The 111429-nt window shown below is 67.7% G+C and carries 101 protein-coding genes, 1 other RNA gene and 1 pseudogene (2 of these 103 running past the window's edge); 66 read left to right on the top strand and 37 right to left on the bottom strand.

Going from position 1 to position 111429, the window contains the following annotated elements; all coding sequences use genetic code 11:
• The 3 genes in view from HPA01S_RS04325 to HPA01S_RS04315 are tightly spaced (at most 5 nt apart) and all read right to left on the bottom strand, a layout consistent with a single transcriptional unit that may run on beyond the window.
• A protein-coding gene (locus tag HPA01S_RS04325; protein ID WP_066267114.1) for an ABC transporter ATP-binding protein crosses the window boundary here: on the bottom strand, positions 1 to 502 show its 5' portion. 323 nt of this gene lie to the left of the window's left edge; only the first 502 of its 825 coding nucleotides appear in the window; its start codon is at positions 500 to 502; the stop codon falls past the left edge of the window.
• Between the two features lie 5 nt (positions 503 to 507).
• On the bottom strand, positions 508 to 1584 hold the full coding sequence (locus tag HPA01S_RS04320; protein WP_066267113.1) for a branched-chain amino acid ABC transporter permease: 1077 nt from the start codon (positions 1582 to 1584) through the stop codon (positions 508 to 510).
• Between the two features lies 1 nt (position 1585).
• Entirely contained in the window at positions 1586 to 2461 is an 876-nt protein-coding gene (locus HPA01S_RS04315) for a branched-chain amino acid ABC transporter permease (protein ID WP_066267111.1), read from the bottom strand.
• A 163-nt stretch (positions 2462 to 2624) separates the two neighbouring features.
• On the opposite strand from HPA01S_RS04315, the gene HPA01S_RS04310 reads away from it, so the two are divergent.
• Genes HPA01S_RS04310 through HPA01S_RS04295 form a run of 4 tightly spaced genes read left to right on the top strand, consistent with a single transcriptional unit; the run spans position 2625 to position 6000 of the window.
• Positions 2625 to 4043, top strand: coding sequence for an acyclic terpene utilization AtuA family protein (locus HPA01S_RS04310; protein WP_066267108.1), 1419 nt, complete (start codon positions 2625 to 2627; stop codon positions 4041 to 4043).
• A complete protein-coding gene (locus tag HPA01S_RS04305; RefSeq protein WP_066267105.1) occupies positions 4040 to 4414 on the top strand; it encodes an AtuA-related protein in 375 nt (124 codons plus the stop codon). Before HPA01S_RS04310 ends, HPA01S_RS04305 begins: the two co-directional genes overlap by 4 nt.
• On the top strand, positions 4411 to 5214 hold the full coding sequence (locus tag HPA01S_RS04300) for a crotonase/enoyl-CoA hydratase family protein (RefSeq protein WP_066267102.1): 804 nt from the start codon (positions 4411 to 4413) through the stop codon (positions 5212 to 5214). The genes HPA01S_RS04305 and HPA01S_RS04300 overlap by 4 nt, the downstream gene beginning before the upstream one ends.
• Before the next feature lie 42 nt (positions 5215 to 5256).
• Complete coding sequence (locus HPA01S_RS04295) at positions 5257 to 6000, top strand: type 1 glutamine amidotransferase (protein ID WP_066267099.1); 744 nt, start codon at positions 5257 to 5259, stop codon at positions 5998 to 6000.
• Between the two features lie 12 nt (positions 6001 to 6012).
• On the opposite strand, the gene HPA01S_RS04290 is transcribed toward HPA01S_RS04295, so the two are convergent.
• Positions 6013 to 6453, bottom strand: coding sequence for an acyl-CoA thioesterase (locus HPA01S_RS04290; protein ID WP_066267097.1), 441 nt, complete (start codon positions 6451 to 6453; stop codon positions 6013 to 6015).
• A gap of 36 nt (positions 6454 to 6489) precedes the next feature.
• Here HPA01S_RS04290 and HPA01S_RS04285 point away from each other — a divergent pair, with 36 nt between their 5' ends.
• The 11 genes from HPA01S_RS04285 to htpX all read left to right on the top strand — a co-directional run bounded on the left by HPA01S_RS04285 (position 6490) and on the right by htpX (position 17992).
• The gene (locus tag HPA01S_RS04285; RefSeq protein ID WP_066267092.1) at positions 6490 to 8352 is read left to right on the top strand and encodes an ABCB family ABC transporter ATP-binding protein/permease; all 1863 of its coding nucleotides are present in this window, start codon (positions 6490 to 6492) and stop codon (positions 8350 to 8352) included.
• A gap of 9 nt (positions 8353 to 8361) precedes the next feature.
• Positions 8362 to 9279, top strand: coding sequence for a LysR substrate-binding domain-containing protein (locus HPA01S_RS04280; protein WP_066267090.1), 918 nt, complete (start codon positions 8362 to 8364; stop codon positions 9277 to 9279).
• Between the two features lie 268 nt (positions 9280 to 9547).
• Positions 9548 to 10447, top strand: a complete 900-nt coding sequence (locus HPA01S_RS04275) for an amino acid ABC transporter substrate-binding protein (protein ID WP_066267089.1) — start codon at positions 9548 to 9550, stop codon at positions 10445 to 10447.
• A 118-nt stretch (positions 10448 to 10565) separates the two neighbouring features.
• Positions 10566 to 11321 (top strand): amino acid ABC transporter permease, encoded by a 756-nt coding sequence (locus HPA01S_RS04270; RefSeq protein ID WP_066267087.1) that lies wholly within the window; start codon positions 10566 to 10568, stop codon positions 11319 to 11321.
• Between the two features lies 1 nt (position 11322).
• Complete coding sequence (locus tag HPA01S_RS04265) at positions 11323 to 11997, top strand: amino acid ABC transporter permease (RefSeq protein WP_066267085.1); 675 nt, start codon at positions 11323 to 11325, stop codon at positions 11995 to 11997.
• Positions 11998 to 12021: 24 nt separating this feature from the next.
• Positions 12022 to 12759, top strand: coding sequence for an amino acid ABC transporter ATP-binding protein (locus tag HPA01S_RS04260; protein ID WP_066267083.1), 738 nt, complete (start codon positions 12022 to 12024; stop codon positions 12757 to 12759).
• A gap of 213 nt (positions 12760 to 12972) precedes the next feature.
• Positions 12973 to 14013, top strand: coding sequence for a dihydroorotase (gene pyrC / locus HPA01S_RS04255; RefSeq protein WP_066267071.1), 1041 nt, complete (start codon positions 12973 to 12975; stop codon positions 14011 to 14013).
• Between the two features lie 32 nt (positions 14014 to 14045).
• Positions 14046 to 14822 carry an NYN domain-containing protein gene (locus tag HPA01S_RS04250; protein WP_174525278.1) on the top strand — a complete coding sequence of 259 codons (777 nt, stop codon included), beginning with the start codon at positions 14046 to 14048 and terminating at the stop codon, positions 14820 to 14822.
• Between the two features lie 32 nt (positions 14823 to 14854).
• A complete protein-coding gene (locus tag HPA01S_RS04245; RefSeq protein ID WP_084360453.1) occupies positions 14855 to 15610 on the top strand; it encodes a DUF3025 domain-containing protein in 756 nt (251 codons plus the stop codon).
• Positions 15607 to 17004: a glutamine synthetase family protein gene (locus HPA01S_RS04240; protein WP_218005322.1), complete on the top strand. Its 1398-nt coding sequence runs from the start codon at positions 15607 to 15609 to the stop codon at positions 17002 to 17004. Before HPA01S_RS04245 ends, HPA01S_RS04240 begins: the two co-directional genes overlap by 4 nt.
• Before the next feature lie 118 nt (positions 17005 to 17122).
• Entirely contained in the window at positions 17123 to 17992 is an 870-nt protein-coding gene (htpX, locus tag HPA01S_RS04235) for a protease HtpX (RefSeq protein WP_066267067.1), read from the top strand.
• Between the two features lie 258 nt (positions 17993 to 18250).
• Here the strand turns inward: htpX and HPA01S_RS04230 are convergent, their stop codons facing one another.
• A complete protein-coding gene (locus tag HPA01S_RS04230; protein ID WP_066267066.1) occupies positions 18251 to 19030 on the bottom strand; it encodes a glycine zipper 2TM domain-containing protein in 780 nt (259 codons plus the stop codon).
• 80 nt (positions 19031 to 19110) lie between these two features.
• Positions 19111 to 20205, bottom strand: a complete 1095-nt coding sequence (locus HPA01S_RS04225) for a GlxA family transcriptional regulator (RefSeq protein WP_066267063.1) — start codon at positions 20203 to 20205, stop codon at positions 19111 to 19113.
• A 110-nt stretch (positions 20206 to 20315) separates the two neighbouring features.
• On the opposite strand from HPA01S_RS04225, the gene HPA01S_RS04220 reads away from it, so the two are divergent.
• A complete protein-coding gene (locus tag HPA01S_RS04220; protein ID WP_066267061.1) occupies positions 20316 to 21662 on the top strand; it encodes an amidohydrolase in 1347 nt (448 codons plus the stop codon).
• Here the strand turns inward: HPA01S_RS04220 and HPA01S_RS04215 are convergent.
• Entirely contained in the window at positions 21649 to 23475 is a 1827-nt protein-coding gene (locus HPA01S_RS04215; protein ID WP_066267059.1) for an NAD(P)/FAD-dependent oxidoreductase, read from the bottom strand. The genes HPA01S_RS04220 and HPA01S_RS04215 overlap by 14 nt on opposite strands.
• Positions 23476 to 23611: 136 nt before the next feature.
• Here HPA01S_RS04215 and HPA01S_RS04210 point away from each other — a divergent pair, with 136 nt between their 5' ends.
• From HPA01S_RS04210 to rnpB, 3 genes are all read left to right on the top strand, one after another.
• Positions 23612 to 24235: a DUF2239 family protein gene (locus tag HPA01S_RS04210; protein WP_066267055.1), complete on the top strand. Its 624-nt coding sequence runs from the start codon at positions 23612 to 23614 to the stop codon at positions 24233 to 24235.
• A 24-nt stretch (positions 24236 to 24259) separates the two neighbouring features.
• The gene (locus tag HPA01S_RS04205) at positions 24260 to 25627 is read left to right on the top strand and encodes an MATE family efflux transporter (RefSeq protein WP_066267053.1); all 1368 of its coding nucleotides are present in this window, start codon (positions 24260 to 24262) and stop codon (positions 25625 to 25627) included.
• Positions 25628 to 25660: 33 nt separating this feature from the next.
• An RNA gene (gene rnpB, locus HPA01S_RS04200) (RNase P RNA component class A) lies at positions 25661 to 26010 on the top strand.
• Positions 26011 to 26114: 104 nt separating this feature from the next.
• Here rnpB and HPA01S_RS04195 read toward each other — a convergent pair.
• Positions 26115 to 27017, bottom strand: coding sequence for a LysR family transcriptional regulator (locus HPA01S_RS04195; RefSeq protein WP_066267051.1), 903 nt, complete (start codon positions 27015 to 27017; stop codon positions 26115 to 26117).
• Positions 27018 to 27128: 111 nt separating this feature from the next.
• On the opposite strand from HPA01S_RS04195, the gene HPA01S_RS04190 reads away from it, so the two are divergent.
• Entirely contained in the window at positions 27129 to 28133 is a 1005-nt protein-coding gene (locus HPA01S_RS04190; RefSeq protein WP_066267048.1) for a bile acid:sodium symporter family protein, read from the top strand.
• Here HPA01S_RS04190 and HPA01S_RS04185 read toward each other — a convergent pair.
• The gene (locus HPA01S_RS04185; protein WP_066267045.1) at positions 28130 to 28528 is read right to left on the bottom strand and encodes a low affinity iron permease family protein; all 399 of its coding nucleotides are present in this window, start codon (positions 28526 to 28528) and stop codon (positions 28130 to 28132) included. The two genes, HPA01S_RS04190 and HPA01S_RS04185, sit on opposite strands and share 4 nt — an antisense overlap.
• 17 nt (positions 28529 to 28545) lie before the next feature.
• Complete coding sequence (locus HPA01S_RS04180; protein WP_066267040.1) at positions 28546 to 30267, bottom strand: MBL fold metallo-hydrolase; 1722 nt, start codon at positions 30265 to 30267, stop codon at positions 28546 to 28548.
• Between the two features lie 67 nt (positions 30268 to 30334).
• Here HPA01S_RS04180 and dapF point away from each other — a divergent pair, with 67 nt between their 5' ends.
• The 26 genes from dapF (at position 30335) to HPA01S_RS23315 (ending at position 59777) form a co-directional block, all read left to right on the top strand.
• Positions 30335 to 31210 (top strand): diaminopimelate epimerase, encoded by an 876-nt coding sequence (gene dapF / locus HPA01S_RS04175; protein ID WP_066267036.1) that lies wholly within the window; start codon positions 30335 to 30337, stop codon positions 31208 to 31210.
• A 31-nt stretch (positions 31211 to 31241) separates the two neighbouring features.
• Entirely contained in the window at positions 31242 to 31928 is a 687-nt protein-coding gene (locus HPA01S_RS04170) for a DUF484 family protein (protein ID WP_066267034.1), read from the top strand.
• Complete coding sequence (locus tag HPA01S_RS04165) at positions 31925 to 32938, top strand: tyrosine recombinase XerC (RefSeq protein WP_066267033.1); 1014 nt, start codon at positions 31925 to 31927, stop codon at positions 32936 to 32938. Before HPA01S_RS04170 ends, HPA01S_RS04165 begins: the two co-directional genes overlap by 4 nt.
• A gap of 87 nt (positions 32939 to 33025) precedes the next feature.
• Positions 33026 to 33478 (top strand): DsrE family protein, encoded by a 453-nt coding sequence (locus HPA01S_RS04160; RefSeq protein ID WP_174525277.1) that lies wholly within the window; start codon positions 33026 to 33028, stop codon positions 33476 to 33478.
• A gap of 162 nt (positions 33479 to 33640) precedes the next feature.
• Entirely contained in the window at positions 33641 to 34705 is a 1065-nt protein-coding gene (locus HPA01S_RS04155) for a CobW family GTP-binding protein (protein ID WP_066267031.1), read from the top strand.
• Positions 34706 to 35019: 314 nt separating this feature from the next.
• Positions 35020 to 36231, top strand: coding sequence for an RNA polymerase-binding protein DksA (dksA, locus tag HPA01S_RS22560; RefSeq protein WP_084360452.1), 1212 nt, complete (start codon positions 35020 to 35022; stop codon positions 36229 to 36231).
• 51 nt (positions 36232 to 36282) lie between these two features.
• A complete protein-coding gene (locus tag HPA01S_RS04140; RefSeq protein ID WP_066267024.1) occupies positions 36283 to 38169 on the top strand; it encodes an STAS domain-containing protein in 1887 nt (628 codons plus the stop codon).
• A gap of 95 nt (positions 38170 to 38264) precedes the next feature.
• Positions 38265 to 38810, top strand: a complete 546-nt coding sequence (gene hslV / locus HPA01S_RS04135) for an ATP-dependent protease subunit HslV (protein ID WP_066267022.1) — start codon at positions 38265 to 38267, stop codon at positions 38808 to 38810.
• Entirely contained in the window at positions 38810 to 40153 is a 1344-nt protein-coding gene (hslU, locus tag HPA01S_RS04130; RefSeq protein WP_066267017.1) for an ATP-dependent protease ATPase subunit HslU, read from the top strand. The genes hslV and hslU overlap by 1 nt, the downstream gene beginning before the upstream one ends.
• 329 nt (positions 40154 to 40482) lie before the next feature.
• On the top strand, positions 40483 to 40899 hold the full coding sequence (gene mraZ / locus HPA01S_RS04125) for a division/cell wall cluster transcriptional repressor MraZ (RefSeq protein WP_066267013.1): 417 nt from the start codon (positions 40483 to 40485) through the stop codon (positions 40897 to 40899).
• A gap of 8 nt (positions 40900 to 40907) precedes the next feature.
• Positions 40908 to 41831, top strand: a complete 924-nt coding sequence (gene rsmH / locus HPA01S_RS04120) for a 16S rRNA (cytosine(1402)-N(4))-methyltransferase RsmH (RefSeq protein ID WP_066267291.1) — start codon at positions 40908 to 40910, stop codon at positions 41829 to 41831.
• A complete protein-coding gene (gene ftsL, locus HPA01S_RS04115) occupies positions 41828 to 42130 on the top strand; it encodes a cell division protein FtsL (RefSeq protein ID WP_066267011.1) in 303 nt (100 codons plus the stop codon). Before rsmH ends, ftsL begins: the two co-directional genes overlap by 4 nt.
• Positions 42131 to 42132: 2 nt before the next feature.
• Positions 42133 to 43866 (top strand): peptidoglycan D,D-transpeptidase FtsI family protein, encoded by a 1734-nt coding sequence (locus HPA01S_RS04110; protein WP_066267009.1) that lies wholly within the window; start codon positions 42133 to 42135, stop codon positions 43864 to 43866.
• Positions 43867 to 43993: 127 nt separating this feature from the next.
• Positions 43994 to 45547 (top strand): UDP-N-acetylmuramoyl-L-alanyl-D-glutamate--2,6-diaminopimelate ligase, encoded by a 1554-nt coding sequence (locus HPA01S_RS04105; protein ID WP_066267008.1) that lies wholly within the window; start codon positions 43994 to 43996, stop codon positions 45545 to 45547.
• Positions 45544 to 46968 carry a UDP-N-acetylmuramoyl-tripeptide--D-alanyl-D-alanine ligase gene (locus HPA01S_RS04100; protein ID WP_066267006.1) on the top strand — a complete coding sequence of 475 codons (1425 nt, stop codon included), beginning with the start codon at positions 45544 to 45546 and terminating at the stop codon, positions 46966 to 46968. Before HPA01S_RS04105 ends, HPA01S_RS04100 begins: the two co-directional genes overlap by 4 nt.
• Positions 46958 to 48136 (top strand): phospho-N-acetylmuramoyl-pentapeptide-transferase, encoded by a 1179-nt coding sequence (mraY, locus tag HPA01S_RS04095; RefSeq protein WP_066267004.1) that lies wholly within the window; start codon positions 46958 to 46960, stop codon positions 48134 to 48136. Before HPA01S_RS04100 ends, mraY begins: the two co-directional genes overlap by 11 nt.
• Complete coding sequence (gene murD / locus HPA01S_RS04090) at positions 48133 to 50022, top strand: UDP-N-acetylmuramoyl-L-alanine--D-glutamate ligase (protein ID WP_066267003.1); 1890 nt, start codon at positions 48133 to 48135, stop codon at positions 50020 to 50022. Before mraY ends, murD begins: the two co-directional genes overlap by 4 nt.
• Positions 50023 to 50096: 74 nt before the next feature.
• Positions 50097 to 51353, top strand: a complete 1257-nt coding sequence (ftsW, locus tag HPA01S_RS04085) for a putative lipid II flippase FtsW (protein ID WP_066267289.1) — start codon at positions 50097 to 50099, stop codon at positions 51351 to 51353.
• A gap of 85 nt (positions 51354 to 51438) precedes the next feature.
• A complete protein-coding gene (gene murG / locus HPA01S_RS04080) occupies positions 51439 to 52515 on the top strand; it encodes an undecaprenyldiphospho-muramoylpentapeptide beta-N-acetylglucosaminyltransferase (protein ID WP_245638565.1) in 1077 nt (358 codons plus the stop codon).
• Positions 52512 to 53924 (top strand): UDP-N-acetylmuramate--L-alanine ligase, encoded by a 1413-nt coding sequence (gene murC / locus HPA01S_RS04075; RefSeq protein ID WP_066266997.1) that lies wholly within the window; start codon positions 52512 to 52514, stop codon positions 53922 to 53924. The genes murG and murC overlap by 4 nt, the downstream gene beginning before the upstream one ends.
• On the top strand, positions 53921 to 54886 hold the full coding sequence (locus HPA01S_RS04070) for a D-alanine--D-alanine ligase (RefSeq protein ID WP_066266995.1): 966 nt from the start codon (positions 53921 to 53923) through the stop codon (positions 54884 to 54886). Before murC ends, HPA01S_RS04070 begins: the two co-directional genes overlap by 4 nt.
• A 16-nt stretch (positions 54887 to 54902) precedes the next feature.
• The gene (locus HPA01S_RS04065) at positions 54903 to 55697 is read left to right on the top strand and encodes a cell division protein FtsQ/DivIB (protein ID WP_066266993.1); all 795 of its coding nucleotides are present in this window, start codon (positions 54903 to 54905) and stop codon (positions 55695 to 55697) included.
• Between the two features lie 14 nt (positions 55698 to 55711).
• Positions 55712 to 56941, top strand: a complete 1230-nt coding sequence (gene ftsA, locus HPA01S_RS04060; RefSeq protein WP_066266991.1) for a cell division protein FtsA — start codon at positions 55712 to 55714, stop codon at positions 56939 to 56941.
• Positions 56942 to 57097: 156 nt separating this feature from the next.
• Positions 57098 to 58306 carry a cell division protein FtsZ gene (gene ftsZ, locus HPA01S_RS04055; protein WP_066266988.1) on the top strand — a complete coding sequence of 403 codons (1209 nt, stop codon included), beginning with the start codon at positions 57098 to 57100 and terminating at the stop codon, positions 58304 to 58306.
• A gap of 322 nt (positions 58307 to 58628) precedes the next feature.
• Complete coding sequence (gene lpxC, locus HPA01S_RS04050; RefSeq protein WP_066266986.1) at positions 58629 to 59552, top strand: UDP-3-O-acyl-N-acetylglucosamine deacetylase; 924 nt, start codon at positions 58629 to 58631, stop codon at positions 59550 to 59552.
• Positions 59553 to 59600: 48 nt separating this feature from the next.
• On the top strand, positions 59601 to 59777 hold the full coding sequence (locus HPA01S_RS23315) for a hypothetical protein (RefSeq protein WP_169801502.1): 177 nt from the start codon (positions 59601 to 59603) through the stop codon (positions 59775 to 59777).
• Between the two features lie 7 nt (positions 59778 to 59784).
• On the opposite strand, the gene HPA01S_RS04045 is transcribed toward HPA01S_RS23315, so the two are convergent.
• The 8 genes from HPA01S_RS04045 to HPA01S_RS04010 all read right to left on the bottom strand — a co-directional run bounded on the left by HPA01S_RS04045 (position 59785) and on the right by HPA01S_RS04010 (position 68048).
• Positions 59785 to 61353, bottom strand: coding sequence for a cache domain-containing protein (locus HPA01S_RS04045; protein WP_066266984.1), 1569 nt, complete (start codon positions 61351 to 61353; stop codon positions 59785 to 59787).
• A complete protein-coding gene (gene ruvC, locus HPA01S_RS04040; protein ID WP_066266983.1) occupies positions 61353 to 61904 on the bottom strand; it encodes a crossover junction endodeoxyribonuclease RuvC in 552 nt (183 codons plus the stop codon). Before ruvC ends, HPA01S_RS04045 begins: the two co-directional genes overlap by 1 nt.
• A gap of 11 nt (positions 61905 to 61915) precedes the next feature.
• Positions 61916 to 62908, bottom strand: coding sequence for a phosphatidate cytidylyltransferase (locus tag HPA01S_RS04035; RefSeq protein WP_066266981.1), 993 nt, complete (start codon positions 62906 to 62908; stop codon positions 61916 to 61918).
• 10 nt (positions 62909 to 62918) lie between these two features.
• Complete coding sequence (locus HPA01S_RS04030; protein ID WP_066266978.1) at positions 62919 to 63536, bottom strand: lysophospholipid acyltransferase family protein; 618 nt, start codon at positions 63534 to 63536, stop codon at positions 62919 to 62921.
• 112 nt (positions 63537 to 63648) lie between these two features.
• The gene (mtgA, locus tag HPA01S_RS04025; RefSeq protein ID WP_066266975.1) at positions 63649 to 64395 is read right to left on the bottom strand and encodes a monofunctional biosynthetic peptidoglycan transglycosylase; all 747 of its coding nucleotides are present in this window, start codon (positions 64393 to 64395) and stop codon (positions 63649 to 63651) included.
• A complete protein-coding gene (locus tag HPA01S_RS04020) occupies positions 64396 to 65262 on the bottom strand; it encodes an energy transducer TonB (RefSeq protein WP_066266973.1) in 867 nt (288 codons plus the stop codon). It abuts the gene before it with no gap.
• Positions 65263 to 65299: 37 nt separating this feature from the next.
• Complete coding sequence (locus HPA01S_RS04015) at positions 65300 to 67384, bottom strand: ribonuclease catalytic domain-containing protein (RefSeq protein WP_066266971.1); 2085 nt, start codon at positions 67382 to 67384, stop codon at positions 65300 to 65302.
• Positions 67385 to 67433: 49 nt separating this feature from the next.
• Complete coding sequence (locus HPA01S_RS04010; protein WP_066267286.1) at positions 67434 to 68048, bottom strand: YqiA/YcfP family alpha/beta fold hydrolase; 615 nt, start codon at positions 68046 to 68048, stop codon at positions 67434 to 67436.
• A gap of 22 nt (positions 68049 to 68070) precedes the next feature.
• On the opposite strand from HPA01S_RS04010, the gene rodA reads away from it, so the two are divergent.
• From rodA to HPA01S_RS03990, 4 genes are all read left to right on the top strand, one after another.
• Positions 68071 to 69228 carry a rod shape-determining protein RodA gene (gene rodA / locus HPA01S_RS04005; RefSeq protein WP_066266970.1) on the top strand — a complete coding sequence of 386 codons (1158 nt, stop codon included), beginning with the start codon at positions 68071 to 68073 and terminating at the stop codon, positions 69226 to 69228.
• A 180-nt stretch (positions 69229 to 69408) separates the two neighbouring features.
• Positions 69409 to 70869 carry a metalloprotease TldD gene (gene tldD, locus HPA01S_RS04000; RefSeq protein WP_066266967.1) on the top strand — a complete coding sequence of 487 codons (1461 nt, stop codon included), beginning with the start codon at positions 69409 to 69411 and terminating at the stop codon, positions 70867 to 70869.
• A gap of 305 nt (positions 70870 to 71174) precedes the next feature.
• Positions 71175 to 72308: a 3-deoxy-7-phosphoheptulonate synthase gene (locus tag HPA01S_RS03995; RefSeq protein ID WP_066266964.1), complete on the top strand. Its 1134-nt coding sequence runs from the start codon at positions 71175 to 71177 to the stop codon at positions 72306 to 72308.
• Between the two features lie 84 nt (positions 72309 to 72392).
• The gene (locus HPA01S_RS03990) at positions 72393 to 72713 is read left to right on the top strand and encodes a hypothetical protein (protein WP_066266960.1); all 321 of its coding nucleotides are present in this window, start codon (positions 72393 to 72395) and stop codon (positions 72711 to 72713) included.
• Between the two features lie 125 nt (positions 72714 to 72838).
• Here the strand turns inward: HPA01S_RS03990 and mpl are convergent, their stop codons facing one another.
• The 4 genes from mpl to HPA01S_RS03970 form a co-directional block, all read right to left on the bottom strand.
• On the bottom strand, positions 72839 to 74224 hold the full coding sequence (gene mpl, locus HPA01S_RS03985; RefSeq protein ID WP_066266958.1) for a UDP-N-acetylmuramate:L-alanyl-gamma-D-glutamyl-meso-diaminopimelate ligase: 1386 nt from the start codon (positions 74222 to 74224) through the stop codon (positions 72839 to 72841).
• 66 nt (positions 74225 to 74290) lie between these two features.
• Entirely contained in the window at positions 74291 to 75280 is a 990-nt protein-coding gene (locus tag HPA01S_RS03980; protein ID WP_066266956.1) for a Bug family tripartite tricarboxylate transporter substrate binding protein, read from the bottom strand.
• A gap of 4 nt (positions 75281 to 75284) precedes the next feature.
• Entirely contained in the window at positions 75285 to 76028 is a 744-nt protein-coding gene (locus HPA01S_RS03975) for a DUF4286 family protein (RefSeq protein ID WP_066266953.1), read from the bottom strand.
• Positions 76025 to 77080 (bottom strand): zinc-dependent alcohol dehydrogenase, encoded by a 1056-nt coding sequence (locus tag HPA01S_RS03970; RefSeq protein WP_066266951.1) that lies wholly within the window; start codon positions 77078 to 77080, stop codon positions 76025 to 76027. Before HPA01S_RS03970 ends, HPA01S_RS03975 begins: the two co-directional genes overlap by 4 nt.
• Positions 77081 to 77192: 112 nt before the next feature.
• On the opposite strand from HPA01S_RS03970, the gene HPA01S_RS03965 reads away from it, so the two are divergent.
• The 8 genes from HPA01S_RS03965 to HPA01S_RS03930 all read left to right on the top strand — a co-directional run bounded on the left by HPA01S_RS03965 (position 77193) and on the right by HPA01S_RS03930 (position 84565).
• Positions 77193 to 78158: a LysR substrate-binding domain-containing protein gene (locus tag HPA01S_RS03965; protein WP_066266949.1), complete on the top strand. Its 966-nt coding sequence runs from the start codon at positions 77193 to 77195 to the stop codon at positions 78156 to 78158.
• A gap of 17 nt (positions 78159 to 78175) precedes the next feature.
• Positions 78176 to 78784: a hypothetical protein gene (locus HPA01S_RS03960; RefSeq protein WP_066266948.1), complete on the top strand. Its 609-nt coding sequence runs from the start codon at positions 78176 to 78178 to the stop codon at positions 78782 to 78784.
• Complete coding sequence (locus HPA01S_RS03955; RefSeq protein ID WP_066266946.1) at positions 78781 to 79308, top strand: TlpA family protein disulfide reductase; 528 nt, start codon at positions 78781 to 78783, stop codon at positions 79306 to 79308. The genes HPA01S_RS03960 and HPA01S_RS03955 overlap by 4 nt, the downstream gene beginning before the upstream one ends.
• 249 nt (positions 79309 to 79557) lie before the next feature.
• On the top strand, positions 79558 to 80019 hold the full coding sequence (gene accB, locus HPA01S_RS03950; protein WP_066266944.1) for an acetyl-CoA carboxylase biotin carboxyl carrier protein: 462 nt from the start codon (positions 79558 to 79560) through the stop codon (positions 80017 to 80019).
• Between the two features lie 16 nt (positions 80020 to 80035).
• Positions 80036 to 81385, top strand: coding sequence for an acetyl-CoA carboxylase biotin carboxylase subunit (gene accC / locus HPA01S_RS03945; RefSeq protein ID WP_066266942.1), 1350 nt, complete (start codon positions 80036 to 80038; stop codon positions 81383 to 81385).
• The gene (prmA, locus tag HPA01S_RS03940; RefSeq protein WP_066266940.1) at positions 81375 to 82310 is read left to right on the top strand and encodes a 50S ribosomal protein L11 methyltransferase; all 936 of its coding nucleotides are present in this window, start codon (positions 81375 to 81377) and stop codon (positions 82308 to 82310) included. Before accC ends, prmA begins: the two co-directional genes overlap by 11 nt.
• A 31-nt stretch (positions 82311 to 82341) precedes the next feature.
• Positions 82342 to 83661 carry a DUF3426 domain-containing protein gene (locus HPA01S_RS23505; protein ID WP_084360450.1) on the top strand — a complete coding sequence of 440 codons (1320 nt, stop codon included), beginning with the start codon at positions 82342 to 82344 and terminating at the stop codon, positions 83659 to 83661.
• Positions 83662 to 83677: 16 nt separating this feature from the next.
• Entirely contained in the window at positions 83678 to 84565 is an 888-nt protein-coding gene (locus tag HPA01S_RS03930) for a carbohydrate kinase family protein (protein ID WP_066266933.1), read from the top strand.
• Between the two features lie 135 nt (positions 84566 to 84700).
• Here the strand turns inward: HPA01S_RS03930 and HPA01S_RS22555 are convergent, their stop codons facing one another.
• The 8 genes from HPA01S_RS22555 to HPA01S_RS03890 form a co-directional block, all read right to left on the bottom strand.
• Positions 84701 to 85303 carry a histone H1-like DNA-binding protein gene (locus tag HPA01S_RS22555; RefSeq protein ID WP_084360449.1) on the bottom strand — a complete coding sequence of 201 codons (603 nt, stop codon included), beginning with the start codon at positions 85301 to 85303 and terminating at the stop codon, positions 84701 to 84703.
• 226 nt (positions 85304 to 85529) lie between these two features.
• Complete coding sequence (locus HPA01S_RS03920) at positions 85530 to 86720, bottom strand: ribonucleotide-diphosphate reductase subunit beta (RefSeq protein WP_066266930.1); 1191 nt, start codon at positions 86718 to 86720, stop codon at positions 85530 to 85532.
• A 138-nt stretch (positions 86721 to 86858) separates the two neighbouring features.
• The gene (locus tag HPA01S_RS03915; RefSeq protein WP_066266928.1) at positions 86859 to 89789 is read right to left on the bottom strand and encodes a ribonucleoside-diphosphate reductase subunit alpha; all 2931 of its coding nucleotides are present in this window, start codon (positions 89787 to 89789) and stop codon (positions 86859 to 86861) included.
• 437 nt (positions 89790 to 90226) lie between these two features.
• Positions 90227 to 90844 (bottom strand): 1,6-anhydro-N-acetylmuramyl-L-alanine amidase AmpD, encoded by a 618-nt coding sequence (ampD, locus tag HPA01S_RS03910; protein WP_066266926.1) that lies wholly within the window; start codon positions 90842 to 90844, stop codon positions 90227 to 90229.
• Positions 90828 to 92336 (bottom strand): sigma-54-dependent transcriptional regulator, encoded by a 1509-nt coding sequence (locus HPA01S_RS03905; RefSeq protein WP_066266925.1) that lies wholly within the window; start codon positions 92334 to 92336, stop codon positions 90828 to 90830. Before HPA01S_RS03905 ends, ampD begins: the two co-directional genes overlap by 17 nt.
• Positions 92337 to 92344: 8 nt before the next feature.
• Positions 92345 to 94153: a sensor histidine kinase gene (locus HPA01S_RS03900; protein WP_066266923.1), complete on the bottom strand. Its 1809-nt coding sequence runs from the start codon at positions 94151 to 94153 to the stop codon at positions 92345 to 92347.
• A 1-nt stretch (position 94154) separates the two neighbouring features.
• The gene (locus HPA01S_RS03895; RefSeq protein ID WP_066266921.1) at positions 94155 to 94394 is read right to left on the bottom strand and encodes a PP0621 family protein; all 240 of its coding nucleotides are present in this window, start codon (positions 94392 to 94394) and stop codon (positions 94155 to 94157) included.
• Positions 94395 to 94408: 14 nt separating this feature from the next.
• Entirely contained in the window at positions 94409 to 95209 is an 801-nt protein-coding gene (locus tag HPA01S_RS03890) for a cytochrome C assembly family protein (RefSeq protein WP_157084895.1), read from the bottom strand.
• A gap of 164 nt (positions 95210 to 95373) precedes the next feature.
• Between HPA01S_RS03890 and ffh the strand changes: the two genes are divergently transcribed.
• Positions 95374 to 96744, top strand: coding sequence for a signal recognition particle protein (ffh, locus tag HPA01S_RS03885; RefSeq protein WP_066266918.1), 1371 nt, complete (start codon positions 95374 to 95376; stop codon positions 96742 to 96744).
• Positions 96745 to 96758: 14 nt separating this feature from the next.
• Positions 96759 to 97379 carry a pyridoxamine 5'-phosphate oxidase family protein gene (locus tag HPA01S_RS03880; RefSeq protein ID WP_066267280.1) on the top strand — a complete coding sequence of 207 codons (621 nt, stop codon included), beginning with the start codon at positions 96759 to 96761 and terminating at the stop codon, positions 97377 to 97379.
• Positions 97380 to 97391: 12 nt separating this feature from the next.
• Here HPA01S_RS03880 and HPA01S_RS03875 read toward each other — a convergent pair whose 3' ends face one another.
• Positions 97392 to 98153, bottom strand: a complete 762-nt coding sequence (locus tag HPA01S_RS03875; protein ID WP_066266916.1) for an IclR family transcriptional regulator — start codon at positions 98151 to 98153, stop codon at positions 97392 to 97394.
• Positions 98154 to 98244: 91 nt separating this feature from the next.
• Between HPA01S_RS03875 and HPA01S_RS03870 the strand changes: the two genes are divergently transcribed.
• The 6 genes and pseudogenes from HPA01S_RS03870 to HPA01S_RS03845 all read left to right on the top strand — a co-directional run.
• Positions 98245 to 99057, top strand: a complete 813-nt coding sequence (locus HPA01S_RS03870) for an SDR family oxidoreductase (RefSeq protein ID WP_245638564.1) — start codon at positions 98245 to 98247, stop codon at positions 99055 to 99057.
• Between the two features lie 2 nt (positions 99058 to 99059).
• Entirely contained in the window at positions 99060 to 100370 is a 1311-nt protein-coding gene (locus tag HPA01S_RS03865; protein WP_157084894.1) for a flavin-containing monooxygenase, read from the top strand.
• 46 nt (positions 100371 to 100416) lie between these two features.
• Complete coding sequence (locus HPA01S_RS03860) at positions 100417 to 101343, top strand: bile acid:sodium symporter family protein (RefSeq protein ID WP_084360448.1); 927 nt, start codon at positions 100417 to 100419, stop codon at positions 101341 to 101343.
• Complete coding sequence (locus tag HPA01S_RS03855) at positions 101340 to 102350, top strand: SDR family oxidoreductase (protein WP_066266911.1); 1011 nt, start codon at positions 101340 to 101342, stop codon at positions 102348 to 102350. Before HPA01S_RS03860 ends, HPA01S_RS03855 begins: the two co-directional genes overlap by 4 nt.
• Entirely contained in the window at positions 102347 to 103276 is a 930-nt protein-coding gene (locus HPA01S_RS03850) for an EamA family transporter (protein ID WP_084360447.1), read from the top strand. Before HPA01S_RS03855 ends, HPA01S_RS03850 begins: the two co-directional genes overlap by 4 nt.
• Positions 103277 to 103465: 189 nt before the next feature.
• Positions 103466 to 103732, top strand: a pseudogene (locus HPA01S_RS03845) (MBL fold metallo-hydrolase); the annotation flags it as partial.
• Positions 103733 to 103804: 72 nt separating this feature from the next.
• Here the strand turns inward: HPA01S_RS03845 and mdoH are convergent.
• The 6 genes from mdoH to miaB form a co-directional block, all read right to left on the bottom strand.
• Positions 103805 to 105775 carry a glucans biosynthesis glucosyltransferase MdoH gene (mdoH, locus tag HPA01S_RS03840; RefSeq protein ID WP_066266901.1) on the bottom strand — a complete coding sequence of 657 codons (1971 nt, stop codon included), beginning with the start codon at positions 105773 to 105775 and terminating at the stop codon, positions 103805 to 103807.
• Positions 105776 to 105837: 62 nt separating this feature from the next.
• Positions 105838 to 107409, bottom strand: coding sequence for a glucan biosynthesis protein G (locus HPA01S_RS03835; protein ID WP_084360445.1), 1572 nt, complete (start codon positions 107407 to 107409; stop codon positions 105838 to 105840).
• 191 nt (positions 107410 to 107600) lie between these two features.
• Positions 107601 to 109010: a sigma 54-interacting transcriptional regulator gene (locus HPA01S_RS03830; RefSeq protein ID WP_066266897.1), complete on the bottom strand. Its 1410-nt coding sequence runs from the start codon at positions 109008 to 109010 to the stop codon at positions 107601 to 107603.
• Positions 109007 to 109732: a hypothetical protein gene (locus HPA01S_RS03825; protein WP_245638563.1), complete on the bottom strand. Its 726-nt coding sequence runs from the start codon at positions 109730 to 109732 to the stop codon at positions 109007 to 109009. The genes HPA01S_RS03830 and HPA01S_RS03825 overlap by 4 nt, the downstream gene beginning before the upstream one ends.
• Positions 109722 to 111140 (bottom strand): sensor histidine kinase, encoded by a 1419-nt coding sequence (locus tag HPA01S_RS03820; protein ID WP_066266895.1) that lies wholly within the window; start codon positions 111138 to 111140, stop codon positions 109722 to 109724. The genes HPA01S_RS03825 and HPA01S_RS03820 overlap by 11 nt, the downstream gene beginning before the upstream one ends.
• Before the next feature lie 22 nt (positions 111141 to 111162).
• Positions 111163 to 111429, bottom strand: the 3' portion of a protein-coding gene (miaB, locus tag HPA01S_RS03815; protein WP_066266893.1) for a tRNA (N6-isopentenyl adenosine(37)-C2)-methylthiotransferase MiaB. The gene runs 1077 nt beyond the window's last position; 267 of the gene's 1344 nt are visible here — the last part of the coding sequence; its start codon lies beyond the right edge, outside the window; its stop codon occupies positions 111163 to 111165.

Genomic DNA, 111429 nt, shown 5'->3' with positions numbered 1-111429 from the left:
GCTCCACCACCTTGCGCACGCCGTAGGGCAGGCCGGCCACCATGGACTCGCGGTGGTGCTGCAGGTCGAGCAGGTCGATCACCTGTTCCACCTTCTCGCGGGCTTCGATCTCGGCCGCGCGCGTCTTGCCGGTGAAGAAGATCTCGCTCCAGAGTCCTGTCTTGCGGTGCGTGTGCCGGCCGATCAGCAGGTTCTGCAGCACGGTGGCGTGTTCGAACAGCTCGATGTTCTGGAAGGTGCGCGCAATGCCCAGCTTGGCGATCTGGTGCGGCGCCTGCTCGGTCAGCCGCAAGGTGCCGTTCGGGCCGGTGTAGTCGATGTGGCCGGTGGTGGGCGTGTAGATGCGGCTGATCAGGTTGAACACCGTGGTCTTGCCGGCGCCGTTGGGGCCGATCAGGGTGAACACCTCGCCGCGCTTGACGTCGAAGCTCACGTTGTTCACCGCCAGCACGCCGCCGAAGCGCACGCTCAGGTTCTGGGCCGAAAGAAGGATGTCGTTCATGGCGTTCACTTCAACCTGTCCGATTTCTGGAAGGATTTCTGCCGCTTGAACATCCCCTTGCGGTAGAACGGGAACAGCTGGAACCAGGTGCGGATCTTCAGCCAGCGTCCATACAGCCCCATGGGCTCGAACAGCACGAAGGCGATCAGCACGATGCCGTACACCGTGCCTTGCAAGCCGGTGGCCTGGCCGATGGCTTCGGGCAGGTAGTCCTTGCCGAGCGAGATCAGCTGCGGCATCACGATGAGGAAGATCGCACCCAGGAACGCGCCGTGGATCGAGCCCAGGCCACCGATGACCACCATCAACAGCAGGTCGATCGACTGGATGATGCTGAACTGCTCGGGCGAGAGAAACTGGATCTTGTGCGCGTACAGCGCGCCGCCAATGCCGGCCAGCGCGGCCGACAGCGCGAAGCTCAGGGTCTTGTAGCGCGCCAGCTGGATGCCCATGCTCTGCGCCGAAATCTCCGAGTCGCGGATGGCGACGAAGGCCCGGCCGGTGCTGGAGCGCATCAGGTTGACGATGGCCAGCGTGGCCAGCACCGCGACCACCAGGCACAGGAAGTAGAACTCGTTGGTGGTGTCCAGCGTCCAGCCGAACATCGCCGGGTACTGCACCATCAGGCCGGCGTTGCCACCGGTCACGTGCTCCCAGCGCGCCATCACCTCTTCCACGATGAAGCCGAACGCCAGCGTCGCCATGCCGAGGTAGATGCCTTTCACACGCAGCGCCGGCAGGCCCACCACCATGCCGACCGCGGCCGACAGCAGGCCGGCGCAGGCCAGCGCGATCGGGAAAGGAATGCCGGCGTTGACCATGATGGCCTGGGTGTAAGCGCCGACGCCGAGGAAGGCCGCGTGGCCGAGCGAGAACAGGCCGGTGAAGCCCGCCAGCAGCATCAGCCCCAGACCGACGACGGAATAGATCAGCACGAAGGTGAGCTGCGCCAGCCAGTACTCCGCGATCAGCCAGGGCGCGCCCAGCAGGAACAGCACCAGCAGGCCGTACCAGAAGCGGTGGCCGCCGTGTTTGGCGAGCTGGATGTCCTGGTTGTATTCGGTCTTGAAGAGAAATCTCATGTCAGACCTTCTTGCGCAGCGTTTCGCCGAACAGCCCGTTGGGCTTGAGCACCAGCATGATCAGCACCACGATGTAGGGCGCCACGTCCTTGAAGCCTTCGGGTAGGTAAAAACCGGAGAACGCTTCGACGATGCCGATGATCAGCCCGCCCACGATGGCGCCGGGCAGGCTGCCGAAGCCGCCCACCACCGCCGCCGGAAACGCCTTCAACCCGATGAAGCCCATGTTGGCGTGTACGAAGGTGATGGGCGCGAGCAGCAGGCCGGCCACCGCCGCCACCGCGGCCGCGAGGCCCCACACCAGGCCGTTGAGCCGCTTGACCGGAATGCCCATGTAATAGGCCGCCAGCTGGTTCTGCGACGAGGCCTGCATGGCGATGCCGAGCTTGCTGTAGCGGAACATGGCGAACAGCCCGGCGCACAGGATGGAGGTGGAGCCGATCACCACGATCTGCTCGGCCGACACCACCAGCGCGCCCAGGCGCAAGACCTCGTTGGCATAAGGCACAGGCAGCGTGTGGGTTTCGGTGCCGATGTTGGGCAGCATGGTGATCAGGCCCCGCAGCGTGTAGCCCACACCGATGGTCAGCATCACGATGGAGAAGGCGGGCTGGCCGAGGATGGGGCGGATCACCACCCGCTCCAGCACCACGCCGAAGACGCCCATGCCGATGATGGCGGCCGGCACCGACAGCCAGAACGGGAAGCCCAGCATGGTCATGGCAGCCAGGCCGCCGAAGGCGCCCACCATCATGAGGTCGCCCTGGGCAAAGCTCACCGTTTCGGTGGCCTTGTAAATGAGCACGAAGCCCAGGGCGATGAGTCCGTAGATACAGCCTTGGGCCACACCGCTGATGAGCAGTTGCAGCAATTGCACGCATGTCTCCTTGATGTTCTCAGCGCCGGGACCCGGAATGTCACTGCGTTTCTGGTGGCATGGACACCAAATGGGGTGGGCAATTTATAGCTGTCTTGCGAGAGACTGCCGCTAGGGGTTGACCCCCATCCAGAGTCGCGCACGTGCCTTGAAGATCGCTGAGATGAAATCCATACGCATCGGTGCCGGCCTCGGGTTCTACGGCGACAACTGGGAACCTGTGGCCGCGAGCATCGAACGCGGCGGCGTGCAGTTCATCGCCAGCGACCATCTGGCCGAGCTCACGCTCGCCATCCTGCAGAAAGACCGCCAGCGCGACCCGGCGCTGGGTTACGCGCGCGACGTCGTGCCCATGCTGCTCAAGCTGTGGCCGCTGATGCGCGAACGCGGCGTGCGCTTCGTCTGCAACGCTGGCGGCCTGAACCCGCGTGGCGCGGCGCAGGCGGTGCTGGCCGCGTTCAAGGCCAAGGGCTGGAGCGCGCGCGTGGCGGTGGTGACGGGCGACGACGTGTTGCCGCAACTGCTCGACGCCCAGGCACCGGCCGAGGACTTTGCCCATCTCTTCACCCAGGCCCCGGTGGCCGGCGTGCGCGAACACCTGGTGTTCGGCAACGCCTACCTGGGCGCGAAACCCATCGTGGCCGCGCTGGATGCCGGGGCCGAGATCGTCATCACCGGCCGCGTGGCCGATGCCGCGCTGTTCCTCGGCCCGCTGGTGCACGGCCTGGGCTGGACGCTGGAAGGCGCCACAGCGCAGCCCGACCTGGACCGGCTCGCGCAAGGCCTCACCGTCGGCCATCTGCTGGAGTGTTCGGGGCAGGGCAGTGGCGGCAACTTCGGCAGCCAGGGCGCGTGGCAGGCGATTCCCGATCTGGCGCACATCGGTTACCCGATTGCCGAGGTGCACGAAGACGGCACCGCCTTCATTACCAAGGCGCCGGGCACCGGTGGCCGGATCAACTTCGACACCGTGCGCCAGCAGCTGCTGTACGAGGTGCACAACCCGCACGCCTACTTTTCACCCGACGTGGTGCTGGACATGGGCGGTATCCGGCTCGACGACGAAGGCGGCGACCGGGTGAAGCTCACCGGCGCACGCGGCGCGGCACCCACCGACACGCTGAAAGTGGTGGCCGGTTTCCGCGACGGCTACAAGGCCGAGGTGACCTGGGGCTTCTCCTGGCCCGACGCCTGGGACAAGGCGCAGGCCGCGCAGGCCACCATCCGCACCCTGCTGCAAGACAAAGCCATTCCCCACGAGGAGCTGTACGTGGAATACCCCGGCCTCAACTCCGCCCACGGCGCGCTGGCGCCGCTGCCCAAGGCGGACGCGCTCAACCAGAGCAACGAGATCTGGACCCGCCTGGTGCTGCGCACCCACGACAAGGCCGCCGCCGACGGTTTCGGCCGCCTGTTCCCCTGGCTGGGCTTGAGCGGCCCGGCCTACACCTGCGGCTTCACCGGCCTGCACAACACCAGCGAGCTGCTCGGCATCTGGCCCACGCTGATCCCGCGCGCGGCGGTCGAAGCCGGCGTGCAGGTGGAACTGCTGGGCACGCCAGCGCAGGGGGTGGAGGCATGAGCCAGATCCAGATTCCGCTGGTGCGCATTGCACACGCCCGCAGCGGCGACAAGGCCGACTGGGTCGACTTCGGCCTGTTCGCCTGGAACGCCGCCGGTTACCGCCTGCTCGAACGCGAGGTCACGGCCGCGCGCGTGCAGGCCCACTTTGCGCCCTGGTTGCCTGGCGAGGTGGACGCCTGGCCGCTGCCCAACATCCTGGCGCTCAAGTTCGTGCTGCGCGGAGCGCTGCAGGGCGGCGGCGCGCGCAACCTGCGGCTGGACAACCTGGGCAAGGCCATGGCCGGCGCCCTGCTGCGCATGGAGATCAGCGTGACACAAGCCGAACTCGACGAAACCCTGGCCACACCACGCGTGGGGGTGTGGCCATGAGCAGCGCGGCCAACGCCGTCACCACCGAGCGCCTGGGTGAGGTGTGGGTGGTCACGCTGGACCGCCCGGCGCAACGCAACGCGGTGGACAGCGCCACCGCGCAGGCCTTGTACGAGGCTTTTCTCGCCTTCGACGCCGATGCCGAGGCGCGCGTGGCGGTGTTCCATGGCGCGCACGGCCACTTCTGCGCCGGCTGGGACCTGCAGCACGGCGCCCGCCTCGCGGAAGCCGGCGAGGCCGGCGCGCTGGACCTGGACTTTGCCGCCGACGACCGGCGCGCCCTCGGTCCCATGGGCCCGTCGCGCCTGCAACTGGGCAAGCCCGTGATCGCCGCGGTGAGCGGTGCGGCGGTGGCCGGCGGCATGGAGCTGGCGCTCTGGTGCGACATGCGCGTGATGGAAGAAGACGCCTACTTCGGCGTTTACTGCCGCCGCTTCGGCGTGCCGCTGATCGACGGCGGCACGGTGCGCCTGCCGCGCCTGATCGGCATGGGCCATGCGATGGACCTGATCCTCACCGGCCGCAAGGTCGAGGCCGCCGAGGCCCTGCACATGGGCCTGGCCAACCGCGTCGTGCCCACCGGCCAGGCGCGCGAAGCCGCCATCGCCCTGGCGCGTCAGCTCGCCGGCTTCCCGCAGGCAACGATGCGCGCCGACCGCGAGAGCGCGCTGCGCCAGTGGGACCTGCCGCTGGGCGAAGCGCTGCACCAGGAGTGGGAGCGTGGGCGCGAGCGCATTCCCGACGCACTGGCCGGTGCCCGGCGCTTTGCCGCCGGGCAGGGGCGGCACGGCAAGTTCTGAGGGCCTTCGCGCCAGTGCACCGCGCCTGCCTATGATGGCGGCATGAGCGCTTCATTCCCTTCCACCGGCGCCGAGGTGCTGGTGTTGCAACACCTGATCGAAGACGGCCCCGCCTACCTGGGCGAGTGGCTGGACGCGCAAGGCATCCGCTGGGACCTGCGCTGTGCCGAGGCCGGCGAACCGTATCCCGAGTCGGTGCGGGGTTACCGCGGCCTGGCGGTGCTCGGCGGCGCCTGGAGCGCGAACGACGACCGCCCGTCCTTGCGCCGCGCAGAAGCCCTGATCCGCGAGGCCGATGCGCTGGGCATTCCGGTGATCGGCCACTGCCTGGGCGGCCAGCTGATGGCGCGCGCCTTTGGCGGGCGGGTCGAGCGCCTGTCGCAGCCCGAGATCGGCTGGTGGCCGCTCACGCACAACGACAGCGCGGCGGCCCGCGAGTGGTTCGGCGAGCCGCGCGAACACACGGTGTACCAGTGGCACGAGGACAGTTTCGTGGCCTTGCCGCCCGGCGCCGAGTCGCTGGCGGCGTCGCCCGCCTGCGCGCACCAGGCGTTTGCCATCGGCCCGCACCTGGGCATGCAGTTCCACATCGAAATCGACCCCGCCAAGATCAAGGCCTGGCTCGAGAACCCGGGCCAGGCCTACCCGGTCAAGGTGCTGCTGCACCGCGACAGCGTGCAGGACCCGGCGTCGATGCACGCCGGCACGCTGCAACACCTGGCCGGCAGCCAGGCGCTGGCGGCGCACATCTACAGCACCTGGCGGGCGCGCTGGCCGGCGGGCTGACGCCGCGCGGGCTCAGCCCGGCTGGCCGAGCTGGTCCAGGCTTTCGCGCGGGATCGGGCGCGGCCGGCCTTCGAGGTCGATGGCCACATAGGTCAGGCTGGCCTCGGTCACCTTCACGTACTGGCCCTGCGCCGACATGCGTTCGGCATACACCTCGACCTGCACCGTGACCGAGGTGCGGCCCACGCGCGACACATGGGCAAAAAAGCTCAGCAGGTCACCCACCCGCACCGGCTGCTTGAAGATGAACTCGTTTACTGCCACGGTGGCGAAGCGGCCACGCGTGTAACGCGCCGGCAGCACCGAGCCGGCGAGGTCGACCTGGGCCATGACCCAGCCGCCGAAGATGTCGCCGTTGCCGTTGGTGTCACCCGGCATGGGAATGACTTTGAGCACCAGCTCGCGGTCGGTGGGCAGGGCGGTTTGTGGGGTGGGGCTTGAATGGGGGGACATGGGCACAATCTCTGAACTGGTTTCATATTCTCCCGCATGCGCCCCGACTCCTCCGCCCGTTCCGCTCTCGCACCCCCGGCCAGCCCTGGCGCACCGGGCACCCCGACCCCGCCGCGTTCCGACTGGCGCACCCTCAAGCGCCTGCTGCCCTACCTGTGGCAGTACAAGCTGCGCGTGGCGCTGGCGCTGGGCTTCATGGTGGCGGCCAAGGCCGCCAACGTGAGCGTGCCGCTGCTGCTCAAGCAGCTGGTGGATGCGATGACCATCCAGCCCGGCAGCGTCGAGTCGATGCTGGTGGTGCCGCTGAGCCTGCTGCTGGCCTATGGCCTGCTGCGCCTGTCCACCAGCGTGTTCACCGAACTGCGCGAACTGGTGTTTGCCAAGGCCACCGAGGGCGCGACGCGCAGCATCTCGCTGCAGGTGTTCGGCCACCTGCACGCGCTCAGCCTGCGCTTTCACCTGGAGCGCCAGACCGGCGGCATGACGCGCGACATCGAGCGCGGCACGCGCGGCGTGCAGTCGCTCATCTCGTACTCGCTCTACAGCATCATCCCGACGCTGATCGAGGTCATCATGGTGCTCACCCTGCTGGGCACCCGGTTCGACATGGGTTATGTCTGGATCACGGCGGCGGCGCTGGTGTTCTACATCACCTTCACCGTGATCGTGACCGAGTGGCGCAGCCAGTTCCGCCGCACCATGAACGAGCTGGAGTCCACCAGCCAGAGCCGCGCCATCGACTCGCTGCTGAACTACGAAACCGTCAAGTACTTCAACAACGAAGGCTTTGAAGGCCGGCGCTACGACGAGGCGCTGGAGAAACTCCGCCGCGCGCGCATCAAGAGCCAGACCACGCTGTCGATGCTCAACGCCGGCCAGCAACTGGTGATCGCGGTGGCCCTGGTGCTGATGCTCTGGCGCGCCACCCAGGGTGTGGTCAGCGGCCAGCTCACGCTGGGCGACCTGGTGATGGTCAACGCCTTCATGATCCAGCTCTACATCCCGCTCGGTTTCCTGGGCGTGCTCTACCGCGAGATCAAGCAGAGCCTGACCGACCTGGAGAAGATGTTCTCGCTGCTGGAGAAAGAGCGCGAGATCGCCGACGCGCCGGGTGCCTTGCCACTGCGGCTCGCCGGCCCGCCGGCGGTGCGCTTCGAGAACGTGCGCTTCTCCTATGAGCCGGCGCGCGAGATCTTGCACGGCATCAGTTTCGAGATCCCGGCCGGCAAGACGGTGGCGGTGGTCGGCCCGTCCGGCTCGGGCAAAAGCACGCTGGCGCGCCTGCTGTACCGCTTCTATGACGTCAGCAACGCGCAGGAGGGCGGGCGCATCACCATCGACGGCCAGGACATCAAGGCCGTGACCCAGGCCAGCGTGCGCCAGGCCATCGGCATCGTGCCGCAGGACACCGTGCTGTTCAACGACACCATCGAATACAACATCCTCTACGGCCGGCCCGACGCCGGGCATGCGGCGGCGGTGCAGGCGGCGCAGGCGGCGCACATCCACCCCTTCATCGAGCGCCTGCCGCTGGGCTACGCCACCATGGTCGGCGAGCGCGGCCTCAAGCTCTCGGGCGGCGAGAAGCAGCGGGTGGCGATTGCCCGCACCCTGCTGAAGAACCCGCCGATCGTGATCTTCGACGAAGCCACCTCGGCGCTGGACTCGGCCAACGAACGCGCGATCCAGGGCGAGCTGAAAAGCGCGGCGCGCAACAAGACCACCCTGGTGATCGCGCACCGCCTGTCCACCGTGGTCGATGCGCACGAGATCCTGGTGCTGGTGCACGGCGAGATCGTGGAGCGCGGCACCCACGCCGAGCTGGTGGCCCGGGATGGCGTGTATGCGGGCATGTGGGCGTTGCAGCAGAGCGGTTCGGAGGCGGCCGTCGCTCCATAATCGCGTTTCATGGAAACCAAATGGCTCGAAGATTTCGTCAGCCTCGCTGAAACCCGCAGCTTCAGCCGGTCGGCGCAGCTGCGGCACGTGACGCAGCCCGCTTTTTCGCGCCGCATCCAGTCGCTGGAGGCCTGGGCCGGCACCGACCTGGTGGACCGCTCCTCCTATCCCACGCGCCTGACGCCCGCCGGCCAGACCCTGTACGACCAGGCGCTGGAGATGCTGCAGGCGCTGCAGAGCACCCGCGCCACGCTGCGCGCCCACACCGCCGCAGCGCAGGACGTGATCGAGTTCGCCGTGCCGCACACCCTGGCGTTCACGTTTTTCCCATCCTGGCTGTCGGGCCTGCGCGAGCACTGCGGGCCGATCAAGAGCCGCCTGATCGCGCTCAACGTGCACGACGCGGTGATGCGCCTGGTGGAGGGCAGTTGCGACCTGCTGATTGCCTACCACCACGCCTCGCAACCGATCCAGCTCGACGCCGCGCGCTACGAGATGCTGCACCTGGGCACCGAGATGCTGTCGCCCTATGTGCAGCCGGACGCGCACGGTGAGCCGCTGCACACCCTGCCCGGCACGCCCCAGCAGCTGTTGCCCTACCTGGCCTACGCGCCTGGCGCCTACCTGGGGCGGGCGGTGGAGCAGATGCTCAAACAAAGCGCCACGCCGGTGCACCTGGACCGCATCTACGAGACCGACATGGCCGAGGGCCTCAAGGCCATGGCGCTGGAAGGCCACGGCATCGCCTTCCTGCCGGCCAGCGCGGTGCGCAAGGAAGTGCGGGCGCGCAAGCTGGTGCCGGCCGGTGGCTCGCTGGAGACCGCGCTGGACATCCGCCTGTACCGGGAGCGCCCGGTCGCGCGCAAGGCCAAGGGCCCGGTGGAGAAGTTCTGGAACGACCTGCGCCAGCAGCTGGAAAACGCCTGAGGGCGTTTGTCGCTTGGGCGCCTAGACCGATTCGACCGCCCCCGCCATTGGGGTAAATTCGGACATGAACGGTTTGCATGACCGCCTCTGCATTCGGCATTGGCGTGCCATTGGAGCGCTGATTACAGTCGCGGGTTCCGCTGCTTGCAGGGTGGGAATTCCCGGGTGGAACGAAGCTTGCGTCAGGAGCATGATGCACCGATGCATCCTCCGAATGCTGTCCCATCGCAAACCGTTTCATCGTTCTGTTTCACTAAAGGAGATCCTTATGAAAAAACACCTGCTCGCCCTGGCCATTACCACCTTGGCCGCCAGCAGCGCCTTTGCACAAGCCGGCGACACGCTGGCCAAGATCAAGGCGTCCGGCAGCGTGTCTCTGGGCGTGCGTGAGTCGTCGGGCCTGGGCTATACGCTGGGCAACGGCAAGTACGTCGGCTTCCACACCGAAATGGGTGAAATCGTTCTGGCGGACATCCAGAAGCAGCTCGGCCTGCCCAAGCTGGACATCAAGTACCAGCCCGTGACCTCGCAAAACCGCATCCCGCTGGTGCAGAACGGCACCGTGGATCTGGAATGCGGCTCCACCACCAACAACGCAACGCGTCAGAAGGACGTGTCTTTTGCGGTCACCACCTACGTGGAAGAAGTCCGCATCCTGACCAAGACCAGTTCGGGCATCAACGGCATTGCCGACCTCAAGGGCAAGACCGTGGCCACCACCACCGGCACCACCTCGGTGCAGACCCTGCGCCGCAACAAGCGCGCCGAAGGCATCGACTTCAAGGAAGTGCTGGGCAAGGACCACGCCGACAGCTTCCTGCTGCTCGAGTCCGGCCGTGCCGACGCTTTCGTGATGGACGGCTCCATCCTGGCGGCCAATGCCTCCAAGTCCAAGAGCCCCAACGACTACAAGATGGTCGGCGAAGTGCTGTCGGTGGAACCCATCGCCTGCATGCTGCGCAAGGATGACCCGGCCTTCAAGAAGGCCGTGGACGACAGCATCAAGCGCCAGATCGCCGACGGCTCGCTCGCCAAGCTGTACGACAAGTGGTTCCTGCAACCCATCCCGCCAGCAAACGTGAAGATCGGTCTGCCCGCTTCCGCCGCCACCAAGGCAGCCTGGGCCAACCCGAACGACAAGCCGATGGAAGAGTACGAAGTCAAATAAGGTTCATTGCTTCAGGCACGCCCCTTCAAATGCCACATTTGAAGGGGCGTTTTCGTAGCAGCTCGGGCGTTGCAGTGCGTTGGTCGGGCTGGACACAAGAAAGAGAAAAGGGGCGCATATGGCCTGGGATTGGCAGGTGTTCTGCGAGGACACCATCGAGCGGCAGCCCGTACAGGGCTGCTTTGGCAAGGGAGGCGACATCACCTACCTCGACTGGATGTTGTCGGCCTGGGGCTGGACGGTGTCGGTCTCGCTGCTGGCGCTGGTGCTGGGGGTGGTGCTGGGGGTGGTGATCGGCACGCTGCGCACGCTGCCCGACCGGCCAATGGTGGTGCGGCTGGGCAATGCCTGGGTGGAGTTGTTCCGCAACATCCCGCTGCTGGTGCAGATCTTCCTCTGGTACCACGTGATGCCGGCGATCTTCCCGGTGCTGCGCGGTGTGTCCGGCTTCGTGCTGGTGGTGTTTGCGCTCGGCTTCTTCACCTCGGCGCGCATTGCCGAGCAGGTGCGCTCGGGCATCCAGACCTTGCCCCGCGGCCAGCGTTACGCGGGCATGGCGATGGGCTTCACCACCTTCCAGTACTACCGCTACGTGCTGCTGCCGATGGCGTTTCGCATCATCATCCCGCCGCTCACCAGCGAGACCATGAACATCTTCAAGAACTCCTCGGTGGCGTTCGCGGTGTCGGTGGCCGAGCTCACCATGTTCGCCATGCAGGCGCAGGAAGAAACCTCGCGCGGCGTCGAGGTGTACCTCGCCGTGACCGCGCTGTACGTGATCTCGGCGTTCGCCATCAACCGCATCATGGCGTTCATCGAAAGACGCGCGCGCATACCGGGCTTTGTCGTGGCCGGCGGATCGGGAGGCCACTGAGATGAACCTCATCAGCCTGGACTTTTCCTTCTACAACTGGGACCTGATCAGCAACTTCGTGCTGAAGGGCCTGTACTTCAGCGTCATGCTGACCATCGTGGCCACCATCGGCGGCATCCTGTTCGGCACCATCCTGGCGCTGATGCGGCTGTCGGGCAAGAAGTGGCTGGACACGCCGGCCACCATCTATGTCAACGGCATGCGCAGCATTCCGCTGGTGATGGTGATCCTGTGGTTCTTCCTGCTGGTGCCGCTGCTGATCGGGCGGCCGATCGGTGCCGAGGTGTCGGCGGTAGTCACCTTCATCGCCTTCGAGGCTGCCTACTTCAGCGAGATCATGCGCGCCGGCATCCAGTCGATCGCGCGTGGCCAAGTGCATGCGGGCCAGGCGCTGGGCATGACCTACGGCCAGAACATGAAACTGGTGGTGCTCCCGCAGGCCTTCCGCAACATGCTGCCGGTGCTGCTCACGCAGACCATCATCCTGTTCCAGGACACCTCGCTGGTCTATGCCATCGGCGCCTACGACATGCTCAAGGGCTTCGAGATCGCCGGCAAGAACTACGGCCGCCCGATCGAGGCCTATCTGGCGGCGGCGGTGGCGTACTTCGTCATCTGCTTCGCGCTGTCGTGGGCCGTCAAACAACTGCACAAGAAGATCGCCATCATCCGTTGATGCAACCGAAACCCAGGAATAGCCATGATTGAACTCAAGAACGTCTCCAAGTGGTACGGCAGCGTCCAGGTGCTGACCGATTGCTCCACCAACATCCAGAAGGGTGAAGTGGTGGTGGTCTGCGGCCCGTCGGGCTCCGGCAAGTCCACCCTCATCAAGACCATCAACGCGCTCGAACCCTTCCAGAAGGGCGAGATCACGGTCGACGGCATCGCCGTGCACGACCCCAAGACCAACCTGCCCAAGCTGCGCAGCCGCGTCGGCATGGTGTTCCAGCATTTCGAGCTGTTCCCGCACCTGTCGGTGACCGAGAACCTCACCATCGCGCAGATCAAGGTGCTCGGTCGTTCGGCCGACGATGCCAAGAAGCGCGGCCTGAAGATGCTGGAGCGCGTGGGCCTGATCGCCCACAAGGACAAGTTCCCGGGCCAGCTCTCGGGTGGCCAGCAGCAGCGTGTGGCGATTGCGCGCGCGCTGTCGATGGACCCGATCGTGATGCTGTTCGACGAACCCACCTCCGCGCTCGATCCGGAAATGGTCGGCGAGGTGCTGGACGTGATGATTGGCCTGGCCAACGAAGGCATGACCATGATGTGCGTGACGCACGAAATGGGTTTTGCACGCAAGGTCAGTAACCGCGTGATCTTCATGGACGTGGGCGGCAAGATCCTGGAAGACTGCTCCAAGGACGACTTCTTCAACCACCCCGAAGCCCGCCAGCCGCGGACCAAGGACTTCCTGAACAAGATCCTGGCGCATTGAGGGAGCACCCCCCGCAGCGCTTCGCGCGACCCCCCTGAAGGGGGGCGCACCCTGGGACCGGCGAAGCCGGATCCTCGGGTGCTCTGGATGCATGCACGTCGCGCCGTAGCCGGGGTGAGCAGGCGACTCCTTGGGGGCACTGGACATCACAGGGGCGCTGCGGCGCCCCTTCTCACGCGCCGTGCCGGCGCCGCCGAATGGGACAATACGGCCATGAACCGCGCCATCGACACCCTCACCATCACCCGCCCCGACGACTGGCACCTGCACGTGCGCGACGGCGACGCCTTGCGCACCACGGTGCCACACTCCGCCGCCCAGGTCGGGCGCGCCGTCATCATGCCCAACCTGCGGCCGCCGGTGACCACCGCCGCCCTGGCCGTGGCCTACCGCGAGCGCATCCAGGCCGCAGTGCCGGCGGGCGTGGACTTCGAGCCGCTGATGACGCTCTACCTCACCGACAACCTGCCGCCCGAAGAGATCGTGCGTGCGAAGGACGCCGGCGTGGTGGCCCTCAAGCTCTACCCGGCCGGTGCCACCACCAACAGCGACGCCGGCGTGACCGACATCCGCAAGACCTATAAAACGCTGGAAGCCATGCAGCGCGCCGGCCTGCTGCTGCTGGTGCACGGCGAGGTGACCAACCCCGAGGTTGACCTGTTCGACCGCGAGGCCGTCTTCATCGACCAGCAACTGATCCCGCTGCGGCGCGACTTTCCCGAACTGAAGATCGTGATGGAGCACATCACCACGAAAGAAGCCGCGCAGTACGTGGGCCAGGCCGGTCCCTTCACCGCCGCGTCGCTGACCGCGCACCACCTGCTCTACAACCGCAACGCCATCTTCACCGGCGGCATCCGCCCGCACTACTACTGCCTGCCGGTGCTCAAGCGCGAGACCCACCGCCAGGCCCTGGTGGCCGCCGCCACCAGCGGCAGCGACCGCTTCTTCCTCGGCACCGACAGCGCGCCGCACGCCGCGCACCTGAAGGAACACGCCCTGGGCTGCGCCGGCTGCTACACCGCGCACGCCGCGATCGAGATGTACGCCGAAGCCTTCGACAACGCGGGTGCTCTCGACCAGCTCGAAGCCTTCGCCAGCTTCAACGGCCCGGCCTTCTACGGCCGGCCACGCAACAGCGGCACCATCACCCTGAAGCGCGAAAGCTGGACCACGCCCGAGAGCTTCCGCTTCGGCGAAGCCGACCTCAAGCCACTGCGTGGTGGTGAGGCGCTGCCGTGGAGGGTGGTGTGAGTGCACGCGACTCGACACGATCGGAGGCGCATATTGCGCTGTTGATCGATGCCGACAATTCGCCGGCAGCCAAAATCGACGCCATCCTGACCGAACTGTCGACGTTCGGCGTGACCAATGTCCGTCGCGCTTACGGCAACTGGAAGAAGAACGAGCTGAAAAGTTGGGAGGAAAAGCTGCATGAGCATGCCATTCGACCGATGCAGCAGTTTGACTATTCGAAGGGAAAGAATGCCAGCGACATGGCGATGGTGATCGATGCATTGGAGTTGCTCTACACCGACCGCCCCGACGCTTTCGGCATCGTGTCGTCGGACGCCGACTTCACACCGCTGGTGATGCATCTGCGAGCCAAGGGCGCGGCCGTTTACGGCTTTGGTGCTCAGAAGACACCCGAACCTTTTGTGAATGCGTGCTCCCGGTTCCTGTACCTGGATCGTCTGGGCGTTGTAGAGCCTGTCGAGGTGGCAGCGGCAGTCGAGGCGCCTGCTGCGAAGGACGCGACAGTTGCCGTTGCCAAGCCCGCACAAAACCTGCGAATCTCACCCGCCCAGTTGGCCAAAGACGCCAAGTTGATCAGCCTGCTCAGAGGAGCGGTCATTGCGTGTGAAGACGAGGATGGTTGGGCCAAAGTGGGCCTTGTGGGGACACACATTGGCAACAAAACATCCTTCGATGCGCGCAACTATGGGTACGCCACCTTGACCAAATTGTTGGCGGCAAGTGGAGCTTTTGATTTGCGCGATGAGGGTACTTCGAAGGTTAGTGCGCGCGACAAGCGTCACTTCCTGGCGACTCTGGGCTTGTGAAACACAACATCGCTTGTCGGGAAGATGACTCTTTGATCGACTGGAGTGCCGAGTGGTATGTACCGTACCGTGTGACTGCAGAATCCTGTGTCTGGCATGCCGGGTTTGGCTATGAACACCACGAGGTTTTAAATCGCTTGGGCCCGTGCCCGAAGCGCTTCGTCCCGCAAACCGAGCTGCCCGCCGGTACCGCCTACGAGCAGTTCATCTTCGACACCGGCTGCGTGCCCACGCGCAACAACCTGCACGACTTTTTCAACGGCCTGTGCTGGTTGCGTTTTCCGCTCACCAAGCAGCGGCTCAACCACCTGCAGGCGGCGCAGATCGCGGCGGCGGGTGTGGGTGCCGTGCGTGGCCCGGTGCGCGACGCGCTGACCCTGTTCGACGAAAACGCCGCGCTGCTGCAGGCGCCGCCGGCCTTGTGGGACGCCTTGCTGGCGCGCGACTGGTTTCGCCTGTGCGTGACGCTGCGCCCGCTGTGGGCCGAGGCGCGGCTGGTGCTGTTCGGCCATGCGCTGCTGGAAAAACTGGTCACGCCCTACAAATCCATCACGGCCCACGTGTTCCGCGAACCGGTGCCCCTGCACCTGGGTGACGACCTCGTGGCCTGGGATGGCTGGCTGGCCGGGTGCCTGAACGCGCCGCTGCTGGCCGGCAAACCCTTCACGCCGCTGCCGGTGCTGGGCGTGCCGGGCTGGTGCCCGGACAACCACGATCCCGCTTACTATGCCGACGCCAGCGTGTTCCGACCGCCGCGCCCCGCCAACGCCCTGATGGACAAAGCATGACCACCCAGCCCGCCGCCACCGCCATCACTTCCTGGTCCCGCCTGAACCTGGCGCAGGACGCCGACCGCGCCGAGCTCGCGGCGCATTTCCGCGCCAGCGGCGTGCGCGACGTGGAGTGCCTGTTCGCCGACGTCACCGGTTACCCACGCGGCAAGCTGATGCCGGCGGCCAGCTTTGCCGCTGGCGGCGAACTGCGCATCTGCCAGGCCATTCCCATGCAGTGCGTGACCGGCGAGTACTCCTACGACCCGATCTTTCCCGACAGCGACCCCGACGTGCGCCTGGTGCCCGACCTGGCCACGCTGCTGCGTGCGCCCTGGGCCAGCGTGCCGCGTTACCTCGCGGTGCACGACTGCGTGGAGCTGGACGGCAGCCTGTGCGAGTTTGCGCCGCGCTCGGTGCTGAAGAACGTGGTGGCGCGTTACCAGGCGCGCGGCCTCACGCCGGTGGTGGCGCCCGAGATCGAGTTCTACCTGACCGCCGCCATGACCGACCCCACGCAGCCGCTGAGCGCGCCGCTCGGGCGCGGTGGCCGGCCCGAGGTGGGCCAGTCGGCCTTCAGCCTGAATGCACTCAACGAGCTGGCGCCGTTCTGGGACGCGTTCCACGCCGCCATCGATGCGCTGGGCATCCGCGCCGACACCTGGCTGCACGAGGTCGGGCCCAGCCAGTACGAAATCAACCTGCTGCATGGCGACCCGGTGGCGGTGGCCGACCAGGCCTTCCTGTTCAAGACCGCCGCGCGCGAGATCGCGCTGCAGCACGGGCTGAACGCGGTCTTCATGGCCAAGCCGCTGGCCGGCGAGGCCGGCAGCTCGATGCACCTGCACCAGAGCGTGGTGGACGCGCAAGGCCGCAACATCTTCAGCCAGGCCGACGGCAGCGAGAGCGAGGCCTTCCTGCATTACATCGCCGGCCTGCAGGCCTACACGCCCGATCTCACGCTGATCTACGCACCCACCGTCAACTCCTACCGGCGTTATGTGACGGGCAGCCAGGCGCCGATCAACGTCGAGTGGGGCCACGACAACCGCACCGCCGGCCTGCGCGTGCCGGTCAGCCCGCCGGTGGCGCGCCGGGTGGAGAACCGCCTGGCCGGCGCCGACGCCAACCCGTACCTGGCCATGGCCGCGACGCTGGCCGCTGGCCTGGCGGGCATGGAAGAGCGCCTGTCGCCGGGCGCGCCGGTGCAGGGCAACGGGTATGACCTGCCGCGCGGATTGCCGCGAACTTTTTCCGCCGCCCACGAACAAATGGCGCAGAGCGGCCATGCGCCGCGGTTGCTCGGAGAGCGTTTCGTGCGCGCATACGTGGCGGTCAAGGCGCTGGAGCACGACAGCTTCCTGAACGAGATCAGCGCCTGGGAGCGCCGCTTCCTGTTGCCGCAGGTCTGATGCCAGGGGGCCGGAAATCGTTGCGCGGTGGCGCTTGAACAGTGCCGCCACCGGCCCCACTTATCATCCCGCTGTCTGCCTTCGACACAGAATTCGACACAGAAAAACCGGAGTCCCCATGAAACGTGTTGTGCTATTTCTCCTGACCAACTTCGCCGTGATGGCGGTGTTGCTGATCACCACCCGCCTGCTGGGCGTGGACCGTTTCCTCACGGCCAACGGCCTGGATCTGCCACGCCTGGCGATCTTCTCGCTGGTCATCGGTTTCGGCGGCGCCACCATCTCGCTGCTGATGAGCAAGTTCATGGCCAAGCGCAGCACCGGCGCGCGCGTGATCAACCAGCCGCAGAATGCCGACGAAGCCTGGATCGTGGAAACCGTGCGCCGCTTCGCCGACAAGGCCGGCATCGGCATGCCCGAGGTCGCCATCTTCGACGGCGCACCCAATGCCTTCGCCACCGGCGCGTTCAAGAACTCGGCCCTGGTGGCGGTGTCCACCGGCCTGCTGCAGAACATGACCAAGGAAGAGGTCGAGGCGGTGATCGGCCACGAGGTGGCCCACGTGGCCAACGGTGACATGGTCACCATGACGCTGATCCAGGGCGTGATGAACACCTTCGTCGTGTTCCTGAGCCGCGTCATTGGCTACGCCGTGGATGCCTTCCTGCGCCGCGGCAGCGACAACAACTCCGGCCCCGGCATTGGCTACATGATCACCACGGTGGTGATGGACATCGTGCTCGGTTTTCTGGCCGCCATCATCGTGGCCTGGTTCAGCCGCCAGCGCGAGTACCGCGCCGACGCCGGTGCCGCCGACCTGATGGGGCGCAAGCAGCCCATGATCAACGCGCTGGCCCGCCTGGGTGGCCTGACGCCGGGCGAACTGCCCAAGACCATGCAGGCGCTGGGCATCACCGGCAACCTGGGCAAGCTGTTCTCGACCCACCCGCCGATCGAAGAGCGCATCGCTGCGCTGCAACGGAACTGACTCCCCCCTGCGCCGCTGACGCGGCTTCCCCCCTCCGTGGCGCGCCTGCGGCGCTTCGAGGGGGGGCGGCATCTTGGGCCGGCTGAGCCGTCCCTTGATGCCCCTGGATGAAGGCACTTGCGCCGGATGCGCTTCGCTTGACGGCTCACCACGAAAGGGCGCTGGCGATGGATCTCTGAAGGTTTGTTTGCCGGCCATAAAAAAAGCGACCCTCGGGTCGCTTTTTTGTTGGGGCTTGGGCCCAGGGCCTCGTTGGTCTCAGCGGTTGCGTTCCCGTTGCAGTTCCCGTTCCCAGCGGCCGTTGTCGGGCCGGTTGTCCGGGCGGTTGTCGTGGCGCCAGTTGTCACGGCGGTCGCGGCGGTCGATGTAGACGTCGTTGCGTGGGCGTGGCTGGTAACCCGGACCCCAGCGGTAGCCGTGGATCGGCATCACCGTGCCGGGGTGCGGGTAGTAGGTGGTGCCGATGGTGATGCGGGTGCTCGGCTCCACGTACTGCACCTGGGGCTGGTACGAGGGGTAGACCACGGCCGGCGGCGGGGGCGGCGGCATGGGCATGGCGTCGGCCGGCGAGACGTTCAGGCGCACGTAGCGGCCCGGGTCTTGCGGCATCTGCGTGCGGTACTGGCGGCCGGCGTACTCGTAGACCACGTCGTAGGCCACGGTGCGGTTTTCGTAGAAGGTCTGCGTGCCGCACTGGCGGTAGGTTTCGGTGTAGGGCTGGCTCGGGCCTTCGATGCGGTTGCCCAGCATCGCGCCGCCGATCAGGCCGATCACGGTGGCGGCGGCACGGCCGCTGCCGTCGCCGATGGCATTGCCCATCGCACCACCGGCGATGCCGCCGAGCAGCGCGCCGGCGCCGGATTTCTGGCCGGGGTAGGTCACCTGCTGGTCGCCGCACACCTCGCGCGGCACGGCCACCTGCTGGATCACGGGCGTGCTGCTGATGACGCGGCCTTGTTCATCCTGCGCCTGCGCCAGACCACTGCCGGCGAGGGCGAGCAGGCCGGTCATCACGGGGATCAGAACGGGGGTTTTCATGAGGGTCTCCTGTGGGATGCGTGGAGCATGCGCCGCTTGTGTCAATTGCACATGCACCCCATGTAAAGATTCGTGTCGTCTTACGCAGTTCCCGGCCGTTTGGCGGCCAGGCGCAGGGCCGCCAGGGCGGCGTCGGCGCTGGCGCCGGTGTCCACCCGCCAGCGCCTGCGCGGCGCGCGCAGGGCGTGGCGTTCGCGGTAGGCCGAGGGCGTCAGGCCGGTGTGGCGCACGAAGATGCGCCGGAATGCCGCCGGGTCGGCGTAGCCGCAGGCCACGGCAACGGTGGGCACGCTCTCCAGCGTGATCTCCAGCAGCACCCGGGCGCGGGCGCAGCGCAGGGCGTGCAGGTGGTCCAGCGGCGAGTGCCCGAGCTCCTGCCGGAAGTGGCGCAGCAGGGTGCGTGGGCTCACCGCGGCGGCGGTGGCCAGGGCGGCCAGATCGTAGGGCTGCTCCACATGCTGCTCCATCCAGGCGATGGCGCGCGCCAGCGTGCTGTCGCGTGTGTTCGGGATGGCGTGCGAGGCCTGGGCGGCGGCGCTTTCGCGTTCGCGGTCGGGCTGCAGCACGACGGCCAGCGCCTGCGCCGCATCGGCCCCGAGTGCGCGCCGGGTGAGCGCGATGGCGAGCGGGCCGAGGTCGCCGGGGTAGGCCGCGCTGAGCCAGGCGCCGTCTTCGCAGAAGCCCTGGCCGGCCACGGGCCGCAGGCCGGGCGCGTCGCGGGCGATGGCGGCGACGTAGTACCAGGCGAGCGCCAGGCGGTGGTGGTCCAGCCGCCCGCTGAAGGCGGCGAACCAGGCGGCGTTGCCCAGCGTGCAGACCAGGCCGCCGGTGTCGACCAGATGCGCGACGCGCTGGCCGAGCGCACGCTGTGCGCGCACCGTTTCGCGGATGGACGGGATCTCGGCCAGGTGCAGCGGCGGGATGAAGAGCGCGCTGGCCGGTGTGTCGCCCCCATCGCCTTCGGCGGCCAGGCCACGCAGCAGGCCGGTTTCGGCCGGCAGCGGCTGGCCGCCGGCCTGCACGAAGCGCCAGGCCATGCGCGGCGCGCGTGCACCCAGGCGCAGGCGGGCCAGCAGGTTGGCGGTGCGCAGCAACTCCACCAGCGCCAGCGCATGGCCGGGTGCGCTGTCGGGCAGCACGGCGATGTCGATCACGAAAGGCTTGGGGGCGGGCATGGGTGGCGGGGTGGCTGGATCGGCTTGCTGAATGGCGATATTAGCTTTGCCAAAGGGGGCTGCCACCCGTAGCATGGGCGGCTTCATCATCCCGTCACGGACCCTTCACGATGCGCCTGTCTTTCACGCCTTCCACGCTCGCTTCGGCCCTGCTGGCCAGCTCGGTGCTGACGCTCACGCTGCCCGCTGCCGCGCAGTCGCTCGACGCCGCCGGCTTCCAGCAGATCGAGACCGCCGTCAACGCGCTGGCACCGAAGATGGTGGCCTGGCGGCGCGACATCCACGAACACCCTGAACTCTCGGGCCAGGAAGAGCGCACCGCCAAGCTGGTGGCCGCCCACCTGCGCCACCTGGGGATGGAGGTGCAGACCGGCGTGGGCGGCACCGGCGTGGTGGGCACGCTGCGCGGCGGCCTGCCGGGCAAGGTGGTGGCGCTGCGCGCCGACATGGACGCGCTGCCGGTGGAAGAAAAGACCGGCCTGCCGTTCGCGTCGAAACAGAAGGCGCAGTACCACGGCAAGGAAGTGCCGGTGATGCACGCCTGCGGCCACGACGCCCATGTGGCCATGCTGATGGGCGCGGCCGAAGCGCTGGCCGGCATGCGCGCACGCCTGCCCGGCACGGTGAAGTTCATCTTCCAGCCGGCTGAAGAGGGTGCGCCGGTGGTGCCGGACTCCAATGGCAAGGTGCCGAGCTTCGGTGCCAAGTCCATGGTGGAGGCCGGTGCGCTGAAAGACGTGCAGGCCATCTACGGCCTGCACATCACCTCCAACCTGCCTTCGGGTGTGGTGGGTTACCGCAGCGGCCCGCTGATGGCCGGGTCCGACAGTTTGAGCATCCAGATCGACGGCCGTGGCGGCCACGGGTCTTCGCCCTGGATGGCGGTCGATCCGGTGGTGGCGTCCAGCCAGGTGGTGCTGGGCCTGCAGACGGTGGTGAGCCGCCAGCTCAACATCAGCAAGGAGCCGGCGGTGATCACCATCGGCTCGATTCACGGCGGCACGCGCTACAACATCATTCCCGACAGCGTGGAGATGCTGGGCACGCTGCGCACCTTCGACGAAGAGATGCGCGCCGAGGCGATGAAGCGCATCGTGACCACCGCCGAATCCATCGCCGCCTCCAGCGGCGCCAAGGCGCGTGTCACCTTCGGGCCGGTGGCCTACCCCGTCACCACCAACCCGGCCGCGCTCACCGAGGCTTCGTTGCCTGCGTTGCGCGAGACCATGGGCGGCAAGGTCATGATCATTCCCAAGGTCAGCGGCTCGGAAGACTTCTCGGAGTTCCAGAAAGTGGTGCCGGGCTTCTTCTACTTCCTGGGCGCGCCGCAGCAGGGGCAGGACTTCGCCAAGGCGCCGTCCAACCACTCGCCGCTGTTCGACATCGACGAAGCCCAGTTGCCGGTGGGCGCGCGCTCGCTGGCCGCGCTGGCGGTGGATTTCCTCAAGCGCCCGTGAGCAGTTCGCGCGCCAGCGCCTCGGCCACTTTCAGCCCGTCCACACCGGCCGACAGGATGCCGCCGGCGTAACCCGCGCCTTCGCCGGCCGGGTACAGGCCGCGCGTGTTCAGGCTCTGGCAGTCGTCGCCCCGCGTGAGGCGCAGTGGCGACGAGGTGCGTGTTTCCACGCCGGTGAGCACCGCGTCGGCCATGTCGTAGCCCTTGATCTTGCGGCCGAACACCGGCACCGCCTCGCGCATGGCCTCGATGGCGTAGGCGGGCAGGGCGGGGGCGAGGTCACCCAGCTTCACACCCGGCTGGTACGAGGGCATCACCTCGCCGAGCGCGCTGGACGGACGCTGCAGCAGGAAGTCGCCCACCAGCTGGCCCGGTGCTTCGTAGGTGCCGCCACCCAGCGTGTAGGCGCGCGCTTCGAGTTCACGCTGCAGCACGATGCCGGCCAGCGGGTGCGGCTTGCCTTGCGCGGCGAGCTGCTGCGCCTGGCCCGCGTAACGTGTGCCGTCGGCCTCGCCGAAGGCGGCGGTCCACAGCGGCATGTCCTGCGGGAAGCTTTGCGGAAAGTCCACCGGCTCGATGCCGACCACCAGGCCGGCGTTGGCATTGCGTTCGTTGCGCGAGTACTGGCTCATGCCGTTGGTGACCACGCGGCCGGGCTCGGAGGTGGCGGCCACCACCATGCCGCCCGGGCACATGCAGAAGCTGTAGACCGCGCGCCCGTTCTTCGCGTGGTGCACCAGCTTGTAGTCGGCCGCGCCCAGCAGCGGGTGGCCGGCGTGGCGGCCCCAGCGCGCGCGGTCGATCACGCCCTGCGGGTGCTCGATGCGGAAGCCGACGGAGAAGGGTTTGGCTTCCATGAACACGCCGGCGTCCCACAGCAGCGCGAAGGTGTCGCGCGAGCTGTGGCCGAGCGCCAGCACCACGTGCTGAACCGGCATCTGCACCGTGTCGCCGTGTTCGAAGCGGCGCACTTGCAATTGCGTGATGCGCTGCTGGCCGTTGGCGTCGTGCGCCAGCGTGATGCCGCTGACCTGGTGCTGGAAACGGATTTCGCCACCGAGCGCGACGATCTTCTCGCGCATGGCCTCGACCACGCGCACCAGCTTGAAGGTGCCGATGTGCGGGTGCGCGGTGTACAGGATTTCGGGCGGCGCGCCGGCATCGACGAATTCCTGCATGACCTTGCGGCCGAGGAAACGCGGGTCCTTGATCTGGCTGTAGAGCTTGCCGTCGGAGAACAGGCCGGCGCCGCCCTCGCCGTACTGCACGTTGCTCTCGGGGTTGAGCACCTGCTTGCGCCACAGGCCCCAGGTGTCCTTGGTGCGCTCGCGCACCGGCTTGCCGCGTTCGAGCACGATGGGCTTGAACCCCATCTGTGCCAGCGCCAATGCGGTGAACAGGCCGCAGGGCCCGAGGCCCACCACCACCGGGCGTTCGCTCTCGTCCCCCGGCCAGTGCGCGGGTGCGTGGCCGGGGGCGTGCCAGGCCATGTTGGGCGTGGGCTGCACATGCGGCTTGCCGGCGTGGGTGGCGAGCAGGGCGGCGGTGTGGGCCGGATCGCCCAGCGTGACGTCGACGATGTACACCGCCAGCAGGTCGGCCTTGCGCGCATCGAAGCTGCGCTTGAAGACGTGCAGGTGGGCAATCTGTTCCGGCGCAATGCCGAGTGCGTCCGCGGCCAGGGCGGTGAGGGCGGCCACCGGGTGCGGCGGCGGCAGGCGGTCGTCGTCGGTTTCGCTCGGTGCGTCGGCGGCGCGGCGCTCTTCGGCCGGCAGGGCGGCCAGGGGGAGTTTGAGTTCGGAGAGGCGGATCATGGTCGTGGGGCTTGTGTTGATCAAGCAGAGGACGGAGCCCCCGTATTGTCGCCAATGCCCCACGAGGTATTTTTTTGGGGTGGGTTGAAAATAAACCCGGGTAAAAACAAAAGACCCGGGTAGAATCTGCGGCATCATGCAAACCGATCCCTCTCCCATCCCCCTGTTGCCGAGTTGCACCGCCTTTCTGCAAGGGCAGCGCGTGGCCTTCGGCCCTTATCCCGAGGTGGCCCGTGCGCTGGCCGGGCTCGACCTTTCCGCCGGCGGCCTGCTGGTGTTCGACGACCAGAGCGGTGCCCAGGTGGACTACCCCTGGCCGACCGAAGTGCCGGGTGCGCCGGCAGCGCCCGACGAAGAACCGGTGGCCGCCGCGAGCGCGGCCGCTGCACCCCAGGTGGGCCGGCCGCGCATGGGCGTGGTGGCGCGAGAGGTGACGCTGCTGCCGCGCCACTGGGCCTGGTTGTCGCACCAGCCCGGCGGCGCCTCGGCCGCCTTGCGCCGCCTGGTGGAGGAAGCGCGCCGCACGCACGCCGCGCGCGACGGCTCGCGCCTGGCCAAGGAGCGCGCCTACCGTTTCATGAGCGCCATCGCCAGCGGCTACGCCGGTTTTGAAGAAGCTTCGCGTGCGCTGTTCGCGCAGGACGCCGAGGCCTTCCACCAGCGCATCGCGGCCTGGCCACCCGCCGTGCAGGCGCACCTGGCCTGGCTGGCGCGCGATGCGTTCGATACCCCACACCCCAGCGAGGCGCAAGCCGGCTGACCCCCGTTTTTTCTGAAAGCGTTCATGGCTTCTTCCCCTCCCGCCGCTCCCAAAGGCCCGCTCTGGCGGATCTACCTCGTGTTCCTCGTGCCCATGGTGTTGTCCAACATCCTGCAGGGCCTGCAGGGCACCATCAACGGCATCTACATCGGCCAGATGCTGGGCACGCACGCGCTGGCCGCGGTCTCGGGCATGTTCCCGATCGTGTTCTTCTTCATCTCGCTGGTGATCGGCATCGGCGCCGGTGCCTCGGTGTTGATTGGCCAGGCCTGGGGCGCGCGCGAGCCGCACAAGGTCAAGGCCATCGCCGGCACGGCGCTGGTGCTGGGCGCCCTGATCGGCCTGGTGGCGGCGGTGCTGGGCGTGGTGTTTGCGCGCCCGGCCCTGCAGGCGCTGGGCACGCCGCTGGACGTGATCGACGACGCCGTGGCCTATGCGCGTGTGATGCTGCTCATCATGCCGGTGCTGCTGGTGTTCATCCTGTTCACGCAGTTGCTGCGCGGCGTGAGCGACACCGTGTCGCCGCTGTTCGCGCTGATGCTGTCGACGGTGGTCGGCCTGCTGGTCACGCCGGCGCTGATCCAGGGCTGGCTCGGCCTGCCGCGCCTGGGCATCCAGAGTGCGGCTTATGCGGGGCTGGTGTCGTACGCGACGGCGCTGGGTTTTCTGGTCTGGCGCCTGCGGCGGCTGAAGCACGTGCTGGCATTCGACCGCGAACTGCTCGCCGCGCTGCGGCTGGACCGCGTGATCCTCGGCAAGGTGATGCGCATCGGCCTGCCGACCGGCATGCAGATGGTGGTGATCTCGATGTCCGAGCTGGTCATCCTCGCGCTGGTCAACGGCCACGGCTCGCAGGCCACGGCGGCCTACGGCGCGGTGACGCAGATCGTCAACTACGTGCAGTTCCCGGCACTGTCGATTGCCATCACCGCCTCCATCCTGGCAGCGCAGTCCATCGGCGCAGGCCGCGTGGAGCGCCTGAGCCCGATCCTGCGCACCGGCCTGTGGCTCAACGCCGTCATCACCGGTGGCCTGGTGCTGCTCGGTTATGCGCTCTCGAACCTCCTGCTGGGCCTGTTCCTGACGCAGCCCGAGGTGCTCGCGCAGGCCGACCACCTGCTGCACATCATGCTGTGGAGCATTCTGGTGTTCGGCTTCCAGGCGGTGGTGGGCGGCATCATGCGCGCCAGCGGCGTGGTGATGGTGCCGATGGCGATCTCCGTCTTCAGCATCCTGGTGGTGCAGCTGCCGGTGGCCTACCTGCTCGACGCCCACATGGGCCTGGCGGGTGTGTGGGTGGCGTTCCCGGTGGCCTACATCGTGATGCTGGTGCTGCAGAGTGCCTTCTACCAACTGGTGTGGCGGCACCGCAGGATCGAGCGCCTGGTCTGAGGCCGGCCCGAAGCGTGGGACAATCCGCCCCGTGAAGCGCGCCAGGCCGCCGCTGGCACGTCGCCCGAAAGGGTGTGCTGGAGGAACGTCCGGACTGCACAGGACAGCGTAGGAGGTAACACCTCTCCACCGACAAGCCCCGAGGGTTCGCCCGAAGGGCCCTAAGGTGAGGATCAGAGCAACAGAGACGAGCCGATTCAGTTCGGGTGAAACGGGCAATCTCTACGCGCAGCAATACCAAATAGGCCAGCGTTGACGTGGTTCCGCGGAGCTGGCGGGTAGGTAGCACCGAGCCGGGTGGGCGACCCCCGGCCCAGATGAATGGCGGTCACATCCGGGGCAACCCGGATGCACAGAATCCGGCGTAACGGCGCGCTTCACACTTTTCCGGCAGAGGCCTTCTGCCTCAGCGCTTCCGTCACCGCACTCGCCAGCGGCGGGTGCGTCTTCTTCCCCCCACACACACAGCAAGCATCAGGCCGCGCGGCTATGCACGTGCGCGCTCTCGTGCCACGCCACGCACCAGCGCCCAGGCCAGCTCGGCCACCGGCGACAGGGTGCGGTTGGCGCGGCGCACCAGCGTGATGTCGCGGTCGATGCGGGGCAGCAGGGGTCGCATCACCAGGCCTTGCAAGCCGGCCGGTGGCAGGGCGAGCGTGGGCACCACCGAGATGCCGAGGCCGGCGTCGAGCATGCGGAAGATGGTGGTGACATGGCCCACCTCCTGCACCACCGAGGCCGTCACCGTGTGCTGGCGCAGGGCATCGTCGATCAGGCGGCGGCTGCCCGAGGCGTGGTCCAGCAGCACCAGCGGCTCACCGGCCAGATCCCCCCACTTCGCACCGCCGCGCCGCCGCGCCAGCCGGTGCGTGGGCGGGCAGACCAGCACGAAGGGCTCGGTCAGCACCGCTTCGGCATGCAGATCGTCGGCGGGGCCGGGGTCGATGACGACGCCGAAATCGACCTCGCCCGAGCGCACGCTGGCCAGCGCATCGTGCTGCATGCGGTCGAGCAGCAGCAGCGCCAGCCCGGGGTGTTCGTCGCGGCAGCGTGCGATGCACTCGGGCAGCAGGTTGGCCGACAGGGTCGGGCTGCTGGCCACACGCACCCGGCCCTGCCGTTGCTGGGCCTTGCCGCGCGTGTCCTGCAGCACCGCGTCCAGGTCTTCCAGCGCACGTTCCAGCCGCACCGCCAGGCTGCGCCCGCCGTCGGTGAGCAGCACCTCGCGGGTGGTGCGGTCGAGCAGCTTGAGGCCCAGCTGCTGTTCCAGTTCGGTGATGCAGCGGCTCACCGCCGGCTGGCTCAGCCCCACCTGCGCGCCGGCGCGGGTGAAGTTGCCGTGGCGGGCGACGGCCTGGAACACGCGCAGCTGGCGCAGGCTCACATTCATATCAATGATTCATCAATAGATCAGACAAATGCATTTTACGTAGGCCGTTGTCTCGGGTCCAATGGCGCTCCCTACAGCCTTCAAAGGCGCCGCGCGCGCCCCTCGTTTGCCATGGCCCGCTCCCGCCTGCTGCCCGACAACTTCACGATCTACCTGGTCACCACCGTCATCCTGGCCAGCCTGCTGCCGGCCTCGGGCCGCTTCGCGCAGGTGCTGGAGGTGGCGACCACCGTGGCGGTCAGCCTGCTGTTTTTCCTGCACGGCGCCAAGCTCTCGCGCCCGGCAATCTGGGCCGGCCTGGGCCACTGGCGCCTGCAGCTGATGGTGGTGGCCAGCACCTTCGTGCTGTTCCCGCTGCTGGGTTGGGCCTTGCGGCCGCTGCTGGAGCCGCTGGTGACGCGCGACCTGTACACCGGCATCCTGTTCCTGTGTGCGCTGCCGGCCACGGTGCAGTCGGCGATTGCCTTCGTGTCGATGGCGCGTGGCAACATCCCGGCGGCGATCTGCAGCGCCTCGGCCTCCACACTGCTGGGCGTGGTGTTCACGCCGTTGGTGGTGGGCCTGCTGCTGACGCAGAACGCGGTGATGGGCGACCCGTTGGAGGCCATCGGCCGCATCGGCCTGCAGCTGCTGCTGCCTTTCGTGGTCGGCCACCTGATGCGCCCGCTGATCTCCGGTTTCCTGCAGCGCCGCGGCGCGGTCATGAAGGTGGTGGACCAGGGCTCCATCCTGCTGGTGGTGTACGCCGCCTTCAGCCACGCGGTGATCGACGGCCTGTGGTCGCAGGTGCCGCTGACCGCACTGCTGGGCTTGCTGGTGGTGTGTGCGGTGCTGCTGGGCCTGGTGTTGACCATCACCACCTGGAGCGCGCGGCGGCTGGGCTTCTCGAAGGAAGACGAGATCACCATCGTCTTCTGCGGCTCAAAGAAGAGCCTGGTCAGCGGTGTGCCGATGGCCAACGTGCTCTTCGCCGCCAACGTGGCCGGCGCCATCGTGCTGCCGCTGATGCTGTTCCACCAGATGCAGCTGATGGTGTGCGCGCTGCTGGCACAGCGGTATGCGCGCCGCCCCGAGCCTGCTGCCAGCGCGGCGCTGGAAGAGGCGAAGCAGACCTAAGCCTCCGGGCTGTCGGTGTCGGCATCGCCTTGCGTGAGCCGCGTCCGCGCCGCGGCGGCCAGCGCTTCGTACTTGTCGCGAAACGCCTCCAGTTCTTCCAGATCCAGCAGGGCGTTGTGTGCGCCCCGGGTGGCGCGGATGAGTTCGTCCAGCTTCACCTGGATCGCCTGCGTGTCGCGGTTCTGCGTGTTCTGGATCAGGAACACCATCAGGAAGGTGACGATGGTGGTGCCGGTGTTGATCACCAGTTGCCAGGTGTCGCTGAAGTGGAACAGCGGCCCGGTCACCAGCCACACCAGGATCAGCGCCACGGCCAGCGTGAAGATGGGTGGGCGGCCGCAGAAGTGCGAGGCCGATTTGGCGAAGCGCGAGTACCAGCTGGACGATCGAGCCATGGTCTCGCTCCGTCGGTTCAAAGGTTGAAGCCGCCCAGGCTCTGGATGCGTTCCACGTGCGCCATCAGCGAACGTTTGGCCACCGGCCAGAGGCGCTCTGGCACGTCGTCGTAGGCCAGCTTCACCCAGTCGTCGGGGGAGCCTTCGGGCGCGGCCTGCATGGCGCGCGCCACCTTGGCCTCGCGTTGCAGGCGGTGTGCCTTGAGGTGGGCAATCGCCGCACGCGCGCCACCCAGGGGCGGTGCGCTCGGGTTGTCGGCGCTGCGTCGCAGGTCGCCCAACACGTAGCCGTGCGCCGGCAGCAGGAACTCGATGCCGTGGCGCTCGCACAGCGCGTCGAGCTTGTCGAGCGAGTCGAGGTAGGCCGCCATGTTGCCGTCGGGCGGGTCGATCACGGTGGTGCTGCCGTTGAGGATGTGGTCGCCGGTGAACAGCAGGCCGTCTTCCAGCAGCGCCAGGCACAGGTGGTTGGCGGCGTGGCCCGGCGTGTGCACCACTTCGAGCGTGTGCGACACGGTGGCCTCGCCCGACTGTCCGAGCAGCACCAGCTGCTCGCCGTCGGCCAGTTCCCGTTCGGGTGTGAAGCGGCTGTTCTCGCGTGAGGTGCTGGCGCTGGCCAGGCCGAGGATGGGGGGCTTCTCCAGGCCAGCCGCCACGCACAGGGCCTGCAGGCGAGGCGCGCCGGGCGAGTGGTCGGGGTGCGAATGGGTGCAGACAATGGCCTGGATGCGGCCGCCGGCCGCGCGCCACAGGCGTTCGATGTGGGCCGGTTCGTCCGGGCCCGGGTCGATCACGATGTGGCCGCTGGCCGGGTCACCCACCACATAACTGTTGGTGCCCGGGCCGGTCATGAAGCCGGGGTTGGGCGCGGTCAGGCGCTGCACGTTCTTCAGCAGCTGCACCGGTTGCTCGTGTTGCCAGTCCAGGCTGTGCGCGATCTGGCCGTCGGGGCAGACCATGGCGAGCTCGCCGAAGGAGGGCTCGTGCTCCATGTGGCGCGACTCGGCGCCGTGCGTCAGGCCGGCGCGCGGACAACTGGTCCACAGCGGTTCGTCGTTGCGGCCGCAGGCGTCGAGCACGGCCTGAACCGAGCCATAGGCCTGCAGGCGTTCCAGCGTGCGGATGGTCGGGAAGATGATGAAGAAGCTGCCGGCCTGGTGGCGCTCCAGCGCGTCGGCCGGGCGCACCCAGCAGGGCTCGAACTGTTCGGCTTCGTCGGCCACGGGCTGTTGGCCTTCGGGCATGCGGGCGACCAGAAAGGGCACGTCGAAACGGCGTGGCAGATCGCGGTCGGTGATCCAGTGCGCCAGCACGTACACGCCGGCGCCGTCGAGCCGCAGGCCTTTGGCTTCGCACTGCGTGGCAAACGGCGCCTTGCGGTCCAGCGTGGCAATGTCGCCGTCGTCCACCGGCGTGCCGTCGGCGCGGTGCGCGAGCAGCACACCGAGTTCTTCAAAACTCTCGCGGATGGCGGCGATGGCCTGCGTGAGGTGCAGGTCGCTCTGCGTGCTGCGGCGCGTGCTGATGCCGTGCGCCTGGGCATCGGTGGCGTCGATGCCACCGCCCGGGAACACGTAGGCGCCGGGCGCGAAGCTGGCCGTCATGGAACGGCGCGTCATCAGCACCTCGATGCCGGGGCGCGCCGGGTCGCTGCTGTCGCGCAGCAGCAGCACGGTGGCAGCGGGCCGCAGGCTGGCGAGCGCGCGGGACGGGTGCAGGAGTTGGGTAGGGCGGACCATGCGGGCATTTTGCGACAAGCAACCCTGCCGTGCAGAGGCACGGGCCTGTCGACGGATAATCGCGCCCATGCACATCCGGTTCACCAAGATGCAGGGCGCGGGCAACGACTTTGTCGTGCTCGACGAAACACGCGGCCAACTCGGGCTGAGCGCGGCGCAATACCGCTTCCTGGCCGACCGCCACTTCGGCGTCGGCGCCGACCAGATCCTGAGCGTGCGGCCTTCGCCCGGCGAAGGCCTGGACTTCGAATACGTGATCCACAACGCCGACGGCGGCCAGGTGGAACACTGCGGCAACGGTGCGCGCTGCTTCGTGCGCTACGTGCACGACAAGGGCCTGAGCGGTCGCAACCCGCTGCGCGTGAAAGTGCAGAACGGCGAGCTCGAGCTGCAGATGCACGCCGATGGCCGGGTCACGGTGGACATGGGCCCGCCTGTGTTCGATCTCGCCCGCGTGCCATTCGACAACACCGGCCTGGCTCCCGAGCCCATGGGCAACTACGAACGCTGGCCGCTGGCGCTGCCCTACGCGGGTGATGTGCCGGTGGCCGTGCTGTCCATGGGCAACCCCCATGCCGTGATGCTGGTGGACGACGTCAACACCGCGCCCGTGCCATCGTCCGGCCCGTGGATCGAAACGCATGAGCGTTTTCCGCAGCGTGTCAACGCCGGTTTCCTGCAGATCGTGAGCCGCAACGAGGTGCGCCTGCGGGTGCACGAGCGCGGTTCCGGCGAAACCCTGGCCTGCGGCACCGGCGCCTGCGCCGCGGTGGTGGCCGGCATCCGCCTGGGCCTGCTCGACAACGAGGTGGACGTGCACACCCGCGGCGGCGTGCTCACCATCAACTGGCAGGACAGCCCGCGCCACGACCAGCCGGTGCGCCTGACCGGCCCCGCCACCACGGTCTTCGACGGCGAGATCACCATCCCCGACCTCGCCTGATCCCCGCCACCGCACAGCCCGCACGCACCACATGAACGCCAACAACAACCACATTCCGCCAATCACCGAAGACGACATCGCCAACTACCTGGCCAACACGCCCGACTTCTTCGAGCGCCACGCCAGCCTGCTGGCGGCGGTGCAGCTGACCAGCCCGCACGGCCACCGCGCGGTGAGCCTGCAGGAGCGCCAGGCCGAGATGCTGCGCGAGAAGATCCGCGGCCTGGAGCTCAAGGGCGCCGAGATGATCCGACACGGCAACGAGAACACCGGCATCGCCGACAAGCTGCACCGCTGGACGCGTGAGCTGCTGCTGGCGCGCGACGCGCGGGCGCTGCCGACCACCGCCGCCACCGCCATTGCCGAGCAGTTCGGCGTGCCGCAGGTCGCCATCAAGGCCTGGGACGTCGCGCCCGAGTTCGCCACCGAGCCTTTTGCCCAGGGCGCCAGCGACGACGTGAAGGCCTTTGCCTCTTCGCTCACCCGGCCCTACTGCGGCGCCAATCCCGACCTGGAAGCCGCCAAGTGGCTGGTCGACCCGGCCTCGGCCACCTCGCTGGCCCTGATTCCCTTGCGTGCCGGCGAGGGCCCCGAGGCCTTTGGCCTGCTGGTGCTGGCCTCGCCCGATGCACAGCGGTTTGCGTCCGACATGGGCACCGACTTCCTCGAGCGCATCGGCGAACTCACCAGCGCCGCGCTGACCCGCCTGCGGCCATGAGCGCATCGGCCAGCGCCGACGACGCCGCGCTGGTACAGGCCTACCTGAACCATGTGCGGGTCGAAAAACGCCTGGCCGAACGCACCGTCGCGCTGTACACGCTGGATCTGGAGCGCCTGAGCGCCCAGGCACGTGAAGCGCAGGTGGCGCTCACCGCGGTGCAGAACACCCACATCCGCCGCTGGGTAGCGCAGATGCACGGCGCCGGGCGCAGCGCGCGCGGCATCGCGCTCATTCTTTCCGGCTGGCGCGGCTTCTACATCTGGCTCGGCCGCCAGGGCCGCATCGATCACAACCCGGTGCAGGACGTGCGCGCGCCCAAGGCCGGCAAACCGCTGCCCAAGGCGCTGGGGGTGGACGAGTCCATGCAGCTGGCCAGCCACCACGAGGCCGGCGACGACCCGGCGCTGGAGGCGCGCGACGCCTGCATCACCGAACTGCTGTACGGCTGCGGCCTGCGCATCGGTGAACTGGTGGGCCTGGACGTGGCGGCCAGCGGCAGTGCCCGCGGCTGGATCGACGCCCAGGACGGCGAAGCCCATGTGCTCGGCAAGGGCTCCAAGCGCCGCAGCGTGCCGGTGGGCCGGCAGGCGCTTGCCGCCCTGGCCACCTGGCTGCAGCAGCGCGCGGCCTGGGCCGGCGACGATCCGGCGCTGTTCATCGGCGCGCGCGGCCAGCGCCTGACGCCGCAGCACATCCGCGTGCGGCTCAAGCGCCGCTCGCTGCTGGCCGGGCTGGCCACGCCGGTGCACCCGCACATGCTGCGCCACTCGTTCGCCAGCCACGTGCTGCAGTCCAGCGGCGACCTGCGCGCGGTGCAGGAGCTGCTGGGCCACGCCAGCATCAGCACCACCCAGGTCTACACCCGGCTCGACTTCCAGCACCTGGCCCAGGTCTACGACGCGGCCCACCCGCGCGCCGGTGCGCGCAGCGGCCAGTCGCCCGAACCGCTGGCAGGCGGGCCCGCCATGCCATCGACACCACGCACCACGCCCCGGTCGAAACGCTGAGACAGCCGCGCCCGGCACGCAGGCATTGCTTGTAGGATGCGGGTCCGCCAGGCGCCAGCGCGCCAAAACCCCTTTTCGGAGACCGCCATGTTCAAGTTCCTCACCTTCTTCAAGACCCTGCTGCTGGGCGCCGTGCTGGCGACCACCTTGCAAGCCCAGGCCCAGACCGCCGCCGCGCCGGCTGCCCCGATCAAGGTGGTGTACCACCTGTCCGACGGCATCCCGCAGGCGACCCGCGCCATCCAGAACATCCGCAACCACCTGGCGGCCGACCCGACGGCGAAGATCGCGGTCGTCACCCACGGCGCGGGCATCGACTTCCTGCTCGACGGCGCCACCAACACCGCCCAGCAGTCCTTCGCCGGCGCCATCGGCGACCTGGCGTCCAAGGGCGTGGACTTCTTTGTCTGCAACAACACCCTGGTGTCGCGCAACATCGACCCCGCCAAGGTGGCGATGGAAGCCAAGGTCGTGCCCTCCGGCGTGGCCGAGGTGGCGCGCCTGCAGGCGCGTGAAGGTTTTGTCTACCTGCGTCCCTGAGGCCGCAGGTTTCTTCCGTTGCGGCCCCGGCGGGCCGCGCCAGAGCCGGGCATCGCCCGGCTTTTTGCTGGTATGTCCCCTTAAGGCAGCACAAGTCACGAGGGTGGCATACACTCCCGGCTGCCGTTTTGGCCACCGCTTCTCTCACTGCCTGCTGCTGTCATGTCACTCATCCCCGCCACCATCCTCACCGGCTTCCTCGGCTCGGGCAAAACCACGCTGCTCAAGCGCGTGCTGAGCGAGGCGCACGGCCAGAAGATTGCTGTGGTGGAAAACGAGTTCGGTGAAGAGAACATCGACAACGAAATCCTGGTGGCCGACACCACGGAAAACATCATCCAGATGAGCAACGGCTGCATCTGCTGCACCATCCGCGACGACCTGCGCGCCACGCTGCAGGACCTGGCGGAGAAAAAGCGCAAGGGTGAGCTCGACTTCGAGCGCGTGGTGATCGAGACCACCGGCCTGGCCGATCCGGGCCCCGTGGCGCAGACCTTCTTCATGGACGACGAGATCGCCGAGCAGTACCTGCTGGACTCGGTACTCACGCTGGTGGACGCCAAACACGCGGCCGAGCAGCTCAACGAGCGCCAGGAAGCGCGCCGCCAGGTGGGTTTTGCCGACCAGATCTTCATCAGCAAGTCCGACCTGGTGAGCGAAGACGAACTGTCTGCGCTGACCCACCGCCTCAAGCACATGAACCCGCGCGCCCCGATGCGCCCGGTGCATTTCGGCGAAGTGGCGCTGAAAGAAGTGTTCGACCTGCGCGGCTTCAACCTGAACGCCAAGCTCGATATCGACCCCGACTTCCTCAAGGTGGACGACCATGACCATGGTCACGAGCACCACGACCATGCGCACGGCGAGCATTGCAACCACCCCTCGCACCAGCACGGTCACGAGGGCCATGGCCACCACCATCACCATGACGACGATGTGAAAAGCTTCGTCTACCGTGCCACCCGGCCCTTCGTGCCGGAGAAGCTGGAAGACTTCCTGGGCGCCATCGTGCAGGTGTACGGCCCGCGCATGCTGCGCTACAAGGGCGTGCTGCACATGGAAGGCACCGATCGCAAGGTGATCTTCCAGGGCGTGCACCAGCTCATGGGCAGCGACCTCGGGCCGGTCTGGGCCGAGGGCGAGCAGCGCACCAGCAAGATGGTTTTCATCGGCATCGACCTGCCCAAGGACATCCTGGTGCAAGGCCTGGACCAGAGCCTGGCATGAGCATGAGCTGGCCGCCTCCACCTTTTATTGCCGGATCTCACACCCCGTGAGCGTGCGGTCTGTCTCGCTTCCCCCACGGCAGGACCGGCAGTGGCCGAGGGAATGTGCGACGGCGAGACCGGCATCGTTACAATCGCGGCCCAAAGTGACCAGCCAGCCGTCCTCGCGGACACTGGTCTGCCGCTGTCGAGCACCGCTGGGCAATGGGGGTATAACGTTGCATCCGGCGGCCCGCGTGACGCAGCCCGGGCGAGAACCCGGTGTTGCGCACCGTCCGAGATCCCGCTTCGTCAGTCACTGAGAGGAGACCCGTCGTGAAAGCCCCGGCAACCAAGACAGCGAAATCAGGCAAGGCCGCCGTGACGGAGGCCAAGGCACGCGTGTCGGTCGCCACCCCGAAGGCTTCGGCCAAGGCCAAGCCGGCCCCGAAGGCTGTGGCCAAACCCGCTGCCAAGACCGCCGCCAAGACCACCAGACCCGTCAGCAAAGTGGCCGCCACCAAACCGGCAGCCACAAAGCCGGTCGCCAAGACAGCTGCCAAGCCCGTCGCCAAAGCCGCGCCCGCCGCCAAAAAGAGCAGCGTGCCGGCCAAATCCGCCAAACCCGTGGCCAAGGCACCGGTGAAGCCGGCGGCCAAGGCCGCGGCGACGAAAAAACTCTCACCCGCCCGCCCCGCGCCCCGTGCGCCAGCGGTTGCGGCCAAGACCCCTGCGCCCGCCAAGGCGGCCAAGCCCGTGGTGAAAGCCACGGCGAAACCGGTGGCCAAAACGGCCACCAAAGCCACGACCCAGCCCGCTGCCAAAGCGGCTGTATCCGCCGTGTCCCCTTCGGTTCCCAAGGCCGCTCCTGCAGCCGCTGTTTCAAAATCCTCCAGCGCGAAGCGCCCGGCCACGCCGGTCGTGGTCGAGCCCACGCCGCGTCCACTCGGCAAACGGGCCGCCAAGAAGGTCATGATGGAACAGATGACGCAGGCTGCGGTCGTGCCCACACACGCCCCCGACGCTGCTAAAGCGACTTTTTCCAATATGAATCAACGTGCCGTCATGACTCCTCCCGTGCCATCCTCCATCCAGAAGGACCCCAAGCGGGCCAACAACTGGAAGACACTGCCTGTCGAGCAACTGACCGACCAGGACGTGCAGGCCATGCCCGACAGCGAATACATGAGCGACCTGCAGCTCGCGTACTTCCGTCGCAAGCTGTCCCAGCTCAAGGCCGACATGCTCGCCAACGCCGGTGAAACCACCGAGCACCTGCGTGAAGACACCGTGGTCGTGCCCGACCCGGCCGACCGCGCGACGATCGAAGAAGAGCACGCGCTCGAACTTCGCACGCGCGACCGCGAGCGCAAGCTGCTGAAGAAGATCGAACAGGCCATCGCGCGCATCGACTCCGGCGACTACGGTTACTGCGAAGAAACCGGCGAGCCCATCGGTGTTGGCCGCCTCATGGCGCGTCCCACGGCCAGCCTTTCGCTCGAAGCCCAGCAACGCCGGGAACTCAAGCAGAAGATGTTCGGGGACTGACCCACGATTCCGGCCACCCACTCCTCGACCCCTTTCCGGTAGCGATTTCCCATGTCCAAGGACGATTCCAGCGGCGGCTTCCTGTCCAAGGTGGTGAAATTCGTGCGCCATCCGACCACCAGCTGGTCGGACCTGGACACGCGGATGGCCGATCGCGAGAGCGAGTACAGCAAGGCCGCGCTGAAGGAAATGATCGAGCGCAAGCGGCGCAACGACTTCGTGCGCAAGCGCGAGTTCGACATGCTGCGCAAGATCCGCAGCCGCGAAGGCACCGGGCTGGAAGGTCCGGGCATGCGTCCTTCGTTCTTCCAGAGCAGCCTGCCGTCCAAGCCGGACGACCGCGCCGAGACGCTCAAGAAGATCGACGAGATCGAAGCCCAGATGTCCATGCAGTGGTGGAAGACCAAGGGGCCCGACTCCCTGGTCAGCACCGGCTCGGGCATGAGCACGCAAAGCGGAACGGCGTCTTCGCCGCTCAAGCCCTTTCCGCCGGCGCCGCCCAGCGTGCCCGACGCCGAGGTGCGCCAGCGCAAGGCCCAGTACGACGAGACCGAACCGAGCCCGCTGCCCAACCCGATGGCCAGAATGGCCGCATCGACGGCCGCCCTGAACGGCCCGGCGACGGTTCCGCCGCCAGCGCCCGTACTGGCGCCGGTGGCTGCTGTGCCGCCCCCCGCGCCCCGGCGCGAGAGCGAGCCCACGCCGGCGGCGCCCGCGCCCAGCCAGCCGTCTGTCTCGCGCACCGGCCTCATGGCGCCCACCGGGGCCCGCGGCAATGGCGCACAGGGCGCCAACGGTTTTTCGGCCTCGCACTTTTTTGCGCTCGACGTGCAGGAAATCGCGCAGGACCCCGAGGTTGAAGAAGCCGCGATCCGTTTTGCCAACGGCGACGACGGCGGTGCCGAACAAGGCCTGCTGGAAGCGGTGGGCGAGGGCGGCTCGCGTGTCGATCAGCAGGAAGACTGGCTGGCCCTGTTCGATCTGTACCGGGCCACCGGCCAGCTGGCGCCCTTCGAGAGCCGTGCGGTCGACTTCGTCAACCGCTTCAACCGCTCGGCACCGCAGTGGTACGACATGCCGGAGCAGGTCTCGAACATGACCGGCAAGGTCTACACCCCGTCCACCGGCCACAACCGGGCGGTCTGGGTCAGCGAAGCCGATCTGGACGCACACGCCGTGGGCACCTTGCAGAACGTGCTGCTGCGCGCGCCACAGCCGTGGGTGCTGGACTGGACCCCGCTGGAGAGCATCGACCTCAAGGCCGCGCGCGCGCTGCTGGGCATCTTCACCCTCTGGGGCGACCAGGACGTGGAGCTGCGTTTCCAGGGCGCGGCCGCGTTCCGCGACATGCTCAAGAACCAGACGCCGTCGGGCCGGCGCGATGTCGAGCAGCTGTGGTGGGAACTGCGCATGGCGGTGCTGCGCGTGATGAATCGTCCCGACGAGTTCGAGCTCACCGCGCTCGATTTCTGCGTCACTTACGAGGTCTCGCCGCCGGGCTGGGAGAAGCCACGCGCTTACTACAGCTCGCAGTCGACCGACAAGCCGGGCGAAGCCGGGCAGTCGGTGCTGGGCGAGTCGATGCTGGAGCATGTGCCCTCGGGCTACCCGCACAGCGAGTCCATCCCCGATGGCGACGACCCCAACGACTACAACCACCTGGGGCTGGTGGAACTCTCGGGCGAGATCCGGGGCGACCCGCAGGCCACGCTCGAAGCCCTGGAGCGCAAGCTCAAGGGCGCGGACGTGCTCATCATTTCCTGCCGCCACCTGATCCGGGTCGATTTTTCCGCCGCCGGCACCCTGCTCAACTGGGTGTCGGGCCACCACGCCGAAGGGCGACTGGTGCAGTTCGTGGACGCGCACCGCCTGGTGTCGGCGTTTTTCCACGTCATCGGCATCACCGAATACGCCAAGGTGGTGGTCCGCATCGACTGAGCGCGGCCGCTCCTGCGGCCGCCGCTGTTTTTCTGTTGCACAAAACCGCATCTGCTGCGGTTGCAATCGCACAGACCATCCTCACCTCAAACGCCATGGAATCATTTCACGGAACCACCATCGTCTGCGTGCGGCGCGAGACACCCCAGGGCGTGCAAGTCGCCATTGGCGGTGACGGCCAGGTCACGCTGGGTCACATCGTCGTCAAGGGCACGGCCCGCAAGGTGCGCAAGCTCCACCACGACAAAGTGCTCGCGGGTTTTGCCGGCGCCACCGCCGACGCCTTCACGCTGTTTGAACGCTTCGAGGCCAAGCTCGAAAAACACCAGGGCCACCTGGTGCGCGCGGCAATCGAACTCACGCGCGACTGGCGCACCGACCGCGTGCTGCGCCGGCTCGAAGCCATGCTCGCCGTGGCCGACCACAGCGCCTCGCTGATCATCACAGGCAACGGCGACGTGCTCGAGCCCGAGCACGGCATCGTCGCCATCGGATCGGGTGGCGCCTATGCGCAGGCCGCGGCCAAGGCGCTGATCGACCACACCGAGCTGAGTGCCGAAGAGGTGGTGCGCAAGTCGCTCGCCATCGCCGGTGAGCTTTGCATCTACACCAATATGAACCACACGGTGGAGGTGCTTTGATGTCCTCGATGACGCCACAAGAAATCGTTTCCGAACTCGACCGTTTCATCATCGGCCAGAAGGGCGCCAAACGCGCCGTGGCCATCGCGCTGCGCAACCGCTGGCGGCGCCAGCAGGTTGATGAAAAGCTGCGGCCCGAGATCACACCCAAGAACATCCTCATGATCGGCCCCACCGGCGTGGGCAAGACCGAGATCGCACGTCGCCTGGCGCGGTTGGCCGATGCGCCCTTCATCAAGGTCGAAGCGACCAAGTTCACCGAGGTCGGTTACGTCGGCAAGGATGTGGACAGCATCATCCGCGACCTGGCCGACATCGCGATCAAGCAGACGCGCGAGGTCGAGATGCGCAAGCAGCGCGTGCGCGCCGAAGACGCGGCCGAAGACCGCATCCTCGACATCCTGATCCCGCCACCGCGTGGCGTGGCGGCGGAGCCGCAGGCGAGTGCGGTGGCCACGCCCGAGAGCACGGCACGGCAGGCCTTCCGCAAGAAGCTGCGCGAAGGCCAGCTCGACGACCGCGAGATCGAGATCGATCTGGTGGAGCAGCGCTCGCCGATGGAAATCATGGGCCCGGCCGGCATGGAAGAGATGGCCGAACAACTGCGTGGCATGTTCAGCCAGATGGGTGCAGGCAAACGCCAGACACGCAAGCTCAAGATCGCCGAAGCGATGAAGCTGCTGATCGACGAAGAGGCCGGCAAGCTGGTCAACGAGGAAGAGATCAAGACCCGCGCGCTGCACAACGCCGAGCAGAACGGCATCGTCTTCATCGACGAGATCGACAAGGTCACTTCGCGCAGCGACAGTGGCAGCAGCGGCGAGGTGTCGCGCCAGGGCGTGCAGCGCGATCTGCTGCCGCTGGTGGAAGGCACGACCGTGAGCACCAAATACGGCGTGGTCAAGACCGACCACATCCTGTTCATCGCCAGCGGCGCGTTCCACCTCGCCAAGCCGAGCGACCTGATCCCCGAGCTGCAAGGCCGCTTCCCGATCCGGGTCGAGCTGCAGTCGCTGTCGGTCGATGACTTCGAGGCCATCCTGACGCAGACCCATGCCTCTCTGGTGCGCCAGTACCAGGAGCTGCTGGCCACCGAAGGCGTCACGCTGGTGTTTGCGCCCGACGGCATCCGCCGCCTGGCGCAGATCGCCTGCGACGTCAACGAGCGCACCGAGAACATCGGGGCACGGCGCCTGTCCACCGTGATGGAGCACCTGCTCGACGAAGTGAGCTTCGACGCCACGCGCCTGCAAGGCCAGAGCATCACTATCGATGCCGCCTATGTCGATGGCCGCCTGGGTGAGCTCAGCCGCAACGAAGACCTCTCGCGCTACATCCTCTGAGCGTGCTTTCCGGGCCCCGGCATCGCGCCGGGCGTCCGAACGGCCCACCCGCACCGTGCGTCGCGGGTGTTGCGCCGGCTTTTTCCTTCCACACCTGATCGTTCATACAGCCCTGCCGGCGGCATGGGCTTGAAGCATCACTTGCAGTGCCTGTTGTAAGTGCTTGCTTTTAATGCGTTTTTGAAATCCGGCTGGCTTCTAAATGCTTCCTAAGTGCTTGATTTCATTGAAAAAATGTGTAGCACGGCCATTGCGCCCCCGACAAATCCTGATAAAGTGGGAAAAGGTGCAATTAAGTGGTGAAAAGTGTCTTTTAGGGGTTAGCAGCGGTGTTCCAGGGTGCGTCTTCTCTCAGTCTCGATGCGAAGGGTCGGTTGTCCATGCCGACCCGGCACCGTGACGCGCTGGGAACGGCACTCACCATCACCAAACACCCGCACGGATGCCTGATGGTATTCCCGCGCAGCGCCTGGGAACAGTTCCGTGACCGAATTGCTTCGTTGCCCATGCAGGCGCAGTGGTGGAAGCGCATCTTTCTGGGCAACGCCATGGACATGGACATGGACGCCTCCGGCCGCGTGCTGGTGTCGCCCGAGCTGCGCAACGGCGCCGGCATCAGCAAGGACGTGGTGCTGCTCGGCATGGGCGCCTACTTCGAGCTGTGGGACGCGCAGGTTTATGCGGACAAGGAAGCCGAGGCCATGAAGGCCGAGATGCCCGATGTCTTCAAGGACTTCTCTCTGTAAGGGCCGTGGTGCAAAGCGCATGGAACCATCAAACCGTCCTGTTGAACGAGGCTGTGCAAGCCCTCGCCATCAACCCGGACGGCCACTACGTCGACGCCACTTTCGGGCGCGGCGGGCACTCCCGTCTGATCCTCGAGCAGTTGTCCCCCAAGGGGCGGCTGACCGTCTTCGACAAGGATCCGCAGGCGGTGCAGGCGGCGCAGGAACTGGCGGCCAGCGATGGCCGTTTTTCCATCCGGCACGAGGGGTTCTGCCATCTGGGCGAGCTGGGGGCGGCGAGTGCCGACGGACTGCTGATGGACCTGGGCGTGAGCTCCCCGCAGATCGACGACCCCGAACGGGGTTTTTCTTTTCGCCACGACGGACCGTTGGACATGCGCATGGACACCACGCGCGGCCAGAGCGTGGCTCAGTGGCTGGAGACGGCCGACGTCTCAACCATGGCGGAGGTCATTCGTGAATATGGCGAAGAACGGTTTGCTCAACCGATTGCAAAGGCGATTGATCGTCGCCGACAGGAACGGGGCCCTTTTCGAACCACCGGCGAGCTGGCCGAAGTCGTGGCTGGCGCGGTCAAAACCCGCGAGCCGGGCAAGGACCCTGCAACGCGCACATTTCAGGCTTTTCGGATTTTCATCAACGCCGAGCTTGAAGAGCTGCAACAAGCGCTAGAGGCCAGCCTGCACGTATTGCGTCCGGAAGGAAAACTGGTGGTGATCAGCTTTCATTCGCTCGAAGACCGCATGGTCAAGCAGTTCATGGCGCGCCATTCGCGCGCCGTGGTGGACCGCCGCGTGCCGTTTGCCGAACCCGCGCCCATGGCCCTGCGCGGCCTGAAGCGCGTGATGCCGTCCGACGAAGAGGTGAAGGGCAACCCGCGCTCGCGCAGCGCCGTGATGCGCGTGGCCGTGCGCACGGAGGCGCCGGCATGATCCGCCTGAACCTCGTGCTGCTGGTAGCGCTGATCCTGAGCGCCTTCTACCTGGTGCACACCCAGTACGACTCGCGCCGCCTCTACACCGCGCTCGACCGCTCCAACGCGCAGTCGCACCGGCTGGAGTCCGAGCACGAACAGCTGCAGGTGCAAAAGCGCGCCCAGGCCACGCCCGCACGGGTGCAGCTGCTGGCGACACGCCAACTGCAGATGCGCCCGGTCACGCCGGGCATCACGCAATACGTCACCGTGTTCGAGCCCTCGCCGGCCGCCGCCACCCCCACGCCGGAGCGCTGAACATGGGTCGCAGCATCAACTATTCCGCGAGTCCCCTGCTGGCCAGCCGCACGCCGGTGTGGCGCAGCAAGTTCATCGTGGCTGCGCTGGCCGTGGCCTTTGCCGGCCTGGCCGGCCGCGCCGCCTACGTGCAGGTGATCGGCAACGACTTCTTCCAACGCCAGGGTGAGGTGCGTTTCGCACGCACACTGGAGCTGCCGGCCAACCGCGGCCGCGTGCTCGACCGCAATGGCCTGATCCTGGCCTCCAGCGTGGTGGCGCAGAGCATCTGGGCGATTCCCGAAGACGTGGACCGCGCCGACCCCAACCTGCGCCAGCTCGCCAAGCTGCTGGAGATGCCGCTGGCCGATCTGCGCAAGCGCCTGTCGGCCGAAGACAAGACCTTCGTCTGGGTCAAACGCCAGGTGGACGAGCCGGTGGCCAAGGAAATCGCCGCGCTGGGCATCAAGGGCATCTACCAGCGCCGCGAGTACAAGCGCCAGTACCCCGAAGGCGAAGCGGCGGCGCACGTGGTCGGCTTCACCAACGTGGAAGACATCGGCCAGGAAGGTGTCGAGCTCGCGTTCAACAAGCAGCTGGCCGGCAAGAGCGGTTCGCGCCGCGTCATCAAGGACCGCCTCGGGCGTGTGGTGGAAGACGTGCGCGACGTGGTGCCGCCGGTGGACGGCCCCGACCTGCAGCTCTCGATCGACAGCAAGGTGCAGTACTTCGCGTACCAGAAGCTCAAGGACGCGGTGCTGCTGCACAAGGCGCACGCGGGCAGCGTGATCGTGGTGGACACGCTCACCGGCGAGGTGCTGGCACTGGCCAACTACCCGAGCTACAACCCGAACCGGCGCACCAACCTCACCGGCGAGCAGCTGCGCAACCGCGTGCTCACCGACAGCTTTGAGCCGGGCTCGACCATGAAGCCTTTCATCGCCGCGCTGGCGCTGGAAAAAGGCCTGGTCACGCCCAACACGCCGATCCACACCGCGCCGGGCCGCATCACCATCGGCGGCTCGACCATCAGCGACTCGCACCCCAACGACGTGCTCACCGTGAGCCAGGTGATCCAGAAGTCGAGCAACGTGGGCACGGTCAAGATGGCCATGCAGATGAGCCCGCGCGAAATGTGGGAAACCTATGCGCAGGCCGGTTTCGGCCAGAAGCCGCAGGTGCCGTTCCCGGGCGCGGTCTCCGGCCGCCTGCGGCCGTACAAGAGCTGGCGCCCGATCGAGCAGGCGACCATGAGCTACGGCTACGGCCTGTCCTCCTCGCTGTTCCAGCTCTCGCAGGCGTACACCATCTTCGCGCGCGACGGCGAGCTGATTCCGCTGACGCTGCAGAAGTCGGAGGAACACACCGCCGGCGTGCGCGTGTTCAGCCCGAAGAACGCCATTGCCGTGCGCCAGATGCTGGGCCTGGCCGCCGGCCCCGGTGGTACCGGTTCGCGCGCGCAGACCATGGGTTATTCGGTCGGCGGCAAGAGCGGCACCGCGCACAAGCAGGAAGGCAAGGGCTACGCCGCGAAGAAGTACCGCAGCTGGTTCGTGGGCCTGGCTCCGGTGGAGGCGCCACGCATCGTGGTCGCCGTGATGATCGACGAACCCAGCAACGGCCAGTACTTCGGTGGCCTGGTCGCGGCACCGGTGTTCAGCGAGACGGTGCAGCAGACGCTGCGCATCATGGGCGTGCAGCCCGACATGAACGTCAAGCCGCAGATCGTCGCCGAGATGGTGGAGGAGTCGTTTTGACCACCCCCTTTACCAGCCCACTGCGTATGGCCGCATCCCCCCTCAAGGTGGCAAAGCCGGTGCCCCGGCGAAGCTGCTTGCACGGCATTTCTGTCCGAAGCACGTTCTCCTCGGTGAGGGCTCGTTGATGCCAGTCATGGACACGCCCCAATCCGTCGCCAGCTGGTTGCAGCAGCGCGGCGCCTCGGCGCTGCACTGCGACAGCCGCCGCGTGGCTGCGGGCGAGGGTTTTGTGGCCTGGCCGGGTGCCGCCACCGACGGCCGCCGCTTCGTCGCGAACGCGCTGGCCGCCGGCGCCGTGGCGGCGCTGGTGGAGCGCGAGGGCGTGGAGCCCTACGGCTTCGGTGATGACGAGCGTGTGCTCGCGGTGCCGAACCTCAAGGACGCGGCCGGCGCCATCGCCAGCGCCTTCCATGGCCGCCCGAGCGCCGCTCTGAAGATGGTGGCCATCACCGGCACCAACGGCAAAACCTCCACCGCCTGGTGGGCCGCGCAGCTGCTCTCGGCTTGCGCCCAACCCTGCGCCGTGGTCGGCACGCTCGGCATGGGCTGCCCGCCGGTGGCCGGCCAGACCGCCCCCGCGCTGCAGGCCACCGGCCTGACCACACCCGACCCGGTGATGCTGCAGGCCGCACTGCGCGGCTTCGTCGACGCCGGTGTGCAGGCCTGCGCCATCGAGGCCTCGTCCATCGGCATCGTCGAGGGCCGGCTCAACGCCACGCGCCTGCAGGTCGCCGTGTTCACCAATTTCACGCAAGACCACCTGGACTTCCACGGCAGCATGGAGGCCTACTGGGCCGCCAAGGCCGCGCTGTTCAACTGGCCCGGCCTGGCCAGCGCGGTGGTCAACCTCGACGACCCGCGTGGTGCCGCACTGGCCACCTCGCTGGCCGCGCGTGGCCTTGACGTCTGGAGCGTGGCGATCGAAGACGCCGCACCCACCGGCGCCACACACGCCCGTCTGTTCGCGAGCGAACTGCGCACCACCGACAGCGGTTTTGCATTGCAGCTCGGCGAACGCGATGCGAACGGCCAGACCCTCGCCCAACACCCGCTCAACCTGCCGCTGGTGGGCCGCTACAACGTGTCCAACCTGCTGTGCGTGCTGGCCTCGGCGCGTGCCCTCGGCATCGAGCTGGCCGACGCTGTGCAGGCCTGTGCCGCGCTGACGCCGGTGCCCGGCCGCATGGAACAGGCTGCGCCCGATGCGCCGGCGCAGCCGCTGGTGCTGGTGGACTACGCCCACACGCCCGACGCGCTGGAGAAGGCCCTGCAGGCGCTGCAGCCGCTGGCACGCCAGCGCGGTGGCGCGCTCTGGGTGGTGATCGGTTGCGGTGGTGACCGCGACGCCGGCAAACGCCCGCTGATGGCCGCCGCCGCCGAGCGCGAAGCGCAACACCCGGTGCTCACCAGCGACAACCCGCGCAGCGAAGACCCGCTGCGCATCCTGCAGCAGATGGTGGTCGGGCTGACCTCGCCCGCCGCCGCCACGGTTGAACCCGACCGCGCCCGCGCCATCGCCACGGCGGTGGAACGTGCCGCCGCGCGTGATGTGGTGCTGATCGCCGGCAAGGGCCACGAGGACTACCAGGACGTGCAGGGCGTGAAGAAACCGTTCTCAGACCTGCTGCACGCGCGCGCGGCGCTGTCGCAACGCCAACAGCGTGGGGTGACCGCATGAAGACCCTTGGTCAACTGCTGCCCCAGCTCAGCGGCGCGCGCGTGGTCGGCCAGCCCGATCTGCCGTTCACCCGCGTGCACACCGACACCCGCAGCCTGCAGGCCGGCGACCTGTTCGTGGCGCTCAAGGGCGAACGCTTCGACGCGCACGATTTCCTGCCGCAGGCGGCCGGGCAGGGCGCACTGGCCGCCATCGCCCACCACGGCCTGGCCGCGGCCGGCCTGCCGGGCGTGGAAGTGCCCGACACGCGCCGCGCGCTGGGTGAACTCGCGCGCCTGTGGCGTGGCCAGTTCCAGTTGCCGTTGATCGCCGTCACCGGCAGCAACGGCAAGACCACGGTGACGCAGATGATCGCGTCCATCCTGCGCGCCGCCGCCGGTGACGCGGCACACGCCACGCAGGGCAACTTCAACAACGACATCGGCGTGCCGCTCACGCTGCTGCGCCTCACCGCCGCGCACCGCCTCTCGGTGGTGGAGCTGGGCATGAACCATCCGGGCGAGATCGCAGAGATCGCCGCCATGGCCCTGCCCACGGTGGCGCTGGTCAACAACGCGCAGCGCGAGCACCTGGAGTTCATGGCCACGGTGGAAGCCGTGGCGCGCGAGAACGCGCAGGTGTTCGGCTCGCTGGCCGTGGGTGGCGTGGCCGTGTTCCCGTCCGACGACAGCTACACGCCGCTGTGGCGCGAACTCGCCGGTGCACACCGCGTGTGCACCTTCAGCGACCGCGACGCCACGGCCGACGTGCACGCGCTGCAGGCCGATTGGGCGAACGGCGCCTGGGCGCTGCGCCTGGCCTCGCCGGCCGGTGAGGCCACGGTGCAGCTGCACATCGCCGGCCGCCACAACGTGCGCAATGCCCTGGCCGCCACCGCCTGCGCCTTGTCCGCCGGTGTTCCACTCGACGCCGTGGTGCGTGGCCTGAACGGTTTCGAGCCGGTCGGTGGCCGCTCGCGCGCGCTTGCGCTGCACGTTGACGACCGCACGCTCACGCTGGTCGACGACACCTACAACGCCAACCCCGACTCGGTGCGCGCCGCCATCGATGTGCTGGCCGAACTGCCCGCGCCGCGCCTGCTGGTGCTGGGCGACATGGGCGAGATCGGTGACCAGGGCCTGGCGTTCCACGACGAGGTGCTGCGCCATGCGCTGGCGCGCGGTATCGAGGCGGTGCATGTGAGCGGTGACTGGATGCGCGAAGCCGCCCAGGCCCTGCCGCAGGTGACGCACTGGGTCGAGGTGCCGGCCATGGCCGGTGCCGCCGCCGCCGCCGTGCGCAACGACCGCCCCGAGTTCCGCAGCGTGCTCGTCAAGGGTTCCCGTTTCATGCGCATGGAGCGCGTGGTGCAGGCCCTGCTTGCGCTGGACGCGTCATCACAAGAAGACAACAAGAAGAAGGACAAGATCCATGCTGCCTAGCCTGGCCCTCTGGCTGCAAGGCCTGTCGCCCGAGTTCGGATCCCTGCGGGTGTTCCAGTACCTCACGTTCCGCGCCGTCATGGCCGCGATGACCGCCTTGCTGGTCGGCCTGGTTGCCGGCCCGTACTTCATCCGCCGCCTGGCAGCGCTCAAGATCGGCCAGCCGATCCGCGAATACGCGATGCAGACGCACCTGAGCAAGGGCGGCACGCCGACCATGGGGGGCGTGCTGATCCTGTTCGCCATTGCCCTGTCCACGCTGCTGTGGTTCGACCTCTCCAACCGCTTCGTCTGGATCGTGCTGCTGGTCACGCTGGGCTTCGGCACCATCGGCTGGGTGGACGACTGGCGCAAGGTCGTGCACAAGGACCCCGAGGGCATGCGCTCGCGCGAGAAGTATTTCTGGCAGTCGGTGATCGGCCTCGTGGCCGCCTTCTACCTGGTGTTCGCGGTGTCCGGCACCAGCAACGAGCGGGTGTTTGAACTCTTCGTCGCCTGGGTGCGTTCCGGCTTCACGGTCGACCTGCCGCCGCAAGCCGGCCTGCTGGTGCCCTTCTTCAAGGAAATCAGCTACCCGCTGGGCGTGTTCGGTTTCGTGGTCATGACCTACCTGGTCATCGTCGGCTCCAGCAACGCCGTCAACCTCACCGACGGCCTGGACGGCCTGGCCATCATGCCGGTGGTGATGGTCGGCTCCGCGCTCGGCGTGTTCGCCTACGTCACCGGCAACACGGTGTTCGCGCGTTACCTGCTGCTGCCGCACATTCCCGGCGCGGGCGAGCTGCTGATCTTCTGCGCCGCCGTGGCCGGTGCCGGTCTGGCCTTCCTCTGGTTCAACACCCACCCGGCGCAGGTCTTCATGGGCGACGTGGGCGCGCTCGCGCTCGGCGCTGCGCTCGGCACCATCGCCGTCATCGTGCGGCAGGAAATCGTGCTCGCCATCATGGGCGGCATCTTCGTGGTGGAAGCGCTCTCGGTGATGCTGCAGGTGACCTGGTTCAAGTACACCAAGCGCCGCTACGGCACCGGCCGCCGCCTGTTCCAGATGGCGCCGCTGCACCACCATTTCGAGAAAAAGGGCTGGAAGGAGACGCAGGTCGTCGTGCGCTTCTGGATCATCACCATGCTGTTGTGCCTCGTGGGGCTGTCCACGCTCAAGCTGCGATGAACCAGCAGCACGTCCTCATCCTCGGTCTGGGCGCCTCCGGGTTGTCCATGGCGCGCTGGTGCAGCCGCCAGGGCGCCCGCGTGACCGTGGCCGACACGCGCGAGACGCCGCCGCAACTGGCGGTGTTGCGCGTCGAGTGGCCCGAGGTGGAGTTCGTCAGTGGCCCGTTCGACGACGCGCTGCTGGCGCGCAACCACTGGAGCCTGATCGCGCGCAGCCCGGGCCTCGCGCCCGAGAGCCTGCAGGCCGTGTTCGGCTGGGCGCAGGCCAACGGCGTGGCGGTGGTTGGTGAACTGGATCTGTTCGCGCGTGCCCTGCAGGCGCTGTCGCAACGCGAGCGGCTGGCGTATCGCCCGCAGGTGCTGGCCATCACCGGCACCAACGGCAAGACCACCGTGACCTCGCTCACCACCTTGCTGCTGCAGCGCGCCGGCCTGAACGTTGCCGTGGCCGGCAACATCGGCCCGGCTCTGCTCGACGTGCTGGGCAACGCGCTGGACCACGAAGCCGTGGCACAGCAGGCCGACGACGAAGCCGCCGCCGCCGAAGCCGCGCAGGCACAGGCCGAGGCCGACGCCCAGGCGGCGCTGGCCGCAGCCGCGGCCGTGGTGGCCGAAGCGCCCGTCGAAGAACCGGCAGAAGACAACGAAGACAACGAAGACAGCGAGGGCGCCCAGGCCACGCTCGACGACGCGATTGCCCAGGCCGACGCCGTGGAGGCCGCCGAAGCGGCCGAAGCCGATACCACGGGCGCAGAAGCCGACGCCACTGCCGAGACGGCCGACGCCGAAGGCCCGGCCCAGCTGGTGCCGCCGCCGGTGGAAGCGCCGCAGCCGACCCACCTGCCGCGCGTCTGGGTGCTGGAACTCTCCAGCTTCCAGCTCGACCGCTGCGCCGGTGGCGCCTGGGACACGGTGCCCAGCGCGGCCACGGTGCTCAACCTGAGCGAAGACCACCTCGACTGGCACGGCAGCATGGCCGCCTACGCCGGGGCCAAGAAGGTCGTGTTCGGCGCGCAGGCGCTGATGCTGCTCAACCGCGACGACCCGGCCGTGATGGCCATGCAGCCCGGCCTGGTCACGGTCAAGATCGGCAACCGCAACCGCCAGCAAAGTGCGCGCCCCTGGGCCAGCTTCGGCTTCGACGCGCCCACCCGCGCGGGCGACTGGGGCATCGAGACGGTCAACGGCATGGCCTGGCTGGTGCGCGCCCTGGCGCTGGACGAAACGCGCAAGCGTGGCCGTGCTGCGGACGAGGCCGAAGAGGTCTACTTCCAGCGCCTGATGCCGGTGGAGGCGCTGCGCATCCGCGGCCGCCACAACGCCGCCAACGCGCTGGCCGCGCTGGCGCTGGCCAGCTCCACCGGTGCGGCGCTCGCGCCCATGCTGCACGGCCTGCGCGAATACCGCGGTGAACCGCACCGCGTCGAACCCGTGGCCATCCTCGACGAGGTCGAGTACTTCGACGACAGCAAGGGCACCAACGTCGGCGCCACGCTGGCGGCGGTGAATGGCCTGGGCGTGGAGCGCCGGCTGGTGCTGATCCTCGGCGGCGACGGCAAGGGGCAAGACTTTGCGCCGCTGGCCGAGCCGCTGGCGCGTTATGCCCGCGCCGTGGTCTACATCGGCCGCGACGCCGGCCGCATCCGCGAGGCCGTGGGCGCCGCGCTGGAGCAGGCCGGTGCGCCGCAGCTCGACGCCGCCACGCTGCCCGAGGCCGTGGCGCTCGCCGCACAACAGGCGCGGCCGGGTGATGCGGTGCTGATGTCGCCCGCCTGCGCCAGCCTCGACATGTTCGACAACTACATGCACCGTGCCCGCGTCTTCGTGGACGCGGTGCAGACTCTGGCCGACGAGCAGGGCATGAGCCTGGAGGGGGGCCTGTGAAGAAAAAAGCCGCCGCCGCTGCACAAGCCAACCGCCAGCCCTGGGGCCCGCGCCTGCGCGCCGCGCTGGCCGGCATGCGGCCGCGCTTCGCCGGCCGCGACCTGGCGGGTGCCCTGGCCGGTGGTGGCTCGCGCGACGGCCTGCCGGTGCGCCTGTCCAACCGCACCTACGCCGGCACGCGCAACGTGGCGGTGCGCGAACTCGGCTTCGACCAGCCCCTGCTGTGGGTGGTGGTGGCCTTGCTCTCCTGGGGCCTGGTGATGGTGTATTCCGCCTCCATCGCGCTGCCCGACAACCCGCGCTTCGCCAACTACGCGCCCACCCACTTCGTGCTGCGCCACGCGATCTCGATGGTGATCGGTGTGATCGCGGCCATGGTGGCGTTCCAGTTGCCGATGCGCACGTGGGAAAAACTGGCGCCCTGGCTGTTCGCGGTGGCGCTGGTGTTGCTGGTCATCGTGCTCATTCCCTTCATCGGCCGCGGCGTGAACGGCGCACGGCGCTGGATCTCGCTCGGCATCATGAACTTCCAGCCCTCGGAGCTCGGCAAGCTCGCCGTGCTGCTCTACGCCGCCAGCTACATGGTGCGCAAGATGGAGGTGAAGGAGCGCTTCTTCCGCGCCGTGCTGCCGATGGCGGTGGCGGTGGGCGTGGTCGGCATGCTGCTGCTGGCCGAGCCCGACATGGGCGCTTTCATGGTGATCGTGGTGATCGCCATGGGCATCCTGTTCCTGGGCGGCGTGAACGCGCGCATGTTCTTCCTGATGGCGCTGGTGGTGGTGGGCGCGTTCGCGCTGATGGTCATGACCAGCGAGTTCCGCCGCCAGCGCGTGTTCGCCTACCTCGACCCCTGGAGCGTGGAGCACGCCCTCGGCAAGGGCTACCAGCTGTCGCACTCGCTGATCGCCTTCGGGCGCGGCGAGATCTTCGGCGTCGGCCTGGGCGGCAGCGTGGAGAAGCTGCACTGGCTGCCCGAAGCCCACACCGACTTCCTGCTGGCCGTGATCGGCGAAGAATTCGGCCTGCTCGGCGTGGTGGTGCTGATCGCGCTGTTCCTCTGGCTCACGCGCCGCATCATGCACATCGGCCGCCAGGCGATTGCGCTGGACCAGGTGTTCTCCGGCCTGGTGGCGCAGGGCGTGGGCCTGTGGATGGGCTTCCAGTCCTTCATCAACATCGGCGTGAACCTCGGCGCCTTGCCGACCAAGGGCCTCACGCTGCCGCTGATGAGCTACGGCGGTTCGGCCATCCTGCTCAACCTGATTGCGCTGGCCATCGTGTTGCGGGTGGATTTTGAAAACCGCCAGATGATGAAAGGTGGTCGTTCATGACCATCTGGCGGTTTATTCAAAATCGACAGCCAGGCGCGCAGCGTCTGGGGATGCGGCACGCATCCATGATGAAGGGGGGGCGCTCGTGACGAGTCCTTGCGCCCTCATCATGGCCGGCGGCACCGGCGGCCACATCTTCCCGGGGCTGGCCGTGGCCGAAGCCCTGCGCGAGCGCGGCTGGCGTGTGCACTGGCTGGGCGCGCCCGGCAGCATGGAAAGCCGCATCGTGCCGCCGCGCGGTTTTGCGCTCGAGACCATCGACTTCGGTGGCGTGCGTGGCAAGGGGCTGGTCACGCTGGCCCTGCTGCCGCTGCGCCTGCTGCGTGCCTTCTGGCAGGCGTTGCAGGTGGTGCGCCGCGTCAAGCCCGATGTGGTGGTGGGCCTGGGCGGCTACATCAGTTTCCCGGGCGGCATGATGGGCGTGCTCGCCGGCAAGCCGCTGGTGCTGCACGAACAGAACTCGGTGGCCGGCATGGCCAACAAGGTGCTGGCCGGTGTGGCCGACCGCGTGTTCACAGCTTTCCCCAACGTGTTCAAGAAGGCCGAGTGGGTGGGCAATCCGTTGCGCACGCCGTTCCTGCAGCAGCCGCCGCCTGCCGAGCGTTTTGCCGGCCGCAGCGGGCCGTTGCGCCTGCTGGTGGTGGGTGGCAGCCTGGGCGCCAAAGCACTCAACGACGTGGTGCCGCAGGCCCTGGCCCTGCTGCCCAAACAGCAGCAACCGCAGGTCACGCACCAGAGCGGCGAGAAACAGATCGACGCCCTGCGCGCCAACTACATCGCCGCCGGCATCCAGGCCGAACTCACGCCCTTCATCGACGACACCGCACAGGCCTTTGCCGACGCCGACCTCATCGTCTGCCGCAGTGGCGCCAGCACGGTGACCGAAATCGCCGCCGTCGGTGCCGCCGCGCTGTTCGTGCCGTTCCCCTCGGCGGTGGACGACCACCAGACCACCAATGCCCGTTTCCTCGTGGATGCCGAAGCCGCCTGGCTGGTGCCCCAACCCGAACTCACGCCCCAGCGGCTCGCGCAAACCCTGCAGACCGTGCAGCGCGAGCAGTTGCAGGCCATGGCCGAAAAAGCCTTGCAGATGAAAAAAACAGAAGCCGTGGCGGCCGTGGTGTCCGCCTGCGAGTCCCTCGCGAAAGTCCCGACAGCATGAAACACGCCATCCGTCACATCCATTTCGTCGGCATCGGCGGCGCCGGCATGAGCGGCATCGCCGAGGTGCTGCTCAACCAGGGCTACCGCATCTCCGGCAGCGACCTGGGCGAGAGCACCGTCACGCGCCGCCTCGTCGCGCTCGGCGCCCAGGTGTTCCTGGGCCACGACGCCGCCCACATCGAAGGCGCTGACGCCATCGTCACCTCCACCGCGGTGAAGGAAGACAACCCCGAGGTGGTGGCCGCACACGCCAGGCTGGTGCCGGTGGTGCCGCGCGCGGTGATGCTGGCCGAGCTGATGCGCATGAAGAAGGGCGTGGCCATTGCCGGCACGCACGGCAAGACCACTACCACCAGCCTGGTGGCCAGCGTGCTCGCTGCCGCCCACCTGGACCCGACCTTCGTGATCGGCGGGCGCCTGAACAGCGCCGGAGCCAATGCGCAGCTCGGTTCGGGCGAGTACATCGTGGTCGAGGCCGACGAGTCGGACGCGTCTTTCCTCAACCTGCTGCCGGTGCTGTCGGTCGTCACCAACATCGACGCCGACCACATGGACACCTACGGCCACGACTTCGGCAACCTCAAGACCGCCTTCGTCGATTTCCTGCACAAGATGCCGTTCTACGGCGCCGCCGTGGTGTGCGTGGACGATGCGACGATCCGCGAGATCCTGCCGCGCATCGCACGGCCCATCACCAGCTACGGCTTCTCGGAAGACGCCCAGGTGCGCGCCATCAACGTGCGCGCGGTGGACACCCAGATGCACTTCACCGTGCAACGCCGCAACGGCGTGGAACTGCCCGACCTGGAGGTGGTGCTCAACCTGCCCGGCAACCACAACGTGCTCAACGCACTGGCGGCGATCGCCATCGCGGTGGAGCTGGGTGTGGACGATGCCGCGGTGCTGCAGGCCCTGGCCGACTTCAAGGGCGTGGGCCGGCGCTTCCAGCGTTATGGCGAAGCGGCCTTGCCATCGGGCGGCAGCTGCACCGTGGTGGACGACTACGGCCACCACCCGGTGGAAATGGCGGCCACGTTGTCCGCGGCGCGCGGGGCTTTCCCGGGCCGCCGCCTGGTGCTGGCTTTCCAGCCGCACCGCTACACCCGCACGCGCGATTGTTTTGAAGACTTCGTGAAGGTCATCGGCCAGGCCGACGCGGTGCTGCTGGCCGAGGTGTACGCGGCGGGCGAAGCGCCCATCGTCGCCGCCGACGGCCGCTCGCTGGCGCGCGCGCTGCGCGTGGCTGGCAAGCTGGAGCCGGTGTTCGTCGACGACATCGCTGCCATGCCGCAGGCCGTGCTCGACAACGCGCTCGACGGCGACGTGGTGCTCTGCATGGGTGCGGGCACCGTGGGTGCGGTGGCCGGCCAGATCATCGAACGTGCTCAGGGAGGTGTCACGGCATGACAACCCAGGAGGTGAAGAACATGGATGCGAAGGCGATGGGCAAGGTGGCGGTGCTGATGGGCGGCCGCTCGGCCGAACGCGAGGTGTCGCTGATGTCGGGCAACGGCGTGCTGGCCGCGCTCAAGTCCAAGGGCGTGGACGCCCACGCCTTCGACCCCGCCGAACGCGAACTCGGTGAACTCAAGCGCGAGGGTTTCCAGCGCTGCTTCATCGCACTGCACGGCCGCTTCGGTGAAGACGGCACGGTGCAGGGCGCGCTGGAACTGCTCGGCATTCCTTACACCGGCCCGGGTGTGATGGCCTCCAGCGTGGCCATGGACAAGCTCATGACCAAGCGCATCTGGATCGCCGAAGGCCTGGCCACGCCGGCCTGGCGCCAGGTGCACAGCGCGGAAGAAACCGTGGCCGCGTTCAAGGCACTGGGTTCGCCCATGATCATCAAGCCGGTGCGCGAAGGCTCCACCATCGGCCTGACCAAGGTGACCAGCGAAGCGCAATGCGCCGCCGCCTACGAACTCGCTGCCGGGCAAGACCCGATGGTGATGTGCGAGCAGTTCATCGCCGGCGACGAAGTCACCTGCCCGGTGCTGGGCACGGGCGCTTCGGCCAGGGCGCTGCCGGTGATCCGCATCGTGGCGCCCGAAGGCAACTACGACTACCAGAACAAGTACTTCACCGACGACACCCAGTACCTCGTGCCCTGCGGCCTGCCCGCAGGCGAAGAGGCCGCCATCCAGGCGCTGGTGCTCAAGGCCTACCTGACGCTGGACTGCCGCGGCTGGTCGCGCGCCGACGTGATGATCGATGCGAAGACGCGCAAGCCCTGGCTGCTGGAGATCAACACCTCCCCCGGCATGACCGGCCACTCGCTGGTGCCGATGTCGGCCAAGGCCGACGGCCTGTCGTACGAAGACCTGTGCCTGTCGCTGCTCGCCAGCGCCTCGCTGGACAACCCGGCCTGAGCCACGGAACACCACCATGCCCAGCACCGAACTGCCCCTGGACGTCAAGCTCATGACCGTGCTCACCCACGTGCTGGTCGTGCTGTTTGTCGTGCTCAGCCTGGGGCTGTTCTCGACCTGGCTGGTGCGCCATCCGGTGTGGTCGGTGAAGGCGATCTCGGTGCACGGCGACGTGACGCACCAGAACGCCGTGGCCTTCCGCGCCCAGCTGGCCTCGCAGATGAAGACGCGCCTGTCCGGCAGCTTCCTCACGGTGGACCTGCAGCAGGTGCGCCAGCTGTTCGAGTCCGTGCCCTGGGTGCGCAAGGTGGTGGTGCAGCGCGAGTTCCCGAACCGCCTGCGCGTGACGCTGGAAGAACACCAGGCCGTGGCCTGGTGGGGCGACACCGGTTCCGGCCAGCTGGTCAACACGCTGGGCGAGGTGTTCGACGCCAGCCCCGATGACAGCGACGGCCTGCCCGAACTGGCCGGCCCGCGCGAGAAGTCTGCCGAGGTGTGGTCGCTCTACCAGTTGTTGGGCACCGAGTTCGCGCGCCTCGAGATGGGGCTGGAACGGCTCGAACTCACCGAGCGCGGCACCTGGCGCGCGCAGCTGCACAGCGGTGCGCAGATCGAGCTCGGCCGCGGCACGCCGGACGAACTGCTGGAGCGCACGCGCCGCTTCACCGGCACGCTGGCCCAGCTCACCGAACGTTATGCGGGCGCGGTGCAATCCGTCGACCTGCGTTATCCCAATGGTTACGCCCTGCGCCTGCGCGGCGTGACCACCGTCATCGACACGCCGCACGGCGCCACGCAACCCCGCAGGTAAATCAAGAAGCAATCATGGCCAAGGAATACAAGGATTTGGTGGTCGGACTCGACATAGGCACCGCCAAGATCATGGTGGTGGTCGCCGAGGTCCAGACCAACGGCGATCTCAAGCTCGCCGGCCTGGGCGTGGCGCCCAGCCATGGCTTGAAGCGCGGCGTGGTGGTCAACATCGATGCCACGGTGCAGAGCATCCAGCAGGCCCTGAAAGAGGCCGAGCTGATGGCCGACTGCCGCATCGCGCGGGTCTACACCGGCATCACCGGCAGCCACATCCGCGGCATCAACTCCAGCGGCATGGTGGCGATCAAGGACCGCGAGGTCAGCGCGGCCGACGTGGCGCGCGTGATCGAAACCGCCAAGGCGATCAACATCTCGACCGACCAGCGCCTGCTGCTGGTGGAGCCGCAGGAGTTCGTGATCGACGGCCAGGAAGTGAAAGAGCCGATCGGCATGAGCGGCATCCGCCTCGAAGCCAAGGTGCACATCGTGACCGGCGCGCAGAGCGCGGCCGAAAATATCATCAAGTGCGTGCGCCGCTGCGGTCTTGAAGTGGACCAGCTCATGCTCAACCCGCTGGCCTCCAGCCAGTCCATCCTGACCGACGACGAGAAAGAGCTGGGCGTGGCGCTGGTGGACATCGGCGCCGGCACCACCGACGTGGCGATCTTCTCGGGCGGCGCGATCCGCCACACCGCGGTGATCCCGATCGCCGGCGACCTGATCACCAGCGACATCGCGATGGCGCTGCGCACGCCCACCAAGGACGCGGAAGACATCAAGGTCGACAGCGGTTGCGCCAAGCAGCTGCTGGCCGACCCGGACACGCAGGTGGAAGTGCCCGGCCTGGGCGACCGCGGCCCGCGCATGCTGAGCCGCCAGGCGCTGGCCGGCGTGATCGAGCCGCGTGTGGAAGAAATCTTTTCGCTGGTGCAGCAGGTGCTGCGCGATTCGGGCCACGAGGAAATGTTGTCCTCGGGCATCGTGCTCACCGGCGGCAGCGCGGTGATGCCCGGCATGGTCGAACTGGGTGAGGACATCTTCCTCAAGCCAGTGCGCCGTGGCGTGCCGAACTATGCCAGTGCCCTGTCCGACATGGTGGCGCAGACGCGCGCCGCCACGGTGATGGGGCTGCTCGAGGAAGCGCGGCTGGCGCGCGTGCGTGGCCACAAGGTGGCGCAGAAGGCAGGCTCCGTGCAGGGTGCGGTGGAGCGCATGAAAAACTGGTTTCTGGGGACGTTCTGATGACACGACACCACATGCCCCCGATACGAAACCGACGAAGACGAGGCCGGTGTGCAGAACACACCGGACCCCCCGGATGACCCGAACCCGCATTCCGATCGAACTTTTGAAGACCGCCTGCATCCAGGCAACAGACACAGCACAAGGAGTACAGACATGAGCATCGAAATGATTGAAGTCGAAGAATTCAACCTCGGCACCCAGATCAAGGTCATCGGCGTGGGCGGCGGCGGCGGCAACGCGGTCGAGCACATGATTTCGCGCAGCGTGCAGGGCGTGGAATTCATCTGCGCCAACACCGATGCGCAGTCCCTGCAGCGCAGCGCCGCGCACAAGACCATCCAGCTCGGCACCAGCGGCCTGGGCGCCGGCAGCAAGCCCGAGAAGGGCCGTGACGCGGCCGAGGTCGCGGTGGACGACATCCGCGAGGCGATTGCCGGCGCGCACATGCTGTTCATCACCGCCGGCATGGGCGGCGGCACCGGCACCGGCGCGGCACCCGTGATCGCACGCGTGGCCAAGGAAATGGGCATCCTTACCGTGGGCGTAGTGACCAAGCCGTTCGACTGGGAAGGCGGCCGCCGCATGACCAACGCCGACAGCGGCCTGGCCGAACTCGAAGCCAACGTGGACTCGCTGATCGTGGTGCTGAACGAGAAGCTGCTCGAAGTGCTGGGCGACGAAGTGACGCAGGACGAGGCCTTCGCGCACGCCAACGACGTGCTGAAGAACGCCGTCGGCGGCATTGCCGAAATCATCAACGAGTACGGCAACGTCAACGTCGACTTCGAAGACGTGCGCACCGTGATGGGCGAACCTGGCAAGGCCATGATGGGCACCGCCGTGGCCGCCGGCCCGGACCGCGCGCGCATCGCCGCCGAACAGGCCGTGGCCTGCCCGCTGCTCGAAGGCATCGACCTGTCGGGCGCCAAGGGCGTGCTGGTGCTGGTCACCGCGGCCAAGGGTTCGCTCAAGCTGTCGGAATCGAAGCTGGCGATGAACACCATCCGCGCCTACGCTTCGCAGGAAGCGCACGTGATCTACGGCGCCGCCTACGACGACAGCCTGGGCGACGAAATGCGCGTCACCGTGGTGGCCACCGGCTTGTCGCGCCAGGGTATGCGCCGCACGGCGCCTCCGCTGCAGGTGCTGCGCACCGGCACCGACAACGTGCCGTTCAACGTGCCCACGATGAACGCCGCCGTCGGTGGCCCGGGCGCGACCCAGCCGGACTACAACGGCATGCACGTGCCCAGCGTCTGGCGCACCAACCGCACCCAGGCCGCGGCCAAGGTGGACGCGCTGGCTTCGGGCGGCATGGACGACTTCGAGATCCCGGCTTTCCTGCGCAAGCAGGCGGACTGAGTGTCTTCCGGGGCTTGAGTGCCCGGCGTTTTCCGGCCTGCACCTCGCGGGCCAACGAACACCGGGCGCTCTGCTCCGCGAATGTCCCCCGGCGGCTGCGCCGCCTCCTCCTTGATTTCGCTGCGCAGAACGCCCGGCATTCGCTGGCTGGAGGCGGGTGGGCGCCCGATTGACGCCGCCCGTGGCGGTCGGCGCGAAGCGGTGCAGCGAACGACACCGCACAGGCAAGAACCTGGAAAGGAAGAACACAACATGCTTTTCCCTATCGCGGTCATCACCATTCCCCACCATGTTCCGGCGCGCTGAAACCTACAATCCACGGATGCTTGCGCAACGCACCCTCAAATCCCTCACCAAGGCGGTGGGGGTCGGTCTGCACAGTGGTCAGCGCGTCGAGCTGACCCTGCGCCCGGCCGCGCCCGACACGGGCATCGTGTTCCGCCGGGTCGACCTGTCGGTGCCGGTGGAGATCAAGGTCAACGCCGAGGCGGTGTCCGACACCCGACTGGCGTCCACCATCTCCAATGGCGGCGCCAAGGTGCACACCATCGAGCACCTGATGAGCGCCTGCGCGGGCCTCGGGCTGGACAACCTGTACGTGGACATCACGGCCGAAGAGGTGCCCATCCTGGATGGCTCCTCGGCTTCGTTCGTTTACCTGCTGCAGAGCGCCGGCATCGTGATGCAGAACGCGCCCAAACGCTTCATCCGCGTCACCCAGCCGGTGGAAGTGCGCGAAGGCGAAGGCCGTGGCCTCAAGTGGGCGCGGCTTGATCCGTTCCATGGCTACAAGCTGGCCTTTGAAATCGAGTTCGACCACCCGGCCGTGACCTCCACCGGCCAGCGCGTGGAGTTCGATTTCGGCAGCGGCCAGTACGCGCGCGAGATCGCGCGTGCCCGCACCTTCGGTTTCACGCGCGACGTGGAAATGATGCGCTCCAACGGCCTGGCCATGGGCGGCGGGCTGGACAATGCCATCGTGATGGACGACGTCAAGGTGCTCAACGCCGACGGCCTGCGTTACCAGGACGAGTTCGTCAAACACAAGATCCTCGACGCCATGGGCGACCTGTACGTCGTCGGCAAACCGCTGCTGGCCGCCTACAGCGCCTTCCGCAGTGGCCACGCGATGAACAACCAGCTGCTGCGCGCCCTGCTGGCGCGGCCCGACGCCTACGAGATCGTGAGCTTTTCGCAGGAGCGTGAAGCGCCGCGCGGTTTTACGCAGCTCGCACCGGCCTGGTAAACCGCTGCCGCGCACCGCACCGCACCGCACCGCAAAGCGTCTCACCTCATGCTGTTGTTCCGCTGGACCGTCATGCTGCTGCTGCTCGCAGCCGGCGTGTGTTTTGCCTTCTACATCGGCACGGCCCAGGCGCGTTACCGCAACTGGGGCATCGTGATCCTCAAATGGACGGTGATCGCCGCCCTCGGCTTCTTCGCCGTACTGGCCCTGGAGCGTCTGCTCTAGCAGCCCTTCAACTGTCTTCCGACACGGGGCGCACGAAGGCGCTGAAGAGCTTCAGGTCGGGCGTGTTGATCAGGCTGACCTTGAAGGCCACCTGCATCTCCTTGCCGTGGCGGTCCATCACCGTGCGGCGGATCAGCTGGCCGGCAAAGGGTGCTTCGCCGGTGATGTCGAAATGCGCGAGTGCCATCACGAACGTGGTCTGGAGCCGCTCCGGCAGGATGGTGTCGGCCAGCGACTGGCCCAGCACCTCGAAGCGTTTCCAACCGAACAAGGCTTCGGCCTGGTCGTTCCAGTCGGTGATGACACCGTCGAAGTCCATGCCGATGAAGGCCTCCTGCGCGGTGTCGATCACGGTCTGCACACGCTCCTCGTTGGCGCGCAGGTCGGCAACGGTTTCGCGCAACTCGGCGGTGCGCTCGCTCACGCGGCGTTCCAGCGCGGCGTGGCTGTGGCGCAGCTCGGCTTCCTGCGCCTGCAGGCTGGCCACCAGCGAGTTGAGGGCGTTGCCCAGCAAGCTCACCTCGCGGTAGGCGGAGGTGGCCGGGGCCTTCACCGCGTAACCGGCTTCGATGCCGCGCGCCACACCGGTCAGGTCGTGCAGCGGCCGCGTGATCCAGCGCGCCACCCACCAACCCAGCAGCGAGAACAGCAGCGCCGCGACCGCGCCGCCCAGCAACAGGCGCCGGTGCAGGCTGTCCACCGGCGCGTAGGCCTCGTCCAGCGTCTGGCGCACCAGCACGCGCCAGTCCATGCCGGGGTAACTCTCCAGGCCGCTGTCGCTGCTGTAGCCCACCAGATAGGTTTCGCCATCCGGCCACGGCTCCCGGGCATGGCCGGATTCGCCCCGGCCCGCCGCGGCCAGGCTGGGCAGCTGCAACACCGTGCCCACCGTGCCGGCCGGACCGAGCAACACCGTGCCGCTGTTCGAGACGATCAGCAGTTCGATGTGGCGCTGCCGTTGCACCGGGCCGAACACTGCGGCCTGCACGTCATCGGCCCAGCGCCATGACAACAAGGCGCCGAGCATGCCGACCGGCTGGCCCGACACGTCGCGCACGGGGAACGCCAGGTCGAGTCCACGCGCCGCGTCCGGGGTGGCACGGCCTTGCAACGTGTCGAGCGACTCGATGTCGTGCACCTCGCCCATGGGCTGTCCGTCCAGCGCGTGCCGGTACCAGGGCCGCGACGACACGTCCACCCCTTCCAGCGCGCCACCGGCTGCGCTGCGCACCACGCCGGCGTTGTCGGTCAGGCCGATCCAGGCGTAGAGCGGGTAACTCTGCTGCACCGCGTCCATGGCCTGCCGCGCGGCGGCCGCATCGCTCGCTGCGGGCAGGCGCTGCGCCAGCAGCTGCAGCTCGCGGTAGCGCTCGGCCATCGAGCGGTCCAGCCGGCTCGCGGTCTGCTGCGCCAGCCCGGCCAGGTTGGCGCCGATGCCTTCGCGCACATTGCCGCTGGCGGCGCGGTCGCTGAGCAGCGTGAGGCTGAGCGTGAGCAGCAGCGAGAGCACCGAGAACGCCACGGCCAGCCAGGCGGTGAGGCTGAAGCGCCCCAGCCGGTTGCGCCACGTCGGCATCAGTACACCCGCCCGCTCTTGTAGGCGGCGTGGGTGCGCGCCTGCTGCTGCGGCGACACCTTGTTGATGACGGCCAGGGTGCGGCTTACCTGCGCGTGCGTGATGGCCAGGCCGAGCGCATCGGCCGCGTCCTTGCCGGGCAGGCCGGGCAACTGCAGCAGGCGTTTGACCATCTCCTGCATCTGCGGCTTGCCCGCCTTGCCCGAGCCGGCCACCGCCTTCTTCAGCTGCAGTGCGGTGTACTCCGCCACTTCGAGCTTGTTCGCCACCAGCGCAGTGAGGCAGGCGCCGCGCGCCTGGCCCAGCAGCAGCGTGGCCTGCGGGTTGACGTTGACGAACACGATCTCGCAGGCCGACACCTCGGGCTGGTAACGCGCCACCACCTCGGTGATGCCGTCGAACAGGATCTTCAGCCGCGCGGGCAGCAGGGCGCCGTCTTTCGGGCTGGTCTGGATGGTGCCGCTGGCCACGTAGTGCAGGGCCGGGCCTTCGGTGTCGATGACGCCAAAGCCGGTGCACTGCAGGCCGGGGTCGATGCCGAGAATTCTCATGTGGAAAGGCCTCAGAGATCGAAGGTCCAGCGCACCGAGTGGAAGAACACCGGGGCGGCGAAACACAGGGCGTCCACGCGGTCGAGCAGGCCGCTCGCGCCGGTGACCGAACGGCCCGCCAGGCCCCAGTGGGTCACGCCGCGGTCGCGCTTGATGGCCTTCATCACCAGGTGGCCGAAGCTGCCGGCGACGCAGGCCACCAGGGCCATGGCCAGCGCCGGCAGGGGTTTGAAAGGCGTGAAGCCGGAGAGCACGGCGCCCAGCAGGCCGCCGGCGAGCAGGCCCAGGGCCCAGCTGCGCCAGTGGAAGCTGCTGCTGATGGCCGGCGCCACCGGCTTGCTCAGGCCACGCGCCGCGATGTGCTGCACCAGCATGCAGGTCTGCACCACCAGCACCAGGAAGAACACGAGGAAGGCCGTCTTGCCGGCGAAGCCCTTGAAGTTGAGCAGCAGCAGCGCCGGCACGTGGCTCATGCCGTAGATGCAGACCATGATGCCCCACTGCAGCTTGGCGTTGCGCTCCAGGAAACGCTGCGGGTCGTTGCCGAGCGCGCTCACCACCGGAATGGCGAGGAACACGTAGACCGGGATGAACACGGTGAAGAGGTTGAAGCGTTCGGTCCAGACCAGCGCGTACTGCAGCGGCAGGACGATGAAGAAGGCCAGCACCAGGCTGCGGTGGTCGCCGCGCCGCGTCGGCGAGAGGCTGATGAACTCGCGCAGGATGAAGAAGGAGACCAGGCCGAACAGCACGATGGCGAAACCTTCGCCCATCACCCAGCCGATCCAGAACACCACCATCATCATCCAGGAGCTGCGCAGCAGCGCCTGGTTGTCCTGCAGGCGCAGGGCGCGCACGCGGTCCACGTCTTCGTCGCCGGCCTGGCGCTCGCGCAGCGACAGCAGCAGGCTCACGCCGCTGGCGATCAGCAGCAGGCCGAACAGCACGACGAAGGCCAGGCTGACCTGCTGGTCGGCGGTGAGGCTGCGCAGGAAGGAACCCATGGTTGGTGTCTCAGACGTCGCGCAGGGCCATGACAGCTTCGCGCGCGCGTTGCAGGAAATCGGCACGCGGCTCTTCGCTGCCCAGGACGAGCGGCTCACCGAAGGTCACCGAGCACAGCACCGGCACCGGCACCACCTCGCCCTTGGGGATCACGCGCTGCACGTTGTGGATCCAGGCCGGCACCAGCACCACGCCGGGAAAACGCCGGGCCAGGTTGTACAGGCCCGACTTGAAGGGCTGCGGGTCTTCTTCATGGCCGCGTGTGCCTTCGGGAAACAGGATCAGCGAGTCGCCGCTGTCGAGCGCGTTCACCAGCGGCTGCAAGGGGTCTTCGTCGCCCTTGCGCTCGCGCTCCACGTAGACCGCGTTGAACACCTCGGTGGTGATCCAGCGCTTGAAGCGGGAGGCGGTCCAGTAGTCCTTGGCCGCAATCGGGCGGGTGATGCTGCGCAGCTCCAGCGGCAGCGCGGCCCAGATCAGCACCAGGTCGGCATGGCTCTGGTGGTTGGCGAAATAGATACGCTGCTCCGCCTTGGGCGGGCAGCCGTACCAGCGCGCCTGCGCGCCGGTGAGCAGGCGCACCAGGCCGAGCAGGAACAGGCTCATGGTCTTGGCGCGAAGCTTCATGGAGCGCCCTCCGGGCAAAGTGTCCCTTCAAGAGATGCCGCGGAACGGGCTGAGCCCGGCCGCAGGCATCGGCCCGCCTGGGGCGTATGGCGCGCAGCGCCGCAGGGCTGCCTCATGGAATCACCACGCCGCCCATGCGGGCCACGATGGTGCCGGTGCGGCGCGCGAGGTACGCAGAGCCCTGGCGGGTTTCGAAGAACTTGGGCGAGGGCAGCATCACCGCCAGGCGCGCGGCCTCGTGCGGGCTGAGCTTGCTGGCCGGCTTCTTGAAGTAACGCTGCGCGGCCGCTTCGGCGCCGAACACGCCTTCGCCCCATTCGACACTGTTGAGGTAGATCTCCAGGATGCGGCGTTTGTCGAGCAGAGCTTCGAGCATCAGCGTGAGCACCAGCTCCTGGCCCTTGCGCAGCATCTGGCGTTCGCCCGACAGCAGCAGGTTCTTGGCCAGCTGTTGTGTGATGGTGGAGCCGCCGACCACCCTGGGCGGGCGCACCGCCTGATCGGGCTGGCGCGCGGCGCGGCGCTCGGCCTGTGCCTGGCGGCGTTCGTTTTTCTGCCAGGCGCCTTCGATGGCGCCCCAGTCCACACCGCTGTGGTCGAAGAAGCCGGCGTCTTCGGAGGCGATCACGGCGCGCTTGAGGTGCGGGCTGAGCTGGTCGTTGGCCACCCACTCGTGCGACCAGCGCCAGGTCTTGTCGGTCTGCAGGCTGGCACCGGCGATGCGCCAGGCTTCCGAGCGCATGAAGGCGGTGCTGGTGGGGTCGATCACCACCATGAGCGCGATGCGCGCGAGGAAAAACAGCTGCAGCGCCAGGCCGGCCAGCAGCAGCCACAGGATCCAGCGGCCGAGCGACCTCATCTACTGTCCCGACAGCTGGGTCTGCAGCGTTTCGTCGCGCGTGAAGCGAAAGCGCGAGACGACGACGATCTGGTCGGCCTGGCGCCGCATGGCCTCGTTGAAGCGGCCGAACGACAGGCTGCGCACGATGGCCTGCGCGCGGCGGTCGAGCAGCGGCGTGCCCGAGGGTTGCACCACCTCGGTGTCGAGCACCACGCCGGTGTGGTTGACGGTGATCGTCATGGTGAGTTCGCCGTACAGCTTGCGCCCGGCGGCCTCGGGGAAGTTGGTGGTGCCGCGGTCTTCGATCTTGCGGCGCAGCTCGTCGTAGTAGATGGCGTAGACCGCCTCGCGCGTGGCCGGGCTGATGTAGCGCTTCTTGGGCCGCGCGTTTTCTTCGTTGATGCGCTTCTCGATCTCGGCCAGGATCTTCACCAGCGCCTTGCGCTTCTGCTCGCGTTCGGAGGTGGCCTCGTTCGGGTTGACCGACTCCGGGTCGGGCGGCGGCATTTTGGCGAGCTCGCGCCGCACCTGTGCCAGCAGGCGGTTCTGCTGTTCGCGCAGGGCTTCGATCTTGCGTTCGTCTTCTTCGTGCACCTCGCCGATGCGCGCCACCGTGGCCGGTGGCAGGGGTGAGGTGGCGCGGCCGCGCTCCACGTCACCACCGCCGGCCAGCGAGGTCTGGGCGATGGCGGTGGCCTTGTCGGGCCGCTCGTTGCTTTTGGCGTTGACGAGGATGACTTCCAGCGGCGTGTCCTGGAACACGCGGTTGAAGCGTTCGGGGTCAACGAAGCGCACCGTGAGCAGCGCGGCGTGCACGGCGATGGAGAACCCCAGCGCCAGTTGCAGCGTGCTCAGCTTCTTGAGAAAGGACAGGGCAGACGACATCACGCGGGCATTATCCGTGCAGCTTGTCGCCCCGGCCTCAGTCTCCTGCCGGGCCGGGCGTTTGCGGTGCCTGGGCGGCAGCGCCCTCGGCATCGCCTTCGTTGAGGTCGATGGCCAGCGCCAGTGGCGCGGCCAGGGCCTCGTCTTCGCCGTCGTCGTCGCCCGCCTCGTCGGCAGCGGCGGCGTCATCGGCCGACAGGTCCAGCCGCTCGGTGACGGTGCCGTGCACGTCGAGCGTGATGTGGTCGATCTCGCCGAGTCTCACCCGCACACGCGCGCCGCGCGCCAGGCCCTCGGCACCGAGCACCGGCAGCACCAGCGGCAGGGTGTCGGCGCGCACCAGGTTGTCCTTGAACAGCGTGGCCGTGAGTTCGGTGATGCCGTTCTGCTCCAGGTACTTGAGCGTCCAGTAACGCTCGATGCCGTTCTGGAAACCGTTGTAGGCGCTGTAGGCGGCGTCGAAGGCGCTGATGACCGAGAACAGGTTGGCGTCCTTGGGCTTGAAGGGCGCGGCCAGGGCCGCGGTCTTGCCGTGGCGGGCGCAGGCAATGATCTGCCACTGGTTGACCAGGTCGACATAGCGGCGCAGGGGCGAGGTGCTCCAGGCGTAACTCTTCACGCCGATGCCGGCGTGCGGCTGCGCCTTGGTGCCCATGCGCACCTTCACGCCGGGCAGCAGGCTGGCCTGGCTTCGGTAGATGCCGGGCACGCCGCAGTCGGCGAGCCAGTTGCCCCAGGTGCTGTTGGCCAGGATCATGGCCTCGGCCACGATCAGGTCCAGCGGGGCGCCGCGCTGGCGCGTGCCGATCAACACGGTTTCGTCGCCTTGCGGGCCGTCGTCGCCCACGCCTTCGAGGCGGAAGGTGTAGTCCGGGCGGGTGAAGGTCTCGGGTTTGCCGCGCACCACTTCGCGCTGCGCCTTCAGGTGCAGTGCGAGGCGGTAGAGGAAGGTCAGCGAGGGCTGCAGCGCCGCGATCTCGGCGGCCGGCGGGGTGGGCGGCGCTTCGCCCTTGAGCCAGGCTTCGGTGATGACGCTGTCGAGCTGGTCGTGCCGCAGGTTGAGGGCGATCGGCACGCGCTCCAGCGCCGTGTGGCTGGCGGTGACCGTCAGCGTGGCTTCGTCCAGCGTCAGGTAGAGCGAGACGGCGGGGCAGTCGCGGCCGGCCATCAAGGTGTAGGCCTGCACCACGTCGTCGGGCAGCATGGTGATCTTGTTGCCCGGCATGTAGACCGTGGACAGGCGCGCACGCGCCACCTGGTCGACCGGGCCTTCGGGCACGATGGCCAGGCCGGGCGCCGCAATGTGAATGCCCAGCGTGACCGTGCCACTGCCCAGGCCCTGCAACGAAAGCGCGTCGTCGATCTCGGTGGTCAGCGAGTCGTCGATGGAGAAGGCCTGCACCGGCGCCAGCGGCAGCTCGTCGAGGATGGCCGGGGCCTGCAGCGCCGGGAAGCCGGTGCCCTTGGGGAACTGGTCGAACAGGAAACGCTGCCAGTGGAACTGGTAGGCGCTGGTGATCGCGCCGGCGTTCTGCAGCAGCATGAGCGGCGCGGTGTGGCTGTTGCGCGCGGCCTCGACCACGGCCTTGTACTCGGGCGCGTTCTTGTCGGGCTTGAACAGGATCTTGTAGAGCTGCTGGCGCACCGGCTCGGGGCAGGTGCCGGCGGCCAGTTCGTCGGCCCAGGCCGCGATCTGTGCCTGCACCTGTTTCTTCTTTTCGATCGCCGCCAGCGCCTGGGCCAGCACTTCGGGGGCGGCCTTCTTGTAGCGGCCCTTGCCGGCGCGACGGAAGTAATGTGGCGCGCCTTGCAGGCAGAGCAGGGCGGCCACCTGTTCGGTGGTGCTGGCGTTGTCGCTGAAGTACTCGTGCGCGAGGTCGGCAAACCCGAACTCGTCTTCGGGGGCGAATTCATAGGCCAGCTCCAGCTCCATGCTGTCGGCCAGCGTGGTGGCGGCCGGCATCAGCTGGCTGGGGGCGGGTTTTTCGAAGCGCAGCAGGGCGTTGACGCCCTTGACCTTGACGCGTTTGCCCGAATCGAGCTCGACTTGCAGGGAACTTTCGGCCTCGGACAGGAGGCGGCCGGTCAACAACTTGCCGGCGTCATCAAACAGAATGTGCATGCGCCGGATTGTCCCATGGGGGCGTGTCCGGCCCGCGCGGGCGCGGCGTTCAGAGGCCGAGAAAGCCGAACACCGCGTCGATGTGATCGTCGAAGTCGCTCAGCGCGTGGTCGCTGCCCTCCAGCAGGCGCACGCTGCCGCCGGCGCAGAAGGCCTGCATCTCGCGCCAGTCCAGCACTTCGTCGCCTTTGGCCAGCACCGCCAGTTGCCGCTGCGGCGTGGCCGGGTGTAGCGCGGCCAGCCGGGCGATATCGTCCTGCTGCGCCTGCAATTCGCCGACAAAGGCAGGCTCGAAGAAAAAGCGTTCCTGCGGGTCGTGCCAGGCGGTCTGCTCACCGATGTACTTCGCCAGGTCGCGTGCCGGGAACGGCGCCGGGTTGAGCAGCACCGTGGCGCGGCAGCCGGTCTGCAGCGCCAGCCAGCGGGCGTAGAAACCACCCAGCGAAGAGCCGGCCACCGCCATGCCCTGGCGCGGCCAGTCGCGCACACCGTCTAGCACCATGGCCATGGCCTCGCGCGGCGAGGGCGGCAATTGCGGGCACCACCAGACCACGCCGGGGTGCTGCGCCTGCATCCGCTCGGCCACCTTGAGGGCCTTCATCGATTGCGGGGACGAACGAAAACCATGCAGGTAGAGCAGGTGGGTGGTGGCGGCAGAGGTCATGGCCGAAGGATAATCGCGCCCCATGGCCGCCGTCTTCGACAAACCCACCCTGCTGCAGCGCATCGCCCCGATCTTCCAGGGCTTTGACGGCTGGCTGCTGTTTGCCATCCTGCTGATGGCGGGTGCCGGCCTGGTCACCATGTATTCGGTGGGTTTTGACCACGGCACACGTTTTGCCGCCCACAGCCGCAACATGATGCTGGCCGTGGGCGTGATGTTCCTGGTATCGCAGGTGCCGCCGCAGCGCCTGATGTCGCTGGCCCTGCCGCTCTACACCGCGGGTGTGCTGCTGCTGCTGGGCGTGGAGCTGTTCGGCATCATGCGCAAGGGCTCGCAGCGCTGGCTCGACGTGGGCGTGACCGTGATCCAGCCCAGCGAGCTGATGAAGATCGCCATGCCGCTCATGCTGGCCTGGTGGTTCCACCGCCGCGAAGGCCAGCTCAAGCCGCTGGACTTCGTGGTTGCTGGCGTGCTGCTGGTGATGCCGGTGGCGCTGATCCTGAAACAGCCCGACCTCGGCACCTCGCTGCTGGTCATGTCTTCCGGCCTGTGCGTGATCTTTTTTGCCGGCCTGAGCTGGAAGCTCATCCTGCCGCCGGTGATCGTCGGCACGGTGGCCGTTGTTGCCCTGATCGTGCTGGAGCCGCAGATGTGCGCGGCCGGGGTGGACTGGCAGATCCTGCACGAGTACCAGCGCCAGCGTGTCTGTACCTTGCTCGACCCGTCGAAAGACCCGCTGGGCAAAGGCTTCCACATCATCCAGGGCATGATCGCCATCGGTTCGGGTGGCCTCTGGGGCAAGGGCTTCATGCAGGGCACGCAGACCCACCTGGAGTTCATTCCCGAGCGCACCACCGACTTCATCTACGCCGCCTTCTCCGAAGAATTCGGCCTGATGGGTGTGCTGGGTCTGATGGGCGGCTTCATCTTCCTGATCGTGCGCGGCCTGCTGATCGCCGTCGAGGCGCCGACGCAGTTCTCGCGCCTGGTGGCCGGCGCGGTCACGCTCAACGTGTTCGTCTACGCCTTCGTCAACATGGGCATGGTCAGCGGCATCCTGCCGGTGGTGGGCGTGCCCCTGCCGTTCGTGAGTTATGGGGGCACGGCCATGGTGACGCTGGGCGTGGGGCTGGGCATCCTGATGTCGATCGCCAAGTCCAAGCGGTTGATGCAGAGCTAGAGAGCACCCCCTGCGCGCCTGCGGCGCTCCCCCCTCTCTCGCCTGCGGCGGGAGGGGAGCGACACCTGGGGCCGGCAGAGCCGGACCCTCGGTGTCTCTGGATGGCGTGGTTTCGCGCCGGCCAGTGCCTTGCAAGACCTTTGGGGCCCTGTGCCGTGCCGGGGTTCTTACAATGGCCCGATGATTTCACGCGAACCCACCCTGGCCCGTCTGGCCACCGCCCAAAGCCTGTTGCTCGAACCCTTCGGCCTGAGTCCGACGCATTTGCAGCGCGCGCTCGGCGAAATCATGTCGCACGGGGTGGACGACGCGGACCTGTATTTCCAGACCACCCGCAGCGAAGGCTGGAGCCTGGAAGAGGGCATCGTCAAGACCGGCAGCTTCAGCATCGACCAGGGCGTGGGTGTGCGCGCGGTCAGCGGTGAGAAGACCGCCTTTGCCTACTCCGACGACCTGTCCTGGGACTCGCTGATCGATGCCGCCCACACGGTGCGCTCGATCTCGGCACAAGGCCAGGGCCGCAAGGTGCGGGTGCCTTCGATCAAGGTGCCCAAATCGCGCTCGCTCTACCCCGGGCTGGACCCGATCGCCACGCTCGACAGCACCGCCAAGGTGGCGCTGCTGGAGAAGGTGGAGCGCATGGCCAAGGCCAAGGACCCGCGTGTGAAGCAGGTCATGGCCGGCCTGGCGGCGGAACACGACGTGGTGCTGGTGGCGCGTGCCGACGGCACGCTGGCGGCCGATGTGCGCCCGCTGATCCGCCTCTCCGTCACCGTGATCGCCGAGCAGTCGGGCCGGCGCGAAGCCGGCTCCTCCGGTGGTGGCGGCCGCTTCGGCCTGGCTTACTTTGACGACGCCATGGTGCAGACCTATGTGGACGAAGCGGTGGACTACGCACTGACCAACCTCGACGCCCGGCCTGCACCGGCCGGCGAGATGGTGGTGGTGCTCGGCTCGGGCTGGCCCGGCATCCTGCTGCACGAAGCGGTGGGCCACGGCCTGGAAGGCGACTTCAACCGCAAGGGCTCGAGCGCCTTCTCCGGCAAGATCGGCCAGCGCGTGGCGGCCAAGGGCGTGACCGTGCTCGACGACGGCACCATTGCCGACCGCCGCGGCTCGCTCAACGTGGACGACGAAGGCCACACCTCGCAGAAGAACGTGCTGATCGAAGACGGCATCCTGCGCGGCTACATCCAGGACGCGATGAACGCGCGCCTGATGGGCGTCAAGCCCACCGGCAACGGCCGGCGCGAGAGTTATGCCCACGTGCCCATGCCACGCATGACCAACACCTACATGCTGGGCGGCGACAAGGCACCCGAAGAAATCGTGGCGTCCATCAAGAAGGGCCTGTACGCGACCAACTTCGGTGGCGGCCAGGTCGACATCACCAGCGGCAAGTTCGTGTTCTCCGCCAGCCAGGCCTACTGGGTGGAAAACGGCAAGATCCAGTACCCGGTGAAGGGTGCCACGCTGGTCGGCAACGGCCCCGACGCACTGACCCGCGTGAGCATGATCGGCAACGACATGCGCCTGGACAGCGGCGTCGGCACCTGCGGCAAGGAAGGCCAGAGCGTGCCGGTGGGCGTGGGCCAGCCGACGCTGCGCATCGACGGCCTCACGGTCGGCGGTACGGCATGACCAGGACCCACCCCCGCCGCGCTGCGCGCGACCCCCTCGAGGGGGCATGCCCTGCGGCCCGGCAGAGCCGGTTCCACGGGCATTCTTGAGAAGACATCACGTGCCTGTGCTACATTCCGCTTCCATGACCTCGCGCTTCGCCTTCTTTGCTTTTTATTTTTGGTTCTCAGTCCCCGGCGGACGAGAGGCGAAGCTGTAAGCGCATCACCGAATCTCGAAGACAACCGCCGGAGCTCCAAGCCCGGCGGTTTTTTTTCGCCCGTCGATCACCTTTCCCCACTCAACCCCCACTCAGGAGCCTCGTGATGACCGCCAAGAATGCCCCCGCCAGCACCGATGCCTGGTATGCGCACCCCGTCGACAAAACCAGCCGAACCGACGACCAACGCATCAAGGACATCACCGTGTTGCCCCCACCCGAGCATCTGATCCGCTTCTTCCCCATCGGCGGCACGCCGGTGGAAGCCCTGATCAGCCAGACCCGCCAGCGCATCCACAACATCCTTCACGGGCAGGACGACCGCCTGCTGGTGGTCATCGGCCCCTGCTCCATCCACGATCCGGTGGCGGCGGTGGACTATGCGCGCCGCCTCAAGCCCCTGCGCGAGAAGTACGCCGACTCGCTGGAGATCGTGATGCGGGTCTACTTCGAGAAGCCGCGCACCACGGTGGGCTGGAAGGGCTTGATCAACGACCCCTACCTGGACGAGAGCTACCGCATCGACGAAGGCCTGCGCATCGCGCGCCAACTGCTGATCGAGATCAACCGCCTGGGCTTGCCGGCCGGCAGCGAGTTCCTCGACGTGATCTCGCCCCAGTACATCGGTGACCTGATCGCCTGGGGCGCCATCGGTGCCCGCACCACAGAGAGCCAGGTGCATCGCGAACTGGCCTCCGGTCTGTCGGCACCGATCGGCTTCAAGAACGGCACCGACGGCAACATCAAGATCGCGACCGACGCGATCCAGGCCGCATCGCGCGGCCACCACTTCCTGTCGGTGCACAAGAACGGCCAGGTTGCCATCGTGCAGACCAACGGCAACAAGGATTGCCACGTGATCCTGCGCGGCGGCAAGGCGCCGAACTACGACGCGGCCAGCGTCGCTGCGTCGGTGAAGGAACTGGAAGCCGCCAAGCTCGCGCCGCGCCTGATGGTGGACTGCAGCCACGCCAACAGCAGCAAGCAGCACGAGAAGCAACTCGACGTGACGCGCGACATCGCGGGCCAGATCGTGGCCGGTTCGCGCAGCATCTTCGGCGTCATGCTCGAAAGCCACATCGAAGCCGGCGCACAGAAGTTCACGCCGGGCAAGGACGACGTGGCCGCGCTCAAGTACGGCCAGAGCATCACCGACGCCTGCCTGGGCTGGGATCACTCGCTGGAGGCGCTGGACGTGTTGTCGAACGCGGTGCTGACCGCGCGTGCTGCACGCGCCTGAGCCAGGGCAGATGGCTGCGGGCTTTCACGGGTGGATCGCGTGGCGAACGCGGTCCACAATGCGGCAACGATCAGGAGAACACGCATGCGCAGCCAAGTCACCGTGAGCTGGGGCCCGTCCGCCTCGTACCCCCTGGACCTGGAGGAGGTGCAGCCCCTGCCGCACGACCAGGCCCGGGCCTGGCTGGACGAGCAGTTCACCGTGCTGGGCTGTGAGCCGATCCGGCCCACCGGCAAGGTGCTCACGGCCGACAAGATCCTCGGCGTGGCCGAAGCGGCCGGCGAAGGGCGCTTCCGCGAACCGGCCCATCACGCCTGGGCCGTGGCGTTTGCCCGCGCCACCAGCGCGGCGCTGGCCAAGCCGGTGGTGTCGATCGACGTGCCGACGCAGAGCATTACTTATTGACGACCCCCCGCGCCGCCTGCGGCGTCACCCCCCAGGGGGCAACACCTGCCGCCCGGCGGAGCCGGTTCGGCGGTGTTTCTGGATGGGGGCCGCGCGCCGGCGGCCGCGCTGATCTAGATCTTTGTTTATGCGGCCAGCGCTTTCAGCAAGCGCTCGTGCACACCGCCGAAACCCCCGTTGCTCATGCAGACGATGTGGTCACCGGGTTGGGCTGCGGCCACCACCTGGGCCACCAGGGTGTCGATGTTGCCGGCCACCTGGGCGCGTGCACCCATGGGCGCCAGGGCCTCGGCGGCATCCCAGTCCAGGCCACCGGTGTGGCAGAAGGCCAGGTCGGCGGCTTCCAGGCTCCAGGGCAGTTGTGACTTCATGGTGCCCAGCTTCATGGTGTTGCTGCGTGGCTCGAACACCGCCAGGATGCGCCCGCGTGGTTGGCCGAGCTTGCGCTGCAGGCCGTCGAGCGTGGTGCGGATGGCGGTCGGGTGGTGGGCAAAGTCGTCGTAGACCGTGATGTCGCCACCCGCGCGCGCCACCGTGCCACGCAGCTCCATGCGCCGACGCACGTTCTGGAACGAAGCCAGGGCCCGCGCCGCGTCGGCGGGCGCCACGCCCACGTGTTCGGCCGCCGCGATGGCCGCCAGCGCATTGAGCTGGTTGTGCACGCCGGTGAGCGCCCACTCCACGCGGCCGACCGGCTGGCCCTGCTGCAGCACGTCGAAGGCATGCGGTTCGCCGCGCGCGGTGAAGTCGCTCACGGCGGCGCCGAAGCTGCGCAGCTCGCTCCACAGGCCCTTGTGCAGCACACGTTCCAGGCTGTCCTCCAGCCCGTTGACGACCACGCGGCCGCTGCCCGGCACGGTGCGGATCAGGTGGTGGAACTGGCGCTCGATGGCCGCCAGGTCGTCGAAGATGTCGGCGTGGTCGAACTCGAGGTTGTTCAGCACCGCGGTGCGCGGGCGGTAGTGCACGAACTTGCTGCGCTTGTCGAAGAAGGCGGTGTCGTATTCGTCGGCTTCGATGGTGAATACCCGGCCTTGGCCGAGGCGCGCCGAGACCTCGAAGTTCAGCGGCACGCCACCGATCAGGAAACCGGGCTGCAGGCCATTGGCCTCCAGGATCCAGGTCAGCATGCCGGTGGTGGTGGTCTTGCCGTGTGTGCCGGCGACGGCCAGCACATGGCGGCCTTGCAAGACATGCTCGGCCAGCCACTGCGGGCCGCTGGTGTAGGCGGCACCGCTGTCGAGGATGGCCTCCATCAGCGGAAACTTCGGGCTGCCGTCGGCTTTGCGGGCCCGGCTGACCACGTTGCCAACCACGAAGACGTCGGGCTTGAGGGCCAGCTGGTCGGCGTCGAAACCTTCGATGAGGTCGATGCCGAGCGCACGCAGCTGGTCGCTCATGGGAGGGTAGACGCCGGCGTCGCAGCCGGTCACGCGGTGGCCGGCTTCGCGGGCGAGGGCGGCCAGACCGCCCATGAAGGTGCCGCAAATGCCCAGGATATGAATGTGCATGCGGCGATTCTAGGTGGGCACACGGGCGGGCGCCGGGGCGCACCGCAGCCGTGGCTGCCCGTGGGCTCAGTCGAGTCGGATCTTGTTGCGTTCGATGATGTCGCGGTACACCACTGTGTCGCTGGCGATGCGTGCCTTGAGGGCCTTGGCGCTCGGGTCGTCCACGCGCCAGCCCTGCACCAGCAGCTTCTGCTGCACCTCTCGGTCGAGCAGGATCTTGTTCAGTTCGCTGCTCAGCCGCGCCTGGTGTGCGGCGGGCATGGAGGCGGGTGCCATCACCGCGTTCCAGACTTCGATGTTGATGCCCTTGACGCCAATGTCTTCCATCGCCGGCAGCGTGGGCGCCAGCGGCGAGCGTTTGGCCGAGGTCACGGCGATGGCGCTCAGCTTGCCCGACTGCAGCAGCGGTGCGACGGTGGAGGTCGGCAGCAGCGTCATCTGGATATGCCCACCCATGATGCCGGTGAGGATGGCGGGGCCCCCGTTGAAGGGCACGTGCAGGGGGTTGATGCCCAGTGCCTGCTTCAGCAGCTCCATGCCGAGGTGGCCGCCGGAGCCCGGACCGACCGAGCCATAGGTCTGTTTGTCGCCGTCGGCGCGCAGCTGGGCAATGTAGGCCGCGGGCGTGCGTTCCGTGCTGGCCTTGGCCGTGACCCAGACCAGCGGTGCGGCGCCGATCAGCCCGATGGGCGCGAAGTCGGTGCTCGGGTCGTAGGGCAGCTTGGCATACAGGAACTTGGAGCTGGTCAGCGGGCCGTTGCCGATCACGCCGATGGTGTGGCCGTCGCTGGACTTGGCGATCACATCGGCACCGATGTTGCCGCTGGCGCCCGAGCGGTTTTCCACCACCACCGGTTGGCCGAGTGCACGTGCCAGCGGTTCGGCGATGAGCCGGGCTTGCGCGTCGGGCGATGAGCCGGCGGGGTAGCCCACGATCATGCGGATCGGTTTGCTGGGCCAGTTGTCGGCGGCCCCTGCCGGTGCGCACAGGCCGGTGGCCACGAAGGCCAGGGCGGTGGCGGCCAGGGTGAAATGGCGGCGTTGGTGGAAATTCATGTTGTCATCCTCTGGTGTAGTGGTGGAAAAGGGTGGCGTGTGGCGCCATGCGTTCGGTCGCTGGTGCCCGCAACGAGGGGTTGCGAACGGTGGACTGCAGTTCAAAGTGTTGCGGCGTGCCCAGGCCGCTGGCCAGGGGCTGGAGGAAAGCGGTCAGTGCGGCGCACGCCGCTTCCAGCGCCGGCACATCGAAGTGCCACAACAGGGCGCAGTGCTCGACACCTTCACCGCCCATGCCGTTGTCGGCCATGTTCGGTTTCCAGTAGGCCTCGGAAGGTGGAGCCCACCCCCACTCGGCGTGCACCAGGCGGCCGTGCAGCACCTGTTCGGCCAGCCACGCGTTCAGTTGCACGTTCAACTGCGCGGGCAGATCGGCGGCGTTCGAACGCCAGCGCAGCGTGACCAGGCGCGGCGCACGGCTCAGGCCGTGAATGCCGAGCTGCACGCACGGCAGGCGGTAGAAGTCGCTCAAGGTCGCGCGCATGCGTGCCGACCAGGGCGTGGGGTGCGTGAACACGTCGCGGTACATCGGCGTGTCGAGCGCGTCCAGCGACGCCAGGCGGTAGAGCGTGAAGTAGCTGCGTGCGGCGTCGGTGGAGCGGTAGCGCTCAGCCTCCACGAAGCCGGGCAAGGCGGTGCGCTCGGGCACGTGCTCGAAGGTGTGCCAGTGCTCGTACTCGGCACGGTCGTCTTCGCGCGCGATGCCGTTCCACAGCGCCAGGAACGCCGCTGTGTCACACCCGCTCATGCCGAGGCCTCTGCGATGGCGTCGGGCACCACCATGACCTTGGTGGCGGTTTTGTTGTTGGCCAGTTCAAAACCCTCCAGCGCGCGCGACAGGGGCACCGTGTGCGTGACCATGTGCGCCAGCGCTGCGTGGTGCTTTTCCATGAACGCCACGACCTGCGGCCAGGCCGCTTCCGGCGCGCGGTAGGAGCCACGGATCTCGTGGTGCTTGCGCACCAGCGCGGCGAGGTCGATCGGCACGGGAGCCGAGTGGATGCCGGTGATCACCAACACGCCACGCGGCTTCAGCACTTGCAAGGCCGGCGGGATGGCCGAAGCGACGCCCGTGGCTTCGATCACCACATCAAACGGGCGGGGGCTGGCGGCTTTCGCGAGCGCCTCTGCCATCGGCTCCTCGGCGAAATCGAGCAACTGGTTGAAGCCCAGCTTCTTCAGTATCTGCAGGCGCGGCGCGTCGCCATGGCCGGCCACCACCACTTCGGCTGCACCGGCCTCGCGAGCGAACAAGGCAATGCCCTGGCCGATGTTGCCCGGACCCAGCACCAGCACGCGGTCACCGGCCTGCACGCCGGCGGCGCGCACGGCTTCCCAGCTGACCGACAGCGGCTCGGCCAGCGCCGCGATCCGGGGGGCGATGCCATGGGGCACCGGGATGCAGTTGCGCGCCGGCACGCGCACGAAGTCGGCGAACGCGCCGTCGCGTGACACGCCAATGCCTTTGCGCGTGACGCAGTCGTCCGGGCGGCCCGCGGTGCAGGCGGCGCACACATTGCACACCACGGAAGGCCGCACGGTGACGAGCTGACCCAATTCCAGGCCTTGCACGGCCTCACCCAGCGCCGCTACCACGCCGCTGAACTCGTGGCCGATGGTCACGGGCAGGGCCGGCGTCATGAAGTGGTAGCTCGCGGTCCACTTGTCGATGTGCAGATCGGTGCCGCACACACCGGTGGCCTGCACCTGCACCAGCACCTCCCCGAGGCCCGGAACGGGCCGTGGCGCGTCGAGCAGTTCAAGACCGCGGTCGGGGCGAATTTTTCTCAAGGATTTCATGGTGGCGTGCGGGGCAGGTCGACGGATGCGAGGGCCGCAGTCTGGTTCCTGGCTTGATATACGTCAAATACTCATTTAGTCTCCCACCCATATTTACCGAGTATGTGAAGAAATGGAACTCCGACACCTGCGCTATTTCGTGACCGTGGCCGAGCTGGGCAGCATCAGCGGCGCCGCGGCCAAGCTGCACATCGCCCAGCCACCTTTGTCGGCGCAAATCCGGCAACTGGAAGAAGAGGTGGGGGCGCAGTTGCTGGTGCGCTTCGCCCGGGGCGTGCGGCTCACGCCGGCGGGCACCTCGTTCCTGGACGATGCGCGGGCCATCCTCGCGCGGGCCGAGCAGGCCTCGCTGCGGGCCCGGGAGTTCCAGTCGGGCGAGCGCAGCACGTTGCGCGTGGGGCTGATGCCTTCGGCCACGCAGTCCTTGCTGCCGGGCTTGATCCGGCGCTTTGAGGCATCGAACATGACCGTGCGCATCGAGGGGCGCGAGCTCGTGCCGTCGGCCCGGCAACTGCAGGCCTTGCGCAATGCCGAGCTCGACTTCGGCTTCGTGCGGCCCGGCAGCGGTGCGGGCCAGAGCGAATGGGTCTGCGCCATCGACGACCCTTATTGCGTGGCGGTGCCCGAACGCCACGCCCTGGCCCGCACGCGCAAGCCGCTGCCGGTGGGTGCGCTGGCCACGGAGCAGCTCGTCGCCTTCTCGCGCTATGCCGAGAGCGATTTCTACGACCAGACCGCCGCCGTGTGCGAAGGCGCAGGGTTCAAGCCCGACGTGCGGCACACCGCGACCCAGTTCATGAGTGTGTTGTCGATGGTGGGCAGCGGGCTGGGCGTGGCCATCGTGCCCGGGTCCTGCGCGATGCTGGCGCCCCCGGGCGTGGTGATGCGGCTGCTCACCGGTGTGGACCGCCCCAGCCAGCTGGTTCTCATCGCCAACCAGGCATTGTTGCAGGACGCGTGGGGTCAGTCGGTGCTGCAGATTGCGCAAAGCGAGTTGAAGGCGTTGGAAAAGGCCGTGCGCTCCGCGTTCGTGCTTCGGCGACAAGCCCTCGGGGGTATGCAGGGGGCGAAGCCCTGAGCGGGCACAATCCCCCCATGGATGCCAGCCGAGACGACATCACCAATGAAATCGCCGCCGTCGCCGCCCGCCTCGTGGTCGAGGAAGGGCTGGAGTACGCCGCGGCCAAGCGCCGCGCGGTGAAACAGCTCGGCCTGCCGGCGCGCACGCCGCTGCCCGACAACGCCACGCTCGAAGCCGCGGTGCGCGAAGACATCGCGGTGTTCTGCCCGCAGACCCAGGCGGTGGAACTGCTGGCGCTGCGCGAACTCGCACTGCTCTGGATGGACCGGCTGCAGGTGTTCCGGCCGCACCTCGGCGGTTCGGTCTGGCACGGCACGGCGACAAGACACAGTGATATCTATATGCAACTCTTTTGTGACGATCCCAAGGCGCCCGAGTGGACGCTGCTCGACCACCGCGTCGAATACCACCCCGGCACGGTCAACGGCTGGCGCGGTGAACCGGTGGAGGCGCTGACGCTGCGCACCCGCTGCGAGGCACTGGGCCAGTGGGTGCTGGTGCACCTGATGGTGCACCAGCACGACGACCTGCGTGGCGCGCTCAAACCCGATGCCTCGGGCCGCAAGCCACGTGGCGACGCCGCGGCGCTGCGCCGCTTGATGGCCGGGGAGGTGGCCGCATGAAGCTGCAGCGACGAACCCTGTGGATGGCCGGCGTGGCAGTGGCCGCCGGTGGCGCCGGTGCCTTGCTGGCCACGCGCCGGCTGCAACTGCAGCCGGTGATGAGCGAAGCCGAAGCCGCGTTCTGGGCCGGCGCCTTCGAAGGCCCGAACGGTGAAGCGGTGCGGGTGGCCGACTTCCGCGGCAAACCGTTGCTGGTCAACTTCTGGGCCACCTGGTGCCCGCCTTGCGTGCACGAGCTGCCGCTGCTCAACGCCTTTCACGAAACGAATCGCGCCAAGGGCTGGCAGGTGCTCGGCCTGGCGGTGGACCAGCCGAGCGCGGTGCGCAGCTTCCTGCAAAAGCTGCCGCTGAACTTCACGGTCGGCATGGCGGGTTTTGCCGGCACCGAGTTGAGCCGAAGCCTCGGTAACCCGAGCGGCGGCCTGCCCTACACGGTGGTGTTCGATGCTTCAGGTGCGCTGGTGCACCGCAAGATCGGCCAGGTGTCGGAAGAAGACCTGGCGCAATGGGCCCAACTGGGCTGAATCCACCTCGCGGGTGTTGCCTTTGGTCAATCCACCGCAAAAGCCCCTGAATAAGGGGTAAATTCGCACTTCTCGCTAAAAGCTCCCGGTTGCCCAAGCCTTTCTACAGGCCTTCAAAAGACCGATCAACGCCACATGACGGGCCGATTTGATCGTGTACACTGCGGCACCCCGGCGGGTTGGTGGGCTTTCATTTCGATGAAGATGAATGCTTTTAAATCAACTTGACCGAAATTCGTTGGAGAAATCATGGATTTGAGAAAACTGAAGACGCTCATCGACCTGGTGTCGGAATCGAATGTGTCCGAACTGGAAATCACCGAGGCCGAAGGCAAGGTGCGCATCGTCAAGAGCTCGCCCGTGGCTGCCGCTGCTCCCATCACCTACAGCATGGCGCCGGCACCGGCCGCTGCGCCCGTGGTGCCCGCAGTGGACGTGACCCCCGTTGCAACGCCCGCTGCACCGGCTGCGCCCACCGGCCACACCGTCAAGTCGCCCATGGTCGGCACCTTCTACCGAGCGTCCAGCCCGGGGGCCAAGCCCTTTGTGGAAATCGGCGACAGCATCAAGGAAGGCGAGACCATCTGCATCGTCGAGGCCATGAAGATCCTCAACGAGATCGAAGCCGACAAGTCCGGCACCGTGACGCAGATCCTGGTCGAGAACGGCCAGGCGGTGGAGTACGGCCAGCCCCTGTACGTGATCGAATAAAGAAGGCCCTGCGCCCATGTTCAAAAAAATCCTGATTGCCAACCGGGGGGAGATCGCTCTGCGCATCCAGCGCGCCTGCCGCGAGATGGGCATCAAGGCGGTGATGGTGTATTCCGAAGCCGATCGCGACGCCAAGTACGTGCGACTGGCCGATGAAGCGGTCTGCATCGGCCCGGCGTCGAGCACCCACAGTTACCTCAACATGCCGGCCATCATCTCGGCCGCGGAGGTGACCGACGCCGAAGCCATCCACCCCGGTTACGGTTTCCTGTCCGAGAACGCTGACTTCGCCGAACGCGTGGAAAAGAGCGGCTTCACCTTCATCGGCCCGACGCCGGATTCGATCCGCATGATGGGCGACAAAGTGTCCGCCAAACAGGCCATGATCCGCGCCGGCGTGCCTTGCGTGCCCGGCTCCGAAGGCGCGCTGCCGGACGACCCCGTGGTCATCAAGCGCACCGCGAAGGCCATCGGCTACCCGGTGATCATCAAGGCCGCCGGTGGTGGTGGCGGGCGCGGCATGCGCGTGGTGCACACCGAAGCGGCGCTGCTGCACGCGGTGCAGACCACCAAGGCAGAGGCCGGTGCGGCCTTCGGCAACCCCGAGGTCTACATGGAGAAGTTTCTCCAGAACCCGCGCCACATCGAGATCCAGATCCTCGCCGACCAGCACCGCAATGCGGTCTATCTGGGCGAGCGCGACTGCTCCATGCAGCGCCGCCACCAGAAGGTGATCGAAGAAGCGCCGGCCCCGGGCATCCCGCGCCGCCTGATCGAGAAGATCGGCGAACGCTGTGCCGCGGCCTGCAAGAAGATCGGTTACCGCGGCGCCGGCACCTTCGAGTTCCTGTTTGAAAACGGCGAGTTCTATTTCATTGAAATGAACACCCGCGTGCAGGTGGAGCACCCGGTGACCGAATGGATCTCGGGCGTGGACATCGTGCGCACCCAGATTGCGGTTGCGGCTGGCGAGAAACTGCCGTTCACGCAGCGCCAGATCGAACTGCGTGGCCACGCCATCGAGTGCCGTATCAACGCCGAAGACGCCTACAAGTTCACGCCTTCGCCCGGTCGTATCACGACTTGGCACGCGCCGGGTGGCCCGGGTGTGCGCGTGGACTCGCACGCCTACACCAACTACTTCGTGCCGCCGAACTACGACTCCATGATCGGCAAGATCATCGTGCACGGCGACACGCGAGAGCAGGCCCTGGCGCGCATGCGCACGGCGCTGGCCGAGACGGTGATCGAAGGCATCAAGACCAACATCCCGCTGCACCGCGAGCTGATGGTCGATGCGAACTTCGTCACTGGCGGCACCAACATCCATTACCTGGAAGAGTGGTTGTCCCAACGTGAGCGCTGAAAACCACGCCGCCTCGCAGACCCAGCCCGTCGCCGGGTCTCTTTTTGAGCTGGTGCTGCTGGTGCCCGAAGCCGCGGTGGACGCGGTGGGCGATGCGCTGGACGCGCTCGACGCGCTCAGCGTCTCGGTGGAAGACGCCGATGCCCTGACCGACGCCGAGACGGCCCTGTTCGGTGAGCCCGGCATGCCGCCACCGAAAGAGGGCTGGCAGCGCTCGCGCGTGGTGGCCCTGTTCCCGTCCGACGCGGCGGCGCGCGAAGCCGCCGAGCTGTTGCAGGCGCAGGACTTCTTTGACGCCTGTTCCGTGCAGGGCGTGCGCGCCGTGCCCGAGCAGGACTGGGTGCGGCTGACGCAGTCGCAGTTCGAACCGGTGGAGATCACGCCCAGCTTCTGGATCGTGCCGACCTGGCACGAGCCGCCCGCTGCCGCAGTGCAGGTGATCCGCCTCGACCCCGGCCTGGCTTTCGGCACCGGCACCCACCCGACCACCCGCATGTGCCTGCGCTGGACCGCACAGCACGGCCCGGTGGGTCCGCGCGTGCTGGACTACGGTTGCGGCTCGGGCATCCTTGCCATCGGTGCGGCCAAGTTCGGCGCCAGCGACATCGTTGCCGTCGACATCGACCCGGCGGCGGTGGAGTCGACCCGGCTCAACGCCGAAGCCAACCACGCCAGCCTGGCGGCCGGTTTGCCCGATCTCGCCAAGGGCGAACACGATCTGGTGCTGGCCAACATCCTGGCCACGCCGCTCAAGGTGCTGGCCCCGCTGCTGTGCTCGCACGTGCGTTCAGGCGGCCAGCTGGTGCTGGCGGGCATCCTGGCGCGCCAGGCCGAGGAGTTGATCGAAGCCTACGCACCCTGGGTCACGTTGCAGGTCAGCGACGAAGAGGACGGCTGGATCCTCATGACCGCGGTCAAGGCCTGAGGGCGCGGGCAGCGCCCGCGATAATCGGCGCATGAGTTTCACCACCCGTTGCCCTGCCTGCGGAACGATGTTCAAGGTCGTCGCCGACCAGTTGAAGATCTCCGAGGGCTGGGTGCGCTGTGGCCACTGCGCCGACGTGTTCGATGCCACGCTCTACCTGCAGCCCTGGAGCCCACCCGAAGAGGCGCCGGCTTCCGCCGACGCCAGTGGTGAGCATGAGCCCGATACCGATACCGACACCAGCACCGCCGATGCGGTGGGGCAGATCGATATCGATATTGATATCGAGTTGGACGAGCCCGCAGCGCCCGCGGCGTTGATCGAGGTGGTGGATGCCGTGGTCGAGCCCGACGAGGTTGCACCAACGGCAGAGGTCTCGGCCATCGAGGTCGTGCCAGCCGATCCCGAACTTGAGCCCGAGCCGGATCTGGCGCCTGAGTCCGAGCCCGAGCCCGAGCCCGAGCCCGAGCCGCAGCAGACCCCGCCGCCCGCAGTAGAGCAAGACCCCATCGCCGCGCAGCCACCGGAGGACTCGGGCTGGGACATGATGCAGATCGAACAGCACGCGCTGGAGACGCTGCCCCCACCCGACCACCTGGCCGATGCGCCGCCGCACGAAGAGGCCGAGGAATCCGACTTCCATCGTGAGCTCGAACGTTTCGCCGCCGGTCTCGGGCGTTTGAACGCAACACGTTCGGGCGCCGTGCTGAACGAGGCCGCACCGGTGGACATGGCGGGCATGCCGTCGGCCCCCGCGCCGGACGAGACCGACGACCCGCACTTTGTCGACAGCCATGCGCCGGCGCTGGAACCGTTGGAGGCGCTGGACGATGAGCCCGGCTTCGTGCGCCAGGCGCGCCGCCAGGCCTTCTGGCAATCGACCGGCATGCGCGTGGGCATGTCGCTGCTGGCGCTGGTGCTCGCCGTGCTGCTGGCCGCGCAATGGGCGCTGCACGAGCGCGACCGGCTGGCGGCCTGGCAGCCCAGGCTGCAGCCGCTGCTGGCACAGGCCTGTGAGCACCTGGGCTGCAAGCTGGCACCGGTGCGCCGCATCGACGCCATCGTGATCGACAGTTCGGCCCTGGTGCGCCTTCTGGGCAACCTCTACTCCTTCGACTTCGTGCTGAAGAACACCGCGGCCACGCCACTGGCGGTGCCGGCACTGGAGCTCAGCCTCACCGACGCCAGCGGCGCGGTGATCTCGCGCCGCGTCTTCCTGCCCGAAGAGTGGCCCAATGCCCCGGCCCTGCTGCCGGCGCAAGGCGCTGCATCGGTCAACTTCCGCCTGTCGCTTGCCCTGGGCGACAACAGTCCCATGGCCGGCTACCACGCCGTGCTGTTCTATCCCTGATCCTGGACACCTTCCCATGCCCGTTCTCGTTTGTGGCTCCCTGGCCTTCGACACCATCATGACCTTCGAAGGCCGCTTCGCCGAGCAGATCCTGCCCAGCCAGCTGCACATCCTCAACGTGTCCTTCCTCGTGCCCGGCCTGCGCCGTGAATACGGTGGTTGCGCGGGCAACATCGCCTACGGCCTGCGTCAGCTTGGTTCCGAGGCGGTGCCTCTGGCCATGCTCGGGCAGGACGATGGCGCCGAGTACCTGGAGCGCATGCGTTCGCTGGGCGTGGACACGCGCCACGTGTCCCTGACCAGCGCCAGCTACACCGCGCAGGCCATGATCATGACCGACCGCGACAACAACCAGATCACCGCCTTCCACCCCGGCGCCATGTCCTCGGCACACGAGAACCCGGTGCCGCAGCGCGACGACATTGCGGTTGCCATCATCTCGCCCGACGGTCGCGAAGCCATGCTCTCGCACGCGCAACAGCTGCACGATGCCGGCGTGCCCTTCGTCTTCGATCCGGGCCAGGGACTGCCGATGTTCAACGGCGACGAGCTCAAGCACTTCATCCAGCTGGCCAGCTGGGTCACGCTCAACGACTACGAAGCGCAGATGCTGTGCGATCGCACCGGCCTCACGCTCGACGCGATCGCGGCACAGGTGCGCGGCCTGATCGTGACGCTGGCTGCCGAAGGTTGTGATGTCTGGGAGGGCAGTGCGCCCAAGGTGCGCGTGCCCGGCGTGGCCGCCACCGAGGTGGTGGACCCGACCGGTTGTGGCGATGCCTTCCGCGCCGCCTTGCTGCACGGCCTGGAGCAGGGCTGGCCACTGGCGCGTTGCGCCGAACTCGGCAACCGCCTGGGCGCGCTGAAGATCGCCAGCCGCGGCGGCCAGAACTACACCCTCTGAGCGTGGCGAGGGTGTGGCGCCCGCCGGGTGCCGCACCGGCCGGGCAAGGGCGATGTCGTCCGTGAACCGCCACCGCCCATGAAAAAAGCCCGACGCTTTCGCGCCGGGCTTTGCAGCTCATCTCAACGAAGAACTTCAGGGCTTGCTGGACGTGGGGAACGGCCAGGCAGCCTGAGGGTTGAGCTTGGTCTGCGCTGCAGGGGCAGCAGGGGCCGCCGGCTTCTTGGCCGGCTCAGCTTTTTTTGCTGGGGCTGCCTTTTTCGCAGGGGCCTTCTTCACGACGGCCTTTTTCGCGGGGGCGGCCTTCTTGGCAACAACCTTCTTGGCAGGCGCCGCCTTTTTGGCTACGGCCTTCTTGGGTGCTGCTTTCTTGGCGACAACCTTCTTGGCGACAACTTTCTTGGCAGGCGCCTTTTTGGCGACGACCTTCTTCGCTGCAACCTTCTTCGCCGCGACCTTCTTGGCCGGTGCAGCTTTCTTCGCCGCAACCTTCTTCGCCGCAACCTTCTTCGCTGGTGCAACTTTCTTCGCTGCAACCTTCTTCGCCGGTGCGGCCTTCTTCGCTGCAACCTTCTTGGCAGCAGGTGCCTTCTTGGCCGGTGCAGCCTTCTTCACGGCGACCTTCTTGGCCGGAGCCTTTTTGGCCGGAGCTGCTTTCTTCACAGCGGGTTTCTTGGCGGCCGGAGCCTTCTTAGCCGGTGCGGCCTTCTTGGCCGGGGCTTTTTTTGCAGTTGCCATTGTTTTCTCCTTGATCAAGTTGCAAAGAGCACTTCAGCCAGCCTTGTGCCGCTGAAGTGATTCAACGCCCTGGGGCCGTGTGGATGCATCCACGGCTGGCCCCAAGGTTTTGAATCCTGTGACAAAACCCTGCCCCGGACGCTGAAGCGTCAGGTGACAGGGCCTTGAATGAACGGAAATCATTTGTTGGTGTTTTAAGGGCAATGCGGCTCCGGCGACTGTGGGATCAGTCCCAGGACAGTGCACCGCCGGTTTGGTATTCGATCACGCGCGTTTCAAAGAAATTGCGTTCCTTCTTGAGGTCGATCATCTCGCTCATCCAGGGGAACGGGTTCTCTTCGTTCGGGAACATGGCTTCCAGGCCGATCTGCGTGGCACGCCGGTTCGCAATGTAGCGCAGATAGCCCTTGAACATGGATGCATTCATGCCCAGCACGCCGCGTGGCATGGTGTCTTCGGCGTAGCGGTATTCGAGCTCGACGGCTTTGAGGAAGAGCTGCTTGATCTCTTCCTTGAACTCGCTGGTCCACAGCATCGGGTTCTCCATCTTGATCGCGTTGATCAGATCGATGCCGAAGTTGCAGTGCATGGATTCGTCGCGCAGGATGTACTGGTACTGCTCGGCGGCACCGGTCATCTTGTTCTGGCGGCCCAGCGCCAGGATCTGCGTGAAGCCGACGTAGAAGAACAGGCCTTCCATCAAGCAGGCGAAAACGATCAGGCTCTTGAGCAGCGTCTGGTCGGTCTCGGGCGTGCCGGTGTGGAAGTTCGGGTCCATGATCGCTTCGATGAAGGGGATCAGGAACAGGTCCTTGTCGCGGATCGACTGGACTTCGTTGTAGGCGTTGAAGATCTCCGCCTCGTCCAGGCCGAGCGACTCGACGATGTACTGGTAGGCGTGCGTGTGGATCGCTTCTTCAAACGCCTGGCGCAGCAGGAACTGGCGGCACTCGGGCGCCGTGATGTGGCGGTAGGTGCCCAGCACGATGTTGTTGGCGGCCAGCGAGTCGGCGGTGACGAAGAAGCCGAGGTTGCGCTTGACGATGCGGCGCTCGTCTTCGGTCAGGCCGTTGGGATCTTTCCAGAGCGCGATGTCGCGGCTCATGTTCACTTCCTGCGGCATCCAGTGGTTGGCGCAGGTGGCGAGGTATTTTTCCCAGGCCCACTTGTACTTGAACGGCACCAGCTGGTTGACGTCGGTCTGGCCGTTGATGATGCGCTTGTCGGCCGCGTTGACGCGGCGCGCTGGCGCTGCGGCGGCTGGTGATGTGGTCGCGGTGTTGATCGAAGCGGGGGAGGGAGAAGTGCGCTCACCGGATGATGAGGACAGTGGTGCTTGCAAGCCCGACGCACCGGATGGCAGTGGGCTGTTCGCTGGCTTCGAGGAGGGCGTGATGTGATCGTCCCAGGTCAACATAGAGGTTTCCAATGTTCGGATTATCAAAGTGTCTGCATGAAATGCAAAGTGATCAGGCGCGATGCACGCAATTTGTGTTGCGGTGTTGCATCGAATTGCATTCGATGAAGACCACAACACGTGCGTGCATGCAGCCCATCATTGGCAGGCTTCGCAACCCGGATCGTCAATCGCGCAGAACTTGACGTCGGTGGCGGACTCGACGTCGGTGATGTCGGCCTCGGGTGCCGACACCACGGCTGGTGCAACGTTGGCTGCAGTGGCGGTGGCGGTGCCGACCGAGACTGCGTTGAGCTGACCCGTGCGGCCGGTGGATTTCTCCACTTGCGTGGCCGACGTGGTGCGCAGGTAATAGGTGGTCTTGAGGCCACGCAACCAGGCGAGCTTGTAGGTGTCGTCGAGCTTCTTGCCCGAGGCGCCGGCCATGTAGATGTTCAGGCTCTGCGCCTGGTCGATCCACTTCTGGCGGCGCGCAGCAGCTTCCACCAGCCACAGCGGTTCGACTTCGAATGCGGTGGCGTAGAGCGCCTTCATCTCTTGCGGCACGCGGTCGATCGGACGCAGCGAACCGTCGAAGTGTTTGAGGTCCATGACCATCACGTCGTCCCACAGGCCCAGGCGCTTGAGGTCTTTCACCAGGTAGCCGTTGATGACGGTGAACTCGCCCGACAGGTTGGACTTCACCGAGAGGTTGCCGAAGCAGGGCTCGATGGAGGCGTCCACGCCGACGATGTTGGAGATGGTCGCGGTCGGTGCGATGGCCACGCAGTTGGAGTTGCGCATGCCGTCGGTGGCGATCTTCTGGCGCAGAGCATCCCAGTTCAGGTTGCTGGAACGGTCCACGTCCACATAGCCGCCGCGCTCGCGTGCCAGCAGGTCCAGCGTGTCGGGCGGCAGGATGCCCTGGTCCCACAGCGAGCCGCGGTAGCTGGCGTAACGGCCGCGCTCACGTGCCAGCTCGGTCGAGGCCCAGTAGGCGTAGTAGCAGATCGCTTCCATCGAACGGTCGGCGAATTCCACCGCGTCGTTGGAGGCGTAGGGGATGCGCAGTTCGTACAGCGCGTCCTGGAAGCCCATCAGGCCCAGGCCCACCGGGCGGTGGCGCAAGTTGGAGTCACGCGCCTTCTTGACCGCGTAGTAGTTGATGTCGATCACGTTGTCGAGCATGCGCATGGCGGTCTTGATCGTGACCTGCAGCTTGTCGTGGTCCAGCACCTTGTTGCCGTCGTCGTTCAGTTTGACGTGGTTGAGCAGGTTGACCGAGCCCAGGTTGCAGACCGCGGTTTCGGTGTCGCTGGTGTTGAGCGTGATCTCGGTGCACAGGTTGGAGCTGTGGACCACACCGGCGTGCTGCTGCGGGCTGCGCACGTTGCAGGCGTCCTTGAAGGTGATCCAGGGGTGGCCGGTCTCGAACAGCATCGAGAGCATCTTGCGCCACAGGTCGCTGGCGGGCACCTTGCGGTAGGGCTTGATCTCGCCACGCTCGGCCTTTTCTTCGTAGGCCACATAGGCCTTTTCAAAGTCGGCGCCGAACAGGTCGTGCAGGTCGGGCGTGTTGTTGGGCGAGAACAGGCTCCAGTCGCCCTTTTCCATCACGCGCTTCATGAACAGGTCGGGAATCCAGTTCGCCGTGTTCATGTCGTGGGTGCGGCGGCGGTCGTCGCCGGTGTTCTTGCGCAGCTCCAGGAATTCTTCGATGTCCAGGTGCCAGGTTTCCAGGTAGGTGCAGACCGCGCCCTTGCGCTTGCCGCCCTGGTTCACCGCCACGGCGGTGTCGTTGACCACCTTGAGGAACGGCACCACGCCTTGCGACTCGCCGTTGGTGCCCTTGATGTGCGAACCCAGGGCGCGCACGCGCGTCCAGTCGTTGCCCAGGCCGCCGGCGAACTTGGACAGCAGGGCGTTTTCCTTGATCGACTCGTAGATGCCGTCGAGGTCGTCGGGCACCGTGGTCAGGTAGCAGCTGGAGAGCTGCGAACGCAGCGTGCCGCTGTTGAACAGCGTCGGGGTGGACGACATGAAGTCGAACTTGGACAGCACTTCGTAGAACTCGATGGCGCGCGCTTCGCGGTCGACTTCGTTGAGCGACAGGCCCATGGCCACGCGCATGAAGAAGGACTGGGGCAGCTCGATGCGGGTCTTGCGCACGTGCAGGAAGTAGCGGTCGTACAGGGTCTGCAGGCCGAGGTAGTCAAATTGCAGGTCGCGCTCGGGCTTGAGCGCGGCGCCCAGGCGGGCCAGGTCGAACTGCAGCAGCTTCTCGTCGAGCAGGTCGTTGTCCACGCCCTTCTGGATGAACTGCGGGAAGGTTTCGGCGTAACGCGCGCCCATCTGGTCGGCGGGCACTTCTTCGCCCATCACTTCCTTGACGATGGTGTGCAGCAGCAGGCGCGCCGTGGCGTAGGTGTAGTCCGGGTCTTTTTCGATCAGCGTGCGCGCGGCCAGGATGGAGGCCTTGTAGACCTCTTCCATGGGCACGCCGTCGTACAGGTTGCGCTTGGTCTCGGCGACGATGGGGTCGGCCTTGACGTCCTTGCCCAGGTTGCTGCAGGCGGCGGCGATCAGGCCTTGCAGGCGTTGCAGGTCGAGCGGCACGCGCTGGCCGTTGTCGATCACGTGCAGCACGGGCTCGCTGGACTGGGCGACTTCGGCCTGGTGCGCGCGTTCCTGGGTGCGGCGCTCACGGTACAGCACATAGGCGCGGGCGACTTCGTGGTGGCCGCTGCGCATCAGGCCGAGTTCCACCTGGTCCTGCACGTCTTCGATGTGGAAGGTGCCGCCGCCAGGGCGCGAGCGCATCAGGGCGCGGACCACGTTCTGGGTCAGCTCGTCCACCGTTTCGCGCACGCTGGCCGATGCCGCGCCCTGGGTGCCGTGCACCGCGAGGAAGGCTTTCATCATGGCGACAGCGATCTTGCTGGGCTCGAACGGCACCACGGCGCCGTTGCGGCGGATGATCTGGTAGTTGGAAAAAACCGAGCTGTTGGCGGTCAGTGCCGGCGCGGTCGGGGCCACGGTGGGCTTTTGCGCGGCGGACGACGGTTGGGGGACGGGGTTGGCGGTCAGCATGGTTCCTCTTTCGTTTGTTGTTGGGTCACTGAATCGGCTGCTCGGTGCGCGATGACAGGCGCCGTCAGGCGGTACGGGTTGCCGGTTGCCACTGCGGCCGCTCGCCTCAAGCGGTTTGAGGCGGTGTCGATGTGCGGGTTGGTGGCGAGCCGGAACTCACAGCGCACACTATATCTGGTGTGCGGGTCTACTTCAAGGCACTACCGGTAGTGTTTTTGATAAAGCTTTTGGTTATGTGCGCAGGGCATTTTTCGCCAAGCAAAAAATGCGCGTGGTGTGTGACCCGGACGCTTGTGATCTGGGCCGCCTGGAGTGGGCGCAGCGCCTGCCATGCCGGGAAAAAACCCTGTGCCGCTGCGCGTTGCGGGGCGATTTGCCATCGCCGGGCGCGCCGTTGCAGGGTCTGCGCGCACAGCGCCATTTTCCTGCCGGGGTGCTCAGCTGTCGAGCGGTGGGCGGTGCGCGACCTCTGCCGGAAAAACAAATTTTTTTTCAGCCAGCCCACTTTGCAGGCGTGGCCAGTCAAAGCCCGGTCCGGGATCGATCTTGCGCCCGGGTGCGATGTGCTCGTGACCGGCGATGTGCGTCACCGGGTAACGCAGCGCGAGTTGCCGGCACAGCCGCGCCAGGGTGTCGTACTGCGCGGCCTCGAAACGATCGCCCTCCAGGCCTTCGAGTTCGATGCCGATGGAATCGTCGTTGCAGTTCTCGCGGCCACGCCAGCGCGAGGCGCCGGCGTGCCAGGCGCGTGCGTCGGCGTCCACGAACTGCACCAGCTCGCCGTCGCGGCGCACGAAGAAGTGCGCCGACACCTCGATGCCGCGGATCTGTTCGAAGTAGGGATCGGCCTGCCAGTCGAGCTGGTTGCTGAACAGCTGCTCGACCTCGGGCCCGCCGTAGATGCCGGGCGGCAGGCTGATGGAGTGCAGCACGATCAGGTCGATGTGCGCACCTTCCGGGCGGGGGCCGAAGTTGGGCGAGGGGCAGTGGCGCGCAGTGGACAACCAGCCGCCGACCCAGCCGCCGGCGGCGCTGGCTTCAGCTGGCGTCGTCATCGTCGGAGGAGGGCATGGCGATGCCCAGGCGCTGGATGCGGTAACGCATCTGCCGCAGGTTCAGCCCGAGCCTGGCCGCGGCGGCGGTGCGGTTGAAGTCGCTCTCGCGCAGCGCCTTGAGCAGCACCTGGCGTTCCTGCTGGTCCAGGTAGGCCTGCAGGTCGGCGGGAATCTCTTCGGGTGGGTGCGGCGGCGTGGCGGTGCCCGGGCCGTCGGCCGGCGACAGCGCATCGGGTACGGTGGGAATCTCGTCCGCGTCCTCGGCCTCTTCGCCGAAGTCGTGGGGCTCCAGCGTCTCGCCGCTGCTCAGCGCCAGGGCGCGTTGCAGCAGGTTCTCGAGTTCACGCACGTTGCCCGGCAGTTCTCTCGCCTGCAGCCAGGCCAGCGCGCGCGGCGACATCTCGGGCACGCCCTGGCCGGACTCGGCGCACAACCGCGCCAGCAACGCATGGACCAGGTTGGGCAGGTCTTCGCGCCGTTCGCGCAGCGCCGGTGTGCGCAAGCCGATCACGTTGAGGCGGTAGAACAGGTCTTGCCGGAACTGGCCCGCCTGCACCAGGGCATTGAGGTCGCGGTGGGTGGCACTGACCAGGCGCACGTCGACCGCCTCTTCCTGCACGCCACCCAGGGCACGCACGCGCCGCTCCTGGATCACGCGCAGCAGCTTGGCTTGCATGGCCAGCGGCAGGTCGCCGATTTCGTCGAGGAACAGGGTGCCGCCACGCGCGGCCTGGAAGTAGCCTTCGCGGTCGGTGGTGGCACCGGTGTAAGCGCCCTTGCGCGCGCCGAAGAATTCGGCCTCGATCAGGTTCTCGGGAATCGCGCCGCAGTTGACCGCCACAAAGGGGCCGCTGCTGCGGTGGCTGCAATCGTGCACCGCGCGCGCCACCAGTTCCTTGCCGGTGCCGGACTCGCCCAGGATGAGCACGGGCGCCATGCTGGAGGCCACCTTTTCGATGCGCGCCTTGATCTGCACGATGCTCGGCGACCCTCCGACGATGCGGCGCAGCGACTGGCTGCCGCTGGAGGTGGGGGCGGGCTTGCGCGCCGCGCCATCGGCCGCGCCGTTTGCGCCAGCGGCCGCACCGGTGCCGTTGGGCGCCGTGGGCGACTGCCGGCTTTGCAACGCCGCGGTCACCGCGCCGCGCAGTTGCTTCAGGTCCACCGGCTTGGTGAGGTAGTCGAAGGCGCCGGCCTTGAGTGACTCGACCGCGTTCTCGGCCGAGCCGTAGGCGGTGATCACGATGCACTTCTCCGGCCGCTGTGCATCGCCCAGTTCACGCAGCAGCTCCAGGCCCAGGCCGTCGGGCAGGCGCATGTCGGAAATGAGCACGTCAAAGTGTTGCTGCGCCAGCCATTCGCGCGCCTGCGTCAGATCGGGCGCGGCCACCACCGCATGGCCTTCGCGCAGCAGCGTGAGTTCGTACAGGGTGCGCAGGTCGGGTTCGTCGTCGACGACCAGCACGGAGGCGGCTTGGGCGGGTGCGGGCATCGGGGCGGTCAACGGGTGGTCAGCGGCACGCCGCCGGTGGAGGCCGGGCGGCTGTACGGCGCGTTGCGCGTGGCCACCGAATCGCCCATCGGGTAAGAGAGGCTTTGTTGCAGGGGTTCACGCGGCACCGCTTCGCGGCCGTTGGACGGGATCAGGGCGTAGAACTCGTTGCCGTCGCGCTGGTCCAGGCGCGTGCGCCGGTAGGCAATCTGCGCGCCGTAGCGCTCGCACAGCTCGCGGCAGATGTAGAGGCCCAGGCCGCTGGAGCGGCTCTCGGACGAGAAGAAGGGTTCGAACAGGTGGCGCATCACGCTGTCTTCCAGCGCCTGGCCGTCGCTCCACACCGAGAGCCGGATGTGTTCGTTGCCGCTGGGCTGGGTGATGACGCGGATCGACGACGGTTTGCCCGAGGCGTGGCGCAGCGCGTTGTCCAGCAGGTTGATCAGCAGGCGGCGCAGGTGTTCGGGGTCGAAGCCCACGTAGGCGGCCGGCGCATGCACGTGCACGCCCAGCACCCGTTCGGACTGGTTCTGCCGCGCCCACTCGACCGTGATCTGGCGCACCGTGGGGTCCAGCGGCAGCGAGGGCGCGGCCGCCAGGTCCGGGTTGGGTTGGGCGCGCGCCACGTTGAGGATGTCGTCGACGATACGCGCGAGCCGCTGCGCGTTCTGGTCGATCATGCGCGTCAGCCGCTTCTGCGCCACCGCCTGAACTTCTTCGTCGAGCAATGCGTTGGCCTGGCTGATGGCCGAGAGCGGGTTGCGGATTTCGTGCGCCACCGCGGCCGACATGCGGCCCATAGACGCGAGCTTTTCGGTGCGCACACGCGCCTCGACTTCCCGCAGGTCTTCCAGGAACAACACGCACAGGCCGGCGCGGCGGCTGCCCTGTGCCGTCAGCCGGGTGCGCGCATGCAGGCGCTGGCTCGGCCGGTCCTCGTTGTCGATGGTGGTTTCCATCTCCAGCGCCTGGCCGGCGGTGAAGGTCTCGCTCACCAGGTGCGCCAGGTGTTGCCAGCTCGAGCGCGCTGACAGCAGCAGCTTGGCGGCGGTGGGCGACACCTGGCCGAGCAGCATGGCCTGGGCCGCCGGGTTGGCGCTGCGCACCACGCCGTGCACGTCCACCACCAGCACGCCCACCGTGAGGCTCTCGATCACCAGTTCGTTGACCTGTGCCTGCGCGCGCGCCGCGGCCTGGCTGCTGGCGGCCAGGGCTTCTTCGCGCGCCAGCCGGATCGCCAGCTGGTTGGCCAGCACCGCCACCAGAAAGAAGCCCGTGCCGGTCAGGCCGGCCTGCAGGAAACGCGCGGCCGACAGGTCGTTGAGCAGCCAGGCGCTCCATGAGGCCTCGCCCAGCAGGTAGAGCGTGATGGCGGCCGCGGTGCCCAGCGCGAGCGTGAGCGGTCCGAGGATGGATGCCAGCAGCAGCGGCAGCGCAAACAGGGCGGTGTAGTTGATGCCACCGAGCTGGAAGTTCTGCAGCAGGGCAAACACCAGCACGTCGACGCCGATGGTGAGCAGCCATTGAAGGTGCAGCGGCCGGCCGTGTTCCACCGGACGCCAGGCGTACAGCACCACCACCGCCGCGCTCAGGTGCAGGGCGCACAGCAACACCAGCCATTCTGGCCCGCCGGCCTTGGTGACCACCACGAACACCTGCAGCGCCAGCAGCACGGCGGCGATGAACACCCGCGCGCGCATGAAGGCGCTCCAGAGGCGCACGAAGGCGCGCATGCGCTGCTCGCGGCCTTGCGTGTGGCTGCCTTCGAAGGCGGCGTACCAGGAGGGGGCGAACTGGGAATTCGGGGCGCTGCCCATGTCAGCCTTCCCGCAGGCGGCGGTGTTCGTCGCTGCAGTAGTGGCCCTGGCGGCCCGGCACCGCTTCGGTCTGCGGCAGGTGCGTGCCGCACTGCGGGCAGGCGACCATGATGGCCGGCACCGCGGGCTTGCCACGCGGCGGGGCGGCCTTGCGCTGGGCTTCAGCGCGGTCGGCCAGGCGGTTGTTGCGCCAGATATGGAAGGCGATGACCACCACGGCGAGGACGAGCAGGTATTTCATGGGACTTGGTTGGCTCAGACGCGGTGCAGCAGCACTTCGATCACGAAGCGCGAGCCGGCGTAACCCAGCAGCAGGAAGCCGGCTGCCACGTAGAGCATGCGCACGGCCACGCGGCCGCGCCAGCCCAGGCGCCAGCGGCCCCAGAGCAGCACGCCCATGGTGATCCAGGACAGCAGCGAGAAGGTGGTCTTGTGGTCCCAGACCCAGCGGTGGTTGAGCGTTTCGGAGAAATACCAGCCGGCCAGCAAGGTGGCGCTGAGCAGCGCAAAACCGGCGGCGACAAAACGGAAGGTGAGGCGTTCCAGCGTGAGCAGCGGCATGGCGGCCTCGCTGGCGTTGCCCTGGCGCATGGCCTTTTCGGCGCGCTGCATCAGCCAGGCGTGGACCACGGCGGCGGCGATCAGGCCGTAGGAGGCGATGCCCAGCGCCCAGTGCAGTGGCATCAGCGGCGAGTGCAGGGCCGGGTAGGGCGTGCCCGGGAACACCAGCGCGAGCAGCACCACCGCCATGCCGAGGATGGCCAGCGTCCAGCGCGCGCGCATCTGCGGGTACAGGCGGCTTTCGATCAGGTAGACGGTGAGCACCAGCCAGGCCGTGACGGACAGCGCGGGCGCAAAACCGAAGCGCGCCGGCTGTTCGAACAGGTCGAGCAGCAGCACCACCAGATGCAGCAGCCAGGCCAGGCCGAGCAGGCCCCGGCTCTGCGGCGCCGACAGGCGCGGATGGGCCCAGGCCAGCAGGGCATAGGCCAGGGCCGCGCCGCCGGAGAACACCGTGACAGGCAGGTTGGACGCGAGTGCGGGCAGCAGGCTCATGGTCGGGGCGGCGCGCCAAGCGTGGAAAGAAAGGGCGCAGCTAAAATCATCTGCACAGTTTAACGGCCTTGTCCGGCCTGACAGCGCCGGTCCGCTGGCCCACACGCCCGCCCGACGGCCCGCCCGACGCGGCTTTCCGTCCCTTTTCCCCTACCGAGCGCAGCATGGCTTCAGCCCTTTCAGACAGACTCTCACGCATCGTCAAGGAAATGCGCGGCCAGGCCCGCATCACCGAGTCCAATGTCACCGACATGCTGCGCGAGGTGCGCATGGCCTTGCTGGAGGCCGACGTGGCCCTGCCGGTGGTGCGCGATTTCATCGCCCGCGTGAAGGACAAAGCGCTGGGCGCCGAGGTGGTGGGTTCGCTCACGCCCGGCCAGGCGCTGGTGGGCATCGTCAACCGCGAGCTGGCCGCCACCATGGGCGAGGGCGTGGCCGACATCAACCTGGCGGCACAACCGCCGGCGGTGATCCTGATGGCCGGCCTGCAGGGTGCGGGCAAGACCACCACCACCGCCAAGCTGGCCAAGCACCTGATCGAGAAGCGCAAGAAGAAAGTGCTCACCGTCTCGGGCGACGTCTACCGCCCGGCGGCCATCGAGCAGCTCAAGACCGTGACCGCGCAGGCCGGCGCCGAGTGGTTCCCCAGCACGCCGGACCAGAAGCCGGTGGACATCGCGCGCGCCGCCATCGACCACGCACGCAAGCACTACTTCGATGTGCTGCTGGTCGACACCGCCGGCCGGCTGGCGATCGACGAGGCGCTGATGCGCGAGATCCAGGAACTGCATGCGGTGCTCAAGCCGGTGGAGACGTTGTTCGTGGTCGATGCCATGCAGGGCCAGGACGCGATCAACACCGCCAAGGCCTTCAAGGACGCGCTGCCGCTCACCGGCATCGTGCTGACCAAGCTCGACGGCGACTCGCGCGGTGGTGCCGCGCTGTCGGTGCGGCAGATCACCGGCGCGCCGATCAAGTTCGCCGGCGTGTCCGAAAAGATCGACGGCCTGGAGGTGTTCGACGCCGACCGCCACGCCCAGCGCGTGCTGGGCATGGGCGACATCCTGGCGCTGGTCGAGCAGGTCACGGCTGGCGTGGACATGGCGGCGGCGCAGAAGCTCGCGGCCAAGGTCAAGAGCGGTGAGGGTTTCGACCTCAACGACTTTCTTGAGCAGATTCGCCAGATGAAGCAGATGGGTGGTCTCTCCAGCCTGATGGACAAGCTGCCCGCGGCCATGGCCGCCAAGGCCGGCGAGGTCGACATGAACCGCGCCGAGAAGGACATCAAGCGCAAGGAGGGCATCATCTGCAGCATGACGCTCAAGGAGCGCAAGAAGCCCGAGATCATCAAGGCCACGCGCAAGCGCCGCATCGCCATGGGCGCGGGTGTGCAGGTGCAGGAAGTCAACCGCCTGCTCAAGGAGTTCGAGCAGATGCAGGGCATGATGAAGAAGATGAAGGGCGGCGGCATGATGAAGATGATGAAACGCATGGGCGGCATGAAGGGCATGCCCAAGCTGCCCGGCATGGGTTGAAGGCGGTGTTGACCATGACCGTGCCTGCCGATACCCACACCATCACCGACCTCGCTTCGCTGCAGGCCCTGTTCGGCCCGGTGGGTGAAGCCTCGCTGCGCAAGGAGGTCTCGCACCTGCACCCGGTTTACCAGCGCTGGATCGCGGCCTCGCCCTTTGCCGTGCTGGCCACCGTCGGCCCCGATGGCCTGGACACCTCCCCGCGCGGTGACCCGCCCGGGCTCGTGACGATCCAGGACGAACACACGCTGCTGCTGCCCGAGCGCGCCGGCAACAACCGCATCGACGGCCTGAAGAACATCCTGCACGACCCGCGCGTGGCCCTGCTGTTCATGGTGCCCGGCGTGGGCGAGACGCTGCGCGTCAACGGCCGCGCGCGCATCTCGGTCGCACCCGAGCTGCTGCAACGCCTGGCCATGGACGGCAAACCGCCCAAGTGTGTGCTGGTCATCACCGTGGAGACGGTGTTCTTCCAGTGCGCGCGCGCCATCAAGCGCGGCAGCCTGTGGTCGTCCGGGGCACCAGCAGAGGTGCCGACGGCCGGTGCCATGCTGGCGGCGTTGACGCAGGACGGCATCGACGGCGCGGCCTACGACCAGGCCCTGCCCGAGCGCCAGCGCGCCACCCTGTACTGATTTTTTCGCGCTTCAGCCCAGCGTGCGTGCCAGCGCCTGGGCCGCGAGCTGCAGGCGCGGCAACTGCAGCCGGGCCTGTGCCAGGGACATGCGCGCGGCCGGCGCCTGCAGGGCCAGCGCGCAGCGCAGGCTGCGCTGGCCGGGCGCAAACACCGGCACCGCCACACACACCAGGCCTTCGACGAACTCTTCCGCGTCCACCGCGTGGCCGTCGCGCCGCACCGTGTCCAGCTCGGCTTCGAGCGCGGTGCGTTCGGTCAGGGTGTTGGCGGTGTAGCGCGTGAGGATCAAACCATCGAGCAGGGCGCGGCGCTGGCGCGCGCCCATCCAGGCCAGAAACAGCTTGCCGCTGGCCGAGCAGTGGGCCGGCACGCGCGTGCCCGGGCGCAACTCCAGCCGCAGCGGAAACGCCGACTCCACCCGGTCCAGGTAAACCACGTCGGCGCCCGACAGGGCCGTCAGGTTGCAGCTCTCGCCGACCTCGCTCACCAGCTGGCGCAACACCGCATGGCGCACACCCTGCTGGGCGCTGTTGCTCAAGGCGGCTTCGGCCAGGCGCAGCAGGCGCGCCGCCATGGCGTAGCGCCGGCCGTCCGGTTCCCGCACCAGCCAACCGCCTTGCTCCAGTTGTGAAAGCATGCGGTGCACGGTGGGCTTGGGCCAGCCGGTCAGCGTGACCACTTCGGGCAAGGCCATGGGCTGGGCTTGCCGGGTCAACATGTCCAGCAATTCCATCAGCCTCAGGCCGGGGCTGCTGTCCGTGAGAGTGTTCATATCTCGAAAAATGAGACGAATAAGTAAATTATTTCGAGACAGATTCTAGAGGCCCCTACAGTGCGGACACAACTTCGAGGAGATGGGTGGTTTGGCTACACCGACTTTTCACAACGCCGTGGTGACCGGGGCCTGCGGCGGCCTGGGACAGGCGCTGGCGCACCAGCTCATCGCTGGCGGCGCACGCGTCGCACTGGTGGGCCTGCAGCGCCCCGCGCTGGAAGCGCTCGCCGCGCTGGCGCCCGAGCGCTGTGCGATCTACCAGCCCGACGTGTCCGACCCGGCCGCGATGCAGGCGATGGCGGCGGACTGGATGGGCCGCTTCGGCGCGCCGGATCTCGTGCTGGCCAATGCCGGCGTGGCCGGTGGCTTCGACACCGCGCAGGCGAGTGACCTGGCGGTGATGCGCCGCATGCTGGAGATCAACCTGCTCGGCGTGGCCACCAGCTTCCAGCCGTTTCTGGAGCCCATGCGCAGCAGCGGCCGGCGCGGCGCGCTGGTGGGTGTGGCCAGTGTGGCGGGCTGGCGCGGCATGCCGGGCAATGGCGCCTACTGCGCGAGCAAGGCCGGGCTGATCGCCTACCTGCAGAGCCTGCGCGCCGAGTTGCGCCCGACGGCGCTCACGGTGCACACCGTCAGCCCGGGTTACCTGCGCACTGCGCTCACCGCCGGCAACCGCTTTGCCATGCCGGGCCTGCTGGAGCCCGACGAGGCCGCGCGCCGCCTGCTCGCGGGCGTGGCCGGCGGCACCGAACACATCGTGCTGCCGCGGCGGATCGGCTGGCTCTCACGTGCGCTCAGCCTGCTGCCCGCGCGCCTGCACGACCGCATCCTGCTCGGCCAACCGCGCAAACCCCGTGCCGGTGAAGCCGGCGCCACCGACATCCCCGGATTGAAAAAATGACGATGACGCCAACCGAACACAAGATCGCCCTCATCGGTGCCGGCCCCTCAGGCCTGGCCGGTGCCCGCTGCCTGCAGAAGCACGGCATTGCCTTCCAGGGTTTCGAGGCCCACACCGACGTGGGCGGGCTGTGGAACATCCACAACCCGCGCTCCACGGTGTACCAGTCGGCGCACCTGATCTCCAGCAAACGCATGACGGAGTTCAGCGAATTCCCGATGGCCGAGCGCGTGGCCGATTACCCCAGCCACCGCGAGTTGCTGGATTACTTCGGCGCCTTTGCAGACCACTTCCAGCTGCGCCAGCACTACCGCTTCGGCACGCGCGTGCTGAGCGCGGTGCCGCTGAGCGACGCGCCCGACACGCTGTGGCGCGTGACCACGCGCGGCGCCGACGGCGTGGAGCAGACCGAGGACTACAAGGGCGTGCTGGTGGCCAACGGCACACTGGCCGAGCCCAACATGCCGGCCTTTGAAGGCACATTCGCGGGCGAGTTGCTGCACACCTCGGCCTACAAGAGCGCGGAGCAGTTCCGCGGCAAACGCGTGCTGATCGTGGGCGCCGGCAACTCGGGTTGCGACATCGCGGTGGACGCGGTGCACCAGGCTCGCAGCGTCGACATCTCGGTGCGCCGCGGTTATTACTTCGTGCCCAAGTACGTGTTCGGCAAACCGGCCGACTCCCTCGGCGGCAAGATCACGCTGCCGCCGTGGCTCAAGCAGAAGATCGACAGCACCATCCTGAAGTGGTTCACCGGCGACCCGGTGCGCTTCGGTTTCCCCAAGCCGGCCTACAAGATGTACGAGTCGCACCCGGTGGTGAACTCGCTCATCCTGTACCACATCGGCCATGGCGACGTGGGCGTGCGCGCCGACATCGCGCGCTTCGACGGCCACACCGTGTACTTCAGGGACGGCAGCCAGGGCGACTACGACCTGGTGCTCGCCGCCACCGGCTACAAGCTGCATTACCCCTTCCTCGACCACGCGCTGCTGAACTGGCAGGGCATGGCGCCGCGCCTGTACCTCAACATCTTCGCGCCGCGTTTCCACCGCCTGGCCGTGCTCGGCATGGTCGAGGCCAGTGGCCTGGGCTGGCAGGGCCGCTACGAGCAGGCCGAGCTGGTGGCGCGTTACTTCAAGGGGCTGGACCAGGGCACGGCCAGCGCCGCCGCCTTCACCACCGCCAAGGCCGGCCCGCCGCCAGACCTGTCGGGTGGCTACAAGTACCTGCAGCTCGAACGCATGGCCTATTACGTGAACAAGGACGTGTACCGGCGCGCCGTGCGGCAGGCGTCGCAAGCCCTGGCCTGAGCCGCTGCAGCCTCCACGACCACCACCACCCCATCAGGAGACCACCATGCTGCCCGTGGACGAAATCCGCCTCAACTTCAACCCGGCCTCGCTGGCCGTGCTGAACGCCGTGCTGGCCTTCCTGATGTTCGGCATCGCGCTGGACACGCGGCTGGACGATTTCCGCCGCATCGTGCGCATGCCGTTGGCGTTCACCGTCGGCATCGTGGCCCAGTTCGTGGCACTGCCCGCCATCACCTTCGGGCTCACGCTGCTGCTGCAGCCGGGTCCGAGCATCGCGCTCGGCATGATCCTGGTGGCCTGCTGCCCGCCGGGCAACGTGAGCAACATCCTCACGCACCGCGCCAACGGCAACGTGGCGCTGAGCGTGTCGATGACGGCGGTGTCCAACGCCATCGCCATCGTCGCCATGCCGCTGAACTTCGCTTTCTGGGGCGGCATGCACCCGACGGCAGCGCCGCTGCTCAAGACCATCGCGCTCGACCCGCTGGAGATGCTGGTCCACATCCTGCTCATCATCGGCGTGCCCTTCGTGCTCGGCATCTGGTGCGCGCACCGCTTTCCAGGCTGGACCACGCGCTTCAAGAAGCCGGTGCGCATCCTGAGCTTCCTGGCGCTGATCGCCTTCATCATCGGCGCCATCGCCGGCAACTGGCGTTACTTCCTCGACTACGTGGGGTTGGTGCTGCTGGCGGTGGTGATCCACGACACGCTGGCCTTCGGCACCGGTTACGCCATCGCGCGCGCCGCCGGCTTGCCCGACTACGACCGCCGCGCGCTCTCGATCGAAGTCGGCATCCGCAACGCCGGCCTGGGCCTGGTCATCATCTTCAGCTTCTTCGGTGGGCTGGGTGGCATGGCCGTGGTGGCGGGCGTGTGGGGCTTCTGGGACATCATCGCCGGCCTGCTGCTGGCGCACTGGTGGTCCAGGCGGCCGCTGCAGGGTGGTGTGCCGCATCTGGAGAAAACATGAGCGAGGTGCTGGAGGTGGCGCCGGCGGCGCGGCGTGTGCTCGTGACCGGCGCGGACGGTTTTCTCGGCCGCAGTCTGGTGCAGGCGCTGGCGCAGCACGCGGGCATTGAACACCTGGTGGCGGTGGACGTGCGTGAGGTGCCGGCCGAGCGCCGCCTGCCGGGCGTGGTGTATGTGGTGCAGGACGTGCGCGACGCCGCGCTGGCCGACACCTTGTCGCTGCACACGGTCGACACCGTTGTGCACCTGGCCTCTATCGTCACGCCGGGCAAGGGCTCGAACCGCGCCTTTGAATACGCGGTGGACGTGGGCGGCACGCACAACGTGATCGAGGCCTGCCTGGCGCACCGCGTGGCGCACCTGGTGGTTTCCAGCAGCGGTGCGGCCTACGGTTACCACGCCGACAACCCGGCCTGGCTGACCGAAGAACACGCGCTGCGCGGCAACGAGGTGTTTGCCTACGCGCACCACAAACGCCTGGTGGAAGAGATGCTGGCCGAGGCGCGCGCCCAGCACCCGGCACTGCAGCAGACCGTGCTGCGCATCGGCACCATCCTGGGCGAGCGGGTCGACAACCAGATCACGGCCCTGTTCGAGAAGCCGCGCCTGATCGCCATTGCCGGCAGCGACAGCCCCTTCGTGTTCATTTGGGACGAGGACGTGACCGGCGCCATCCTGCACGCGCTCAGCGGCCAGGGGCGGGCCGGCTGCTACAACCTCGCGGGTGATGGCGCGCTCACCATCCACCAGATCGCGCAGCGCCTGGGCAAACGCACCCGCGTGCTGCCGGCCGGCCTGCTGCGCACGCTGCTGCGGATCGGTTCCGCGCTGGGCGTGAGCCGGTATGGCCCCGAGCAGCTCGACTTCCTGCGCTACCGGCCGGTGCTGCTCAACACCGCGCTGAAAACGCGTTTTGGCTACACCCCGCGCAAGACCAGCGCCCAAGCCTTCGACGCCTTCGTGGCCGCGCGCGATGCGCAGGGCCGACCGGTGCGGCGCGCCCCATGAGCGCCACCATGCCCTTGTCGCGCGGCGACCTGCTGCGCGCGCTCGCCGTGGTGCTGATCTGGGGCCTGAACTTTGCGGTGATGAAGGTCGGCCTGCAGGGCATCGGCCCCATGCTGCTGGGCGCGCTGCGTTTTGCCGCCGCCGCCTTGCCCTTTCTGCTGTTCGTGAAGTTCCCGCCCTTGCCCTGGCGTTATGTGGTGGCCTACGGTCTGGCGCAGGGCCTGGGCCAGTTCGGTTTCCTGTTCCTCGGCCTGCACCTGGGCATGACGGTGGGCATGGCCTCGGTGGTGATGCAGACCCAGGCCTTCTTCACCCTGTTGCTGGCGGTGCCGGTGCTGGGCGAACGCGCCCGGCCCTCGCAGGTGCTGGGCCTGCTGGTGGCGCTCGGCGGGCTGCTGCTGATCGCCACCGCGCACGGCGAAGGGCCGGGCCAGATGACGCTGGCGGGTTTTGTGCTCACGCTGGCGGCGGGCTTCATGTGGGCGGTGTCCAACCTGGTGACGCGCCTGGCCAACCGCGTCGCCGACTACGACCCGCTGCCCTTCATCGTCTGGAGCAGCGCGGTGCCGGTGCTGCCCTTCCTGGCGCTGGCGCTGTGGATGGACGGCCCGCAGACCGTGCTGCAGCAGGTGGCCGGCCTGCGCTGGCCGGCGGTGCTGTCGGTGCTGTTCCTGGCCTGGCTGGCCACGCTGCTGGCCTACAGCCTCTGGACCCGTTTGCTCAAGCGCCATCCGGCCGGGCGTGTCACACCGTTCTCGCTGCTGGTGCCGGTGGTGGGCCTGTGGTCGGCCTGGATGTTCTTTGACGAATGGCCGCTGCTGCAGCAATGGCTGGGCACCGGCGCGGTGCTGCTGGGGCTGGTGGTGAACCAGCTGGGCGGCTGGTGGCAGGGGATGCGCGCGCGGCGCAAGCCGGCGCGAATTTGAGCCAGCGCGCAGGCCGGCGAAGTCGTATCCTGAGCCTCCCTCAACTTCTGGGAGTGCATCCATGACATCCACACGCTGGCTGCAAACCGCGCTCGGCGCGTGCGCTCTGGCCCGGGGCCCACGCGGGTGCAGCAGGCGAGTTCAAGCCTTCCAGGGCCGCACCGGCATCGTGGCCCAGGCCGCGCCTGCGTGGTGGAAAGCCAGGGCCAGAAGCTGGTGTTGTGGGGTGACCTGATGCACGTGGCGGCGGTGCAGTTTGCCAACCCCGCGGTCACCATCGCCTTCGACACCGACAGCAAGTCCGCCGCCGCGCAGCGCCAGAAGGCGTATGCCGACGCGGCGAAGAACGGCTATTGGGTGGCGGCGGCGCACTTGTCCTTCCCCGGCATCGGCCACCTGCGCCGCGAGGGCCGGGGCTACCGCTTCGTGCCGGCCAACTACAGCGCGCTGCGCTGAGCCGAGCCGCCGGGGCGAAAAAAAACGCGCCGCAGATGCGGCGCGTTGGTCCTGTGTGACAGCAGGGGAAACTCAGGCGGCGTGTGGCAAGGCCAGGCGGCTGGCGTGGCGCCAGGCGCGGCGCAGCACGGCGGGCGACCACGACTCTTCGGGAATCAGCAGCACACCGCGCGAACGCATCCAGGCGCCGAGGTCGACGTGGCTGGTGGCCACGGTCAGCGGCACGGCCAGCAGCAAGGGCAGGGCCACCGGGGCGAGCCAGATCAGCGCGTTGGCGTTGATCAGGGCCACGCCCACCGCCAGCAGGCCGATCACCAGCGTCATGGGCGCCAGGCGGGCCAGCGCATCGCGCCAGGTCACGCCAGCGGCTTCACGCGGAGGCGACTTCCAGTCCAGCTTCAGGCCAGTGATGGCCACCAGCACGAACAGCGAGTGCGCCAGCATGCGGATCGGGGCCTGCATCAGGGCCAGCACGGTCTCCACCACCGAGCTGCCCAGCAGACCGACGGTGCCACCGAAGGACTTTTGTTCGCCCTTCATGAACACGGCCAGCAGGCCGAGCACGCGGGGCATGAACAGCATGGTCAGCGTCCACATCCAGAGTGCGCGCAGCTCGTCGGGCACGGCGTGCCAGATCGACAGGCCGCCGGAGTTCGCGGCCCACAGCGCGGTGCCGATGGACAGGAAGGCCAGCCACAGCGGGGCCGACAGGTAGGACATGGCGCCGATCACGAACATGGTGCGGTGCACGCGGTGGATGCCGGGCTCGGCCATCAGGCGCGAGTTCTGCAGGTTGCCCTGGCACCAGCGGCGGTCGCGTTGCAGTTCGCTCAGCAGGTCTGGCGGTTGTTGCTCGTAGCTGCCGGTGAGGTCGGACACCAGCCACACGTGGTAACCGGCGCGGCGCATCAGCGCGGCTTCAACAAAGTCGTGCGACATGATGCCGCCGGACATGCCGCCCGTGCCCTTGATCGGGGCCAGCGCGCAATGCTGCATGAAGGGCTCGACGCGGATGATGGCGTTGTGGCCCCAGTAGTGCGACTCGCCGAGCTGCCAGAACTGCATGCCCAGCGTGAACAGGCGGCCGGTCACGCGCGAGCCGAACTGCTGGGCGCGGGCGTGCAGGGTGGCGTGGCCGATGGCCTGGGTGGCGGTCTGGATGATGCCGGCCTTGGGGTTGGCTTCCATCAGCTTGACCATGGACACCAGGCAGTTGCCGCTCATCACGCTGTCGGCGTCGAGCACCACCATGTAGCGGTAGTCCTTGCCCCAGCGGCGGCAGAAATCGGCCACGTTGCCGGCCTTGCGGTGGGTGCGGCGGGTGCGCAGGCGGTAGTAGACCTCGATCGAGGGCAGGTCCGGCTGGGCGGCGAGTGCGGCGCGCAGGTCTTCCCAGGCGGCCTTCTCGGCGGCGGCGATGGTGGGGTCGTAGCTGTCGGACAGCACGAAGACGTCGAACTGGCCGGCGTGGCCGGTGGCGGCGAGCGATTCGCAGGTGGCGCGCAGGCCGGCGAAGACGGTGGGCACGTCTTCGTTGCAGATCGGCATGATGATCGCGGTGCGCGCGTCCGGGTTCATGGCGTGGTCGCGCACATCGGCGGCGCGCAGCGTGTGCTTGTCACCGAACAGCGAAACCCAGAAGCCCATCAGCGCGGTCACGAAACCGGTCACGACCCAGGCCGAGAGCATGCCGAACAGCGCCAGCTGGCCGTATTGCAGCCAGGGGTTGTCGTGCGCCGGCTGGGCGTCGGCAAACAGGCTGGTGGCGAACGCGGTGCTCAGCACGGTGAGCAGCACGAACACGAAGCGGCGGCGGTTGGCCGCGTTCTCCCAGGCTTGTGGTGCTTCGCTCACTTCGTGACTGGCGGCGTGCCTGTCGCGCGGCGGCAGGGCGCGGGTGACCGTGCTCAGCACGGCGGTGCCGATGCTGTTCCAGAAACCACGCCAGGGGCGCGGCACCATGGAGCCACGGTTGATCGGCGGGGCCGTCACCGCGTTGGGATGGCGCTCTTCGCGCAGCAGGGCTCTGGAGGTGGTGGGCATGGCGGGTACTCCGTTCAATGCGTCGGTGTGCGGCAAGGCGGGTGAGCGGTCTGGTGCGGTGCTCATTCGGGTAGCAGCAGATGTGTCCATGTTTCGCTCACGGTGTCGTTGTTGTGTTGCAGGTAGGCGCGCAGCTCGACCGGCTGGGTGGCGTCCACACGTTCAACACGCAAGGTCACGCGCCAGGTGCGCGTGGCGGGGTTGGGGTAGGCCAGGGTCTCGAGCACCTTGCCGTTGGCATTGGCGGTGACGATCGCCTTGACCGGTGCGTCGGCGGGCAGCGCGTCGAGCGCCGGGCCGGCGAAGTCGAGCACGTACTGCGGCTGGCGCAGCTGCTCGGCGGGCGAGAGGCGGGTGAAGCCATAACCCTTGCGGCTTTGCGTCACCCAGCTCGACGGCGGGCGTTGCTGCACGTCGCCTTGCCAGGCCATTTCGTAGCTCAGTTCCAGTGGCTTGCCGGCGGCGGGCAATTGGGCCGGCACCCAGTAGGCGACGATGTTGTCGTGCGTCTCGTCGGGCGTGGGCAGCTGCACCAGCTCGACGCGGCCCTGGCCCCAGTCGCCGACGGGTTTGATCCAGGCGCTCGGGCGGCGCTCGTAGCGCGCTTCCACGTCTTCGTAGTTGGCGAAGCTGCGGTCGCGCTGCATCAGGCCGAAGCCGCGCGGGTTCTTCATGGTGAAGGAGCTGACCGTGATGTCCTTCGGCCGCTGCAGCGGGCGCCACAGCCATTCGCCTTCGCCGCTGACCATCATCAGGCCGTCGGAGTCGTGCACTTCGGGGCGGAAGTCGCTGTCCATGGGCTGGTTCTCGCCCGACAGGAACATGCTGGTGAGCGGCGCCATGCCCAGGGTGTTGACCGGGCCGGCACCGGCGCGCAGGAACACGCGTGCGCTCACGGTGGTGGTGGTCTGCTGGCCGGGGCGGATCACGAAGCGGTAGGCGCCGGTGGCGCGCGGCGATTCGAGCAGGGCGAACACCGTGACTTCGGTGGCGCCGGCGGCCGGGCGCTGCAGCCAGAACTCGGAGAAGCGCGGGAATTCTTCGCCGCTGCCACCCACGGTGTCGATCGCCAGGCCACGGGCCGACAGGCCGTAGCCCTGGCCGGCGCCGAGTGCGCGGAAGTAGCTCGCGCCCTGGAACACCACCAGCTCGTCCTTGTAGGCCTGGCCGTTGAGCGGGTAGTGCAGGCGGAAGCCGGCGTGGCCGAGGTCACCCCACTTGCTGGTGTCGAAGGTGTTCTTGCCGTAGTCGAAATCGCTGCCGCGGTAGGGCAGGTGGTTCACCGTGCCGTCGGCCAGCAGTTCGTGGATGCGCACCGGCTCGGTCTGGTACAGGCCGAGGTGGAAGAACTGGGCCTCGAACGGCAGGTTCTGCGCGCGCCAGACGGACTGGTCGGTCTTGAAGCGGATGTCGCGCAGCTGGTCGTAGGTGATGGTGCTCAGCTCGGCCGGCAGCTTGTCGCTGTTTGCACGGTAGGGCTGTTGCGAGCGGGTCTGGGCGATCTGGGTCAGGCTGTCCCAGTCGAAGCGCTGGGCCTGGGCCGACGCCCCGCAAAGCGAGACCAGCACGGCACCGAGCACGGTCCAGCCGCGCAGGCGCTGGAGGGTGGAAAACGGACGAATCTTGTTGGGCATGCCGGTATAAGGGCAAACCCTGTGCCAACCCGGAAAAACCCAATCAGATCAACGGTCTGGCGCGTATCAAGATGTGTGCCGAGGCCCTGGGGGGCTGGCAAGGAGGTGTAGCCCCCTGTTTTTGTCGCTGAACGGCGACAGACGCGGTGATTTAGGCGGGAAAACCCAATGAAAACAACGATCTGGCCGTGTCACTCTTCGGCGACAACGTCGCCGGAGCCCGCTGTGGCGTCGCTTTTGAACAGGCCCGGCGTGAGCGCGTGTTTCTGCAGCAGGCGGTAGAACTCGGTGCGGTTGCGTTGCGCCAGGCGGGCCGCGTCGGCCACATTGCCGTCGGTCATCTTGAGCAGGTCGACCAGGTACTCGCGCTCGAAACGTTGCTTGGCGTCGGCAAAGCTCAGCACTTCCACCGAGGGCGTGCGCAAGGCGCGCTGCACCAGCGCGAGCGACACCAGCGGCGTGGTGGACAGCGCGCAGACCTGTTCGACCACGTTGTAGAGCTGGCGCACATTGCCCGGCCAGGCCGCCATGGTCAGCGCCTTGAGCGCCTCGGGGGCAAAGCCCGAGCTGCGCTTGCCGTACTTGGCGGCCAGCCGGGCGAGAAAGTGGTTGGCCAGCAGGGCGATGTCTTCGCGCCGCTCGGCCAGCGTGGGCAGGGTCAGCGTGACCACGTTGAGGCGGTAGTACAGGTCTTCGCGGAACTGGGCCGAGGCCATGGCGTCTTCGAGGTCGCGGTGGGTGGCCGAGATGATGCGCACGTCCACCGGCAGCGACTGGCTGGAGCCGAGCGGGCGCACCGCGCGCTCCTGCAGCACGCGCAGCAGCTTGACCTGCAGGGCCGGCGGCATGTCCCCGATTTCGTCCAGCAGCAGGGTGCCGCCGTCGGCGGCCTGGAACAGGCCCTTGTGGTTGGAGACGGCGTCGGTGAAGGCGCCCTTCATGTGGCCGAACAGCTCGGATTCGAGCAGCGCCTCGGGGATCGCGCCGCAGTTGACCGCGATGAAGGGCCGGTTGGCGCGCGCGCTGGCCTTGTGGATGGCGTGCGCCAGCATTTCCTTGCCGGTGCCGGAGTCGCCGCGCAGCAGCACGCTGGCGTCGGACTGGGCCACCATGCGCGCCTCGGCCAGCAGGTCGGCCATGCGGTTGGAGCGGCTCACGATCTCGCTGCGCCAGGCCTCGTCGATCTGGGTGTTCTGGCTCGCCGGTGCCCCCAGCGCCAGGGCCTGGGCGATCTTCTCCAGCAGTTCCTTGGCGTCGTAGGGTTTGGTGAGGTAGGTGTAGACGCCGCGCGCGGTGGCTTCCACCGCGTCGGGGATGGTGCCGTGCGCGGTGAGCAGGATCACCGGCAGCGAGGGATGGCGTGAGCGGATCTCGTCGAACAGCGCCAGGCCGTCACGCCCGGGCAGGCGCACGTCGGACAGCACCAGCTGCGGGCGTTCGATGTCGAGCTGGCTGAGCGCCGCTTCGGCCGAGCCGACCGAGGTGACCTGGTAACCCGCCGAACCCAGCCGCATGGACAGCAGGCGCAGCATGTCGGCGTCGTCGTCGACCACCAGCAGGCGCGCACGCGGGTTCGAGCCAGGGTTGGCCGGGGTGCTCATGGCGAGGTCGGGCGCGAGTTGCCGGGCTGCGGTGCCGTGGCCGGCGGGCGGGTGGTCAGGCTGCGCTCGATGGCGCGCATGGCCTCCAGCCGTTCGTTGAGCACGTCGATGCGGCGCTGGCTCTCGCGCAGCTGCTGGTTCTGGCGCTCCACCGTGTCTTCCAGCTTGCGCTGTTCCATCAGGCGGTGCGCGAGCAGGCGCGCCAGCGGCTTGAGCGGCAGGCTCTCGGGGCCGGTGTGGGCGATCACGCGCTGCACCAGGCCCAGGGCGCGTGCGGTCTCGGCGGGTTGGCGCAGGTGGATCAGGGCCAGTGCCAGCTGCATCTGGCGCAGCGCCACGTTGCCGGGGTCACCCTGCACCACGATCTCGGCCGCCAGGTCGGTCGGGCTGAGCGCGTACAGGCGGTCGGCGTAACTCAGCAGTGCGGTGACCACGTCGGGCGCCGGCGGGGTTTCGGCGCTGAGCACCTGGGCGGGGGCAGCCGGCCCGGCGGCGAGCGGGGTGACGGTGGGCTGTTGCGGTTGCGAAGGCGTGGCGACGACGGGCGTGGCCGCCTGGACCTGCACGCTGCCCGGTTCGGGCGCGGCCGGCACGGTGCCGCAGGCCGCCAGCGACCAGACCAGGGCGGCCGCTGCGGCGAGCCCGGCGCGGCCGGCACGGCGGTGGTGTGGCCGGTGGTTGGCGTGTGGCGCCGGGGTGGGACGGATCGGATCAGTTGGCATGCGGAAGCTCAATGCGGAAGTGGGCGCCCTGGCGCTGGGGCAGCAGGGTGATGCGGCCCCCATGGGCCAGAATGTACTCGTGCACGATGGACAGGCCGATGCCGGTGCCACGCACCGCGCCTTGCGGCTGCCGTTCGCCACGGTAGAAGGGTTCGAAGATGCGCTCGCGGTCGGGCTCGGCCACGCCGGGGCCCTGGTCGACGATGTCGATGCAGGCGTGCCCTGGCAGGTCGAGCAGCACCAGCCGGATGTGGCCACCGTGCGGCGAGAAGCGGATGGCGTTGGACAGCAGGTTGCCGACCGCCGAGGCGATCTTCTCGCGGTCCACCGGCATGCTCACCGGCACACCCTCGACCCGCACCTCCAGCGCTTGCGCCTGCCATTGCAGGCGCTGGGTATCCACCTGGTCTTCCAGCAGCGCCATCAGGTCGGTGCGTTCGCGTTTGAGCTGGCGCGCCTCGAAGGCGGCGGCGTTGAAGCGCAGCAGGGCTTCGATCTGGTGCTGCAGCAGCAAGGTGTTGTGCTGCAGGATGTTCACCACCTCGGCCTGGCTGGTGTTGAGCGCGCCGGCCACGCCGTCGCCCAGCACCGCCACGCCTTCGTGCAACGAGGCCAGGGGGGTCTTCAGCTCGTGCGAGATGTGGCGCAGGAAACGCGCCTTGTCGGCGTCCAGCTCGGTCAGGCGCAGGCGCAGCCATTCCAGCTGCTGGCTCACGCGGCGCACGTCGCTCGGCCCGCGGATGTCGATCGGCAGGTCGAGCCGGTTCTCGCCCAGGCCCTGAATGGCGTTCTCCAGCCGCTTGAACGGCCGCGCCAGCCAGATGCCGAAGGCCAGCGCCAGGAAGGCCGCGATGCCGATGGCGCCGATCACCTGTTGCGTGAGCTCCTGCCGGCTGGCGGCAAAACGCGCCTGCAGCGCCTCGTTGCGGCCGGTGATGATGGACTGCACCTTCTGCGCGATGGACGCGCTGTGGCCGTCGATCTCGCGGAACACCTGCGCCACCTCGCGCTCGCGGTCGAGTGCGGTGTCGGGCGGGCCGTCGAGCAGGCCGGTGATGGTGTCGAGCCGGTCCAGCCAGTTGAGCGCGTACTCGGGCGGCAGCTCGTTGTCTTCCAGGCGTTTGAGGATGTCGCGCGCATTGCCCGCGGCTTCGTTGAAACGTTGGCGCAGCTGGTTGTCGCGCAGCACCAGCGACTGGCGAGCCGCGCGCTCCATGGTGAGGCTGCGCTCGGACAGGGACTGCGCGGCGGTGGACAGCGCGATCGCCTGTGCCGCGCTGTCGCGGCTTTGGGCCATCAGGGTGTCGAGCGAGAACAGCGCGCGCACTGCGGCCACGCCGAGCAGCGCGCCGATCAGCAGAAAGGCCACCAGCAGCAACTGCCGGAAGGAAAACCGCGCCGACGTCATGCGCTCATCCCGGGCAGCGGCCTCAGGCCGCTTCGCGCACCAGCACCTCGCCGCGCAGCGAGTGCGGGCGCGCTTCGGTGATGCGCACGTCGATCATCTGGCCGACCAGGCGCGTGGCCATCGGGCCACCGTCGAAGTTGACGACGCGGTTGCATTCGGTGCGGCCCATGAGTTCTTCGGCGTTCTTGCGCGAGAAGCCCTCGACCAGGATGCGCTGCACCGTGCCCTCGCGGCTGGCGCTGATGCGGCGCACGTTTTCTTCGATGGTGGCCTGCAGGTGCTGCAGGCG

The sequence above is a fragment of the Hydrogenophaga palleronii NBRC 102513 genome, from assembly GCF_001571225.1.
GTDB classification, from domain to species: Bacteria; Pseudomonadota; Gammaproteobacteria; order Burkholderiales; family Burkholderiaceae_C; genus Hydrogenophaga; species Hydrogenophaga palleronii.
The sequence above is the reverse complement of the archived record's forward strand: the minus strand, read 5'-3'. Positions and strand labels throughout refer to the sequence as shown.

What these genes read in the sequence shown, in the direction of transcription:
- HPA01S_RS04320 (WP_066267113.1), bottom strand. Translation starts at nt 1,584, where the DNA reads ATGAGATTTCTCTTCAAGACCGAATACAACCAGGACATCCAGCTCGCC.
- HPA01S_RS04310 (WP_066267108.1), top strand. Translation starts at nt 2,625, where the DNA reads ATGAAATCCATACGCATCGGTGCCGGCCTCGGGTTCTACGGCGACAAC.
- HPA01S_RS04305 (WP_066267105.1), top strand. Translation starts at nt 4,040, where the DNA reads ATGAGCCAGATCCAGATTCCGCTGGTGCGCATTGCACACGCCCGCAGC.
- HPA01S_RS04300 (WP_066267102.1), top strand. Translation starts at nt 4,411, where the DNA reads ATGAGCAGCGCGGCCAACGCCGTCACCACCGAGCGCCTGGGTGAGGTG.
- HPA01S_RS04295 (WP_066267099.1), top strand. Translation starts at nt 5,257, where the DNA reads ATGAGCGCTTCATTCCCTTCCACCGGCGCCGAGGTGCTGGTGTTGCAA.
- HPA01S_RS04290 (WP_066267097.1), bottom strand. Translation starts at nt 6,453, where the DNA reads ATGTCCCCCCATTCAAGCCCCACCCCACAAACCGCCCTGCCCACCGAC.
- HPA01S_RS04285 (WP_066267092.1), top strand. Translation starts at nt 6,490, where the DNA reads ATGCGCCCCGACTCCTCCGCCCGTTCCGCTCTCGCACCCCCGGCCAGC.
- HPA01S_RS04280 (WP_066267090.1), top strand. Translation starts at nt 8,362, where the DNA reads ATGGAAACCAAATGGCTCGAAGATTTCGTCAGCCTCGCTGAAACCCGC.
- HPA01S_RS04275 (WP_066267089.1), top strand. Translation starts at nt 9,548, where the DNA reads ATGAAAAAACACCTGCTCGCCCTGGCCATTACCACCTTGGCCGCCAGC.
- HPA01S_RS04270 (WP_066267087.1), top strand. Translation starts at nt 10,566, where the DNA reads ATGGCCTGGGATTGGCAGGTGTTCTGCGAGGACACCATCGAGCGGCAG.
- HPA01S_RS04265 (WP_066267085.1), top strand. Translation starts at nt 11,323, where the DNA reads ATGAACCTCATCAGCCTGGACTTTTCCTTCTACAACTGGGACCTGATC.
- HPA01S_RS04260 (WP_066267083.1), top strand. Translation starts at nt 12,022, where the DNA reads ATGATTGAACTCAAGAACGTCTCCAAGTGGTACGGCAGCGTCCAGGTG.
- pyrC (WP_066267071.1), top strand. Translation starts at nt 12,973, where the DNA reads ATGAACCGCGCCATCGACACCCTCACCATCACCCGCCCCGACGACTGG.
- HPA01S_RS04240 (WP_218005322.1), top strand. Translation starts at nt 15,607, where the DNA reads ATGACCACCCAGCCCGCCGCCACCGCCATCACTTCCTGGTCCCGCCTG.
- htpX (WP_066267067.1), top strand. Translation starts at nt 17,123, where the DNA reads ATGAAACGTGTTGTGCTATTTCTCCTGACCAACTTCGCCGTGATGGCG.
- HPA01S_RS04230 (WP_066267066.1), bottom strand. Translation starts at nt 19,030, where the DNA reads ATGAAAACCCCCGTTCTGATCCCCGTGATGACCGGCCTGCTCGCCCTC.
- HPA01S_RS04225 (WP_066267063.1), bottom strand. Translation starts at nt 20,205, where the DNA reads ATGCCCGCCCCCAAGCCTTTCGTGATCGACATCGCCGTGCTGCCCGAC.
- HPA01S_RS04220 (WP_066267061.1), top strand. Translation starts at nt 20,316, where the DNA reads ATGCGCCTGTCTTTCACGCCTTCCACGCTCGCTTCGGCCCTGCTGGCC.
- HPA01S_RS04215 (WP_066267059.1), bottom strand. Translation starts at nt 23,475, where the DNA reads ATGATCCGCCTCTCCGAACTCAAACTCCCCCTGGCCGCCCTGCCGGCC.
- HPA01S_RS04210 (WP_066267055.1), top strand. Translation starts at nt 23,612, where the DNA reads ATGCAAACCGATCCCTCTCCCATCCCCCTGTTGCCGAGTTGCACCGCC.
- HPA01S_RS04205 (WP_066267053.1), top strand. Translation starts at nt 24,260, where the DNA reads ATGGCTTCTTCCCCTCCCGCCGCTCCCAAAGGCCCGCTCTGGCGGATC.
- HPA01S_RS04195 (WP_066267051.1), bottom strand. Translation starts at nt 27,017, where the DNA reads ATGAATGTGAGCCTGCGCCAGCTGCGCGTGTTCCAGGCCGTCGCCCGC.
- HPA01S_RS04190 (WP_066267048.1), top strand. Translation starts at nt 27,129, where the DNA reads ATGGCCCGCTCCCGCCTGCTGCCCGACAACTTCACGATCTACCTGGTC.
- HPA01S_RS04185 (WP_066267045.1), bottom strand. Translation starts at nt 28,528, where the DNA reads ATGGCTCGATCGTCCAGCTGGTACTCGCGCTTCGCCAAATCGGCCTCG.
- HPA01S_RS04180 (WP_066267040.1), bottom strand. Translation starts at nt 30,267, where the DNA reads ATGGTCCGCCCTACCCAACTCCTGCACCCGTCCCGCGCGCTCGCCAGC.
- dapF (WP_066267036.1), top strand. Translation starts at nt 30,335, where the DNA reads ATGCACATCCGGTTCACCAAGATGCAGGGCGCGGGCAACGACTTTGTC.
- HPA01S_RS04170 (WP_066267034.1), top strand. Translation starts at nt 31,242, where the DNA reads ATGAACGCCAACAACAACCACATTCCGCCAATCACCGAAGACGACATC.
- HPA01S_RS04165 (WP_066267033.1), top strand. Translation starts at nt 31,925, where the DNA reads ATGAGCGCATCGGCCAGCGCCGACGACGCCGCGCTGGTACAGGCCTAC.
- HPA01S_RS04160 (WP_174525277.1), top strand. Translation starts at nt 33,026, where the DNA reads ATGTTCAAGTTCCTCACCTTCTTCAAGACCCTGCTGCTGGGCGCCGTG.
- HPA01S_RS04155 (WP_066267031.1), top strand. Translation starts at nt 33,641, where the DNA reads ATGTCACTCATCCCCGCCACCATCCTCACCGGCTTCCTCGGCTCGGGC.
- HPA01S_RS04140 (WP_066267024.1), top strand. Translation starts at nt 36,283, where the DNA reads ATGTCCAAGGACGATTCCAGCGGCGGCTTCCTGTCCAAGGTGGTGAAA.
- hslV (WP_066267022.1), top strand. Translation starts at nt 38,265, where the DNA reads ATGGAATCATTTCACGGAACCACCATCGTCTGCGTGCGGCGCGAGACA.
- hslU (WP_066267017.1), top strand. Translation starts at nt 38,810, where the DNA reads ATGTCCTCGATGACGCCACAAGAAATCGTTTCCGAACTCGACCGTTTC.
- ftsL (WP_066267011.1), top strand. Translation starts at nt 41,828, where the DNA reads ATGATCCGCCTGAACCTCGTGCTGCTGGTAGCGCTGATCCTGAGCGCC.
- HPA01S_RS04110 (WP_066267009.1), top strand. Translation starts at nt 42,133, where the DNA reads ATGGGTCGCAGCATCAACTATTCCGCGAGTCCCCTGCTGGCCAGCCGC.
- HPA01S_RS04105 (WP_066267008.1), top strand. Translation starts at nt 43,994, where the DNA reads ATGCCAGTCATGGACACGCCCCAATCCGTCGCCAGCTGGTTGCAGCAG.
- HPA01S_RS04100 (WP_066267006.1), top strand. Translation starts at nt 45,544, where the DNA reads ATGAAGACCCTTGGTCAACTGCTGCCCCAGCTCAGCGGCGCGCGCGTG.
- mraY (WP_066267004.1), top strand. Translation starts at nt 46,958, where the DNA reads ATGCTGCCTAGCCTGGCCCTCTGGCTGCAAGGCCTGTCGCCCGAGTTC.
- murD (WP_066267003.1), top strand. Translation starts at nt 48,133, where the DNA reads ATGAACCAGCAGCACGTCCTCATCCTCGGTCTGGGCGCCTCCGGGTTG.
- ftsW (WP_066267289.1), top strand. Translation starts at nt 50,097, where the DNA reads ATGCGGCCGCGCTTCGCCGGCCGCGACCTGGCGGGTGCCCTGGCCGGT.
- murC (WP_066266997.1), top strand. Translation starts at nt 52,512, where the DNA reads ATGAAACACGCCATCCGTCACATCCATTTCGTCGGCATCGGCGGCGCC.
- HPA01S_RS04070 (WP_066266995.1), top strand. Translation starts at nt 53,921, where the DNA reads ATGACAACCCAGGAGGTGAAGAACATGGATGCGAAGGCGATGGGCAAG.
- HPA01S_RS04065 (WP_066266993.1), top strand. Translation starts at nt 54,903, where the DNA reads ATGCCCAGCACCGAACTGCCCCTGGACGTCAAGCTCATGACCGTGCTC.
- ftsA (WP_066266991.1), top strand. Translation starts at nt 55,712, where the DNA reads ATGGCCAAGGAATACAAGGATTTGGTGGTCGGACTCGACATAGGCACC.
- ftsZ (WP_066266988.1), top strand. Translation starts at nt 57,098, where the DNA reads ATGAGCATCGAAATGATTGAAGTCGAAGAATTCAACCTCGGCACCCAG.
- lpxC (WP_066266986.1), top strand. Translation starts at nt 58,629, where the DNA reads ATGCTTGCGCAACGCACCCTCAAATCCCTCACCAAGGCGGTGGGGGTC.
- HPA01S_RS23315 (WP_169801502.1), top strand. Translation starts at nt 59,601, where the DNA reads ATGCTGTTGTTCCGCTGGACCGTCATGCTGCTGCTGCTCGCAGCCGGC.
- HPA01S_RS04045 (WP_066266984.1), bottom strand. Translation starts at nt 61,353, where the DNA reads ATGCCGACGTGGCGCAACCGGCTGGGGCGCTTCAGCCTCACCGCCTGG.
- ruvC (WP_066266983.1), bottom strand. Translation starts at nt 61,904, where the DNA reads ATGAGAATTCTCGGCATCGACCCCGGCCTGCAGTGCACCGGCTTTGGC.
- HPA01S_RS04035 (WP_066266981.1), bottom strand. Translation starts at nt 62,908, where the DNA reads ATGGGTTCCTTCCTGCGCAGCCTCACCGCCGACCAGCAGGTCAGCCTG.
- HPA01S_RS04030 (WP_066266978.1), bottom strand. Translation starts at nt 63,536, where the DNA reads ATGAAGCTTCGCGCCAAGACCATGAGCCTGTTCCTGCTCGGCCTGGTG.
- mtgA (WP_066266975.1), bottom strand. Translation starts at nt 64,395, where the DNA reads ATGAGGTCGCTCGGCCGCTGGATCCTGTGGCTGCTGCTGGCCGGCCTG.
- HPA01S_RS04020 (WP_066266973.1), bottom strand. Translation starts at nt 65,262, where the DNA reads ATGTCGTCTGCCCTGTCCTTTCTCAAGAAGCTGAGCACGCTGCAACTG.
- HPA01S_RS04015 (WP_066266971.1), bottom strand. Translation starts at nt 67,384, where the DNA reads ATGCACATTCTGTTTGATGACGCCGGCAAGTTGTTGACCGGCCGCCTC.
- HPA01S_RS04010 (WP_066267286.1), bottom strand. Translation starts at nt 68,048, where the DNA reads ATGACCTCTGCCGCCACCACCCACCTGCTCTACCTGCATGGTTTTCGT.
- rodA (WP_066266970.1), top strand. Translation starts at nt 68,071, where the DNA reads ATGGCCGCCGTCTTCGACAAACCCACCCTGCTGCAGCGCATCGCCCCG.
- tldD (WP_066266967.1), top strand. Translation starts at nt 69,409, where the DNA reads ATGATTTCACGCGAACCCACCCTGGCCCGTCTGGCCACCGCCCAAAGC.
- HPA01S_RS03995 (WP_066266964.1), top strand. Translation starts at nt 71,175, where the DNA reads ATGACCGCCAAGAATGCCCCCGCCAGCACCGATGCCTGGTATGCGCAC.
- HPA01S_RS03990 (WP_066266960.1), top strand. Translation starts at nt 72,393, where the DNA reads ATGCGCAGCCAAGTCACCGTGAGCTGGGGCCCGTCCGCCTCGTACCCC.
- mpl (WP_066266958.1), bottom strand. Translation starts at nt 74,224, where the DNA reads ATGCACATTCATATCCTGGGCATTTGCGGCACCTTCATGGGCGGTCTG.
- HPA01S_RS03980 (WP_066266956.1), bottom strand. Translation starts at nt 75,280, where the DNA reads ATGAATTTCCACCAACGCCGCCATTTCACCCTGGCCGCCACCGCCCTG.
- HPA01S_RS03975 (WP_066266953.1), bottom strand. Translation starts at nt 76,028, where the DNA reads ATGAGCGGGTGTGACACAGCGGCGTTCCTGGCGCTGTGGAACGGCATC.
- HPA01S_RS03970 (WP_066266951.1), bottom strand. Translation starts at nt 77,080, where the DNA reads ATGAAATCCTTGAGAAAAATTCGCCCCGACCGCGGTCTTGAACTGCTC.
- HPA01S_RS03965 (WP_066266949.1), top strand. Translation starts at nt 77,193, where the DNA reads ATGGAACTCCGACACCTGCGCTATTTCGTGACCGTGGCCGAGCTGGGC.
- HPA01S_RS03960 (WP_066266948.1), top strand. Translation starts at nt 78,176, where the DNA reads ATGGATGCCAGCCGAGACGACATCACCAATGAAATCGCCGCCGTCGCC.
- HPA01S_RS03955 (WP_066266946.1), top strand. Translation starts at nt 78,781, where the DNA reads ATGAAGCTGCAGCGACGAACCCTGTGGATGGCCGGCGTGGCAGTGGCC.
- accB (WP_066266944.1), top strand. Translation starts at nt 79,558, where the DNA reads ATGGATTTGAGAAAACTGAAGACGCTCATCGACCTGGTGTCGGAATCG.
- accC (WP_066266942.1), top strand. Translation starts at nt 80,036, where the DNA reads ATGTTCAAAAAAATCCTGATTGCCAACCGGGGGGAGATCGCTCTGCGC.
- HPA01S_RS23505 (WP_084360450.1), top strand. Translation starts at nt 82,342, where the DNA reads ATGAGTTTCACCACCCGTTGCCCTGCCTGCGGAACGATGTTCAAGGTC.
- HPA01S_RS03930 (WP_066266933.1), top strand. Translation starts at nt 83,678, where the DNA reads ATGCCCGTTCTCGTTTGTGGCTCCCTGGCCTTCGACACCATCATGACC.
- HPA01S_RS22555 (WP_084360449.1), bottom strand. Translation starts at nt 85,303, where the DNA reads ATGGCAACTGCAAAAAAAGCCCCGGCCAAGAAGGCCGCACCGGCTAAG.
- HPA01S_RS03920 (WP_066266930.1), bottom strand. Translation starts at nt 86,720, where the DNA reads ATGTTGACCTGGGACGATCACATCACGCCCTCCTCGAAGCCAGCGAAC.
- HPA01S_RS03915 (WP_066266928.1), bottom strand. Translation starts at nt 89,789, where the DNA reads ATGCTGACCGCCAACCCCGTCCCCCAACCGTCGTCCGCCGCGCAAAAG.
- ampD (WP_066266926.1), bottom strand. Translation starts at nt 90,844, where the DNA reads ATGACGACGCCAGCTGAAGCCAGCGCCGCCGGCGGCTGGGTCGGCGGC.
- HPA01S_RS03905 (WP_066266925.1), bottom strand. Translation starts at nt 92,336, where the DNA reads ATGCCCGCACCCGCCCAAGCCGCCTCCGTGCTGGTCGTCGACGACGAA.
- HPA01S_RS03900 (WP_066266923.1), bottom strand. Translation starts at nt 94,153, where the DNA reads ATGGGCAGCGCCCCGAATTCCCAGTTCGCCCCCTCCTGGTACGCCGCC.
- HPA01S_RS03895 (WP_066266921.1), bottom strand. Translation starts at nt 94,394, where the DNA reads ATGAAATACCTGCTCGTCCTCGCCGTGGTGGTCATCGCCTTCCATATC.
- HPA01S_RS03890 (WP_157084895.1), bottom strand. Translation starts at nt 95,209, where the DNA reads ATGAGCCTGCTGCCCGCACTCGCGTCCAACCTGCCTGTCACGGTGTTC.
- ffh (WP_066266918.1), top strand. Translation starts at nt 95,374, where the DNA reads ATGGCTTCAGCCCTTTCAGACAGACTCTCACGCATCGTCAAGGAAATG.
- HPA01S_RS03880 (WP_066267280.1), top strand. Translation starts at nt 96,759, where the DNA reads ATGACCGTGCCTGCCGATACCCACACCATCACCGACCTCGCTTCGCTG.
- HPA01S_RS03875 (WP_066266916.1), bottom strand. Translation starts at nt 98,153, where the DNA reads ATGAACACTCTCACGGACAGCAGCCCCGGCCTGAGGCTGATGGAATTG.
- HPA01S_RS03865 (WP_157084894.1), top strand. Translation starts at nt 99,060, where the DNA reads ATGACGCCAACCGAACACAAGATCGCCCTCATCGGTGCCGGCCCCTCA.
- HPA01S_RS03860 (WP_084360448.1), top strand. Translation starts at nt 100,417, where the DNA reads ATGCTGCCCGTGGACGAAATCCGCCTCAACTTCAACCCGGCCTCGCTG.
- HPA01S_RS03855 (WP_066266911.1), top strand. Translation starts at nt 101,340, where the DNA reads ATGAGCGAGGTGCTGGAGGTGGCGCCGGCGGCGCGGCGTGTGCTCGTG.
- HPA01S_RS03850 (WP_084360447.1), top strand. Translation starts at nt 102,347, where the DNA reads ATGAGCGCCACCATGCCCTTGTCGCGCGGCGACCTGCTGCGCGCGCTC.
- mdoH (WP_066266901.1), bottom strand. Translation starts at nt 105,775, where the DNA reads ATGCCCACCACCTCCAGAGCCCTGCTGCGCGAAGAGCGCCATCCCAAC.
- HPA01S_RS03835 (WP_084360445.1), bottom strand. Translation starts at nt 107,409, where the DNA reads ATGCCCAACAAGATTCGTCCGTTTTCCACCCTCCAGCGCCTGCGCGGC.
- HPA01S_RS03830 (WP_066266897.1), bottom strand. Translation starts at nt 109,010, where the DNA reads ATGAGCACCCCGGCCAACCCTGGCTCGAACCCGCGTGCGCGCCTGCTG.
- HPA01S_RS03825 (WP_245638563.1), bottom strand. Translation starts at nt 109,732, where the DNA reads ATGCCAACTGATCCGATCCGTCCCACCCCGGCGCCACACGCCAACCAC.
- HPA01S_RS03820 (WP_066266895.1), bottom strand. Translation starts at nt 111,140, where the DNA reads ATGACGTCGGCGCGGTTTTCCTTCCGGCAGTTGCTGCTGGTGGCCTTT.